This window comes from Comamonas sp. MYb21 (assembly GCF_037479395.1).
In the GTDB taxonomy this organism is placed as follows: Bacteria; Pseudomonadota; Gammaproteobacteria; order Burkholderiales; family Burkholderiaceae_C; genus Comamonas.
Genome location: NZ_JBBGZC010000009.1, coordinates 114492 through 229834 on the forward strand (window position 1 = coordinate 114492; position 115343 = coordinate 229834).

Annotated in this window: 99 protein-coding genes (2 of these 99 cut by a window edge); 52 read left to right on the forward strand and 47 right to left on the reverse strand. The window is 64.7% G+C overall.

Annotated elements, in window-relative coordinates; all coding sequences use genetic code 11:
* The 8 genes from WH367_RS14630 to catC form a co-directional block, all read left to right on the forward strand.
* Positions 1-1041, forward strand: partial view of a glycosyltransferase family 2 protein gene (locus WH367_RS14630; protein ID WP_339536656.1) — the 3' portion only. The gene continues 414 nt to the left of window position 1, outside the view; 1041 of the gene's 1455 nt are visible here — the last part of the coding sequence; its start codon lies beyond the left edge, outside the window; its stop codon occupies positions 1039-1041.
* Complete coding sequence (locus tag WH367_RS14635) at positions 1038-1991, forward strand: polymer-forming cytoskeletal protein (protein ID WP_339536657.1); 954 nt, start codon at positions 1038-1040, stop codon at positions 1989-1991. Before WH367_RS14630 ends, WH367_RS14635 begins: the two co-directional genes overlap by 4 nt.
* Entirely contained in the window at positions 1988-2989 is a 1002-nt protein-coding gene (locus WH367_RS14640) for a hypothetical protein (protein WP_339516820.1), read from the forward strand. The genes WH367_RS14635 and WH367_RS14640 overlap by 4 nt, the downstream gene beginning before the upstream one ends.
* Positions 2990-2999: 10 nt before the next feature.
* On the forward strand, positions 3000-4889 hold the full coding sequence (locus WH367_RS14645; RefSeq protein ID WP_339536658.1) for a hypothetical protein: 1890 nt from the start codon (positions 3000-3002) through the stop codon (positions 4887-4889).
* The gene (gene wecB / locus WH367_RS14650; protein WP_339536659.1) at positions 4886-6070 is read left to right on the forward strand and encodes a non-hydrolyzing UDP-N-acetylglucosamine 2-epimerase; all 1185 of its coding nucleotides are present in this window, start codon (positions 4886-4888) and stop codon (positions 6068-6070) included. The genes WH367_RS14645 and wecB overlap by 4 nt, the downstream gene beginning before the upstream one ends.
* 19 nt (positions 6071-6089) lie before the next feature.
* Positions 6090-6962, forward strand: coding sequence for a YaiO family outer membrane beta-barrel protein (locus WH367_RS14655; RefSeq protein WP_339516824.1), 873 nt, complete (start codon positions 6090-6092; stop codon positions 6960-6962).
* A 9-nt stretch (positions 6963-6971) separates the two neighbouring features.
* Positions 6972-7736, forward strand: a complete 765-nt coding sequence (locus WH367_RS14660; protein ID WP_339516826.1) for a hypothetical protein — start codon at positions 6972-6974, stop codon at positions 7734-7736.
* Positions 7737-7957: 221 nt separating this feature from the next.
* A complete protein-coding gene (catC, locus tag WH367_RS14665) occupies positions 7958-8242 on the forward strand; it encodes a muconolactone Delta-isomerase (RefSeq protein WP_021026843.1) in 285 nt (94 codons plus the stop codon).
* Positions 8243-8339: 97 nt separating this feature from the next.
* Here the strand turns inward: catC and WH367_RS14670 are convergent, their stop codons facing one another.
* Entirely contained in the window at positions 8340-9122 is a 783-nt protein-coding gene (locus WH367_RS14670; RefSeq protein WP_339536660.1) for a fumarylacetoacetate hydrolase family protein, read from the reverse strand.
* Positions 9123-9330: 208 nt separating this feature from the next.
* On the opposite strand from WH367_RS14670, the gene WH367_RS14675 reads away from it, so the two are divergent.
* From WH367_RS14675 to WH367_RS14690, 4 genes are all read left to right on the forward strand, one after another.
* Positions 9331-10635: a Glu/Leu/Phe/Val family dehydrogenase gene (locus WH367_RS14675; RefSeq protein ID WP_339536661.1), complete on the forward strand. Its 1305-nt coding sequence runs from the start codon at positions 9331-9333 to the stop codon at positions 10633-10635.
* 188 nt (positions 10636-10823) lie between these two features.
* Positions 10824-11777 carry a Bug family tripartite tricarboxylate transporter substrate binding protein gene (locus WH367_RS14680; RefSeq protein WP_339536662.1) on the forward strand — a complete coding sequence of 318 codons (954 nt, stop codon included), beginning with the start codon at positions 10824-10826 and terminating at the stop codon, positions 11775-11777.
* 22 nt (positions 11778-11799) lie between these two features.
* Positions 11800-13377, forward strand: a complete 1578-nt coding sequence (locus WH367_RS14685) for a class I adenylate-forming enzyme family protein (RefSeq protein ID WP_339536663.1) — start codon at positions 11800-11802, stop codon at positions 13375-13377.
* Between the two features lie 44 nt (positions 13378-13421).
* The gene (locus WH367_RS14690; protein ID WP_339536664.1) at positions 13422-14426 is read left to right on the forward strand and encodes a tripartite tricarboxylate transporter substrate binding protein; all 1005 of its coding nucleotides are present in this window, start codon (positions 13422-13424) and stop codon (positions 14424-14426) included.
* 204 nt (positions 14427-14630) lie between these two features.
* On the opposite strand, the gene WH367_RS14695 is transcribed toward WH367_RS14690, so the two are convergent.
* The 7 genes from WH367_RS14695 to WH367_RS14725 all read right to left on the reverse strand — a co-directional run bounded on the left by WH367_RS14695 (position 14631) and on the right by WH367_RS14725 (position 22465).
* On the reverse strand, positions 14631-15500 hold the full coding sequence (locus tag WH367_RS14695) for a hypothetical protein (RefSeq protein WP_339536665.1): 870 nt from the start codon (positions 15498-15500) through the stop codon (positions 14631-14633).
* 131 nt (positions 15501-15631) lie between these two features.
* Positions 15632-16519, reverse strand: a complete 888-nt coding sequence (locus WH367_RS14700; protein ID WP_339536666.1) for an HpcH/HpaI aldolase/citrate lyase family protein — start codon at positions 16517-16519, stop codon at positions 15632-15634.
* Positions 16520-16583: 64 nt separating this feature from the next.
* The gene (locus tag WH367_RS14705; RefSeq protein ID WP_052329736.1) at positions 16584-17537 is read right to left on the reverse strand and encodes a tripartite tricarboxylate transporter substrate-binding protein; all 954 of its coding nucleotides are present in this window, start codon (positions 17535-17537) and stop codon (positions 16584-16586) included.
* Positions 17538-17686: 149 nt separating this feature from the next.
* Positions 17687-19066 carry an MmgE/PrpD family protein gene (locus tag WH367_RS14710; RefSeq protein WP_312988065.1) on the reverse strand — a complete coding sequence of 460 codons (1380 nt, stop codon included), beginning with the start codon at positions 19064-19066 and terminating at the stop codon, positions 17687-17689.
* A 25-nt stretch (positions 19067-19091) separates the two neighbouring features.
* Positions 19092-20273, reverse strand: coding sequence for a CaiB/BaiF CoA transferase family protein (locus tag WH367_RS14715; RefSeq protein ID WP_339536667.1), 1182 nt, complete (start codon positions 20271-20273; stop codon positions 19092-19094).
* A gap of 40 nt (positions 20274-20313) precedes the next feature.
* Positions 20314-21480, reverse strand: a complete 1167-nt coding sequence (locus WH367_RS14720; RefSeq protein ID WP_021025399.1) for an acyl-CoA dehydrogenase family protein — start codon at positions 21478-21480, stop codon at positions 20314-20316.
* A gap of 88 nt (positions 21481-21568) precedes the next feature.
* Positions 21569-22465 (reverse strand): FAS1-like dehydratase domain-containing protein, encoded by an 897-nt coding sequence (locus WH367_RS14725; RefSeq protein WP_339536668.1) that lies wholly within the window; start codon positions 22463-22465, stop codon positions 21569-21571.
* 223 nt (positions 22466-22688) lie between these two features.
* Here WH367_RS14725 and WH367_RS14730 point away from each other — a divergent pair, with 223 nt between their 5' ends.
* The 6 genes from WH367_RS14730 to WH367_RS14755 all read left to right on the forward strand — a co-directional run bounded on the left by WH367_RS14730 (position 22689) and on the right by WH367_RS14755 (position 29881).
* Positions 22689-23594, forward strand: a complete 906-nt coding sequence (locus WH367_RS14730) for an SDR family NAD(P)-dependent oxidoreductase (RefSeq protein WP_339536757.1) — start codon at positions 22689-22691, stop codon at positions 23592-23594.
* 320 nt (positions 23595-23914) lie between these two features.
* The gene (locus WH367_RS14735) at positions 23915-24808 is read left to right on the forward strand and encodes a MaoC/PaaZ C-terminal domain-containing protein (RefSeq protein WP_339536669.1); all 894 of its coding nucleotides are present in this window, start codon (positions 23915-23917) and stop codon (positions 24806-24808) included.
* On the forward strand, positions 24805-26073 hold the full coding sequence (locus WH367_RS14740; protein ID WP_445228118.1) for an acetyl-CoA hydrolase/transferase family protein: 1269 nt from the start codon (positions 24805-24807) through the stop codon (positions 26071-26073). Before WH367_RS14735 ends, WH367_RS14740 begins: the two co-directional genes overlap by 4 nt.
* A gap of 24 nt (positions 26074-26097) precedes the next feature.
* Positions 26098-27294, forward strand: coding sequence for an acetyl-CoA C-acetyltransferase (locus WH367_RS14745; protein ID WP_021025404.1), 1197 nt, complete (start codon positions 26098-26100; stop codon positions 27292-27294).
* A gap of 44 nt (positions 27295-27338) precedes the next feature.
* A complete protein-coding gene (locus tag WH367_RS14750) occupies positions 27339-28328 on the forward strand; it encodes a Bug family tripartite tricarboxylate transporter substrate binding protein (RefSeq protein WP_339536670.1) in 990 nt (329 codons plus the stop codon).
* Between the two features lie 11 nt (positions 28329-28339).
* Positions 28340-29881 (forward strand): class I adenylate-forming enzyme family protein, encoded by a 1542-nt coding sequence (locus tag WH367_RS14755; protein ID WP_339536671.1) that lies wholly within the window; start codon positions 28340-28342, stop codon positions 29879-29881.
* Here WH367_RS14755 and WH367_RS14760 read toward each other — a convergent pair.
* The 3 genes from WH367_RS14760 to WH367_RS14770 form a co-directional block, all read right to left on the reverse strand.
* Entirely contained in the window at positions 29868-30689 is an 822-nt protein-coding gene (locus tag WH367_RS14760; RefSeq protein WP_339536672.1) for a TlpA disulfide reductase family protein, read from the reverse strand. The two genes, WH367_RS14755 and WH367_RS14760, sit on opposite strands and share 14 nt — an antisense overlap.
* A 134-nt stretch (positions 30690-30823) precedes the next feature.
* Positions 30824-32263 (reverse strand): NAD-dependent succinate-semialdehyde dehydrogenase, encoded by a 1440-nt coding sequence (locus WH367_RS14765; RefSeq protein ID WP_021027466.1) that lies wholly within the window; start codon positions 32261-32263, stop codon positions 30824-30826.
* A gap of 83 nt (positions 32264-32346) precedes the next feature.
* Positions 32347-33555, reverse strand: a complete 1209-nt coding sequence (locus WH367_RS14770) for an ABC transporter substrate-binding protein (protein WP_312988049.1) — start codon at positions 33553-33555, stop codon at positions 32347-32349.
* 255 nt (positions 33556-33810) lie between these two features.
* Between WH367_RS14770 and WH367_RS14775 the strand changes: the two genes are divergently transcribed.
* Genes WH367_RS14775 through WH367_RS14790 form a run of 4 tightly spaced genes read left to right on the forward strand, consistent with a single transcriptional unit; the run spans position 33811 to position 37023 of the window.
* The gene (locus WH367_RS14775) at positions 33811-34176 is read left to right on the forward strand and encodes a Zn-ribbon domain-containing OB-fold protein (RefSeq protein ID WP_312988047.1); all 366 of its coding nucleotides are present in this window, start codon (positions 33811-33813) and stop codon (positions 34174-34176) included.
* A 14-nt stretch (positions 34177-34190) separates the two neighbouring features.
* The gene (locus WH367_RS14780; protein ID WP_021027469.1) at positions 34191-35384 is read left to right on the forward strand and encodes a thiolase; all 1194 of its coding nucleotides are present in this window, start codon (positions 34191-34193) and stop codon (positions 35382-35384) included.
* A 23-nt stretch (positions 35385-35407) separates the two neighbouring features.
* Positions 35408-36568, forward strand: a complete 1161-nt coding sequence (locus tag WH367_RS14785; protein WP_021027470.1) for an acyl-CoA dehydrogenase family protein — start codon at positions 35408-35410, stop codon at positions 36566-36568.
* Complete coding sequence (locus WH367_RS14790) at positions 36565-37023, forward strand: PaaI family thioesterase (protein WP_021027471.1); 459 nt, start codon at positions 36565-36567, stop codon at positions 37021-37023. Before WH367_RS14785 ends, WH367_RS14790 begins: the two co-directional genes overlap by 4 nt.
* Positions 37024-37415: 392 nt before the next feature.
* Here the strand turns inward: WH367_RS14790 and minE are convergent, their stop codons facing one another.
* From minE to WH367_RS14820, 6 genes are all read right to left on the reverse strand, one after another.
* Positions 37416-37673 (reverse strand): cell division topological specificity factor MinE, encoded by a 258-nt coding sequence (gene minE / locus WH367_RS14795; RefSeq protein ID WP_021027472.1) that lies wholly within the window; start codon positions 37671-37673, stop codon positions 37416-37418.
* A 5-nt stretch (positions 37674-37678) separates the two neighbouring features.
* Complete coding sequence (minD, locus tag WH367_RS14800; protein WP_021027473.1) at positions 37679-38491, reverse strand: septum site-determining protein MinD; 813 nt, start codon at positions 38489-38491, stop codon at positions 37679-37681.
* Between the two features lie 67 nt (positions 38492-38558).
* Positions 38559-39290, reverse strand: a complete 732-nt coding sequence (gene minC, locus WH367_RS14805; RefSeq protein ID WP_021027474.1) for a septum site-determining protein MinC — start codon at positions 39288-39290, stop codon at positions 38559-38561.
* A gap of 190 nt (positions 39291-39480) precedes the next feature.
* On the reverse strand, positions 39481-40974 hold the full coding sequence (locus WH367_RS14810; RefSeq protein WP_339536673.1) for a hypothetical protein: 1494 nt from the start codon (positions 40972-40974) through the stop codon (positions 39481-39483).
* A gap of 92 nt (positions 40975-41066) precedes the next feature.
* A complete protein-coding gene (locus WH367_RS14815) occupies positions 41067-41705 on the reverse strand; it encodes a hypothetical protein (RefSeq protein WP_339536674.1) in 639 nt (212 codons plus the stop codon).
* A gap of 23 nt (positions 41706-41728) precedes the next feature.
* Positions 41729-42667, reverse strand: coding sequence for a double zinc ribbon domain-containing protein (locus WH367_RS14820; protein WP_339536675.1), 939 nt, complete (start codon positions 42665-42667; stop codon positions 41729-41731).
* A gap of 287 nt (positions 42668-42954) precedes the next feature.
* Between WH367_RS14820 and WH367_RS14825 the strand changes: the two genes are divergently transcribed.
* The 3 genes from WH367_RS14825 (at position 42955) to WH367_RS14835 (ending at position 47535) form a co-directional block, all read left to right on the forward strand.
* Positions 42955-44247, forward strand: a complete 1293-nt coding sequence (locus tag WH367_RS14825; protein ID WP_339536676.1) for a solute carrier family 23 protein — start codon at positions 42955-42957, stop codon at positions 44245-44247.
* Between the two features lie 236 nt (positions 44248-44483).
* Positions 44484-46004, forward strand: a complete 1521-nt coding sequence (locus tag WH367_RS14830) for an acetyl-CoA hydrolase/transferase family protein (protein ID WP_339536677.1) — start codon at positions 44484-44486, stop codon at positions 46002-46004.
* A 229-nt stretch (positions 46005-46233) separates the two neighbouring features.
* Positions 46234-47535 (forward strand): MFS transporter, encoded by a 1302-nt coding sequence (locus tag WH367_RS14835; RefSeq protein WP_339536678.1) that lies wholly within the window; start codon positions 46234-46236, stop codon positions 47533-47535.
* Positions 47536-47604: 69 nt separating this feature from the next.
* Here WH367_RS14835 and WH367_RS14840 read toward each other — a convergent pair whose 3' ends face one another.
* Positions 47605-48585 (reverse strand): YihY/virulence factor BrkB family protein, encoded by a 981-nt coding sequence (locus tag WH367_RS14840; RefSeq protein ID WP_339536679.1) that lies wholly within the window; start codon positions 48583-48585, stop codon positions 47605-47607.
* A 102-nt stretch (positions 48586-48687) separates the two neighbouring features.
* Positions 48688-50508, reverse strand: a complete 1821-nt coding sequence (locus WH367_RS14845; protein ID WP_339536759.1) for a flavin-containing monooxygenase — start codon at positions 50506-50508, stop codon at positions 48688-48690.
* Positions 50509-50813: 305 nt separating this feature from the next.
* On the opposite strand from WH367_RS14845, the gene WH367_RS14850 reads away from it, so the two are divergent.
* Both WH367_RS14850 and WH367_RS14855 read left to right on the forward strand, forming a co-directional pair.
* Positions 50814-52760, forward strand: a complete 1947-nt coding sequence (locus WH367_RS14850; protein WP_339536680.1) for a sigma-54-dependent Fis family transcriptional regulator — start codon at positions 50814-50816, stop codon at positions 52758-52760.
* 118 nt (positions 52761-52878) lie between these two features.
* The gene (locus WH367_RS14855) at positions 52879-53139 is read left to right on the forward strand and encodes a DUF7661 family protein (RefSeq protein WP_339536681.1); all 261 of its coding nucleotides are present in this window, start codon (positions 52879-52881) and stop codon (positions 53137-53139) included.
* A 180-nt stretch (positions 53140-53319) separates the two neighbouring features.
* On the opposite strand, the gene WH367_RS14860 is transcribed toward WH367_RS14855, so the two are convergent.
* A complete protein-coding gene (locus WH367_RS14860) occupies positions 53320-54156 on the reverse strand; it encodes an aminoglycoside phosphotransferase family protein (protein ID WP_339536682.1) in 837 nt (278 codons plus the stop codon).
* Positions 54157-54456: 300 nt separating this feature from the next.
* On the opposite strand from WH367_RS14860, the gene WH367_RS14865 reads away from it, so the two are divergent.
* Positions 54457-56859 carry a glucose/quinate/shikimate family membrane-bound PQQ-dependent dehydrogenase gene (locus tag WH367_RS14865; protein WP_339536683.1) on the forward strand — a complete coding sequence of 801 codons (2403 nt, stop codon included), beginning with the start codon at positions 54457-54459 and terminating at the stop codon, positions 56857-56859.
* A gap of 107 nt (positions 56860-56966) precedes the next feature.
* Here WH367_RS14865 and WH367_RS14870 read toward each other — a convergent pair whose 3' ends face one another.
* From WH367_RS14870 to WH367_RS14895, 6 genes are all read right to left on the reverse strand, one after another.
* Positions 56967-58691: an acetyl/propionyl/methylcrotonyl-CoA carboxylase subunit alpha gene (locus tag WH367_RS14870; RefSeq protein WP_021025274.1), complete on the reverse strand. Its 1725-nt coding sequence runs from the start codon at positions 58689-58691 to the stop codon at positions 56967-56969.
* Between the two features lie 179 nt (positions 58692-58870).
* Positions 58871-60463 (reverse strand): 5-oxoprolinase subunit B/C family protein, encoded by a 1593-nt coding sequence (locus WH367_RS14875; RefSeq protein WP_339517146.1) that lies wholly within the window; start codon positions 60461-60463, stop codon positions 58871-58873.
* A gap of 14 nt (positions 60464-60477) precedes the next feature.
* The gene (locus WH367_RS14880; RefSeq protein ID WP_021027881.1) at positions 60478-61254 is read right to left on the reverse strand and encodes a LamB/YcsF family protein; all 777 of its coding nucleotides are present in this window, start codon (positions 61252-61254) and stop codon (positions 60478-60480) included.
* Between the two features lie 22 nt (positions 61255-61276).
* Entirely contained in the window at positions 61277-61945 is a 669-nt protein-coding gene (pcp, locus tag WH367_RS14885; protein WP_339516894.1) for a pyroglutamyl-peptidase I, read from the reverse strand.
* Between the two features lie 24 nt (positions 61946-61969).
* Positions 61970-62926, reverse strand: a complete 957-nt coding sequence (locus WH367_RS14890) for a DUF979 domain-containing protein (RefSeq protein WP_339516896.1) — start codon at positions 62924-62926, stop codon at positions 61970-61972.
* The gene (locus WH367_RS14895) at positions 62923-63657 is read right to left on the reverse strand and encodes a DUF969 domain-containing protein (RefSeq protein WP_339536684.1); all 735 of its coding nucleotides are present in this window, start codon (positions 63655-63657) and stop codon (positions 62923-62925) included. The genes WH367_RS14890 and WH367_RS14895 overlap by 4 nt, the downstream gene beginning before the upstream one ends.
* Positions 63658-63972: 315 nt before the next feature.
* Here WH367_RS14895 and WH367_RS14900 point away from each other — a divergent pair, with 315 nt between their 5' ends.
* A complete protein-coding gene (locus WH367_RS14900) occupies positions 63973-64647 on the forward strand; it encodes a GntR family transcriptional regulator (protein ID WP_312987154.1) in 675 nt (224 codons plus the stop codon).
* A gap of 42 nt (positions 64648-64689) precedes the next feature.
* Here WH367_RS14900 and WH367_RS14905 read toward each other — a convergent pair whose 3' ends face one another.
* Positions 64690-65754 (reverse strand): homocysteine S-methyltransferase family protein, encoded by a 1065-nt coding sequence (locus WH367_RS14905; protein ID WP_339536760.1) that lies wholly within the window; start codon positions 65752-65754, stop codon positions 64690-64692.
* 332 nt (positions 65755-66086) lie between these two features.
* On the opposite strand from WH367_RS14905, the gene recQ reads away from it, so the two are divergent.
* The 8 genes from recQ (at position 66087) to WH367_RS14945 (ending at position 75363) form a co-directional block, all read left to right on the forward strand.
* Positions 66087-68018, forward strand: a complete 1932-nt coding sequence (recQ, locus tag WH367_RS14910) for a DNA helicase RecQ (protein ID WP_339536685.1) — start codon at positions 66087-66089, stop codon at positions 68016-68018.
* Between the two features lie 113 nt (positions 68019-68131).
* Complete coding sequence (locus tag WH367_RS14915; protein ID WP_021027888.1) at positions 68132-68980, forward strand: hypothetical protein; 849 nt, start codon at positions 68132-68134, stop codon at positions 68978-68980.
* A gap of 140 nt (positions 68981-69120) precedes the next feature.
* Positions 69121-69750 (forward strand): ABC transporter ATP-binding protein, encoded by a 630-nt coding sequence (locus tag WH367_RS14920; RefSeq protein WP_339536686.1) that lies wholly within the window; start codon positions 69121-69123, stop codon positions 69748-69750.
* Complete coding sequence (locus tag WH367_RS14925; protein WP_339516910.1) at positions 69747-70550, forward strand: ABC transporter permease; 804 nt, start codon at positions 69747-69749, stop codon at positions 70548-70550. Before WH367_RS14920 ends, WH367_RS14925 begins: the two co-directional genes overlap by 4 nt.
* A gap of 61 nt (positions 70551-70611) precedes the next feature.
* Positions 70612-72342, forward strand: coding sequence for an acyl-CoA dehydrogenase family protein (locus WH367_RS14930; RefSeq protein WP_339536687.1), 1731 nt, complete (start codon positions 70612-70614; stop codon positions 72340-72342).
* A gap of 13 nt (positions 72343-72355) precedes the next feature.
* Positions 72356-73747, forward strand: coding sequence for an L-serine ammonia-lyase (locus WH367_RS14935; protein ID WP_312987175.1), 1392 nt, complete (start codon positions 72356-72358; stop codon positions 73745-73747).
* Positions 73748-73830: 83 nt separating this feature from the next.
* A complete protein-coding gene (locus WH367_RS14940) occupies positions 73831-74787 on the forward strand; it encodes a LysR family transcriptional regulator (protein WP_339516915.1) in 957 nt (318 codons plus the stop codon).
* Positions 74788-74934: 147 nt separating this feature from the next.
* Complete coding sequence (locus tag WH367_RS14945) at positions 74935-75363, forward strand: hotdog fold thioesterase (protein WP_339516917.1); 429 nt, start codon at positions 74935-74937, stop codon at positions 75361-75363.
* A gap of 8 nt (positions 75364-75371) precedes the next feature.
* Here the strand turns inward: WH367_RS14945 and WH367_RS14950 are convergent, their stop codons facing one another.
* Together WH367_RS14950 and WH367_RS14955 are read right to left on the reverse strand one after the other, a co-directional pair.
* Positions 75372-76103: an aspartate/glutamate racemase family protein gene (locus WH367_RS14950; protein WP_339516919.1), complete on the reverse strand. Its 732-nt coding sequence runs from the start codon at positions 76101-76103 to the stop codon at positions 75372-75374.
* A 79-nt stretch (positions 76104-76182) separates the two neighbouring features.
* Positions 76183-77067: an amino acid ABC transporter substrate-binding protein gene (locus tag WH367_RS14955; protein WP_021027896.1), complete on the reverse strand. Its 885-nt coding sequence runs from the start codon at positions 77065-77067 to the stop codon at positions 76183-76185.
* 224 nt (positions 77068-77291) lie between these two features.
* Here WH367_RS14955 and WH367_RS14960 point away from each other — a divergent pair, with 224 nt between their 5' ends.
* Positions 77292-78509 carry a D-amino acid dehydrogenase gene (locus WH367_RS14960; protein ID WP_339536688.1) on the forward strand — a complete coding sequence of 406 codons (1218 nt, stop codon included), beginning with the start codon at positions 77292-77294 and terminating at the stop codon, positions 78507-78509.
* Positions 78510-78538: 29 nt separating this feature from the next.
* On the opposite strand, the gene WH367_RS14965 is transcribed toward WH367_RS14960, so the two are convergent.
* Both WH367_RS14965 and WH367_RS14970 read right to left on the reverse strand, forming a co-directional pair.
* Complete coding sequence (locus WH367_RS14965; protein ID WP_021027898.1) at positions 78539-79438, reverse strand: LysR family transcriptional regulator; 900 nt, start codon at positions 79436-79438, stop codon at positions 78539-78541.
* 17 nt (positions 79439-79455) lie between these two features.
* Positions 79456-80067 carry a cob(I)yrinic acid a,c-diamide adenosyltransferase gene (locus WH367_RS14970; RefSeq protein ID WP_339516925.1) on the reverse strand — a complete coding sequence of 204 codons (612 nt, stop codon included), beginning with the start codon at positions 80065-80067 and terminating at the stop codon, positions 79456-79458.
* A gap of 154 nt (positions 80068-80221) precedes the next feature.
* Between WH367_RS14970 and WH367_RS14975 the strand changes: the two genes are divergently transcribed.
* Both WH367_RS14975 and WH367_RS14980 read left to right on the forward strand, forming a co-directional pair.
* Positions 80222-80446 carry a hypothetical protein gene (locus tag WH367_RS14975; protein ID WP_339536689.1) on the forward strand — a complete coding sequence of 75 codons (225 nt, stop codon included), beginning with the start codon at positions 80222-80224 and terminating at the stop codon, positions 80444-80446.
* Between the two features lie 136 nt (positions 80447-80582).
* The gene (locus WH367_RS14980; protein ID WP_339536690.1) at positions 80583-82004 is read left to right on the forward strand and encodes an FAD-binding oxidoreductase; all 1422 of its coding nucleotides are present in this window, start codon (positions 80583-80585) and stop codon (positions 82002-82004) included.
* Between the two features lie 110 nt (positions 82005-82114).
* Here the strand turns inward: WH367_RS14980 and WH367_RS14985 are convergent, their stop codons facing one another.
* A complete protein-coding gene (locus WH367_RS14985) occupies positions 82115-83419 on the reverse strand; it encodes an MFS transporter (protein WP_339536691.1) in 1305 nt (434 codons plus the stop codon).
* 125 nt (positions 83420-83544) lie between these two features.
* Between WH367_RS14985 and WH367_RS14990 the strand changes: the two genes are divergently transcribed.
* Together WH367_RS14990 and WH367_RS14995 are read left to right on the forward strand one after the other, a co-directional pair.
* Complete coding sequence (locus tag WH367_RS14990; protein WP_339536692.1) at positions 83545-84456, forward strand: AraC family transcriptional regulator; 912 nt, start codon at positions 83545-83547, stop codon at positions 84454-84456.
* Between the two features lie 55 nt (positions 84457-84511).
* On the forward strand, positions 84512-85126 hold the full coding sequence (locus WH367_RS14995) for a flavin reductase family protein (protein WP_339536693.1): 615 nt from the start codon (positions 84512-84514) through the stop codon (positions 85124-85126).
* Positions 85127-85141: 15 nt separating this feature from the next.
* On the opposite strand, the gene WH367_RS15000 is transcribed toward WH367_RS14995, so the two are convergent.
* The 4 genes from WH367_RS15000 to WH367_RS15015 all read right to left on the reverse strand — a co-directional run bounded on the left by WH367_RS15000 (position 85142) and on the right by WH367_RS15015 (position 90985).
* A complete protein-coding gene (locus WH367_RS15000) occupies positions 85142-85771 on the reverse strand; it encodes an N-acetyltransferase (protein WP_339536694.1) in 630 nt (209 codons plus the stop codon).
* A gap of 145 nt (positions 85772-85916) precedes the next feature.
* Positions 85917-88895: a beta strand repeat-containing protein gene (locus WH367_RS15005; protein ID WP_339536695.1), complete on the reverse strand. Its 2979-nt coding sequence runs from the start codon at positions 88893-88895 to the stop codon at positions 85917-85919.
* A 118-nt stretch (positions 88896-89013) separates the two neighbouring features.
* Positions 89014-90390, reverse strand: coding sequence for a CsgG/HfaB family protein (locus WH367_RS15010; RefSeq protein ID WP_339536696.1), 1377 nt, complete (start codon positions 90388-90390; stop codon positions 89014-89016).
* Positions 90391-90409: 19 nt separating this feature from the next.
* Positions 90410-90985, reverse strand: a complete 576-nt coding sequence (locus tag WH367_RS15015; RefSeq protein WP_021027158.1) for a hypothetical protein — start codon at positions 90983-90985, stop codon at positions 90410-90412.
* A 368-nt stretch (positions 90986-91353) separates the two neighbouring features.
* Between WH367_RS15015 and WH367_RS15020 the strand changes: the two genes are divergently transcribed.
* The 3 genes from WH367_RS15020 to WH367_RS15030 all read left to right on the forward strand — a co-directional run bounded on the left by WH367_RS15020 (position 91354) and on the right by WH367_RS15030 (position 95692).
* The gene (locus tag WH367_RS15020; RefSeq protein WP_339536698.1) at positions 91354-92007 is read left to right on the forward strand and encodes a response regulator transcription factor; all 654 of its coding nucleotides are present in this window, start codon (positions 91354-91356) and stop codon (positions 92005-92007) included.
* Positions 92008-92090: 83 nt separating this feature from the next.
* Positions 92091-93599, forward strand: a complete 1509-nt coding sequence (locus WH367_RS15025) for an ABC transporter substrate-binding protein (RefSeq protein WP_339536699.1) — start codon at positions 92091-92093, stop codon at positions 93597-93599.
* Positions 93600-93616: 17 nt separating this feature from the next.
* Complete coding sequence (locus WH367_RS15030) at positions 93617-95692, forward strand: ATP-binding response regulator (RefSeq protein ID WP_339536700.1); 2076 nt, start codon at positions 93617-93619, stop codon at positions 95690-95692.
* 75 nt (positions 95693-95767) lie between these two features.
* Here the strand turns inward: WH367_RS15030 and WH367_RS15035 are convergent, their stop codons facing one another.
* From WH367_RS15035 to mnmG, 7 genes are all read right to left on the reverse strand, one after another.
* Positions 95768-96808, reverse strand: a complete 1041-nt coding sequence (locus tag WH367_RS15035; RefSeq protein ID WP_021027161.1) for a peptidoglycan-binding protein — start codon at positions 96806-96808, stop codon at positions 95768-95770.
* 209 nt (positions 96809-97017) lie between these two features.
* The gene (locus tag WH367_RS15040) at positions 97018-97935 is read right to left on the reverse strand and encodes a ParB/RepB/Spo0J family partition protein (protein ID WP_021027162.1); all 918 of its coding nucleotides are present in this window, start codon (positions 97933-97935) and stop codon (positions 97018-97020) included.
* A gap of 3 nt (positions 97936-97938) precedes the next feature.
* Positions 97939-98502: an RBBP9/YdeN family alpha/beta hydrolase gene (locus tag WH367_RS15045; protein ID WP_445228119.1), complete on the reverse strand. Its 564-nt coding sequence runs from the start codon at positions 98500-98502 to the stop codon at positions 97939-97941.
* 176 nt (positions 98503-98678) lie between these two features.
* Positions 98679-99452: a ParA family protein gene (locus WH367_RS15050; protein WP_021027164.1), complete on the reverse strand. Its 774-nt coding sequence runs from the start codon at positions 99450-99452 to the stop codon at positions 98679-98681.
* Positions 99453-99474: 22 nt separating this feature from the next.
* Positions 99475-100089, reverse strand: coding sequence for a LysE family translocator (locus tag WH367_RS15055; RefSeq protein ID WP_021027165.1), 615 nt, complete (start codon positions 100087-100089; stop codon positions 99475-99477).
* A 158-nt stretch (positions 100090-100247) separates the two neighbouring features.
* Complete coding sequence (gene rsmG / locus WH367_RS15060) at positions 100248-100904, reverse strand: 16S rRNA (guanine(527)-N(7))-methyltransferase RsmG (protein ID WP_339536701.1); 657 nt, start codon at positions 100902-100904, stop codon at positions 100248-100250.
* Positions 100901-102880, reverse strand: a complete 1980-nt coding sequence (gene mnmG / locus WH367_RS15065; protein ID WP_339536702.1) for a tRNA uridine-5-carboxymethylaminomethyl(34) synthesis enzyme MnmG — start codon at positions 102878-102880, stop codon at positions 100901-100903. The genes rsmG and mnmG overlap by 4 nt, the downstream gene beginning before the upstream one ends.
* Positions 102881-103101: 221 nt before the next feature.
* On the opposite strand from mnmG, the gene gstA reads away from it, so the two are divergent.
* The 3 genes from gstA to cueR all read left to right on the forward strand — a co-directional run bounded on the left by gstA (position 103102) and on the right by cueR (position 104532).
* Entirely contained in the window at positions 103102-103704 is a 603-nt protein-coding gene (gene gstA, locus WH367_RS15070; protein ID WP_339516962.1) for a glutathione transferase GstA, read from the forward strand.
* Positions 103705-103858: 154 nt separating this feature from the next.
* Complete coding sequence (locus WH367_RS15075; protein WP_021027169.1) at positions 103859-104053, forward strand: heavy-metal-associated domain-containing protein; 195 nt, start codon at positions 103859-103861, stop codon at positions 104051-104053.
* A 2-nt stretch (positions 104054-104055) separates the two neighbouring features.
* A complete protein-coding gene (gene cueR, locus WH367_RS15080; RefSeq protein WP_339516965.1) occupies positions 104056-104532 on the forward strand; it encodes a Cu(I)-responsive transcriptional regulator in 477 nt (158 codons plus the stop codon).
* Positions 104533-104608: 76 nt separating this feature from the next.
* Here the strand turns inward: cueR and WH367_RS15085 are convergent, their stop codons facing one another.
* Positions 104609-105688, reverse strand: a complete 1080-nt coding sequence (locus WH367_RS15085; RefSeq protein WP_312987204.1) for a recombination-associated protein RdgC — start codon at positions 105686-105688, stop codon at positions 104609-104611.
* A gap of 311 nt (positions 105689-105999) precedes the next feature.
* Here WH367_RS15085 and WH367_RS15090 point away from each other — a divergent pair, with 311 nt between their 5' ends.
* Together WH367_RS15090 and WH367_RS15095 are read left to right on the forward strand one after the other, a co-directional pair.
* Positions 106000-106554, forward strand: a complete 555-nt coding sequence (locus tag WH367_RS15090) for a Spy/CpxP family protein refolding chaperone (protein ID WP_339536703.1) — start codon at positions 106000-106002, stop codon at positions 106552-106554.
* 172 nt (positions 106555-106726) lie between these two features.
* Entirely contained in the window at positions 106727-107290 is a 564-nt protein-coding gene (locus WH367_RS15095) for an acyloxyacyl hydrolase (protein WP_339536704.1), read from the forward strand.
* A 3558-nt stretch (positions 107291-110848) separates the two neighbouring features.
* On the opposite strand, the gene WH367_RS15100 is transcribed toward WH367_RS15095, so the two are convergent.
* The 3 genes from WH367_RS15100 to WH367_RS15110 form a co-directional block, all read right to left on the reverse strand.
* On the reverse strand, positions 110849-111211 hold the full coding sequence (locus tag WH367_RS15100; RefSeq protein WP_021027174.1) for an HPF/RaiA family ribosome-associated protein: 363 nt from the start codon (positions 111209-111211) through the stop codon (positions 110849-110851).
* Between the two features lie 278 nt (positions 111212-111489).
* Positions 111490-112050, reverse strand: a complete 561-nt coding sequence (locus WH367_RS15105; protein WP_339536705.1) for a GNAT family N-acetyltransferase — start codon at positions 112048-112050, stop codon at positions 111490-111492.
* A 115-nt stretch (positions 112051-112165) separates the two neighbouring features.
* Positions 112166-112636, reverse strand: coding sequence for an FKBP-type peptidyl-prolyl cis-trans isomerase (locus WH367_RS15110; protein WP_021027176.1), 471 nt, complete (start codon positions 112634-112636; stop codon positions 112166-112168).
* Between the two features lie 199 nt (positions 112637-112835).
* Here WH367_RS15110 and WH367_RS15115 point away from each other — a divergent pair, with 199 nt between their 5' ends.
* Both WH367_RS15115 and WH367_RS15120 read left to right on the forward strand, forming a co-directional pair.
* Positions 112836-113624 carry a 3-hydroxybutyrate dehydrogenase gene (locus WH367_RS15115; protein WP_021027177.1) on the forward strand — a complete coding sequence of 263 codons (789 nt, stop codon included), beginning with the start codon at positions 112836-112838 and terminating at the stop codon, positions 113622-113624.
* Positions 113625-113933: 309 nt separating this feature from the next.
* Positions 113934-115343: the 5' portion of a transglycosylase domain-containing protein gene (locus WH367_RS15120; protein ID WP_445228120.1), read on the forward strand. 1266 nt of this gene lie beyond the right edge of the window; 1410 of the gene's 2676 nt are visible here — the first part of the coding sequence; its start codon is at positions 113934-113936; the stop codon falls past the right edge of the window.

The following is a 115343-nucleotide window of genomic DNA, read 5'->3' on the forward strand; positions in this document are numbered from 1 at the left end:
GACAGCTATGCCGATCGCCACCCTGGCCGTCTGCAGCTGTTCCACCGCCAGGAAGGCCCTCCAGGCAAGGCCGCGGCGCTGGCCGATGCCACCGCCATCGTCCAGGCCCGGGGCGAGTCCGAGCTGATCGTGGTGTTCGACGCCGACTACCTGCCGGGCAAGAAAATCATCAAGCAGCTCGTCGCCCCCTTCCTCGACCCCGAGGTGGGCGCCGTCATGGGCCGTGTGGTGCCGCAGAACGCCGGCGTGAACCTGCTCACCCGCCTGCTGGATCTGGAGCGCTCCGGCGGCTACCAGGTCGACCAGCAGGCCCGCTTCAACATGGGTGCGGTGGCGCAGTACGGCGGCACCGTGGGCGGCATTCGCCTGAGCGCGCTGCAGGATGTGGGCGGCTGGACCCCCGAGGTGCTGGCCGAGGACACCGACCTGACCTACCGCCTGCTGCTCAAGGGCTGGCAAACCGCCTACCTGGGCTACGCCGAATGCTACGAGGAAGTGCCTGAGAGCTGGGCCGTGCGTTTTCGCCAGATCAGCCGCTGGGCCAAGGGCCACAACCAGGTGATGACCAAGCTGGGCACCGAGATGCTGACCCGCAAGGGCCTGCGCTGGATGGAGCGTGTCGACGGCGTGGCACTTTTGGGCGTGTTCCTGATGTCGCCCATCTTGCTGGTGGGCTGGCTGCTGGCCCTGGTGCTGACGGTGACCGGCTACGGCATCGGCGCCAATGTGAACATTGCCTTGCTGATGCTGCTGATCGCCACCGGTTTTGCCTGCGTGGGCAACTTCGCCGCCTTCTTTGAAGTGGCCGCTGCCGTGCACCTCGACGGCCACCAGCGCCGCCTGCGCCTCTTGCCGCTGCTGCTGACGGGCTTTGTCGTCAGCATGGTGGCGGTTTCCAAGGCCACGATCGACGGGCTGCTGCTCGACAAGCTGTTCAAGCGCCAGTTCAAATGGGACAAGACCGTGCGCTACCGCCAGGCGCCCGCTGCTGCCCCCGCCGCCGCCGTCTCCCCCTCCTCCCTGCCTGAAGCACGTGTATGACCGCCCCCGTCCACCCCCTGCTGTTTGGCAGCATGTGGCTGACCGTGACCGCCCTGGTCTTCCTGTTGCCGCTGCTGCCGGCGCTGCGCGAGCTGTATTCGCGCAGCGATGCCGATGCGCTGGCCATCGATCCGCTGGACAACGGCCGCACGGACTACACCGCCCAGCGCATGGCCGAGCAGCTCGATCTGCTCGAGGCCATGCCCCGCGTGGCCCAATGGCAGCACGATGACCAGGGGCGCCTGATGGTGCCCCGTGGCCAATCGCGCCTGATGGCCCGGACCGAGGTGCCGGTCGTGATCGGCTTCAGATCGCAGCTGCGCACCCTTGTCTCCAGCGACGTCGTCGAGCTGCAGGCCAACAGCGTGGTGCAGCGCGTGCTGCATGCCAAGAGCATCCACTGCCTGGGCCCGGCCCAGCTGGCCCGCCTGACCAGCGCCGAGCGCCATATCGTGCTGTCGCCCGGTGCGCGCTTTTTGCGCCTCTCGGCCGCCTGCATCTTTACCTGGCCCCTCAAGCGCTCGCTGCAGTTCCCGCTGCCCGAGCTGGGCACCGGCATGCCGCTGACGACGCTGCAGCGGCGCCATGAAGGCGACCTGCGCATTCCCGCCGGCACCATTGTGCGCGGCGGCCTGGTGGTCACCGGCAACCTGCTGATGGAAGAGATGTCCGTGGTCGTGGGCCATATCAAGGTGCATGGCAATGCCGTGCTGGCCCAGAGCGCCTGTGTGCAGGGCGCGGTGTTCGTGCAGGGCGACCTGCAGACCAAGGGCAACAACTATGTCGAAGGGCCCTTGTGCGCCGGCAAGCGCCTGCAGCTGGGCCCCGACAGCCAGGTGGGCGACAAGGACTGCCCCAGCAGTGTCTCGGCCTGGACCATTGCCTTGCACGCCAGTGTGCGGGTCTATGGCAGTATGGCTGCCGTACGTTCCGGACAGGTGGTGCTATGAAAACACGCAATCTCTGGATCGCCTCGGCGGCCATGGCCTGGCAGCTGGCGGGCGCAGCGCAGCCAGCCGAGCCCCCGGCGCTGGCCGCCTTTGCGACGGGCGATGGCGCCTACTACACCACCTTGGGCGGCCAGGTCGTGGATCCTTACTTCATCAACAAGGGCTTCACCATCGCGCTGCAGGCGGATGTGCCACTGCAGGCCGAGCTGCAGCAGTGGCTGGCCTGGCTGCTGCCGCGCCAGCGCCAGGATGGCGGCTTTGACCGCTTTTGCCCCACGGCCGACAAGGCCTGGCGCAGCTGCATGGGTGCCGATGCCGACGACTCCATGGCCGCCACCACGATCGAGATGCTGCACCAGGCGCAGCACAAGAAATGGCTGGAGCCGGGCCAGCAGGCCGCCGCCCAGCAAGCCGTTGCACGCAGCCAACAGCTGCTCGCGCGCCTGCGCAACCCCAAGAACCAGCTCTACAAAGCCTTGCTGGACACCGAGCTTTACTACCTGATGGACAACATCGAGGTCTACGAGGCGCTGCGCGTGGCCGAAGGGGCGCAGGCCGGCCCCGCCTCCAGGCAGCTGGCAGCGGCCATCAACCGGCGTTTTCGCAGCGGCAGCGACTGGAAACCGGCCTTGCCCGAATACGACCAGCCACGCTTTTATCCCCACACCCTGGCCAGCGCCTACCTGTGGCAGACCGGCGTTATTTCGCGCGCCGAATCGGACCGCGCCACCGCCCAGTGGCTGGCCCAGCATGGCAGCGCCTGGCTCTCGCGCAGCGAAGACCACTATGCATGGGGCCTGGTTGCATGGAAAATGCGCCAAACCGCACCGATCCAGGCCGCCTGCTGGCGTGCATCGCTGCGGCCCTTCCAGCCCACGGTGGGCTGGACGGTGCTCGATGCAATGATTGACCACGCACTGGCGCACACGGGAATCAGCACCCAGTGCCCTTTTGCAATGGCCACGATGCCCGCGCCCGCCCCGGCTGCCAACCCTTGAGGCTGACACCATGAACAAGCTCTTGCGCTGGAAGAAATGGCTGGCCGCCACCGCAGTGGTGCTGTGCCTGCTCGCCGTCATTGGCTGGCACCAGTCGCGCAGCCTGCAGGCCAGCCAGCACTACGCCACCATCAGCTTGCTGGTTCCCGATGGCCTGCCCGCCAATGCGCCCCAGGTCCAGATCTGGAGCGAGGCGGCGCGCGAGCGCGGCGTGCTGCTCAAGCCGCTGGCGATCAGCGAATGGATGCGCGGCATCCACTATGGCGCCCCCGCTGCGCAGCAGGCGGTGATCCTGCCCGATACCTTCCACCGCAATATCTCGGACGCGGCGGTGCAGACCCTGATCGACGTAGTGCAGGCTGGCGGCAAGGCCATGGTGGTGCAGGACGGTGGCATGCTGGACGAGCGCGGCTACTACAGCAAGGGCACATCGCGCCTGTCGCAGATGCTGGGTGTGCGCTATGGCGACTACGACACCTACAAGGACCAGCTGTCTGACTATGAAGAGATCCGGGGCGCGCCCGCCACGATGGAGCTGCTGGGCATACCGCCAGGGCGCTACCTCGATGCCAAGGCCGCTGCCAAGCTCACCGCGATCGACCCCGAGGAGCTGGCGGTCGATGAACCGGGCTTTCCCAGCTTCATCGCCGGCTACACCAAGGATTCGCAGCGCTTTACCGTGCTCAAGACTGACCGCCCCCAGGGCGCACGCATCCTGCTGCAATCGAGCAATGGCGATGTGGTGGCCAGCGTCAACCGCTGGGGCAAGGGCCAGGCCATGTTCATCAACCTGCCGCTGACCTATTTGCTGCAGCGCACCGACGGTATTTTTCTGCACGGCTTTCTGGGCTACTTTGCCCAGCAGCTGGTGCAGCAGCCGCAACTGCTGGCCTCACCCGATGGCATGGGCGCGCTGGTGCTGAACTGGCACAACGACGACGGCCGGGCCATCGGCTTTTTGCACGAGTTGCAGGACGCCGGTGTTTTTGACCACGGCCACCAGTCCCTGCACTTCACCGCCGGCCCCGATGTGAACAAGCCGGGCGACGGCCTGGGCATGGACCTGGACTACAACGAAGACGCCCAGCAGATGATCCAGAAGCTACTCAGCCAGGGCCACACCATCGGCAACCATGGCGGCTGGATCCACAACTATTTCGGCAACAACGCCTCAGACGACAACGCCGACGATTTCATGCCATTTCTCGATCTGAACAATGCCTCGGTCACCAAGGCCAACCAGGGCCTGCAGCCCAAGGAATACTCGGCCCCCAATGGCAACACCCCGCTGTGGACCTATGACTGGATGGCCGAGCATGGCGTGCAGGCCTATTACACGGTGGCCAACGTCGGCATGCCGCCCACGCGGCTGTGGCTGGGCTCGCGCCAGGTCGACCAGTCCTGGGCCTTCCCGGTGCTGACCTATGGCCAGGTCGCGTCGGCCGAAGAGGCCTCGTTCCAGAAGATACCGGTTGCCGAGTTCGGCCAGTGGCTGCAGCAGGTCGCGGGCTTTATCGAGCACACCCGCAGCATCCGCCTGAGCTATTTCCACCCCATTGGCGCGGTGGACTACCTGCCCGCCGTGAAGGCCTACATCGACAGCGTGCAGGCCTGTGCGGACCGCCATCAATGCCAGTTCATCTCGATGGGCGAGGCGGCCGACTTCCTCAGCCGGCGCAACCAGGTGCAGTGGTCCATCACGGCCGAGGGCGACAACGACCTGCTCAGCGCCAGCCACGCCCAGTCCCTGGCCACGATGACCTGGACCGTGCCCAAGAAAAAATACGATGCCGTGCGCGTGCGCGCCGGGCAGGCCCAGGTGCAAGCCACCGACGACGCCTGGCTGGTCCGCGTGCAGGACGGCAAAGACCTCAGCCTTGAACTGCATCGCCAACCATGAGCTCCTCCCACCCCTCCTCCCCCTTCTGCGTGGCCGCCATCATGGGCACCCGGCCCGAGATCATCAAGATGGCCCCGGTGGTGCTGGCACTGCGCCAGCGCGGCATCACCACCCATGTGCTGCACACCGGCCAGCACGAGGAGATGGCCTGGCCGCTGTATGAATTCTTCGGCATCGCCCCCCAGGAGGTGATCCGCCTCAAGCGCGAGGTCGCCACCCTGCCGGCGCTGTCGAGCGAGCTGATGTCGGCCATCGGCAGCACCCTGGCCAGCCTCCAACCCGCCGTGGCACTGGTGCATGGCGACACCAGCAGCGCCGCCATGGGCGCGCTCGCGGCCGCCTACCTGCAGATCCCCGTCGGCCATGTCGAGGCCGGCCTGCGCTCGGGCCGCATCTCCGAGCCCTTCCCCGAAGAGATCAACCGCAGCCTGATCGGCCGCGTGAGCCAATGGCACTTTGCCCCCACCGGCCAGGCCCGCGAGAACCTGGAGAAGGAAAACGTGCCCGGTGAGATCGCGGTGGTCGGCAACACCGTCGTCGATGCCGTGCTGCTGGCCGCGCGCCATGTGCGCCAGCAGCGCGCTGCCGGCCAGCCGGTGGCCAACCCGGACTACCAGTGGTTTGTCGACAGCGGCCTGCGCCAGCTGGTGCTGGTGACCGCGCACCGGCGCGAGAACTGGGGCGAGCCCATGGTGGAGATCGCCCGTTCGGTGGCCCGCCTGCTCGAGCAACACCCCGATGCCGCCGTGATCTGGCCGGTGCACCTGAACCCGCTGGTGCAGGACGTGGTGCGCAGCGTGCATGCCGCCAGTGCTGCCGAGGTGCAGAGCCGCTGGCGCCTGACGGCCCCGCTGGACTATGCGCCCATGGTCGAGATCATGGACGCGGCCCAGCTGCTGCTGACCGATTCGGGCGGCATCCAGGAAGAAGGCCTGTCGCTGCACAAGCCACTGCTGGTGATGCGCGATGTGACCGAGCGCCCGGAAGTCATCACCTGCGGCGCCGGCCTGCTGGTGGGCACCGAGGCTGCACGCATCCTCTCGGCCGCCAGCCATGTGCTGGCCACGGGCCAGTTGCCCGGCCAGCCACCGGTCACCGTAGACAACCCCTTTGGCGATGGCAGCAGCGGCGTGCAGATTGCCGCCGCGATTGCCCGCCACCTGCAGCCAACCTCCCTCTAAAAACCAACACAAGAACACCATGAACACCTTCTTCCTGCGCAGCTCCCTGGCCCTGAGCGCCGCCGCCTTGCTGGCCCCCGCGATGGCCCAGACCACGGCCGCCAGCGCCGCAGCTCCCATCACCGAGCCCGCCGCCGCGCCGGCAGCACCGGCCGCAGACTTCGAGCCCGGCCAGCGCGGCCGCGTTGATATCGGCGCGGGCTTTTCCAGCCTGACCGGCGGCAACAGCAACTGGAACGACGAGTACGTGCGCGGCTATGTCGGCCTCAAGCCCGGCACCGTGCTGAACTGGGACCTGGCCAGCCAGCGCCACTTTGACCAGCGCGGTACCGTGGGCGCGCTGTCGCTGACGCAGACCTTGTCGCCCTGGTGGTACATGTCGGTGGGCGCCAGCTCCGGCTCGGCCGATTTCCAGAACAAGTACCGCGGCGACATCGCCATCTACCGCAAGTGGACCGAGAGCCAGCAGTGGGTGACCGGCCTGGCGCTGATGAAGTCGGCCAGCCGCGACGGCATCCACCGCGACACTGGCATCACCGCGTCGGTGGCCTACTACTCGGCCAATGACTGGGTCGGCGAAGGCGGCGTGGTCTACAACAAGTCCAACCCCGGCTCGGTCGAAGGCTACCGCGGCTTTGCCGCGCTGACCATGGGCCGCGAAAAGCAGCACTACTTCACCGCCCGCATCGACCATGGCAAGGAAGGCTACCTGCCCACCGGCGCCATGGCCAACGGTGCCGGTGACCAGGTCGGCTTCCAGTCGACCGAGCTGAGCCTGCAATGGCGCCAGTGGCTGGGCAAGGACTGGGGCTACCTGGTCGGCGGCCAGTTCTACCGCAACCCCTACTACAACCGCAAGGGCCTGAGCGCTGCGGTGTTCTTCGACTTCTAAGGCCAGGCCATGTCGTTGCGCATGACCCGCCAGCACCGGGGCCTCAGAAGCTACATCTGGACCTGGCAGCACAGCGCCCAGTTGCTGGTGCTGCTTCTGGCCTTCTGGCTGGTGCTGTGGTGGGCTGCGCCGCTGTTGATGCACCGCTGGGCCGATGTGCTGGGCTGGGCCTGGCCGCATCTGGGCCTGGGCAGCAGCGAGGGCGTGGAGGTGCAGACCACATCGCTGCTGGGCGTGCCCATCGAGGTGGTGCGCACGCATTTCTACGTGCCGCCACCCAACCTCTGGCAGTGGTGGGGCGGCGCGCTGCTGTCGCTGGGGCTGATGGCGCTGTCCTTTGTGCTCTCGCGCGAGCGCCTGCCGCTGATCTACGGCCTGCGCATCGTCGCGCTGCTGGGCATCGTGGGGCTGCTGTCCTACGAGTTCCTGCCCACGCTGGCCGTCAGCGACGTCAACCGCCTGCTGGCCGACAACATCCTGGACATGGGCCTGGCCATGCTCTGGCTGCTGCCGGCTGTGCATGCGCTGGTGCTCTACATCTTCCCGATCCCGGTGCTGCACAAGGTCGCCGCCACGATGACCGGCATGCTGATGCTGGTTGTCAGCATCCCGCTGCAGGCCGCCTCGCTCGCCTGGCTGGCCCAGCAGTTCAGCCTGCTCGTGACCTTGCCCTTGTACATGCTGTTCAGCTTTTTGCCCCAGATTGCGGCGCAGCTGGGCATCTACGGCCTGTTCATGAGCTTTGCGCCAGCGCCTGAGCGAGGAGGCGCCTAACCGGGGGCGCCCAGTCGGCAGTGCCAAGCCGAGGACACCTTGCCGGCCACACCTCACCGGCCACCCCTCATCCAGAATCCAAAAAGTTTCCCAAGCAACGATTAGCCGACGAGACTCTGTTGGCTTGCCTCTGGGCGGACAATGCGCCGTGGCCCTGTCCGCAGGGCCCAGACCAACCGATCGACCCATGGCGCCCGGTGGGGCGCCGCCAAGGAGAAAACATGCTGTACCTGGTTCGCATGGATGTGAACATTCCCCATGACCTGCCCCAAGAGCAGGCCCAAGAGATCAAGGCCCGCGAGAAGGCCTATTCGCAAGATCTGCAGCGCGATGGCCGCTGGAAGCACATCTGGCGCGTGGCGGGCGAGTATGCGAACTACAGCGTGTTCGATGTGGAATCGAACGACGAGCTCCACGGCCTGCTGCAGGCGCTGCCGCTGTTCCCCTACATGAAGATCTCGGTCACGCCGCTGGCCCAGCACCCCTCGGCCATCGCCCAGAACTGATAGCCTGCGCTGGCAGGGGCCGGCCACCCGCTGTGCGACGCACACCCTCGCCCATGGCGAACGGTGTGCGTTGTGCTTTCTGGCGTGGATGCGCGCACTACAGCTGCACGCGCAGCTCGCCAATGCCGTCAAACTGCACCCGCACTGCATCGCCAGCTGCGGCCTGCAGCAAGCCGCACCAGCTGCCGGTGGTCACCACGGTGCCGGCGCGCAGGCTGCCAAAGTGGGCCGTTGCATGGCGCAGCCACTGCGGCAGCAGCCAGGCCGGGTCCTGCAGGCCGTAGCTGTTCTCAAACCCCTGGGCGGGCTGCGCACCGATCTGTACCGTGCAGCGCTGCGTGCTGCCGTCCACCGGGCGGTAGGGCTGCCAGGCACCCAGCACCAGCGCGCCATGGCAGAGCAGGTCCGCCGCCTTCAAGGCCGCAGGCGCCTGGAGCTGCTGCTGCCAGCGCGAATCAACCATCTCGATGCTTACCGCCATCGCATCGATCAGCTCGGCCGCGCTGGCCTCATCGAGCGCAGCGGCCTGGTCCGCATCGACCGCGCGGCCCAGGCGCAGCGCAATCTCCGCCTCGACGCCGCGCAGAAAAAACGGGGTGGCACGCAGATCGGCACCGCCACCGTGCACCCCTTGGGGTGGCAGAGGCGCATGGCCCAGCGGCTGGCTGCGGCTGGGGCCACCCGATTTCCAGTACTGGGGCGCTTGGGCGGCGTCGCCCCAGCGCTGCGCCCGCTCACGGTGCACGGCGATGATGTCGGCAGGCGCCAGGCTGGCGGGCCAGGCGGCCGCATCGATGGCGGCGCCGGCCGAGGTGGCGGTCTGCAGCGCCTGGGCCAGTGCAGCGGGTTGGAAGGTCAAAGCGGTGTTGGCAGAGGGCATGGCGATGGGTCCGAAAGTGTAAAAAGTCCAATCGGCATAGCGTAACGGACAGCGCTGCCTGCCCCTGTCACCGCAGCAAAAGCGCGACATGTAAGCAGCACCGGTGCCAGGTTATGCAAAAAAGGCATTCCATCCCAATCATCCGGCCTTGGACAAAGGGTATAGAGCGGATTTAAGCTGTACAGACCTTTTCAACCGCATGGATCGTATGCCGTCCAACAGCACTCCCGCCGCAGCACAACACGCGCTGCCTTCCTACCTCGACCACAAGCACCTGGGCCCCTGGGGCAACTACCTGCAGCAGGTCGACCGCGTCACGCCTTACCTGGGCTCGCTGGCCCGCTGGGTCGAGACGCTCAAGCGCCCCAAGCGCGCGCTGATCGTGGATGTGCCCATCGAGATGGACAACGGCACGATCGCCCACTTTGAAGGCTACCGCGTGCAGCACAACCTGAGCCGTGGCCCAGGCAAGGGCGGTGTGCGCTTCCACCAGGATGTGACGCTGTCCGAAGTGATGGCCCTGTCGGCCTGGATGTCGATCAAGAATGCCGCCGTGAACGTGCCCTACGGTGGCGCCAAGGGCGGTATCCGTGTCGATCCCAAGACCCTGTCCAAAGGTGAGCTCGAACGCCTGACCCGCCGCTACACCAGCGAAATCGGCCTGTTCATCGGCCCGTCCAAGGACATTCCGGCCCCGGACGTGAACACCAACGGCCAGATCATGGCCTGGATGATGGACACCTACTCGATGAACACCGGCGCCACCGCTACCGGCGTGGTCACCGGCAAGCCCATCGATCTGGGCGGCTCGCTCGGCCGTGTCGAGGCCACCGGCCGCGGCGTGTTCACCGTGGGCGTCGAGGCTGCCAAGCTGTCGGGCTTGGCCCTGCAAGGCGCCAAGGTGGCGGTGCAAGGTTTTGGTAACGTGGGCGGCACGGCCGGCAAGCTGTTTGCCGAAGCGGGCGCCATCGTCGTGGCCGTGCAGGACCACACCGGCACCATCTTCAACGCCAAGGGCCTGGATGTGCCCGCCGTGCTCGAGCACGTGGCCAACACCGGTGGCGTGGGCGGCTTCAAGGGCGCCGACAAGATGGCCAACGATGACTTCTGGTCCGTCGACTGCGACATCCTGATCCCCGCTGCGCTGGAAGGCCAGATCAACGGCAAGAATGCCGGCAAGATCAAGGCCAAGATGGTGATCGAGGGCGCCAACGGCCCCACCACCACCGAAGCCGATGACATCCTGCATGACAAGGGTGTGCTGGTGCTGCCCGATGTGATCGCCAACGCCGGCGGCGTGACGGTGAGCTACTTCGAATGGGTGCAGGATTTCTCCAGTTTCTTCTGGAGCGAGGACGAGATCAACGCCCGTCTGGTGCGCATCATGCAAGAAGCCTTTGCCGCCGTGTGGCAAGTGGCGCAAGAGAACAAGGTCTCCCTGCGTACCGCCACCTTCATCATCGCCTGCCGCCGCATTCTGCACGCACGCGAAGCACGCGGTCTGTACCCATAAAGTCAGCGCTATTCCACGCTTCATCAGCGGCCTTCGGGCCGCTTTTTTTTGGCCCTGCTTCCGCGCACGCAAAGCATGGCTTTCGCAAGTGCGAAGGCCCAATGCGCGCTGGTGCAGGCAAACCCCATCACGCCGCTGGGTGGAACTCCCTATCGTGAACCCTTAACGATAAATACGGAGACAACGCCATGCGCTTTGCGCGCCGCCGCGCCCTTGCGGCCCTGCTGCTTTCCCCCCTGCTGGCCTTTGCGGCCGACTGGCCGGCCCGGCCCATCACCATCGTCGTGCCCGCTGCGGCCGGCGGCACCACCGATATCGCAGCGCGCCTGCTGGCCCAGAAGATGGGCTCCTCGCTCAAGACCAGCGTCATCGTCGAGAACAAGGCCGGCGGCGGCGGCAGCATCGGCACCGCCTATGTGGCGCGCGCCAAGCCCGATGGCTACACCTTGCTGATGGGCAACATCGGCCCGGTGGCCATCAATTTCAGCCTTTACAAAAAGCTGGCCTACGGCCCCAACGACCTGCGCGGCATCACCAATGTGATCTCGGTGCCCAACATCCTGGTGGTGCATGCCAACTCCCCCATCCAGAACGTGCAGCAGCTCGTCGCACTGGGCAAGCAAAAGCCGCTGACGGCCGCGACCTCGGGCGTGGGCCAGTCGCCGCATATGTCCACCGAGCTGTTCCGCCAGCAAAGCGGGCTGGATGTGACCCTGGTGCCCCACAGCGGCGCAGCACCCGCCGTCACCGCCCTGCTGGGCCAGCAGATCGATTTCATGATCGACAACCTGCCCAGCTCGATGCCGCATATCCAGTCGGGCAAGTTCCGGGCGCTGGCCATCACCAGCCGCGAGCGCTCGGCCCAGCTGCCCGATGTGCCGACGATGCGCGAGGCCGGCGTGCCGATGGATGTGACCGCCTGGTTTGACCTGCTCGCCCCGGCGGGCACGCCGGACGCCATCGTCAACCGCCTGCAGCAGGCAGCGCATGAGGCACTGCAAAGCGCCGACATCCGCCGCACCTTTGCCGAGCTGGGTGGTGTGCCCGGCGGCGAGACGGCGGCCGAGCACGACGCCTTCATCGCGCAGGAGCGCAAGCGCTGGGCCGAGATCGTGCGCGCCGCCAACCTGTCCCTGGACTGATTTTTTCGTTTGCATGTTTGCTATGTCTGACACTTCCTCCTTCCAACTCGCCCAGCCCTTTGGCTCCATCCCCGCCCTGGTGCTGGCCCAGGCCCAGGAGCGCCCCGAGCACACCGCGCTGGTGCTGGGCGCCACGCGCCTGAACTACGCCCAGCTGGCCCAGGGCATGCGCCAGGTGGCCTGCGCGCTGCAGCAGCAAGGCCTGCAAGCCGGTGATGTGGTGGCCATCTGCGCCAGCACCTCGGTGCCCTATGTGCTGGCCTACCTGGGCGCGCTGCAAGCAGGTGTCGTCGTGGCGCCGCTGGCGCCATCGGCCACGGCCGAGCACCTGAGCGCGATGCTGGACAACGCCGAGGCCAAGCTGCTGCTGCGCGATGCCGAGGTCGCCGCCCAGTGGCCGCTGGCCAGCACGGCCGAGCGCCGCTGCATCGCGCTGGACGATGCCCCGCAGGCCGGCACACCGTGGAGCAATTGGCTCGCCCAGGTGCCTGCCGGCCAGGAGCCCCAGCCGGTGCAGCCCACGCCGCAGTGGCCGTTCAACCTGATCTACTCCTCGGGCACCACTGGCGTGCCCAAGGGCATTGTGCAAAGCTGGGGCATGCGCTGGTCGCATGTCAAGCGCGCGGTCACCAACGGCTACGGGCCCGATGCGGTATCGCTGTGCGCAACGCCGCTGTACTCCAACACCAGCTTGGTGGCGGTCCTGCCCACCTTGGCCCTGGGCGGCACCCTGGTGATGATGCGCAAGTTCGATGCGGCCCAGTACCTGCAGCTGGCCCAAGAGGAGCGCGCCACCCACACGATGCTGGTGCCCGTGCAGTACCAGCGCCTGCTCGACTGCCCGGCGTTTGACCAGGCCGACCTGACGCTGCTGCAGCACAAGTTCTGCACCAGTGCGCCGTTCAAGACCGCGCTCAAGGCCGAGGTGCTGCGCCGCTGGCCCGGGCGCCTCATCGAGTACTACGGCATGACCGAAGGGGGCGTGCGCTGCGAGCTGCACTGCCACCAGTTCCCCGACAAGCTGCACACCGTCGGCCGCGCCGGGCCGGATGCCGATCTGCGCTTTATCGACGAGGACGGCCAGGAGCTGCCCCAAGGCGCGCAGGGCGAGATCGTCGGCCGCTCGGCCGGCATGATGACCGGCTACCACCGCCAGCCCGACAAGACCCGCGAGGCCGAGTGGATCAGCCCCAGCGGCGAGCGCTTTATCCGCAGCGGCGATGTGGGCCAGATGGATGCCGATGGCTTCATCGTGCTGGGCGACCGCAAGAAGGACATGATCATCACCGGCGGCTTCAACGTCTACCCCAGCGATATCGAGGCCGTCATGCTGCAGCACCCCGAGGTGCGCGAATGCGCGGTGATCGGCGTGCCCTCAGATGCCTGGGGTGAGAGCCCCGTCGCCTATGTGGTGCCCCAGCCCGGCAGCAGCCCCCAGGCGGCTGACTTGCAGCAGTGGCTCAACAGCCGCGTGGGCAAGACCCAGCGCGTGGCCGACCTGGTCATCCACAGCCAGCTGCCGCGCAGCGAGATCGGCAAGGTGCTCAAGCGCGAGCTGCGCACGCTCTACGCCAGCCAAACCAGCGCCTCAGCGGCCTGAACGCCCGCCGGCGCCCATCCAAGAACAAGACCAGGAGACATAACATGACCCATCGCCACCCCACCACCCACCGGCGCAGGCAGCTGGCCGGCCTGCTCGCGGGCCTGGCTGTTGCCGGCAGCAGCCTGCTGACCGGCATGGCCCAAGCGGCCACCTGGCCCAGCAAGCCGATCCAGCTGGTCATCCCCTACCCGCCGGGCGGCAGTGCCGATTTGCTGGGCCGGCCGCTGGCCTTGCAGCTGCAGCAGCAGCTGGGCCAGCCGGTGGTGCTGGAGTACAAGCCCGGCGCCGGTGGCACCTTGGCCTCGCAGTATGTGGCGCGCGCCAAGCCCGATGGCTACACCGTGCTGATGGTGCTGGCCGCGCACGCGATCAATGACAGCCTCTACCCCAAGCTGCCCTATGACACCCGCAAGGACTTTGCACCGGTCTCGCTGGTGGCCAACCTGCCGATGATCGTCGTGGGCAGCAGCAAGCTGCAGGCCAAGAACATTGGCGAGCTGGTCAAGGCCGCGCAGGCCGCCCCGGAAAAGCTCACCTATGGCTCGGCCGGCAATGGCAACACCGGCCACCTGGCTGGGGCGCTGTTTGCCAGCACCGCCGGCGTCAAGATGACCCATGTGCCCTACAAGGGCAGTGCCGGCGTCGTCAATGCGATGCTGGCCAGCGATATCGACCTGACCTTTGACAGCATCTCCACCTCGATCCCGCATGTGCGCAGCGGCAAGCTCCATGCGCTGGCCGTCACCAGCGCCAAGCGCTCGGCGCTGGCCCCCGAGATCCCCACCGTGCAGGAGCAGGGCTTTCCCGGCTTTGACATCAATGGCTGGTATGCGGTGATCGCGCCAGCGGGTACGCCGGCCGACATCACCGGCAAGCTCAGCCGCGAGATTGCGACCGCGCTGCAAAACCCCGCGCTGCAGTCGCAGCTGGCCGCCAGCGGCTATGAGCCCGTCGGCTCCACCCCTGAGGCGCTGGGCGCCCATATCGACCGCGAGATGGAGCGTTGGGCTGCTGTCGTCAAAGCCACTGGCGCCCGCATCGAATAAGAGCCGTTAACACAACCCTTGATACGTCGTTGCCAAGCCTTGTCGTACTACGGTACTGCCTGCGGCTTGGCGCCTAGTCGGGGACGCCTAGTCTCAACCGCAAACCTTCGGTTTGCTGGGCCGTGTTAACGGCTCTAAAGGCTCAGGCCCCAACAACAATGCCCTGGCAAGCCAGGGCATTGTTGTTGGGGCAGTCAACGCAGATCAGCGGCTTTGGCGCGCGCTGGCCTGGGCTTCCAGTGCGGCGCGCAGCGCATCGTCATTGTTGCCCTGCTCGCTGCCGGCATCCGGCGTCACCTTGCGCAGCAGGCCGGTGATGCGGCCCGAGTTCTGCATCAGGCGGTTGGCGTACAGCGCGCCGTTGCCCGAACCCCGGGTATTGTTCCAGTCGCCCTCGCCCTGGTTGACGCTGAAGTTCATCCAGAAGGCCCGCACCGTCTCGCTCGAGGTGCCGCTGCGCATCTTCACGCACTGGGTCTTGCCGGTATCGGCGCCCCGGATGATCTGCTCGCAGGCAAACAGGCCGTCGTAGGAGACGGTCATGCCGCTGCTGAAGGAAGAGCCGCCGGTGATACGGGTCAGCTGCATGGTCTCGGTTTCGATATTGCCATTGCTGTCGCCATAGACCAGGCTCCACAGGCCCAGTAAGGAGGCGGGCGAGTTGTCATAGCCAAACTGGTAGCGCTTGATTTCCTTCTCGCCTTCACCCGGCAGCGTGATGTAGCCCAAGGTGCCGCTGACAAAGCGGATGCGCACATTGCCGGGGCTGCCGCGCTCGACGCCGCTGCGGTCGCCACTGCCCAGGAAACGGCCGCCTTCGTAGCGGCCCAGGGTGGTCGTCAGCTCGCTGTTCTCGTTCAGGCGGCCGGTGGCCATGTAGAAGGTGGGTTGGCCGCTGCTTTCATAGGCATAGACCTGCATCACCAGCACGTCGTTTTGCACATCGACGGCAAAACCACGGCCGGGCCGGCCGTTGACTTCGTCGGAGATGATCCAGGTGCCGCCCTGGGGCACGTAGGCATGGGCCATCCCGGTAAGGGCCACGGCGGCCCAGGCAATCGCGTGTTTGAACATGTCGCTCTCCTATATCGGTGCGCCAATGTAGCGGCGCGGTAGTGGAGCGAGTATATCGACGAGATTGCGGAGGTCTGTGTCAGAAAGTGTCCTGCCCTGCACCCCGTGCAGGCCGCTTTTTGAGAACTTGTTCAGTACGCGCTTTGCAGGCGCCGCTGGGCCTGCTGGTGGCGTTGCAAGGTCTTGTGGGCGAGTGCAATCACGGGGGCATCGACCATGCGGCCATCGACGACGCAGACCCCGCCTTGCGCCGCCTCGGCGGCAGCCAGCACCTGCTGGGCGCGCTGCAGCTGCGCATCCGTCGGCGCAAAGGCCGCATTGATGGGCGCCACCTGCATCGGGTGGATACTGAGCTTGCCACCAAAACCGCCGCGCAGCGCACGCGCCGCATCGGCCTGTACCACGGCAGCATCCTGGGTGTTGACCGTCACGCCATCGATGGGCGCGGGCAGCTGGGCGCGGCGCGCAGCCAGCACCACGGCCAGGCGCACCGGCAGCAGCTCGCTCTCGTCCTCGGCACAGGCCATGCCGGCATCGACCTGAAAATCCAGATGGCCAAAGGCCAGGCGCAGCACGCGCGGCGCGCGCGCAATTGCATCGATGGCATGCAGGCCCGCCACCGATTCGATGATGGGCACCAGCAGCCCTTGCGTGCCCAACGCCGGCAGCAGCAGCGCCATTGCCTCGGCCGTCTCGGCCTTGGGCAGCACCACGCCAGCAGCGCCCTGCGCCACCAGCTGCGCCAGCGCCTGCAGATCGCCGTCAAACCAGGGCGTGCTATAGGCATTGATGCGCACCAGCACGCGGGCGCGCTCTGCTGCCTGCAGCTGGCCAAAAGCGCCCAGCAAGGCGGCGCGGGCGCCTTCCTTGTCCTGCGGCGCCACCGCATCTTCCAAGTCCACGATCACCGCATCGGCCCCACTGGCCAGCGCCTTGGCAATGCGCTCGGGGCGGCTGGCCGGTACAAACAGCCAGGAGGTGGCGGTGGCGAGCGGATGCGTGTTGAGAGTCATGTCCATCAGTCTTCCGTTTATCAAAAAAGGGGCCCATGGCCCCTGCTCCTGCGCGGGTTGAGCGCCAGGCTTATTCAGCCGTCACACCGGCTGCCTTGATCACCGTATTCCAGCGTTTCACTTCCGATTCCAGCAAGGTCTTCAGGCTCTGCGGCGTGGCGCGGTCCGGCGTGACCAGCTCGCTGCTCAGGTCGGCAATGCGCTGCACCACGACGGGGTCCTTCAAGGCCACATTCAAGGCAGTGTTGATCTTGGTGATCACCTCGGCCGGCGTGCCCTTGGGGGCATACATGCCGTGCCAGACCTTGACATCAAAGCCCTTCAGGCCCTGCTCATCGAGCGTGGGGATCTGCGGCATGGCAGTCAGGCGCTGGGGCGTGGTCACGCCAAACACCTTGACCCGGTTGCCGTCCTTGATGACCGGCGCGGTCTGCGTGGTCTGGTCGCAGAGCAGATCGACCTGGCCGCCCATCAAGTCATTCATTGCCGGGCCCGCACCCTTGTAGGGCACGGTGGTGAGCTTGACGCCCGCCTGGTACGCAAACAGCATGCCGCACAGCTGCGAGACCGCGCCAATGCCGGCATTGGCCAGCGACACCTTCTCCTGGTTGGCCTTCACATAGGCCATCAGCTCCTGGAAGTTGTTGGCCGGAAAGTCCTTGCGCGACAGCAGGGTCATCGGCACATCGAGCACCTGGCCGATGTACTCGAAATCCTTCAGCGGGTCATAGGGCAGCTTCTTGTACAGCGATGGTGCCGTCGCCATGCCCATGTGGTGGATCAGGATGGTGTAGCCATCGTTCTTGGCGCGGGCCACGCGCGCCGGTGCAATCGTGCCGCCTGCGCCGACGGTGTTTTCCACCACCACGGTCTGGCCCAGCGATTTGCCCATCGGAATGGCCAGCATGCGCGCCACCACATCGGTAGGGCCACCGGCCGAGTAGGGCACCACCAGCACCACCGGTTTGGTCGGCCAGTCCTCCGCCTGGGCGTTGAGGTGCAGGCCCAGGCCGGTACAGGCCATCACGGCGGCAGCGGCTGCCGGTGTCAACAAGCGAAAGCGCATTTTTGTCTCCTGGTCTTGGGAAGGGTACATCGCCCATCCCGGTATGGGGTGGGGGCCCGGTCGGGCCCCCGCGTCGCAGCCACCCAGCTTCGGCGCTGCTGCTTTCTTTATACGGCCAGCAACAGCTTTTCGACCCTGGTCCAATCCCGTACTTGCCACAGTTTCTGCACCGATTGCTGCATCTGCGCGGCGGGCACGGCGCGGCTGAATTCGCCCAGGCGCAGCGCCTTGTCGGTCAGCTCCTCGCGGCTCAATGTGTTGCCCGGGTCGCCCTTGGGCTCGTCCACCCGGCCTTCCAGCACGCGGCCATCGGTGGTGGTCACGGTCACCTTGCCAATCCAGCGCTGCGGGTAGGCGCCGTCCACCTCGGGGTCGAGCACCATGCGCACCTTGTCGCGCAGCGCCATCGTGTCTTCGGCGCGGAATTCGTTGTCGAACTCGTTGAGGCCGGCAAAGCCAAAGCGCGCGGCCAGTGCCAGCACCGTTCCCATCGAGAATTTGCTCTGGTGCACCGTGCTGGGGTCCACCACGGGGCCCAGCACATCGATCGCGGCCTGGTGCACATGGGTCACCACCTCGGCAATGTCCGACACCTTGAGCTGGTGCGCGCGCACCACCTGCAGCAGCGCATCGGCGGCCGGGTGGGTGTGGCGGCAGGAGGCATGCCATTTGAACGAGGTCTCGGGCGTCGCCCAGCGTGTGCCCAGGCCATCGATGAGGCGGGCCGGGTCGCTGTCGCTGGACATGCCTGCGGCCATGCCTTGCGCGCCGCAGAAGATATCGGCCGCGCCGGTAAAACCATCCTTGGCCAGGTAGGCGGCCATCAGGCCTGCGCCAGCGGCATGCGCCGTGTGCAGCTGCTTGCTGTCGGCCGCGGTGCGCAAGAACTCCCACAGGCCTGCAGACTGCGTGCCGGCCGAGCCAAAGGCATGCAGCATTTGCTGCGCATTGAGGCCCAGCAGATGGCCGACGGCCGCCGCTGCGGCCAAGGTGCCGGCCGTGCCGGTGGTGTGGAAGATCTTGTAGTGCGAGCGGCCCAGAAACTCGCCCACGCGGATGCCCACTTCATAGCCGGCGATGCAGGCGGTGAGCAGCTCCTTGCCGGACTTGCCCAGCGCCTGCGCCACGGCCACGGCCGGGGGGAAGACAACTGCTGCCGGGTGGAACACCGAGCCGTTGTGCACATCGTCCTGCTCGGCCACATGCGAGGCGGCGGCATTGGCCATGGCCGCCAGATAAGGGCTGCTGCTGCGGCCCTCGGGGCCGATCACTTCGGCCGGGCCTTGGGCCGGGCCCTGGCCCAGTGCAAAGCGGGTGATGCTGGCCACGGGGCGGGCATTGTGGCCAGCGACCACCGAGCCAAACCAGTCGACCCAGAGGTCTTCGGTTTTCTGCAGCACGGATTCAGGGATGTCGCTGTATTGCAGCTCGGCTGCAAAGCGGGCCAGTTGGGCCGCTGGCGTGGGGGATGTGGTTGCTGTGGTCATGTTCTTGTCTCTCCAACAGATAGCATCAAAGGCCGGAGGCCTTGCGCACCGCCGCCAGCGCATCGGCCGGCAGCTGCAGCGCATCGAGGATGGCGGCCGTGTGCTCGCCCACCGCAGGCACCGCATCCATGCGGTAGTCGTACTGGTTGTTGCGCCCGGGCGGCAGCAGCGCCGGCACCGTGCCCACGGGCGTATCCACCTGCGCAAAGCGCTGGCGTGCCAGCAGCTGCGGGTGTGCCCACAGGCCCGCCATGTCATTGACATGGGCGTTGGCAATACCGGCTTCGTCGAGGCGCTGCACCACATCGCTGGCATGGAGCGCGCCAAAGATGCGCACAATCTCGGCCTGCAGCTCGGCGCGGTTGGCATTGCGCTTGGCATTGCTGTCAAAGCGCGCATCGGTCGCCAGCGCCGGTGCCAGCAGCACCTGGTCGCAGAAGATCTTCCACTCGCGCTCGTTTTGCAGGCCCAGCATCACCGTGCCGCCATCGCCGGCCACAAAGGGGCCATAGGGGTAGATGCTGGCATGCGATGCGCCGGTGCGCGGTGGGGGCGCGGCGCCTTCAAACGCGTAGTACATCGGGTAGCCCATCCACTCGCCCAGCGCTTCGAGCATGGACACATCGATATGGCTGCCCTCGCCCGTCTTGCCGCGCAGCAGCAGGGCCGAGAGGATGTTCGTGTAGGCATACATGCCCGCCGCAATATCGGCCACCGAGATACCCGATTTGCTCGGCGTCTCGGGTGTGCCGGTCACCGACAGAAAGCCCGCCTCGCTCTGGATCAGCAGGTCATAGGCCTTCTTGTCGCGGTAGGGGCCGTTGTCGCCATAGCCGCTGATGTCGCAGACGATGAGGCGCGGAAAGGCGGCGTGCAAGGCCTCGTAGGACAGGCCCATGCGCGCCGCAGCGCCCGGTGCCAGGTTCTGCAGCAGCACATCGGCCGAGCCCAGCAGCTGCTTGAGCGCCTCCAAGGATGCCGCATCCTTGAGGTCCAGCGCCAGGCTTTCCTTGTTGCGGTTGAGCCAGGTGAAATGCGAGGACTGGCCGCGCACCCGGCTGTCATAGCCGCGCGCAAAATCGCCGCTGCCCGGCCGCTCCACCTTGATGACGCGCGCGCCCAGATCGGCCAGCTGGCGCGCGCAAAAAGGCGCAGCGACTGCGTGCTCCAGCGATACGACGGTGATCCCGTCCAATGGTCTGGTCATGAAGACTCCGGTTGTCTGTTTTTCTCGCTGCGCGGCGCCATCAGAACGAGCGCGGCAGGCCCAGGATGTGCTCGGCCACGTAGGAATAGATCAGGTTGGTCGAGATGGGCGCGACCTGGTACAGGCGCGTCTCGCGGAACTTGCGCTCCACGTCGTATTCGCAGGCAAAGCCAAAGCCGCCGTGGAACTGCAGGCAGGCATTGGCCGCCTCCCAGCTCGCCTTGGCCGCCAGGTACTTGGCCATATTGGCCTGGGCGCCCATGGGCTCGTGCTTGTCAAACAGCTCGCAGGCTTTCCAGCGCATCAGGTTGGCCGCTTCCACCTCGATGAAGGCATCGGCAATCGGGAACTGCACGCCCTGGTTCTGGCCAATCGGGCGGCCAAACACCTCGCGGTCGCGCACATAGTTGGTCACGCGGTCGAGGAACCAGTAGCCGTCGCCAATGCACTCGGCAGCGATCAGGGTGCGCTCGGCGTTGAGGCCGTCCAGGATGTACTTGAAGCCCTTGCCTTCTTCGCCGATCAGGTTCTCCTCGGGGATCTCCAGGTTCTCGAAGAACAGCTCATTCGTCTCGTGGTTGACCATGTTCAGGATGGGGCGCACGGTCAGGCCTTTTTTCTCGGCCTCACGCAGGTCGACCATGAAGATCGACATGCCTTCGCTCTTTTTCTTGACCTCGGCCAGCGGCGTGGTGCGCGCCAGCAGGATCATGAAATCGCTGTGCTGGATGCGGCTGATCCAGACCTTCTGGCCGTTGATGACGTACTTGTCGCCCTTCTTGACGGCCGTGGTCTTGATCTTGGTGGTGTCGGTACCGGTGGTGGGCTCGGTCACGCCCATCGATTGCAGGCGCCATTCGCCGCTGGCGATCTTGGGCAGGTACTTTTCCTTCTGCGCGGTCGAGCCATGGCGCAGCAAGGTGCCCATGTTGTACATCTGGCCGTGGCAGGCGCCGGAGTTGCCGCCGCAGCGGTTGATCTCTTCCATGATGACCGAGGCTTCGGTCAGGCCCAGGCCGGAGCCGCCGTATTCCTGCGGAATCAGCGCGGCCAGCCAGCCGGCCTTGGTCAGCGCCTCGACAAAGGTCTCGGGGTAGGCACGGGCCTCATCGACCTTGCGGAAATACTCATCGGGGAACTCGGCGCAGAGCGCGCGGATGGCATCGCGGATTTCGGGGAAGTTGTTGGAGCCGGTATGTTCGATCATGGTTCTGGGTCGGGCGTTGGGGGTGGCGGCGCTTTCAGCGTCTTGCGCCACCCGCCGGTGTTGGGAAAAGCGTTGTTGGTGGCGGCGCTCAGCGGATCGTGGCGGTGGCCTGCATCGTGAGCCAGCCCTCGTGGTCATGCGCCCAGAGCTTGATGGTCTTGCCATCGTCCTGGGGCTCGCCCAGCACGGTAAAAGGGTGCAGATCAAAGGTGGGGCGGATGGCCTTGAACGAGAAGTCGGTCAGCACGGCATCCGGCGCATTGCGGCGCAGCAGATCGACCAACAAGGTTGCGATCAGCGGGCCATGCACGATCAGGCCGGGGTAGCCCTCCTCCTGCGTGACATAGCTGCGGTCGTAGTGGATGCGGTGGCCGTTGAAGGTGAGCGCCGAGTAGCGGAACAGCATCACCGGGTCGGCGGTGATCTCGCGCTTCCAGGCGGCCTGCGTCTGGGCGGCCGTGGGCTGGGGCACCGGGTCGCTGGGCTGGGCGGCGGCGCGGTAGACGATGTCATGCTCCTCGGTCAGCGCCAGGCCCCGGGCATTGCGGTAGCTGTGCTGCACCAGCACAAACAGCAGCTCGCCCGAGCGGCCCACCTTGTGGTCCACCGAGGCGATGCGCGAGACGCGCTCGACGCTCTCGCCAATGCGCAGCGGGTTGTCTGCCTGCCACTGCAGGCGGCCACCGGCCCACATGCGCCGGGGCAGCGGCACCGGGGGCAGAAAGCCGCCACGCGCCGGGTGGCCATCGGGCCCCAGCAGGCTTTGCCGCGCCATCGGCAGAAAGTTCATCCAGTGCCACAGCGGCGGCAGGCTGTCGCCATCCTGGGCCGGGGCATCATCGCGGTCCAGGGTGGCCGACAGGCCCGCCGCGGCCGTGCGGGCCACCAGGTCCTGCATGGTCTCGGTCTTGTTGATCCAGCTTTGCAAATGGGCGACCTGCTCGGCAGTGAGCGAGGCGGCAGAAGGTTCAGGGGTTTGCGACATGGTGGCACTGTCGCAGGCTGCGCCCGCCAGCGCAATCGCAGAGATTGGAACCTCTCCTTTTACAGCGGTGAAGACAGCGGGTTAACGCGCATTTGTGAGCCAGCCGTTTCAGTTTGCCAAAGACCTGCCTACGCATTTGCGAATTGGCAATGCGCTTAATGGACGGCATGCTGGTGGCATTCATCGACACACACAGATCCAAGGAAAAGCATACATGTCCACCATGCTCGAAGGCAAAGTCGTTATCGTCACCGGTTCTGGCGGCGGCATCGGCCGTGATATGGCCCTGGCCATGGCCCAGCAGGGCGCCAAGGTCGTCGTCAACGACATCGGCACCTCCACCACCGGCGAAGGCCATGACGACGGCCCCGCGCAACAGGTCGTCAACGAGATCAAGGCCGCCGGCGGCGAGGCCGTCGCCAATACCGACAGCGTCTCGGACGCCAATGCCGCGGCCAAGATCGTGCAATGCGCGCTCGACAGCTTTGGCAAGCTTGACGGCATCGTCAACAACGCCGGCATCCTGCGTGACCGCTTCTTCCACAAGATGAGCGTGGACGAGTGGGACGCCGTCATCAAGGTTCACCTCTACGGCAGCTACTATGTGGCACGCGCTGCGGCCAACCACTTCAAGGAGCAGGAAAGCGGCGCCATGGTGCACATGACCAGCACCTCCGGCCTGATCGGCAACTTTGGCCAGGCCAACTATTCGGCCGCCAAGCTGGGCATCGTCGCGCTGTCCAAGAGCATTGCGCTGGACATGGCCAAGTTCCATGTGCGCAGCAACTGCATCTCGCCCTTTGCCTGGAGCCGCATGATCGGCTCCATCCCCACCGACACGCCCGAGCAGCAGGCCCGTGTGGACAAGCTCAAGCAGATGACCCCCAACAAGATCGCGCCGCTGGCCGTCTACCTGCTGAGCGAACAGGCCCAGGACGTCAACGCCCAGGTGTTTGCGGTGCGCAATAACGAGATCTTCCTGATGAGCCAACCGCGCCCCCTGCGCTCGGTGCACCAGGGCGAAGGCTGGACGCCCGAGGACATCGCCTCGCATGCGATGCCGGCGCTGAAATCTTCGTTTGTGCCGATGGAGCGGTCGGGCGAGGTGTTTAGCTGGGATCCTATTTAAGGGGCATCCCCCTGAGCCGCTGCGCGGCTTCCCCCTTCTCTCACGCTTCGCGTGGGAAGGGGGACGGCACCCTCCGTGCGGGGCGGCCCTTCGTCGGTGCCTGTTAGATCGGCTCTGACAGTTTTTGGCGTGGCGCTCAGTAGGGACGACTGAGTTGTTCACACAGGCTCCATAGGTGTGCTCTGCCAGTTTCAAGCAGGTCCCATGGAGACCTCGCACAACAACCTTCTCACTCGGCGCAGGTTGTATCCGCCTAAAGCTGTCAAAACCTTCCAGCTATTTCGACGCGAAACGCCACAACAACCCCAGAGACAACGACCATGACCATCAATTACCAGCAACTCAAGGACCGGCCGTTTGCGCCGGTGCACCAGGATTATTCGCAGCGCGACACGATGCTGTATGCGCTGAGTCTGGGGGTGGGCAATGATCCGCTCGATGCCCGCAATCTGCCGCTGGTCTACGAGGGCATGGCGCAGCCGCTGCAGGCGCTGCCGACGATGAGCTCGGTGCTGGGCTATCCGGGCTTTTGGGCCAAGGAGGCGGATACGGGGATTGACTGGGTCAAGCTGGTGCATGGCGAGCAGCGCACCACCATCCACCAGCCGCTGCCGGTGGGGGCCAAGGTGGTGGGCAAGACGCGGGTGACGCGGGTGATCGACAAGGGCGCGGGCAAGGGCGCGATTGTGGTCAGCGAACGCAGCCTGGAAGGCGAAGACGGCACGCGCTATGCCACCTTGGAGCAGGTCACGTTCTGCCGGGGTGACGGCGGCTACAGCGAAGCGCTGGGTGGCCAGCCCAGCGACCCCTCGCTGCCGGCCCTGACCCCCACGCCCGATACCGCCCCGCGCTGGACCTACACCCACACCATCCGCCCCGAGGCCGCCCTGCTCTACCGCCTGATGGGCGACTACAACCCCTTGCATGCGGACCCGAAAGTGGCGCAGGCGGCAGGCTTTGACAAGCCCATCCTGCACGGACTGGCCACCTACGGCATGGTCTGCCATGCGCTGGTGATGACGGCCTGCAACGGCGATGCCAGCCTGCTGCGCAGCATGCATGCGCGCTTCTCGTCGCCGGTCTTTCCGGGCGAAACCTTGCGCACCGAGGTCTGGCAAGAAGGTGATGCGCTGCAGTTCCGCGCGCTGGTGGTCGAGCGCGGCATTGTGGTGCTCAGCCATGGCAATGCCAGCCTGGCTGCCGCCCAGCCATGAGCATGGCCCAAGGCCGGCAGATAGCGCTGGCAGACCTGGACCTGGCGCAGTTCATCCGCGCTGGCGACAGCATTGTCTGGGGCCAGTCGGCCGCCGAGCCGCTGTCGCTGATCCAGGCCTATGTGGCCCAGCGCCAGCGCTTTGCCCGCACCAGCGTGTTTCTGGGCATTGGCGGCGCAACCACCTTGCAGCCCGCGCATGCCGATGCCATCGATATGCGCGGCTATGCCGCCGGTGGCTCGCACCGCACGCTCGGCATGGCCGGTGTGCTCGATCCGATTCCCTGCCACTATTCACAGATTCCGCAGCTGATCGCCAGCCGCCGCATCGCCGTCGATGTGGTGTTCGTCCAGGTATCACCCCCCAATGCCGACGGCGACTGCAGCCTGGGCCTGGCCCATGACTACCTGGTCACTGCCATGCGCCATGCGCGCTGCGTGATTGCCGAGGTCAACGCCGATGTACCCTGGGTGGCGGGCGCCAGCCTGCGCCTGGCCGATGTGGATGCCTGGGTGCAGAGCGACCAGGGCGTCGTCGATGTGCCTGCCGGCAAGATTGGCCCCGCCGAAGAGGCGATTGCGCAGCTGATCGCCAGCCGCGTGGAAGACGGCGCCACCTTGCAGCTGGGCATTGGCAACCTGCCCGATGCGGTGCTGCAGGCGCTGCAAGGCCACCGCGATCTGGGCGTGCACAGCGGCACCATTGGCGACCGTGTGGCCGACCTGGTGGAAGCCGGTGTCATCACCAATGCGCGCAAGGGCATCGATGCGGGCCTGAGCGTGACCGGCCTGCTGATGGGCAGTGCCCGCACCCGACGCTGGGCGCATAACAACCGCACGCTGCGCATCGCCGGCACCGACTACACCCACAACGCCCGGGTGCTGGGCCAGACCCAGAAGCTCACCGCCATCAACTCGGCGATTGAGGTGGATCTAACGGGCCAGATCAATGCCGAAGTCGTGGCAGGCCAGTACCTGGGCGCGGTCGGCGGCGCAATGGACTTTCTGCGCGCCGCTGCCGCCTGCGATGGCGGCCTGCCGATCGTCGCGCTGCCGTCTACCGCGCGCGGCCAGTCGCGCATCGTCGCGCAGCTGTCCGGCCCGGTTTCCACACCGCGTGCCGATGCCGGGCTGATCGTCACCGAACACGGCATTGCCGACCTGCGCGGCCTGAGCCTGGCCCAGCGTGTGCGCGCGATGCTGGCCATTGCCGCACCTGAACACCGAGACCTGCTGGCGGCCCAAGCGCGCCAGCAGCTGAATTGACTGAATTTTTCTGGAGAGATTGAAATGCGTAAAGCCGCCATCGTCACCCCCTTGCGAACCCCGGTAGGCACCTACGGGGGCAGCCTGCGCCCCGTCTCGGTCGAGGACCTGGCCGCCACCACCGTGCGTGCCGTGGTCGAGCGCAGTGGCATCGATCCCAGCCGCATCGACGATGTGGTGTTTGCCCAGTCTTACGCCAGCAGCGAAACGCCTTGCGTAGGCCGCTGGGCCGCGCTGCAGGCCGGCCTGCCGGTGGAAGTGCCCGGCATGCAGCTCGACCGCCGCTGCGGTGGTGGCCTGCAAGCGGTGGTCACCGCCTGCATGATGGTGCAAAGCGGCGCCGCCGATGTGGTGATCGCCGGTGGTGTGGAGAGCATGAGCAATATCGAGTACTACACCACCGACATGCGCTGGGGCAAGCGCGCCGGCAGCGTCACCATGTATGACCGCCTGGACCGGGGCCGCGAGCGCTCGCAACCGGTGGAGCGTTTTGGCGTCATCTCCGGCATGATCGAGACCGCCGAGAACCTGGCGCGCGACTACGGCATCAGCCGCGAAGAGGCCGACGCCTTTGCGCTGCGCAGCCACCAGCGCGCTGCCGCCGCCTGGCAGGCCGGCCGCTTTGATGCCGAGGTGGTGCCCGTCAGCGTGCCGCAACGCAAGGGCGAGCCCACGCTGTTCAGCCGTGACGAGGGCTTTCGCGCCGATGCCACGATGGATTCGCTGGGCAAGCTGCGTGCCCTGATGAAGGGCGGTACCGTCAGCGCCGGCAATGCCAGCCAGCAAAACGATGCCTCGGCCGCTTGCCTGATCGTCGCCGAAGACAAGCTGCAGGAACTGGGCCTGACGCCGATGGCCAGCCTGGTGGGCTGGGCCGCCGCTGGCTGCGAGCCCTCGCGCATGGGCATTGGCCCGGTGCCCGCCGTCAAGAAGCTGCTGGGCAAGCTGGGCCTCTCGATGAACGACATGGACCTGGTCGAGATCAACGAGGCCTTTGCCTGCCAGGTGCTGGCCGTGCTGCAGGGCCTGGAATGGAATGACGCCGAGCGCCTGAATGTGAACGGCTCGGGCATCTCGCTGGGCCACCCGATTGGCGCGACCGGTGTGCGCATTCTGGCCACCTTGCTGCATGAGCTCGAACGCCGCAAGGGCCGCTACGGCCTGGAGACCATGTGCATCGGCGGCGGCCAGGGCATTGCCGCCGTGTTCGAGCGCTACTGAGCGCCCGCCACCCCCACCGCTTACAAAAAACCAGGAGACAAGACATGACCCTCATCCACCGCCGCGGCCTGCTGGCCGCCACGGCCGCAGCCGCCCTCAGCCTCTGCGCCTCTGTCCATGCCCAGGGGGGCCTGGGATCGGGCGCGCCGGTGCGCCTCATCGTCGGCTACTCGGCCGGCGGCCCCGTGGACCAGGGCGCACGCCTGCTGTCCATCGCGCTGTCCAAGGAGCTGGGCAGCACCGTCGTGGTCGACAACAAGACGGGCGCCAATGCCACCCTGGCCGGCAACGAAACCTCGCGCGCCAACCCCGATGGCCTGACCCTGTGGTTTGCCGCCAGCCCCACGATCACCATCAGCCCCAATGTGATGCGCAAGATGCAGTTCGACCCGGTCAAGGACCTGACCCCGATCGCACCGGTGCTGAGCTACTACAACGTGCTGGTGGCCAACAACAACGAGCCCTTCAAGACCACGCAGGCGCTGGTCGACTATGCCAAGGCCCATCCCGGCAAGCTCAGCTATGCCTCGGCCGGCGTCGGTGGCTCCAACCACCTGGGCACCTTGCTGTTTGCCAAGCGCAGCGGCATCGAGCTGAACCATGTGCCCTACCGGGGCAACGCACCAGCGATGACCGATGTGATGGGCGGCCAGATCAACATGATGATGGACATCATCAGCACCGCTGGCACCTATATCCACGGCAAGAAGGTGACCCCGATTGCCGTGACCTCGCCCCAGCGCAACCCGGCGCTGCCCGATGTGCCGACCTTTGCCGAAAGCGGCATCGAAGGCCTCAAGGGCTTTGATGTCGGCGGCTGGTATGCCGTCTACGGCCCCAAGGGCATGTCGCCCGAGCTGCAGATGCGCCTGAACAAGGCGATCAACGCCGCGCTGGCCCAGCCTGAGCTGAAGGCCAAGTACAAGGAGCTGGGCTATGACGAATGGACGGGCAGCCCCCAGACCCTCGTCGAGCGCGCCGCCAAGGAACGCCAGATGTGGTCCACCGTGACCCAGGGCATTGTGGTGGACTGATAGGACCCAAGATGGAATTTCGCATTCACCAGTTTCTGGACCGCTGGCTGCAGGAGGCCCCTGACCGGCCCTTCATCTACCTGCCGGACCGCACCCTGAGCTATGCCGACCTGGGCCGCCTGGTCGATGCACTGGAGGCGGAGCTGCGCGCGCTGCAGGTGCGCAGCGGCGACCGCGTGCTGGTGGTGGCGGAGAACTGCCCCGAGCATGCCGCGCTGCTGCTGGCCTGCAGCCGCGTCGGTGCCTGGGCCTGCGGCGTCAATGCCCGCATGGCGCCCGGCGAGGTGCGCGGCTTTGCCGACAAGGCCGATGCGCGGGTGGTCTACTTCACCGACCGCGTCTCCAAGGCCGCAGCCGCGCACGCCGAGCGCTATGGCGTGAGCCCCTCCTGCGTGCCCGGCCTGGCCCACACGGCGGTGCGTGCCGATGCGCGCGCCGAGCCCGAGCCGGACGGCAATCCGGTGGCGGCCATCATCTTCACCTCCGGCACCACCGGCACCCCCAAGGGCGTGCTGATGAGCCAGCGCGGTGTGGCGCATTTTGCCCGCGTCTCGGCCCAGTCGCGCAGGCTCGGGCCCGATGACAAGGTCTATGCCTTTGTGCCGATGACCCATATCTTTGGCCTGGGCACCGTGCTGCTGGCCTCGCTGTCGGCCGGTGCCGCGCTGGAGATGCGCAGCCAGTTCGAGCCCGCGGACCTGCTCGACGCACTCGCCCACCATGGCATCACCCAGCTGCAAGGCCCGCCCACCCTGTTTGCGCGCCTCTTGCAGTACTGCGAGCAGCAGGGCATCCGCCAGCCCGCTGCACCGCATCTGCGCTACCTCTACACCGGCGCCGGCCCGCTCGATCTGGCGCTGAAAACCAAGGTCGAGGCGCTGTTTGGCCAGACCCTGCACCATGGCTATGCGATGAGCGAATACGCCGGCTCGCTGCACCTGACGCGCATCGACGAGGCGCGCAGCGACACCAGCGCTGGCTACTGCATCGATGGCGCGGAGCTGCAGATCGTCGATCCGCACAGCGGCCGGCCACTGCCGACCGGCGAGCGGGGCGAGATCTGGGTGCGTGGCACGGGTCTGATGCCCGGCTACTTCCGCGACCCCGAGGCCACAGCCGCCGCCTTGCGCGACGGCGGCTGGTATGCCACTGGCGACCTGGGCGAGCTGCATGCCGATGGCGCGCTGTTCGTCGTGGGCCGCCTCAAGGAGATGATCATCCGCTCGGGCTTCAACGTCTACCCCAGCGAGGTCGAGCATGCACTGGGCAGCTTTCCCGGCATCCAGCGCGCAGCGGTGGTGGGCCAAAAGGAGGCCGATGGCAACGAGGCCGTGATCGCCTTTGTGGTGCAGGATGCCCGCCATCCACCCGACCTGGACGCGTTGCAAGCGCATTTGCGCGAGCACCTGGCGCCCTACAAGCGGCCGGCACGCATCATCGCCATCGATGAGCTGCCGGTGAATGCCAATGGCAAGGTGATGAAGCGCGAGCTGCAGGCGCGGCTGGAGGCGGAGCAGGCCGCTGCAGCGCCCGCAAGCGCTACGGCGTCGTAGCCGGCACGATCTGCTGCATGAAATCGTTCAGGCTGGCGGCAGACAACTCGCCCACGCGCTGGCCCTGCAGCTGGCCGCTGGCGTCATAGAACAAGGTGGTGGGCAGCGCGCGGCTGCCGGCCACCTCGCCCATGCTGTTGCGCGGATCGAGCAGCACCTGGCCATCGGGCAGGCCAAAGCCGCGTGCGGCCTTCAGCACCACCTCGGGCGCCTCTTGCTGGTTCACCCAGAGAAACTGCGCCTGCGGGTAGCGCTTTTGCGCCTCCAGCAGCGCAGGCATCTCGCGCACGCAAGGGGTACACCAGCTGGCCCAGAGGTTGATCACCACAGGCTTGCCCTTGAACTGGTCGAGCACATGGGTCTTGGCATCCAACGCCACCAGCGACAGCTGCGGCAAGGCCTTGGCGCTGGAGGAGAAGTTGTAGAACAGCGCATTGCCGCCCAGCCACAGCGCCGCAAACAGCGCCGCCGCACCCGCCAGCGGCTGCAACACCGCCTTTTTGCGCAGCCACAGCCACCACATATAGACAACCGCCACCGCCAGCGCCGCCCAGGGCTCCCAGCCCCCATCGCGCACATTGAGCATCGACAGCGGCTGCGCCAGGTACTCATCGGCATAGCGGGCGACAAAGCCCAGGCGCGCCGCCACCAGCGCCAATAGCGGCAGCAGCCAGGCATGCGGCGTCGTGGACAGGCCGCGCTTGCGCGCCCAGCGCGCCAGCAGCACATCGGCCGCAAGCCATGCCAGCATCAAAATGACCAAACCCCAGGGCAGTGAGAACGGCCCGATCTGCAAACTTGCGCTCATCGTTGTATTTTTTAAAAACAGAAGGCGCTGGTGTGCGGGCAAACCAGCGGCGAATCTGCTGTCTGAATACTTGGCGCGGTGTTTGGTTCCATCGCTCGGCCCCGCAGCAGGGGCCGGCGATGCAGCAGCAGCGGTTACTGGTCTTCGCTGACCAGCTTGATATTGCAGTAAGCCTGCAGCCCTTCAATACCGCATTCCGAGCCCCAGCCGCTTTCCTTGACACCGCCAAAGGGCGCCTCGGCCATCGAGATGTTCAAGGTGTTGATGCCCAGCATGCCGGTCTGCACGCCGTTGGAGAGCTGCTGGCGCACGGCGCTGTCCTGCGTGAAGGCATAAGCGGCCAGGCCGTACTGCAGGCGGTTGGCGCGCTGCAGCGCTTCGTCCATGTCAGCGATGGGATTGATCAGTGCGACCGGGCCAAAGGGCTCCTCGTTCATCAGGCCGGCGTCTTCGGGCAGGTTGCTGATGACCGTGGGCTCCCAGAAGAAGCCCTTGCCAGGCATGCGCTTGCCGCCGGTGTGCAAGGTGGCGCCCTTTTCTTGCGCATCGGCGATCAGGCGGGTGAGGGCCTCGATGCGGCGCGGATTGGCCAGCGGGCCCATCTGGCTGCTCTCGTCCAGGCCATTGCCGACCTTGAGCTTTTTGGTGCGCTCGACAAAGGCGGTCACAAAGCTGTCGAACACATCGCGGTGTACATAAAAGCGCGTGGGCGAGATGCAGACCTGGCCGGCGTTGCGGAACTTGCCGGCGACCAGCGCATCAGCGGCCTTGTTGATATCGGCATCCTTCCAGACGATGACCGGCGCATGGCCGCCCAGCTCCAAGGTCGCGCGCTTCATGCTCTTGGCCGCATGCGAGGCCAGCATCTTGCCCACGGCGGTGGAGCCGGTGAACGAGAACTTGGCCACCTCGGGCTGGTCGAGCAGGTAGCCCGAGACCTCGGCCGGCACACCAAACACCATGTTCAGCACACCGGCGGGCAGGCCGGCGTCGTGCAGCACGCGCACCAGCTCCTGGGCGGTGGCAGGGGTTTCCTCGGCGGGCTTGAGCACCAGGGTGCAACCAGCGGCCAAGGCGCCGGCAATCTTGCGCGCGGGCGTGATGGCCGGGAAGTTCCAGGGCGCAAAGGCGGCGCAGACGCCGACCGGCTCATGGTGCACGGCAATGCGCTGGGTCGGGGTCTTGCCCGGCACCAGGCGGCCATAGTTGCGGCGGCCTTCTTCGGCATACCAGTCATAGGTGTCGGCGGCGGCCAGCACTTCGAGCTTGGCTTCGCGCACGGGCTTGCCCTGCTCCAGGGTCATGCAGCGGGCGATATGGTCGGCACGCTCACGGATCAGGCTGGCGGCCTTGCGCAAGATGTCCGAGCGGGCCAGTGGTGAGGTGCGCTTCCAGCCTTCAAACGCTGCGTTGGCGGCCTGCAGGGCGGCCTGCAGATCGGCGGCGCTGGCATGGGGCAGCTGGCCCAGCGTGGATTCATCGAGCGGGTTGATGACGGGCTCACTCTTGCGGCCGTCGGCGGACAGCCATTGGCCGTTGATAAACAGTTGCAACTGTGGATAAGCTTGGGACATGGTTGGCTCCTGCAAGGGGGTTTGGAATGCATAACGCGGTCTTTCAGCGCTGAAGACCGCGTTGCCTGTGGATAAGTCTGTGGTTACTTCTTCACGAAACCACACTTGCCATCGGCCATGGGCCGGAAGGCCTGGTCACCCGGGATGGTGGCCAGCACCTTGTAGTAATCCCAAGGGCCTTTGGATTCCTCGGGCGACTTGACCTGCACCAGGTAGAGGTCGTGCACCATGCGGCCGTCCTCACGCACATGGCCGTTCTGGCTGAAGAAATCCTCGATCTTGTTGGACTTGAGGTACTTGGTCACCGCTGGGCCGTCGTCGGTCTTGGTCGCGGCCACAGCCTTCAGGTACTGGGTGACGGCCGAGTAGGTACCGGCATGCACCATCGAGGGCATGGTCTTCTTGCCCATGCGCTCAAAAAAACGCTGCGAGAAGGCGCGCGTCTCGGGGGTGCGGTCCCAGTAGAAGGCGGTCGCAAAGGTCAGGCCCTGCGCGGTCTTGAGGCCCAGCGAATGCACGTCCTGGATGAACATGAACTGCGGCGCCACGGTCTGCTTTTGCATCAGGCCAAACTGCTTGGCCGACTTGATCGCATTGATGGTGTCATTGCCGGCGCTCACCAGGGTGACCACCGAGGCCTTGGACTCCTGCGCCTGCAGCACAAAGGACGAGAAATCGCTGGCATTGAGCGGGAAGTTGGTGCGCCCCACGATCTTGCCGCCGCCCTTGCTGACGATATTGGTCACCGTCTCGGCGCCAGCCTTGCCGAAGGCATAGTCCACCGCCATGATGTACCAGTCCTTCTTGCCTTTTTCCAGCATCGCGTGGGCCACGCCGCTGGCCATCGCATAGGTGTCATAGGTGTAGTGGATGCCGGTGGGGATGCAGGCTTCGCTGGTCAGCGCGTCCGATGCGCCGCCCGAGGTCAGCACCAGCTTGTTGCGCTCCTTGGCCAGGTTGTAGACCGCCATCGCGACGGCCGAGTTGTTCAGGTCCACCACCACATCCACGCCATCGGTATCGAACCAGGTGCGTGCGCGGCTGGCGCCGACATCGGCCTTGCCCTGGTGGTCGGCAAACACCACCTCGATCTTCTTGCCCCCGACCGTGCCGCCAAAGTCCTCGACCGCCATGCGCGCGGCTTCGAGCGAGCCCCGCCCTGCGGTATCGGCATAGGGGCCAGACATATCGCTGAGCACGGCAATCTTGACGACATCGTCAGAGATGCCCTGCGCTTGTGCGCCCGTCGTGCAGCATGCGGCCATGGCCAAAGCCAGCGCGGTCATTTTCATGGTCTTGTCTCCGGTTTTATAGAAAGCGTTTGACAGACGATGCTAGAGATTTCTGGCCCCCTGGTTTCTGCATTTGCCAAGCGCCGCCTTAGCCTGCGCCAAAGCCTAGAAAACCCTGATACCCACAGAAGCGAAAGCAGTGTCACCCAGGTTCGTCAAGCGCGGCCAAACCCCCTCTTCGGCAACCAATAATTGCGTGCAGCAGGCAATGGGGCCATGCTTCACCATCCGCTATCTCCTCAGAAAGATTCCGCAATGACACCCTCGATGTCAAGCCAGTACCAGGCTGCATTGGATACGGGCAGCTTCCAGATTCAGCGCTGCAAGGCCTGTGCCCAGGCCATCTTCTACCCCCGTGAGCTGTGCCCGCATTGCGGCAGCGATGCGCTGGCCTGGGAGCAACCCAGCGGCCAGGGCACGGTCTACTCGACGACGGTGATCCGCCGCAAGGCCGAGGCCGGTGGCGACTACAACGTCGCGCTGGTGGACCTGGCAGAGGGCCCGCGCATGATGAGCCGCGTCGAAGGCATGGCACCGGCCGATGTGAAGATCGGCATGGCGGTGAAAGCCGAAGTCATCGCGCACAACGGCAAGGGCCTGGTGGTGTTCAAAGCCGCATAACGAGGGATAAAAACATGGCACAAGTACATACCAGCAGCGGCCTGCGCGCGCTGCGCGGCAAGGCCGCCATCAGCGGCGTGGCCACCTATGGCTGCGGCGAAGCCCCGGGCTCGGACGATATGCTGCTGCTCGCCCGCGCTGCCCATGCGGCCGTGGCCGATGCCGGCCTGACGATGCAGGACATCGACGGCCTGGCCACCTGCAGCGTCAACGCCACCATGTGGCCCATGCCGGTGATCGAGCACCTGGGCATCAACCCGAACTACATCAACGGCACCATGGTGGGCGGCTCCAGCTTTATCGCCCACCTGCTGCCCTCGATCATGGCCTTGGAGGCCGGCCAGTGCAAGCATGTGCTGGTCTGCTACGGCAGCGCCCAGCGCTCGGCCGCCTTTGGCCGCAAAGAATCGACCGCTGCGCGCAAGTTCATGGACCCGCAGCCTTTTGAGCACCCGTTTGAGCCCACGATGCCGGTCGCGGCCTATGCGATGGCTGCGGCGCGCCATATGCACCAGTACGGCACCACGCGCGAGCAGCTTGCGGCCGTCGCCGTCTCGGCGCGCCAGTGGGCGCAGAAGAACCCCGAGGCCTTCATGCGCGATCCGCTCTCCATCGAGCAGGTGCTGGGCGCGCGCATGGTGGCCGATCCCTTCACCGTGCGCGACTGCTGCCTGGTGACCGATGGCGGCGGCGCCTTTGTGCTCAGCCGCGCCGAAGATGCCCAGCGCGGCCCGAACGCGCCCATCTATGTGCTGGGCAATGCGACCGCTTGCTGGAACCGCCAGATCTCGTCGATGCCCGACCTCACCGTCACCGCTGCAAGCCAGTCGGGCGCGCAGGCCTTTGCGATGGCGGGCCTGACGGCGCAGGACATGGATGTGGTCGAGCTCTACGACGCCTTCACCATCAACACCCTGCTCTTCCTGGAAGACCTGGGCTTTGTCAAAAAGGGCGAGGCCGGTGCCTTTGTTGCCAGCGGCGCGATTGCACCGGGCGGCAGCCTGCCGGTCAACACCAATGGCGGCGGCCTGTCCTGCGTGCACCCGGGCATGTACGGCATCTTTGCGCTGATCGAGGCGGTGCGCCAGCTGCGCGGCAACTGCGGCGAGCGCCAGGTGGCGGGCGCCCAGCTCGCACTGGCCCACGGCAATGGCGGCACCTTGTCCAGCCAGGCCACGGCGATTTTGGGCACGGCGGCAACGCTCTAAAGGCCCGCAACAGAGAACCATCCATGATCCGAGACCAAGAAACCCTGGACGCGCTGCTCGACAGCGTGCGCCGCTTTGTGCGCGAGCGCCTGGTGCCCGCCGAAAACGAAGTCGCCGAGACCGACGAGATCCCCGAAGCCATCGTGCAGGAGATGCGCGATCTGGGCCTGTTTGGCCTGACCATTCCCGAAGCGTTCGGCGGCCTGGAGCTGACGATGGAAGAGGAAGTGCATGTGCTGCTGGAGCTGTGCCAGACCTCGCCCGCCTTCCGCTCGGTGATCGGCACCACGGTGGGCATCGGCTCGCAAGGCATCCTGATGGATGGCACCGATGCCCAGAAGGCCGAATGGCTGCCGCGCCTGGCCACCGGCGAGGTGATCGCCTCGTTTGCGCTGACCGAGCCCGAAGCCGGCTCGGACGCGGCCTCCCTGCGCACCACCGCCGTCAAGCAGGGCGACCACTACCTCGTCAACGGCACCAAGCGCTTCATCACCAATGCGCCCCATGCCGGCATGTTCACCCTGATGGCGCGCACCAACCCGGCCGACAAGGGCGCCGGGGGCGTGTCCTCCTTCATCGTCGATGCCAAGAGCCCGGGCATCAGCTTTGGCAAGTACGACAAGAAGATGGGCCAGCGCGGCGCCCACACCTGCGATGTGATCTTTGACAACGTCAAGGTGCCCGCAGCCAACCTGATTGGCCTGCAAGAGGGCCGGGGCTTCAAGACCGCGATGAAGGTGCTGGAAAAGGGCCGTATCCACATCGCCGCCGTAGCGGTGGGCTGCGCCAAGCGCATCCTGCGCGATGCGCTGCAGTACTCGCTCGAGCGCAAGCAGTTTGGCCAGGCGATCTGCGACTTCCAGCTGGTGCAGGCCATGCTGGCTGACAGCCAGGCCGAGCTCTATGCCGCCGAGTGCATGACCATCGACGCCGCGCGCCGCCGCGATGCGGGCCAGAACGTCTCGACCGAGGCATCGAGCGCCAAGATGTTTGCCACCGAGATGTGCGGCCGCGTGGCCGACCGTGCGGTGCAGATCCTGGGCGGCTCGGGCTATATGGCCGAGTACGGCATCGAGCGCTTCTACCGCGATGTGCGCCTGTTCCGCCTCTACGAGGGCACCACCCAGATCCAGCAGATCATCATTGCGCGCAACATGGTGCGCGACGCCAAGGCCGCCGCATGAGCACCACCCCACCCCGCCAGCAGCTGAGCATCGAGGACCTCAACACCCGCGTGCCCTTTTTGCGCCTCATCGGCGCGCGCCAGGACCCGAACTTTGAAGACGGCATCGTGCGCGTGCACCTGCCCGACCTGCGCGAGGAGCTGTGCAACCAGCTGCCCGCCGCGCATGGCGGCATTCTGATGACCCTGCTCGACGTGGCCATGTCGCGCGCTGCCGTGCTCGCGCCCGGCGCGCCGTCGAGCACCGCCGTCACCGTCGAGATGTCCTCGCGCTTCATCTACCCGGGCCGTGGCCCGCTGGTCGCCGAAGGCTGGGTCATCAACCAGGGCCGCTCGCTGTGCACCTGCCAGGCCAACATCTACGACGCCAACCGCCGCATCCTGGCCACCGCCCAGGGCACCTTCAAGTACTGGAAAGCCCACGCCTACGACAACACGGCCGAACCCAGTGCATAACTGAGGGGAAAAGCACGGGCATGTGCATAGTTTTGTGGATAAGCCGCTGACTTATCCCAGCTCAGCCAGAAATTCACAAATTTATCCCCAACGACAACGCGACCCGAAGGTCGCGTTTGTTTTTTGGAGGAAGGAAACCAGGATTGTGATTCAGGTATTCAACAGCTGGGTTAGCAGCGCGCACAGCGCCCCGAACCATTCACCCCAATGGCGAGATGGGCCCGCAGGCTAGGCGTGGCGCCGCAGACAATACTTTGGTATGGCAAGGCGCCACAACAACGCATGCGGGCCCATATCGCCACCCCCATACGAAAACCACCCAAGCCCCAGCCAGACTAAGCATTCGCCGCAGCACACATGCACCACGAACAAACACTTCAGACCTAGAAAACTTACTTATCCGGCAGCTCGATCTTCACTTCCAAGACTTCGAGATTGTCTTGTCGTTCGAGATTGACGCGGACGTCATCTGGGTTGATGGAGACATACTTGGCAATGACAGCCATCAGCTCCTTCTGCAGCGCAGGGAGATAATCGGGCTGGTTATTGCTACGGCCCGTGCGCTCACGCGCCAAAATAATCTGCAGCCGCTCCTTGGCGACCGACGCGGTCTTTTTCTTTTCACCCAAGAACAGGGACAGCAAGGACATTGAACTTACCTCCCAAAAATGCGTTTGAAGAAACCAGGCTTCTGCGCATCGGTAAAGCGCATCGGCTTGTCTTCACCCAAAAAGCGTGCCACCACATCCTTGTAGGCTTCGGACACATCGGTCTGGTTCAGGTTGATCGCAGGCGTGCCCTGGTTGGACGCCTGCAGCACCGATTCCGACTCGGGAATCACACCGATCAGCGGAATGCGCAGAATGTCCTGGATATCTTCCAGCGACAGCATCTGGCCGTCCTGCACCCGGTTGGGGTTGTAGCGCGTGATCAGCAAGTGCTCCTTGATCGGATCGCCGCCATCGACGGCGCGCTTGGTCTTGGAGCTGAGCATGCCCAGGATGCGGTCCGAGTCACGCACGGAAGAGACCTCGGGGTTGGTGACCACCAGCGCCTCGTCGGCAAAGTGCATCGCCATCAGCGCGCCGCTCTCGATACCGGCGGGCGAGTCGCAGACGATGAAGTCAAAGTCCATCGCCGCCAGGTCCTTGAGGATCTTCTCGACCCCGTCCTGCGTCAGCGCATCCTTGTCGCGCGTTTGCGAGGCGGCCAGGATGTAGAGGTTCTCCAGCTGCTTGTCCTTGATCAGCGCCTGGTTGAGGTTGGCCTCGCCCTGGATCACATTGATCAGGTCATAGACCACACGGCGCTCGCAGCCCATGATCAGGTCCAGATTGCGCAGGCCGACATCGAAGTCGATCACCGCAGTCTTGTGGCCGCTCAGTGCCAGTCCGGCCGCAAAGCTTGCACTGGTGGTAGTTTTTCCAACTCCGCCCTTGCCGGAAGTTACAACGACGATTTTTGCCATCTTTCGATCCGATCCCTTTACGTCCTCAAATGTCCAAAGCCCGGTGCGGGCCGTCCCCGTGCGCCTGTCACAGCGGCTCGATCAACAGTTTCTCACCTTCAAGCCGCACCACGGCTGCCTTGCCCGACAGCTCGGCGGGCCAATCCGACTCGACCGTGCGGTAGATGCCCGCGATGGACACCAGCTGCGGCTCAAAACAGGTGCAATAAATACGTGCGCTCTTGTCCCCCCGCGCGCCGGCCACGGCCCGGCCCCGCAAGGGCCCGTAGACATGGACGTTGCCATCGGCAATCACCTCGGCGCCGTAGCTGACGATGGCGTTGACGATCACATCGCTGCCCGCCGCATAGACCTGCTGGCCCGAGCGCATCGGTTTGTCGACCCGCATGGTCGCCTTGGCCGGCAGCTGCACTTCCTTGATGACCTCGACTTCGACCTCGCGCACTTCGGGCTCGGCCGCCTTGCGCGCCGGTGGCGCCTCGGGCGCGGCGATCAGGCCGGCCGCATAGGCACTGGCCATCTGCGCCTCGCTGCCGCCGCGCACCGCCACCGGTGTGGTGCGGTACTGGCGCAGCAAGGCCACCAGGGCGGCAAAGTCGATGTCCTCATCGGCCTCGCGCAGCTGCGCCAGATCGACCAGCACCGGGTCATGGTCGAAAAAGGCGGAATCGCTGCCAAAACGCTCGGCAAACTCCTGCGCCAACTGCTCCAGGTCGGCCGAACGCAGAGCGAACGCAACCACCGGCAACTGGGCGCTTTTCATATCGAAACCGCTGCGCTGGGTCGTTTCACCTGACATGGTTATAAGCCGATCTAGTTACTGGACATGAATCGGCAAAGTGTAACCTGCCTGACGTGAATCGCCGCAGCCGGTCTGCCGTTTTGCCCGGATTGACAACACTCTTTTACCAATGAAGCCGCGCTTACGGGCGGATACAGAGTGCCATGAAAAAGGGCGCTTGCGCGCCCTCAAAGAATGCCACAACCCGTCAAGGCTTGAGCTGGAAACCGCAGTGGCCGCAGAACACATCGTCGGCCGCCACCACTTCAAAGCAGCTGCGGCAGCGCAGCAAGGGCTCGGAGGCCGCCGGTGCCGCTGGCGCTGCTGTAGGCGGCAAGGCCGATGCGGCTGCCGCGCCGCCGGCTACTGCTGCAGCACCCAGGCCGGCTGCTGGCGCTGGCGCCACCGGGGCTTGCACCGGGGCAGGAGCCACCACGGGTGCCGAGGCTACAGGAGTCGTGCCTACAGGAGCCGGAGCGACAGGGGCTGGTGGCTGCACAGGCGCAGGCTCCTGTACCGGCGCGGCCACCGGTGCAGGGACTGGCGCCACGGGCGCAGCAGGTGCAGCAGATGCGACCGGCGCAGGTGCCGGGGCAAAGATATCGTGTTGCGGTGCCACCGGTGCGGAAGGCGTCACTGGCGCCACAGGCGCTGCCGGGCCGCGTGCCGCAGCACCCTGGTGGCCATGGCCATCCATATGCGCGGCATGGCGCACCTTGTCGGCCGCTTCACGGGCCATGCCCTGGGCCTGGCGGGCCTTTTCGCGCGCCAGGTCAATGCCGGCCTGCAGGCTCTCTTCGGTGCCCTGCTCATCAAGACCGTCGGTGACCATCAGGTAGATGATGTTCACACCCATGATCATCACCTGCATGGTCAGCGCCATCAGCACCGCAAACAGGATCACGGTCGACAGGGTGCCGGCCAGCATATGGCCGCTGCTGGCCATCGCGCCAAAGGCGGCGGAGTTGCCCATGCCGCCCATCGAGGCCATCATGCTCGGGCCAATCACGCCGCTGGCAATGGCCGTCATGTAGGCAAAGCCGGGGATGAAGCCGGTGAACACCACCAGGGTGATCACGGTGATGACGATGTAGAGCGCCAGCAGCATCAGCACCAGTGGCACCAGGCGCGTGCGCACGACGGCCACCACCAGCGATACTGCGCGGCGCAGCGAGCGGCCATCCCAGATCGCGGGCGCGAGCAGCGGCGCGGCCACCCAGTACAGCGCGATGAAGAACACCGAGGCGGCGATCACCATCACCGGGTGGGCAAAGAACAGCAGGATCGGTCCGATGAACGGGATCTTGCAGACGAAATACACAATGGCCGCCACCAGGCACAGGCCCAGCACCACAGCCAGTACCAGCAGACCAAACAGGATAAAGCGCGGCACACACAGCAGGCCCGCCCGGATCGCGGCGGCAACGCTGCGCTGCTCCACATCCTTGGCCTTGTCCTGCAGCAGGATGCCGACGGCCGACATGCCGGCGGAGAACACCACCGAGGCGATGACCAGGAACAGCAGCGCCAGCAGCATGCTGCCCGCACGGGTTGCCAGCATCTGGCCGCCCACCATCACCAGCCCTCCGGCCAGCCAGGTCAGGAACGACAAGCCGAGCACACGCCATTGGGTCAGCCCCTCGGCCGCTCGCATCAGTTGGCCAAAGTCAATGGACTTCAACATCGATTGGGGAGAAGACATCTGCGATTCCTTCGTCGTTTTTACCGTATAGCTGCTCTGCCATGGCCCGCGCAGGCGCGTTCATGGCGGAGATGGAGGGATGGGCCGCCTGCTCAGTCGATGCGACTGGGCCAGGGCTTGGCCTGGATCACGAAGTGCTCGACACCGGCGGGCACATTCTTGTCGGCCGATTTCTTGACCTCGACCGGGTTGCCGGCCTCGGTGGGCGCGGTGCCGGAGTTGGTGTTGACCTTCTTGGCGCGCAGATCGCGCGGCGAGACGGTCACATAGATCGTCGCGCCGCCGCGGTTGTCGGCCATCATCGTGGCGATGTCCTTGATGGCGACCATCGCATCCTTGTGCTCCTGGCGCGACTTGGTGGCCCAGGGCAGATCGAGCGAGACCGAATCGAGCACCGGCATGGCGCGCGTGGCGGGCGCCTGGCTGGTGCTGAAGACCTGCTCGGTCGTCATGGTCTTGCTGCCTTCCTTGATGCGCTGCTTGGCAGGCAAGGCCGACATGGCCTCAACGGCACGCAGGCGCAGGGCCTCGGCTTCGTCGATCTCGCCCTTCATCTTCTGCTCCCAGGTCAGCAGTGCAGGTGGCACGGCAGGCTCACGGCAGCCGGGGGGGGATGCGACACCGCATTCGACCTGCACCGGCACGGCCGGCGCCGGAGCCGGCGCGGGTTCTGGCGGAGGGGCTGCACAACCGGCCAGCGCGAGCACCGACACCAGGGCGGACATTTTCATCAACAGCTTCACAAGGCTCTCCTTCAATTCAGCAAATCATCCAAGGTCTGTTTGCGCGCCGGCTTGCGCACCGCCGGGCGGGCCGGTGCAGGTGCCGGGGCGGGCGCTTCTTCCACCGCCACCGCAGCGGCTGCCGCGTCCTCGGCGGGCGCTGGCGCCAGCAGCGTTTCATTGGGGGCGAGTGCGGCATCGGTCGCGACCATCGCAGGCGCTGCGGACTCTACCTGCACGGCGGCATCGGCGGCCACGGGCTGGGCGGGCGCAGCAGGGGCGGAGACGCTGGGCGCTGCCACCGCGCCACCAGCCGGGCGCCCTTGCTGGCTCTTCCACCACCAGGCGCCGCCACCGGCCAGGACAGCGACGCCCAGCAGCGCCAGCACGATGCGCAGCCCCTGGCCACTGGGGGGCTGCGGGGCTTCAGGCATGGGGTTGCGCAGCTGCGCGCTGGCACGTGGCCGCACAGGGGTATCGGGGGCAACGGGAGGGGCACGCCTGGCAGCGGCATCGGTCTCCCACAAGGGCACCTCGGGATCGCGCAGTGCGGGCGCAGGCACGGCCGCTGCCGGGCTTGCCGCCGCTCCGCCAATCACCATCGCGGCGCTGGTCTGGATGCGCTCGCCCGGCGGCAAGCTCGAGGGCGGCAGGGAGCTGTCCTGCACATTGCCAAAGACCAGGATGGCCTTTTCTTCGGCCACGCTCAGCGGGGCATCCCAGTCGGGGGCCGTGTCCTGAAATCCAGGGGTTTCTTCAAAGCGGCATCCACACTGCTTGCAAAACAGCGCCTGGCCCTTGCACAGCGCGCCGCAATCGGGGCAGGTGGCGTAGGCGGCCACCGGCGCAGCCGGCGCACTGCGCGGGCTGGCTGCGGTCTCGGGCGCCACGGCGGTCTGCAGCTTGCAGCCGCATTTTCGACAAAATTTGGCGCCGGCGGCCAATGCCTCGCCACATTGCACACAGTTCATGGAAACCCTCTCTCCCTAAACAAACAGGTTGCTGCTAGCAACCTACCGTATTTGTTATCAATGTCATTGTGATTATCTATCGCATTGGCCAAACAAGCCAGTGTCAGCACACCACAGACTTGCACGGTCATTGCCGCTGGGGCCCCTGCAGTCCCCGCCCCGGCCCTGGTTAGAGAGTTTCCCTCTCTCTACAAGGCTTGGCAAATTCACTATGATGCAGCACCTTTTCTCTCGCTCGCCTGCAACTGCCCCTCCCGGAGCAGCCCTGCCTGCGGCCTGCCAAAACCATGTCTGATTCCTTCCTTCCCCGCTGGCGTGAAGTGCGCCCCAGCGCTGACGATGTCGTCGCACCCGACGAGCGCCTGCCCTGGCCACAAACCTCGATCATGGGGGTGCAGCATGTCATCGCCATGTTTGGCTCGACCATTCTGGCGCCCATTTTGATGGGTTTTGACCCCAATGTCGCCATTTTGATGAGTGGCGTCGGCACTTTGATCTTCTTTTTGATCACCGGCGGGCGCGTGCCCAGCTACCTGGGATCGAGCTTTGCGTTCATCGGCGTGGTGATTGCCGCCACCGGCTATGCCGGCTCCGGGCCCAATGCCAACATCGGCATGGCGCTGGGCGGCATCATCGCCTGCGGCCTGCTCTACACCTTGATCGGCTTTATCGTGCAGGCGGTCGGCACCGGCTGGATCGAGCGCTTCATGCCGCCGGTGGTGACGGGCGCGATCGTGGCCGTGATCGGCCTGAACCTGGCCACGGTTCCTGTCAAGAACATGGCCAGCAACAACTTCGAGAGCTGGATGCAGGCGATGACCTTTGTCTGCGTCGGCATGGTGGCCGTGCTCACCCGGGGCATGGTGCAGCGCCTGCTGATTCTGGTGGGCCTGATTGCCGCAGCCATCCTCTACGCCATCCTGACCAATGGCATGGGCCTGGGCAAGCCGGTCGATCTGTCGGGCCTGGCCACGGCCGCCTGGATCGGCATGCCCAATTTCTCGGCCCCCCAGTTCAGCCCGCAGGCGATGGTGCTGATCGCCCCGATCGTGATCATCCTCGTGGCCGAGAACCTGGGCCACATCAAGGCCGTGACGGCCATGACCGGCCGCAACCTGGACCAGTACATGGGCCGGGCCTTCATCGGTGACGGCGTGGCCACGATGGTCAGCGGCGGCGTGGGCGGCACGGGCGTGACCACCTATGCAGAAAACATCGGTGTGATGGCGGCCACCCGCATCTACTCCACCGCGGTGTTCATGGTCGCAGGCCTCATTGCACTGCTGCTGGGCTTTTCGCCCAAGTTTGGCGCGCTGATTCAGGCGATTCCGCTGCCCGTCATGGGCGGTGTGTCCATCGTGGTGTTCGGCCTGATTGCGGTGGCCGGCGCCAAGATCTGGGTGGAAAACAAGGTGGATTTCTCGCAGCACAAGAACCTGATCGTCGCGGCCATCACGCTGATCATCGGCACCGGTGACTTCACCCTGAAGTTCGGCAGCTTTGCGCTGGGCGGCATCGGGACCGCGACCTTTGGCGCGATCATCCTCTACCAGCTGCTCAACCGCAGCGACAAGCGCTGAGCGGCACGCCAACGCATCCTCAAGCCCGGTTGTCCCGGGCTTTTTTATGCGCTAAATTGTTGCAGTGCAACAATAAATTGCCAGCGCAGTAGCACTTATCCACAATCGGGTATTCCCGGATCCTCAATGGTTTCGGGTGCAACGACTGCTAAGATTTGCCCGCCTCGCAGCCCGGCCATTGCCGCCGGGCAGCATCTGTAGACAATAACGAAAACACCTTCCTGGAGTCTCCCCCCATGTCGTTGAATGACCGTGTGCGCTGCAGCGCGCTGCACTCCCGCATCATGTCCGCAGCCGACGCGGCCGCCCTGATCCCTGCTGGCGCCAATGTGGGCATGAGTGGCTTCACCGGCGCAGGCTACCCCAAGGCCCTGCCCCAGGCCATCGCAGCCCATGCCAAGGCCGAGCATGCCGCCGGCCGGCCCTACAAGATCAATGTCTGGACGGGCGCCTCCACCGCTGCCGAATGCGACGGCGTGCTGGCCGAGGCCGCTGCCATCGGCCAACGCCTGCCCTTCAACACCGACCCGATCGCGCGCAAGTCCATCAATGCCGGCGACATCGACTTCATCGACATGCACCTGTCCCACGTCGCCCAGCACGCCTGGTTCGGCTTTCTGGGCCACATGCATGTGGCGGTGGTCGAAGTGCTGGGCATCACCGCCGATGGCCTGCTGATCCCGTCGACTGCCGTTGGCAACAACAAGACCTGGCTGGAGATTGCCGACAAGGTGATCCTGGAGGTGAACACCAAGCCGCCCGCCAAGATGGAAGGCATGCACGACATCTACTACGGCACCGCCATCCCGCCGCGCCGCGTGCCCATCCGCATGACCCATGCCGATGACCGCATTGGCGAGGGCTACCTGAAGGTGGACCTGGACAAGGTCGTCGCCGTCGTCGAGACCCACAAAGGCGACCGCGACAATGTGTTTGCTGCGCCGGACGCCAACTCCAACACCATTGCCGCCTCCATCATCGACTTTCTCTCGCACGAGATGAAGATGGGGCGCCTGCCCCAGGAGATGCTGCCCATCCAGTCGGGCGTGGGCAATGTGGCCAATGCCGTGCTGGCCGGCCTGCTCACCGGCCCCTTCGACAACCTGCTGGGCTTTACCGAAGTGCTGCAGGACGGCATGCTGGACCTGCTGCGCACGGGCAAGATGGCGCGCGCCTCGGCCACCTCCATCTCGCTGTCGGCTGCTGCCTACCGCGATTTCGAGGAGAACATCGACTTCTACCGCGAACGCATCATCCTGCGCCCGCAGGAGATCTCCAACCACCCCGAGCTGGTGCGCCGCCTGGGCGTGATCGCGATGAACTCGATGATCGAGGCCGACATCTACGGCAATATCAACTCCACCCATGTGATGGGCTCGAGCATGATGAACGGCATTGGCGGCAGTGGCGACTTTGCGCGCAACGGCTACCTGTCCTTCTTCGTCACGCCCTCGGTGGCCAAGAACGGTCATATCTCCTGCATCGTGCCCATGTGCTCGCATGTGGACCACACCGAGCACGACACGCAAATCATCGTTACCGAGCAGGGCCTGGCCGATCTGCGCGGCCTCTCGCCCCGGCAGCGCGCCAAGCTCATCATCGAGCGCTGCGCGCACCCGGACTTCCGCCCCATGCTGCAGGACTATGTGGACCGCGCGATGCACCAGTCTGCCGGCCTGCACACGCCCCATATCCTGACCGAGGCGCTGTCCTGGCACCAGCGCTACCTGGATACCGGATCGATGAAAATCGCCTGATTCCGGATCCTGACCCCGTTTCCATGCCCCGGCAGCTGCGCTGCGCGGGGCTTTTTGCATCTGTCTCCGACGCAATAGCGGCAGCGGGCGCTGCGGCGCACAATAGCGGCGATCCATGGCATCAGCTATGTAAAAAGCCGCAGCAGCCGTTGATAAATCTGAACATACAGCTATCAAAAGCGAAGCACCTTAGCCACCCGTCCTACCCATAACAGCATCGGAGACCAACATGGACACCCTGGAACAGCGCACCATCTCCAAGATCAGCTGGCGGCTCTTGCCGCTGCTCATGGTCTGCTACTTCATCGCCTACCTCGACCGCGTCAATATCGGCTTTGCCGGGGCCAGCATGTCCAAGGACCTGGGGTTCTCGGCAGCGGTCTTTGGCAGCGCGGCCGGCATCTTCTTTCTGTCGTACTTTCTCTGTGAAGTACCCAGCAATCTGGCGCTGGAAAAGTTTGGCGCGCGCAAATGGATCGCCCGCATCATGTTCAGCTGGGGCGTGCTCTCGGCTGGCCAGGCCTGGGTGGACAGCGCCACCAGCTTCAATGTGGTGCGCTTTCTGCTGGGGATTGCCGAGGCGGGCTTTTTCCCCGGCGTGATCTTCTACATCACCCTGTGGTTCCCGGCCGCCTACCGGGCGCGCATCGTTGGTTGGTTCATGTTCGCCATTCCGATCTCCACAGTGATCGGCGCGCCCATCTCCGGCTTTATCCTTGATATGGACGGCATGGGCGGCATGCACGGCTGGCAGTGGCTGTTCATCCTGGAAGCGCTGCCCGCGATCTTCCTGACCTTTGTCGTGCTGTTCTACCTGCCCGATGGCCCGCAGGATGCCAAGTGGCTGAGCGACGAGGAACGTGCCTGGCTGGCCCAGACCCTGACGGCCGAGCGCCAGAACCGTGAATCCATCCACAAGATCTCCTGGAAGCAGACCCTGCTCAACCCCAAGGTGATCGCGCTGGGCTTTGTCTACATGGGCATCACCGTGCCGCTCTACGGCCTGGGCTTCTTCCTGCCGCAGATCATCAAGGGCTTTGGTGGCCTGTCCAATGTGCAGGTCGGCTTTATCAACGCCTTCCCCTACCTGGTGGGCGCGATCGCAATGATCTTCTGGACGCGCGGCTCCGACCGCATGAAGGAGCGCAAATGGTTTGTGCTGATTCCGCTGGCCTGCATCGTTGCCGGCCTGCTGATCGCCGCCAACACCGCCGCACCGGTGCCCAAGATGGCGGCGGTGACCCTGGCTGCCTTTGGCATCTTCAGCGCGCTGCCCACCTTCTGGACCCTGCCTACGGCCTTTTTGAGCGGCACCGCAGCCGCTGCGGGCATCGCCTGGATCAACTCCATCGGCAACCTGGGTGGCTACATCGGCCCCACGATCTTTGGCACGCTCAAGGACAAGATGGGCAACGATGTCTACGCCGTCATGTTCCTGGCATCGCTGGCGGTCGTCGCGTTTGCGCTGGTGTTCTTCATGCGCCATGACACCCGCGCTGAAGGCTTTGATGTGAAGGCCCAGGCCCACTAAGGCGCGGCTACACCCTCCTCCCAAAAAACAATGCGCCCTCGGGCGCATTGTTGTTGCTGCGGTGGATTCTTAAATCTGGAAATCCACGGTGGCGGCCTGCCCGGCCGATGGCCGCAGGCGCGTGCTGTCCTCCTCCCCCGCGCCGCCGCCCTTGCCATGCAAGGCAATGTCTGCGCTGTTCAGCGCGCGGGCGCAGCTGGCGGCAAACAGCAGGATGGCCGACGAGAAATAGATCCACATCAGCAGCACCACCAGCGAGCCGGCCGCGCCATAGGCCGAGACCACGGCAGCGGTGGACAGATACCAGGCCAGCACCTGCTTGCCGATGGTGAAGAGAAAGGCGCCAATGGCCGCGCCGGCAATCAGAAAACGCAGCCGGGGCTTGGTGCCGGTGCCGATGCGCATCATGCCGACAAACAGGGTGACGGTGATCAGGAAGGACACTGTTTCGTTGATGACGCCCAGCAGCATGCCAGGGGCTTCGACATGCAGCACGGCGCCCGCCCAGCGCGTGGTCATGCTCAGCATCGTCGTGAGGACCAGCGATATCAGCATCAAAAAGCCCAGCACCAGGATGTAGCCCAGGCCCCGCACGCGCTGCACCAGCGAGTACCACCAGGGCGTGCCGCTCTTGTCGACCTTCTCGCCATGGTTCCACAGGCGCTCAAGCGAGGTCTGCAGTTCCACAAACACCCCGGTCGCGCCCGACAGCAGCATCACAAAACCAATTGCCGAGGCGATCAGGCCTTGCGACTTGGTCTGCGCGCTCGACAGCGCACCGCGCACCACATCGGCCACTTGCGAGCCCATGATGTCTTCGACCTGGTGGATCAGGTTGCTCTCGATGTAGGAACGATCGAGCCACCAGCCCAGCACCCCCACCAAGAGCAGCAGCAGCGGCGCCAGGCTCAGCATGCCGTAGAAGGACATGGCCGCGCTCATGCGCAGACCATCGGCCGCCAACCATTGCTCGGCCGCATGGTAGAAGGGGCGGAAAGGATTGAGCTTGCGTTGCACCCGCTGGGCGAGCGTCGAGTCTTGTGTCACCATCGCCCGATTCTGGCATTGATGGGCGGCCCGCCGGTGTCAGCCATCGGCCATAGCTGGCACCCGGTGCCAATTCCTGACATTCTGCGATCCGCCCAGGCACCCTCAGCGCAGATGGTGCACCGGCTGCAGGCCATAGACGGGGGTCGCCAGCCCTTCCTGCCGCGCCTTGAGCTGCAGCGCCAGGTACAGCGAATAGTGGCGCGACTGGTGCAGGTTGCCACCGTGGAACCACAGCTGTGGCTGCTGGGTGGGCTTCCACATATTGCGCTGCTCGCCCTCCCAGGGGCCCGGGTCCTTGGTGGTGTCCGATCCCAGGCCCCAGACCTTGCCCACCTTGTCGGCCACCTCCTGGCTGATGAGCTCGGCCACCCAGCCATTCATCGAGCCATAGCCCGTGGCATAGACCACCAGGTCGGCCGGCAGCTCGGTGCCATCGCTCAGCACCACGGCGTTCTCGGTCAGGTGGCTGATGCCCTTGTTCTCGCCCGCCTGCAACTTGATGCTGCCGTCGATCACCAGGTCGCAGGCGCCCACATCGATGTAGTAGCCCGAGGCGCGGCGCAGGTACTTCATGAAGAGGCCCGAATCGTCATCACCAAAGTCCAGCATGAAGCCTGCCGCTTCGAGCTGGCGGTAGAACTCGGCATCGCGCTCGCGGATGCGGTCATACAGCGGCACCTGGAAGTCGGCCATGATGCGGTAGGGCAGCGAGGCAAAGACCAGGTCTGCCTTTTTCGTGGTCATGCCGCTGGCCACCGCGCGCTCCGAGTACAGATCGCCCAGGCCAATGTCCATCAGTGAATCGGAGCGCACGATATGCGTGGACGAGCGCTGCACCATGGTCACATCGGCGCCATGCTCCCAGAGCGCTGCGCAGATGTCGTGGGCCGAGTTGTTGGCGCCGATCACCACCACCTTCTTGCCGGCATAGGCCTCGGGCCCGGAATGCTGCGACGAGTGCTGCTGCTCGCCCCGAAAGCGCTCCTGGCCTTCGATGCGGGGGATGTTGGCCTTGCCCGACATGCCGGTGGCAAACACCAGCTGTTGGGGGCGCAGCACCATCTGGCGGCCCTCGCGCTCCACCGTCACTTCCCACTCCTGGGCCGCCTCGTCATAGCGCGCGCCCAGGCACTGGGTCGATGACCAGTAGTTCACCTCCATCACCCGGGTGTACATCTCCAGCCAGTCGCCAATCTTGTCCTTGGGCGCAAACACCGGCCAGTGCTCGGGAAAGGGGATGTAGGGCAGGTGGTCGTACCAGACCGGGTCGTGCAGGCACAGCGATTTGTAGCGCTTGCGCCATTGGTCACCCGGGCGCGGCTGCCGGTCGATGACGATGTGCGACACGCCCAGCTGGCGCAGCCGCGCGCCCAGCGCAATACCGCCCTGGCCGCCGCCAATCACCAGCACATAGGGCTGGCGGCTCTCGCCCAGGGTCTCGGCCTCTTCCTGCTGCCGGTCCAGCCAGGTCTTGCGGCCCCGGCGTATGCCGTGCTCGGCCCCCATCGGCCGGCGCAGGCCTTGCGCCTCTTCAAAGCCCTTGAGCTCCTGGATCGTGGTCAGCAAGGTCCAGATGCGCCCATCGCGAATACGCAGATGGCCCAGGCCCCGCGCATGGCGCGCATCCACCACCAGCCAGGCGCTCAGCACGCCATCGGCCTCGGTCACTTCCTCCTTCGGATCGAGCTGCAGCACCAGGGGCGCGGCGGCATCGAGCTGCGCGGCCAGCATGTCAGCCACCTGCGCCGGGCCTTCGCAGGTCTTGAGGTTCCAGGTCAGCAGCACCAGGTCGCGCCAGAAGCAGTCCTGGGCAAACAGCTGGCTGGCCGCCGCAAAATCGCGGGCGGCCAGCGCCTGGTTGAGCTGGTCCAGCAGGGCCTGGGCGCGGGCAGCAGGTGTGTCTGCAGCCGAGGGGGTGGCCATCGGGGTGGCAGTAGCGGTGGTCATGGCTTGTCTCCTTTTATGGGCGATATCGCAGCGGCTCTGCGGCCGCAGCGTCAGCGTTTTTGCAAGCCCCATGCCAAGCGGCCATGCTGCACTGCAACCTCCTTCCACCAGGCGCGCGCATTGCGGGTTTGCCAGCAGCGGGCTGGCAGCGGCACTGCCGCAGCCGATGCAACACCTGTTGCATGCGCCCTTTTGCACTGCAGCATCTGTTGCGGGTTAGCCTGATTGGCAGCGCCGGGGCGCGGGCACAGAATCAGCCCGGTGATTGCAGGAGACCCGCCATGCCCATCCACAGCTATACCGCCCATGTCCAGGAGCTCGAAGCCTTTGGCATGGGCTACCCGCTGCAGGGAGAAGCACGCGACCGGGCCGTGCTGGGCAGCTGGCGCCGCTGCATCGACCAGCACCGGCTCGACCCGAGCCGCACCAGCGAAGCCCATATCGTGCCCGCCGGCCAGCTGCGCGCCCACCGAGAAGAGTCCGAGCCGCTGATCCGCATTGCCCGCAGCGGGCTCGAGCGCCTCTACCAGCAGCTCAAGGGCCTGGACTATGTGCTGCTGCTGGCCGACCGCCATGGCGTGGCGGTGGATTTTCTGGGCCATGACAGCGACGCCAGCGACCTGCGCAGCGCCGGCCTCTACCTGGGCGCGCAGTGGCGCGAGGATGTGGCAGGCACCTCGGCCGTCGGCACCTGCCTGGCCACGGGCGAGGCGCTGACGGTGCACCAGAGCGACCATTTCGACTTCACCCACACGCACCTGTCGTGTACCGCCGCGCCCATCTACGACCTCCAAGGCCAGCTCGCTGCGGTGCTGGATCTGTCCCTGCTGCGCTCGCCCGCCGCCCGCGCCAGCCAGCAGATGGCGCTGCACCTGGTCACCGCCGCCGTACGCCGGGTGGAGCTGGCCAACCTGATGGCCCAATCGGGCAGCGACTGGGTGCTGCGCCTGGCGCAATCGCCCGATTTTCTGGATGTCGATGCCGATGCGGCCCTCAGCATCGATGCGCGCGGCCGCATCCGCGCCATGACCCATGCCGCCAGCCGCATGCTGGCCGCCATTGCCGGGCTGAACTGGCGCCAGCACTCGTTGCTGACCGGCCAGCCCCTGGGCCGCTTTTTTGATACCGACCTGCAGGCCCTGCCGCAGCTGATGCGCAACCGCCCCGCGCAAGAGCGCATCCTGCGCGCACGCGACGGCAGCATCTGGTTTGCCCATGCGCTACCGCCCCAGCCGCGCAGCAGCGCGCAGCCCATCCCGCGCCCCACATTACCAGCGCCGCTGCAGGCGCTGAACACCGGCGATGCCGCCATGGGCCGGGTGCTGCACAAGGCCGCGCGGCTGGCGCCGCAGGACCTGCCGGTGCTGCTGCAGGGAGAGACCGGCAGCGGCAAGGAGTTTCTGGCCCGCGCGCTGCATGCGGCCAGCGGCCGCAGCGGTGCCTTTGTCGCCATCAACTGCGCCGCCATCCCCGAGGCGCTGCTCGAGAGCGAGCTGTTTGGCTACCTGCCCGGCACCTGGACAGGAGGCGCGCACAAAGGCCGCACCGGGCTGATCGAAGCCGCCCACCAGGGCAGCCTCTTTCTCGACGAAATCGGCGACATGCCGCTGGCCCTGCAGGCCAAGCTGCTGCGCGTGCTGTCCGAGTCGGAGATCACGCCCTTGGGCGCGCGTGCGCCGCGCAAGGTCGATATCCGGGTCATCTCCGCATCGCACCGGCCACTGGCCGAGCTGGCCCGCAGCGGCCAGTTCCGCGCCGACCTGCTCTACCGCCTGAACGCCGCCGAGCTGCCGCTGCCCGCCTTGCGCGAGCGCAGCGATCTGCTGGCCCTGGCCGAGCACATGCTCGCCGCCATGGGCTGCAGCCTGCGCCTGAGCGAGGCCGCACAAGCCGCCCTGCACGCCCACCCCTGGCCCGGCAATCTGCGCGAGCTACACAATGCGCTGCGCTATGCCGCCGCGCTGGCCGAGCAGCAAATCGACCTGGAGCACCTGCCCGATGCGCTGCAGCGCAGCCCCGCCGTGGCGCAGGGGCCGGACGCGGGCAGCGATGCAGCGGATGGCCCTGCGTTGGGTAGCGCCACGCTGGAGCAAGTCCTGGCCCAGTGCCAGGGCAATGTCTCCGAAGCCGCGCGCCTGCTGGGCGTCAACCGCTCCACCATCCACCGCCGCATCCAGCGCCAGCAGCTCAGCCGGGTGTTTGCCAGGCAGGACGGAGAGCGGCCTTAGGCCCTTGTTCACAGCCTCATCGCGCCCCGCACGCAACACGCAAGAGCCCCGCTACAGCAACGGCCTGCGCCGCCTCGGTTAGGCTGGTGCCACCACCCCCTTGCCGCATTGCCTGCCCATGCCCCGATACCGCTTTAATGTCTTTGGCCGCATCCTTGATCTGGAACCCGTCAGCACCGGCTGGCGCTGCTATGCCGTCGGGCAGGACGGCAAGCGCGCACCCGTGCAATTGGCCGTCCCCGCCGATCTGCCCGCCAGCGAGCTGGCCCAGTACCTCTACGACATCTACCATGAGATGGCGACAGGCAGCAGGGGCGATGTGACGGAGATGGGGGTGACGGGTGCGGGGGATGCATCCAGGAACGCAGGCACTCCCTGAGCGGATGTGTATGCAGCCACTGGGGATAGGGCTGGCATTCTGGTTGGCATTCGGGCGGTGCCCGAAGGGATAGCCTGCCACCCCACACCATCACGGCGCTTGCCTGGACAGCTGCGCAGCAGCTTCAGCACCGGCGGCGGTGCCGCTGCGGTGGGGCGCGAGCTGCCCAACCTGAAAGCCTCAGGCCAAGGCCTGGCGAGCGAGATGCGCCACGGCCAACTCCTGGCGGGCCTGGCTGCGCAATCCATCCTCTAAAAACCAGGCAGCGGATAAAGCGGCGTGGGCCATCACCCATCGGAGCAGGCGCTGGCGCTCCAGTCCCGCCACATCGACAATGACCGCCAACTGGCGCGCAAAGCGCAGCGGGTCGGTGCAGCTTGGCAGCTCCGGGTTGCACAGCACATTCACATAGTCGTAATAGCGTTCACCGCTGACGCGCTTGGGATCTATCGCCAGCCATCCGCGCTGCCCGAAATCAAGAATATTGCGGTGGTGCGCATCGCCATGCAAAACGACCTGCTCCCGCTGATCTAGCAAGAGCTCCTGGGCGACCATGGCGCAGTCGGCCATCAGCCCCCCTTCCCGCTGCGCCATCGGCGCCAGCGACCTGAAAAAATCCGCCAGCGGCAGCAGATGTTCAGGGGGGTCCGATGCGCGGTGGGAATGCAGCTGGGCCAGGGTGTGGCAGATGCAGGCCGTCGCAGCATCATCCTCGCCTGCCAAGGCCATGCGCAGCAAATCCTGGGAGCCCATGGCACGCTCCATCAGCAGCGCGCCTGACGCTGGATCACAGGCATAGACCCGCGCCGCGCCATGGCCACCCCACCATTGCAGCACCTGGCCGCCGATGCGTTCGTCAACATCTCGCGCCACCTTGATCATCGCCGGCAGGCCTGCTTGTGACCCGCTCAGGCTGACCGGCAGAAGATCACTGGTCGCCGTGACCACGGGCTTGCCAGCAGCGCTTGCACCCCAGCGCTGGAGATAGATATTGAAGGGTTCGAGGTCGGAGGACATGCACCGCATTGTCGTAGACGTGCATGTGCCCACCTGGAAATCCTGGCGCCCCACGCTGGCCGGCCGCTGATGGCTGCTGCGCACATCAAAAGCAAGACGGCACCTATTCGGGTGCCCGGGCTTTTCAGCTGCTGCGAGGAAAACACCGTATTTGGCTGACAGACACTGCCATCCTCTGGTGCTGCAATGGTTGCCGACTCATCCAATTCAGCGGCCCAGAGACTAGAACGTTTAGCGACTGCTCCAATGGGTAGAAGTCTTCCGTTCAACCTTGGGCCCGATGGCCTGAAAGTGGAAGCAATGACGCAATCGCATGGCAAACCCATCGCTAGAAACATCACCGTAGCGATCCTGGTCCTGGTTACCTTGTTTCTGGTGGCGGGCGGGGGATGGTTGATCGCGCTGGGGGGCTCGGCCTACTACTTGGTCGCAGGCCTGGTGATGGCCCTCATCACCTGGTGGTATGCGCGTGATCGCGTAGCTAGCCTGTGGCTCTATGCCTTGCTGCTGCTTGCCACGATCGCATGGGGCATCTGGGAGTCGGGGACCGATTTCTGGGCGCTGACGCCGCGATTGGATATCTGGTTTGTGCTGGGCCTGTGGCTGCTGCTGCCCTGGGCGAGCCGGCGGCTGGGCCAAAGCGCGGGCGCGAAATCGCTGCTCTCGCTCGGCCTTGTGGCGGTGCTCGCCGTGCTGGGCACGAGCTGGTTCAATGATCCGCAAGAAGTCAATGGCAGCCTGGCGCGCGCGCCATCGGCGCAGAAAACGCCGGTGGCTGGCGTGGCCGATGCCGACTGGCCCGCTTATGGCCGCACCCAGGCGGGTGTGCGCTACTCGCCGCTGGCGCAGATCAACGATGGCAATGTGAGCAAGCTCCAGCTGGCCTGGAAGTACCAGACGGGCGACTTCAAGGGCGATGACGACTCGGGCGAAACCACGGCGGAGCTGACCCCTATCAAGGTGGGCAACCGCATGTTCATCTGCACGACCCACCAGTTCCTCGATGCGCTCGACCCCGCAACCGGCAAGCGCCTCTGGCGTTTTGACCCCCAGCTCAAAGCCGACCGCACCTTCCAGCATCTGACCTGCCGAGGCGTGTCCTACTACGACAGCGCCAACGTCGAGGGCAATAGCGCCAGCGTGCAAAAGAACCTGACCCAGGCCTCTGCCGAATGCCCCCGCAAAGTGATCCTGCCGGTCAACGATGGGCGCCTGTTCGCGGTGAACCCGGACACTGGCAAGCCTTGCAGCGACTTTGGCAACCAGGGCCAGGTGGATCTGCAGGCCAATATGCCGTTTCCCTACCGTGGCGGTTACAACCCCACCTCGCCCCCGGTGGTGACGGGCTCGACGATCGTGATTGGCGGCTCGATCACCGACAACCTGTCCAACGCAGAGCCCTCGGGCGTGATCCGCGGCTATGACGTCAATACCGGTGCGCTGCGCTGGGTGTTCGATACCGGCGCCGAAGACCCGAACCAGATGCCGGGCGAGAAAGGCGAGTTTGTGCACAACTCCCCCAATGCCTGGGCGCCACTCGCCTATGACGCCAAGACCGACATCGTCTACGTGCCGACCGGCGTGGGAACGCCCGATATCTGGGGCGGCGACCGGACCGCGTTGAAAGAGCGCTATGCCAACTCGATGCTGGCCCTGGATGCCAGCACCGGCAAGCTGGTCTGGAACTTCCAGACTACCCACCATGACCTCTGGGACATGGATGTGCCCTCGCAGCCCTCGCTGGTCGACCTCAAGCGCCCCGATGGCACAACGGTGCCCGCCATCTATGTGCTGACCAAGACCGGCCAGCTGTTTGTGCTCAACCGGCTGAACGGCGAAGCCATCCTGCCGGTGACCGAAAAACCGGTGCCGCAAAGCGTCAAGCGCGGCCCGCAAACCAAAGGCGAGCATTATTCGCCGACGCAGCCCTTCTCGCCGTTGAACATGGGCCCGCACGAGAACCTGACCGACAAGAACATGTGGGGCGCCACCATGTTCGACCAACTGATGTGCCGGGTGATCTTCCACCGCCTGAACTACGAGGGCATCTACACGCCGCCGTCGGAAAACGGCACCTTGGTGTTTCCCGGCAACCTGGGGATCTTTGAATGGGGCGGCATGTCGGTGGACAGTGATCGCCAGGTCGCGTTCATGAACCCGCTGGGCCTGCCCTTTGTCTCGCGCCTGATCCCTGCAGACCCGAACCGCCCACGCACCGAAAAAGGCGCCGGCACCGAGCAAGGCGTGCAGCCCATGTACGGCACGCCGTATGGCGTGGAGCTCAATGCCTTTCTGTCACCGCTGGGCCTGCCCTGCAAGGAACCCGCATGGATGACCGTCGCGGGTGTGGACCTCGCCACCCATGACGTCGTGTGGAGAAAGCGCGTGGGCACCATCCGCGACAGCCTCCCCAAGCTGATGCAGCTGCCGCCCATCAAGGCGGGTGTGCCCGGCCTGGGCGGCCTGATCTCCACCGGCGGCAATCTGATGTTCATCGGTGCAACGCAGGACAACTACCTGCGCGCGTTCAACGCCAGCAATGGCGATCTGCTCTGGCAGGCACGCCTGCCAGCGGGCGGCCAGGCCACCCCCATGACCTACGACATCGGCGGCAAGCAGTATGTGGTCATCATGGCTGGCGGGCATGGCTCGTTCGGCACCAAGATGGGCGACTCGCTGATGGCCTATGCGCTGCCGGATTGATGGGCAGACGGATGGGGAGCCGTCGCCAAAAGCAGCGCTCCCCAACGCATAAAAAAGGGCCGCGCAACCCATGACTGCGCGGCCCTTTGCATTGGTAAAAATGCGGCTTAGTCGATCCGTGCAATCACCGCACCGGCCGCCTGGTAGCTGCCTGCGTCCACCTTCAGGCTGATGCGGCCAGCGCGGGGGGCGTTGATCTGCATTTCCATCTTCATGGCTTCCATCACGGCGATCAGCTCGCCCTCCTGCACGCTGGCGCCATCAGCGACCTTCCAGGTCGTGAGGGTGCCGGCGGAGGCAGCGGTGACGGCCTTCTCATCCACGGCCGCTTCCACGGGCGCTGGGGCCGCGCCAGGGGCCGACAGGCCCGACAGCAGGGAGGCGGGCAGGCCCAGCATCACGCGGCGGCCGTCGAGCTCGATGGCGACGCGCTGCAGGCCAGCGGTGGCGGCAGGCTGGGGACGGGTTTCGGGCTGGGCATCCCACTGGGGCATCAGCTCGGTTTCGATCCAGCGGGTGTGCACGCCAAAGTGCTCGCCGTTGATGAAGTCGGCATGCGCCATCACCGCTTCGTGGAACGGCAGCACGGTCGGCACGCCTTCGATCTTGAACTCCTTGAGCGCGCGGCGTGCACGTTGCACGGCCACTTCGCGGCTGGGGCCCCAGACGATCAGCTTGGCCAGCATCGAATCGAACTGGCCCGCCACTTGCGAGCCGGATTCCACACCGCTGTCCACACGCACGCCGGGGCCCGATGGGGCCTCGAAGCGGGTCACCAGACCAGGGGCGGGCAGGAAGCCACGGCCCACGTCTTCGGCATTGATGCGGAACTCAAAGGCATGGCCGTGGGGTGCGGGCACTGCCGTATCGGCCAGCACTTCACCTTCGGCCACGCGGAACTGCAGGCGCACCAGGTCGGTACCGGTGGTCTCTTCGGTCACCGGATGCTCCACCTGCAAGCGGGTGTTGACCTCCAGGAACGAGATCGCGCCGCCTTGGCTCAGCAGGTATTCCACCGTGCCGGCACCCACGTAGCCCGCAGCCTGGCAGATCTCGCGGGCCGATTGGTGGATGCGCTCGCGCTGCGCGTCGGTGAGGAATGGCGCAGGCGCCTCTTCGACCAGCTTCTGGTTGCGACGCTGCAGCGAGCAGTCGCGCGTGCCCAGCACCCGCACATTGCCGTGCTGGTCGGCCATCACCTGGGCTTCGATGTGGCGGGGCTTGTCCAGGAACTGCTCGACAAAGCACTCGCCACGGCCAAAGGCCGTGACCGCCTCGCGCACCGCCGCGCCATACAGCTCGTCGATGTCCTCGGCCTTCCAGATCACCTTGATGCCACGGCCACCACCGCCGAACGCGGCCTTGACCGCAATCGGCAGACCATGGTCCCGCGCAAAGGCATGCACTTCGGAGACATCCTTGACCGGCTCGGGCGTGCCCGCCACCAGCGGGGCACCGACGCTCAGCGCCAGCTTGCGCGCCTGCACCTTGTCGCCCAGCTGCTCGATGGCCGAAGGCGGTGGGCCCACCCAGGTCAGGCCGGCACCGATCACCGCGCGGGCAAAGGCGGCGTTTTCGGACAGAAAGCCATAGCCTGGATGCACGGCATCTGCACCGCTTTTTTGCGCCACTGCGATCAGCTTGGCGATGTCCAGATAGGTCTCTGCCGGGCGCTGGCCTTCGAGCGCATAGGCCTCATCGGCCATGCGCACATGCAGGGCGTCGATATCGGCGTCGGCGTACACCGCCACGCTCTTGAGGCCGTGGTCCGTGCAGGCACGGATGATGCGGACGGCGATCTCGCCTCTATTTGCAATCAATACTTTTTTCATGGCTGAGACTCCGAGCAACCAAACAACGACAGAGAAGCGAGATCGCCGCAGCCTGCTGCGCAGGCACTGCAATGTAGAGAAACCGCCGCTGCGCGTCGGTTTTCGCCACGGTTTGCAATCAACACTTGATTCATAGCTATATCCATTCAAGAACGGGGCGCGCAGGCCCTGTTCCACATTCAGCCCACCATGTCCGCAAAGGGCGCCAGGGGGCGGAATTGCAACCAGCCACCGACGGGCACTTGCGCGGCCAGGTCCAGGTGGTAGGAAGCAATGCAGGCGATGACCGGGTAACCACCGGTCAAGGGGTGGTCGGCCAGAAACAGCACGGGCTGGCCACTGGCGGGCACCTGGATGGCGCCCAGGGCCGTGCCCTCGCTGGGCAGCTCCTGGGTTTGGCTGCGCACCAGAGCCGCTTCACCGGCCAGGCGCAAGCCCACGCGGTTGGACTGGGGGGTAACCTGCCAGCGCTGCGCAGCAAACAGGGCCACGGCCTCGGGGGTGAACCAGTCGGTGCGCGGGCCCATGACGACATCGAGCACCACGGTCTCACCGGCCTTGGGCAGCGCAGGCGGGTTCTCATCAGCGGCTTCCACGGCTGCGGCATCGCGCGCATCGCCCACGGCCAGGGTCTGGCCGGTGGCCAATGCGGCGGGGCCAATGCGGGCCAGGGTATCGGTGCTGGTGCTGCCCAGCACGGGCTCGACCAGCCAGCCGCCGCGCACTGCCACATAGCTGCGCACGCCGCTGTCGGGCTCGCCCAGCTGCAGCACATCGCCATCGTTCAAGGCAATGGCCGCATTGCGTGCGGCCTGCCAGGCAGCGCCGCTGGCGCTGCGCACGGTCAAGGGGCCGGTGGCGCCAGTAACGGCCACCACGGTGGCACCCAGGCTTTGCAATTGCAGGCCTGCGGCGACCGATTCGAGCACCGACAGCCGCGCAGCGTTGCCCACCAGGCGGTTGGCACGGCGCATCGCGCCCTGGTCCAGCGCACCGGCGGCCGATACGCCCTGGCCGGCCTGGCCGGCACGGCCGGCATCCTGCACCAGGGTTTGCAGGCCGGTGGCACGCACGCGCATGCCGGCGCCGGTGTGCTCCGTCGCTGCCGGGACCTGGGCTTGCACAGCGGATTGCTGCTGGAGCAAGGCCTGGCCCGCAGCGGTGCTGGCGTCGACAAAGCGCACCAGCATGCCCGGCTGTAGCAACGCAGGCGGGTTGCGCAGCAGGTCCCACATGGGCACATCGGTGCGGCCCAGCAGCTGCCAGCCGCCGGGGGTGTCATTGGGGTAGACGGCGCTGAAGGTGCCGGCAATGGCCACCGAGCCCGCAGGCACCTTGGTGCGCGGCGTGCTACGGCGCGGCACGTTCAGGCTCGGGTCGCCCCCGGTCAGATAGGCAAAGCCGGGCGCAAAGCCGCAAAAGGCCACGCTGTAGTCGCTGCCGCTGTGGCGGCGAATCAGCTCGGGCACATCAATGCCCAGGATCTGCGCCACATCGGCCAGGTCCTCGCCGTCGTAGTGCACCGCAATCTCGACACGCTGGCCGGCGCTGCGCGCCTGGCGGCCCAGCTGCAGCGCAGCCATGTGGCGCTGCAGGTCGGCCGCGCTGGTCTGCCAGCGGTCAAAGGCGATCAGGATCGTGCGCGCAGCGGGCACCAGCTCCTGCACGCCAGCGGGCAGCTCAGCCTGCAAAGCAGCCAGCAGGTCCAGGGTGTGCTCCAGGTCCTGCAGCTCCACCAGCATGCTCTGGTCGCTCACCGGCAAAAAGCGCATCGTGCGTTCGTCGCTCATGCGCCCGCCTTGTCCATGAAGGAGCGGATCTGCACGCCAGCGGCCTGCAGGTGCTCACGCACCGCCTGGGCCATCGCCACCGCGCCGGGGCTGTCGCCGTGCACGCAGATGGAATCGGCCTGCACCTCGACCACCGAGCCATCATTGGCCTGCACCGTGCCCTGCTGCACCAGCTGCAGCATGCGCTGGGCAACCATCTCCGGGTCGTGCAGCACGGCACCGGGCTCGCGGCGCGATACCAAGGTGCCTTGCGGGGTGTAGCCCCGGTCGGCAAAGGCCTCGGCGATCACCGTCAGACCTGCGTCACGCGCCCATTGCATCAGCGGCGAGCCTGCCAGCACCACCAGCGCCAGCTGGCCGCCCACGGCCTGCATGGCCTCGATCACGGCAGCGGCCTGGCGGCGGTCCTGGGCGATGGTGTTGTACAGCGCGCCATGGGGTTTGACATAGCGCACCGTCGTGCCTGCCGCAGCGGCCAGGCCTTGCAGCGCGCCAATCTGGTAGATCACATCGCTCACCAGGTCGGCATGAGCCACATCCATGTTGCGGCGGCCAAAACCGACCAGGTCGCGGTAGGCCACATGGGCACCAACCACGACATTGTTGGCCTTGGCTTTTTTCAAGGTATCGAGAATGCCAGCCGGATCGCCTGCATGAAAACCGCAGGCCACGTTGGCGCTGCTGACGATGGACAGCATGGACGCATCGTCGCCCATGGTCCATGCACCCAGGCTTTCGCCCAGATCGCTGTTCAAATCCATGGTGAGGGACATGGTGCTACCTTTCTTGTTTCTATCAATGGAGTTGGCCTGCGCTCAGCTGCAGATCCTGCTGCTCTGGATCATGCCGCAGCACGGCCGCAATCAGCGCTTCAATACCCTTGCACTGCGTCTCCACCGCCATGCTGGGGGCGCCCGGCAGCGCTGCGGCCATCTCGGGCAGGTAGGGCACATGCACAAAGCCGCCGCGCGTCTGTGCCCAGGCGGGCACGGTGTTCAGGCGGTGCATCAGGCCGTAGAAGACATGGTTGCAGACAAAGGTGCCTGCGGTGTTGCTCACCTCGGCGGGCACACCGGCTGCGCGCATCGCAGCCACCGCCTGCTTGATGGGCAGGCGCGCAAAATAGGCCGCAGGGCCATCGGCGGCCACCGCCACATCAATGGGTTGCTGGCCGGCGTTGTCGGCAATGCGGGCATCATCGACATTGATGGCCACGCGCTCGATCGACAAGGCCGTGCGGCCGCCAGCCAGGCCCAGCGCAATCACCAGGCTGGGCTGGTGCTGCTGCAAGGCGGCGTCCAGCGCCTCCAGCGCTTTGCCAAACACACAGGGCAGCTGCACGCCGACGATGCGCGCAGCGCCGATTGCCTTGCCATCGAGCCTGCGGGTCACTTCCCACGCGGGGTTGAGGGGGGCTTTGTCAAAGGGCTCAAAGCCCAGCACCAGTACGGTTGCGTCAGTCATGCAGAAGTCCTGTGGTTGCGGCGATCAGTGGTTCATCAAAAAGTACAGCAAAAACACATTGCAGACCAGGATGCCCAGTGCCGTGGGCACCTGCGCCTTGATCACCGCATTGCGGTCCGGCAGCTCCAAGAGCGCCGCCGGCACAATGTTGAAGTTCGCCGCCATCGGGGTCAGCAAGGTGCCGCAGTAGCCCGAGAGCATGCCAATGGCCGCCATGATGGCCGGGTCACCGTGGTACACATTGATCAGCACCGGCACGCCCACGCCGCCCGTCATCACCGGGAAGGCGGCAAAGCCATTGCCCATGATGACCGTGAACAGCGCCATGCCGACAACGTACACCACCACGGCCACAAAGCGCAGGTCCATGTTGATGTAGGTGGTGGTCACATGGGCCACGGCCTTGCCAACGCCGGCGTCCGAGAACACCAGACCGAGCATGCCCAGCATCTGCGGCAGCACCATGGCCCAGCCCATCGCATCGACCAGGCGGCGCGATTCGCGCAGCGATTGCACCGGCGATTCGCGGGTCATCTTGCAGGCCATGGCCGCACCGATGATGCAGCCCAGTGCCAGGCTTACCAGGGTGGCGTTCTTGGGGTCGATCAGGAAGTTGCCGCCGATCTTGAAGTCCTTGAGCAGCACGCTGCCGATCACGGTCACCACAGGGATGGCCAGCGCCGGCACAAACAGCTTGTTCTTCAGGCGCAGAGCGCTTTCCTTGTTCTCGGCATCGCTGCGCACTTGCGGCTTGCCGCCGCCCACGCCCTTGACCAGCACGATGAGCGCCAGCACGATCACGCCGGCACCGACCACTTCAGGCGGCATCTTGTCGCCCAGCAGGAACATGACCGCGTACAGGCCCCAGAACAGGCCGGTGGTCCAGCGCTTGGGGTTGCTGGCATCGAGCAGGTTGAAGACGGCCACGGCCGCCATGACCAGGCCGGCGAGCCAATAGACTTGGGTGATGCTGAAAATCATGCTGCACCTCCTTCACGGGTGGTCGATGCTGCGGCAGGCGCGTTGGCCATTTCCTTGGCGATGTACTGGTCCAGACGACGCAGGCGGTAGGCATGGATCAGGAACGCGCAGATCGCCGTAGGGATGCCCCAGACGGCCACATGGATCGGCTCGACATCGATGCCCGCTTCATGCAGGAAGGTGGTCATCAGCACAATCGCACCGAAGGCCACAAAAATGTCTTCACCAAAGAACAGGCCGACGTTGTCGGTGGCGGCGCTGAAAGCGCGCAGGCGGTAGCGCAGCGCTTCGGGCAGCTTGCCGTAGCGGGTTTCGGTCGCACCTTCAGCCATGGGGGCCAGCAGTGGGCGCACCATCTGGGGGTGGCCACCCAGGCTGGTCAGGCCGATGGCGGCGGTCAGCTGGCGCGCGCCCAGGTAGACGATCAGCAGGCGGCCGGTGGTGGCCGACTTGATGTGGCCGATCCAGTTTTGCGCATGTTGGCGCAGGCCATGGCGCTCCAGCAGGCCGATCACGGCCAGCGGCAACACCAGGATGAGCGGCAGGTTGCGGGTTTTGACAAAACCCGTGCCCAGCTCGGCCAGCACTTTTTGCAAGGGGAAACCCGCCAGCGCAGCGGTGACGAGCGCCGTCACGACCACCACCACAAAGGGATTGAAACGCAGGACGAATCCCACGATGATGACGGCTCCCCCGAGGAGCGGCCAGAGGTTGACGATTGAGCTGTCCATGACAATACAAGGTTTGTTATAGGCACGGTTCCCAAGGACTGGGTACCGCATAGTTTTTGTTCAACAACCCATCAATTTCATCAATGCGAAATTTTAATTTGTTGAACAATACAAAAGTTTAGCCAAACAAAACAAGCTTTCTTATCGGGAAAACCCGTACACATCTGCTTTCAAATAGCGATGTAGGCGAAATTCTCGTCTTTATGGCGAAGAAAATCGCCACAGTGACCGATTCAGGCGCTGGGGGCAATGCGCTGGGCCGGGCCACAGGCCGCCGCTATCATGTGTGTCAATCTCTGACTACCTGCGATCGCCATGAATGTTGCACTGCCTACTCTCTCGCTCAATGACCGCGTGGCCGAGCAGATTCGCGACCGCATCGTGCGTGGTGAATTCCAGCCCGGATCACGCCTCTCGGAGGTGGCGCTGAGCGAAAGCCTGGAGATCTCGCGCAACACCTTGCGCGAGGTGTTCCGCCTGCTGACCAAGGAAGGGCTGCTGCGCCATCTGCCCAACCGGGGCGTGTTTGTCGCCATCCCGTCGATGGCCTCGATCATGGACATCTACCGCGTGCGCCGCATGATCGAATGCCAGGCGCTGCAGCAGGCCATCCCGCAGCACCCGGCACGCAAAGAGATGCGCGAAGCCGTCGCCGCGCAAAAGCAGCTGCGCGAGGCTGGCCGCTGGGTGGAGGTGGGCACCGGCAATATGCGCTTTCACAAGGGCGTTGTGGCACTGGCCGACAGCGAACGGCTCAACACCATGTTCTCGCACCTGCTGGTGGAGCTGCGCCTGGCTTTTGGCATGCTGGGCGATGCCGAGTTCATGCATGCGCCGTACATCGACCTCAATGCCCACATCCTGGAGCGCTTCGAAGCCGGGGAAATGGAGCAGGCGGCCAAGCTGATGCATGACTACCTGACCCATTCCGAGCGCGTGCTGCTCAGCGTCTATGCCCGCCGCATGAGCGATGCGGGCATGGTGCTGTAAGCACAGCCGCTTTAAAAGCCGCCCCTGGGTGGGGCGCCCCGTTCAGGCCTCTGCAGGGTAGAACAGCTTGCGCGCCGTGGCGCTTTGCACCGCCTGGGCAATCGCGCCAATGTGGTCGGGCGTGGTGCCGCAGCAGCCGCCCACGATGTTGACCAGGCCTTCAGCGGCAAACTCGTGCACCAGGCGGCTGGTGATCTCGGGCGTCTCGTCAAAGCCGGTATCGCTCATCGGGTTGGGCAGGCCGGCATTGGGGTAGCAGCTGATGAAGGTGTCGGGCGCGGCCTTGGCCAGCTCCTGCACATAGGGGCGCATCAGGGTGGCGCCCAGCGCGCAGTTCAGCCCGATCGACAGCGGGTTGGCATGGCGCACGCTGTGCCAGAAGGCCGTCACCGTCTGGCCCGACAGAATGCGGCCCGAGGCATCGGTGACGGTGCCGCTGATCATGATCGGCAGCAGCTCGCCGGTCTGCTCAAAGGCCTCGTCCACCGCAAACAGCGCCGCCTTGGCATTGAGCGTGTCAAAAATCGTCTCGACCAGGATCACATCGGCGCCGCCTTCGATCAGCGCCAAGGTCTGCTCCAGGTAGGCCTGGCGCAGCGCCTCAAAGGTCACATTACGCGCGCCCGGGTCGTTCACATCGGGGCTGATCGACGCCGTCTTGGGCGTGGGGCCCAGCGCGCCGGCCACATAGCGCTTATGGTCCGGGGTGCTGTACTTGTCGCAGGCCGCGCGCGCCAGCTGGGCGCTCTTGAGGTTCATCTCATAGGCCAGATCGGCCATGTGGTAGTCCTCCTGGGCAATCGTCGTCGCGCCAAAGGTATTGGTCTCGATCAGATCGGCGCCAGCGGCCAGGTATTTCTCGTGGATGTCGCTGATCACGTCGGGGCGCGTCAGCGACAGCAACTCGTTGTTGCCCTTGACGTCGTAGGCAAAGTCCTTGAAGCGCTCACCCACGCTGCCCGGGCCGCTATAGCCTTCACCCCGGTACTGGGCCTCGCCCAGCTTGAAACGTTGGATCATGGTGCCCATTGCGCCATCGAGAATGACGAGGCGCTTGGCCAGGGTGGCGGGCAGTTCTTGGGCTCGGGTATAGCGGGGCAGTGACATGGCGGCCATTGTAGGGCGGCCGCCCGCCAGGCGTGGCGCCCAGGCGTTATTTGCCATACCGGCGCTGGTTGTATGGCGCCCGGTTGCTGCGGGGCCTCTACAGCACATCTGCAGCGCTTCTACAGCGCAATTGCAGGGCATCCGCACCACAAAACCGCCCGTTACCGCCCCACAAACCCCGCCCTGCCGTTGCTGCGCCCCAAAACGCGCACAATAGCGCTTTGCGCCTGCGCCCGGGCTCCGTGTCTGGGCGACTGCTTCTGGCCCGTTGACGATACCCCGCTTGCGCGGCCCTCCCAGGGGGCTGGCACAGCTGCCTTCTCTAGCAATTTGTGACTTCCCTCGCCCACACCGTCTTGCAAGATGCCTTTGGCTATGCGCATTTTCGCGGCTCGCAGCAAGCCATTGTTGACCATGTGATTGGCGGCGACGATGCGCTGGTGCTGATGCCCACCGGCGGCGGCAAAAGCCTGTGCTACCAGATCCCGGCCATCGTGCGCCAGCAGCAGGGCCACGGCACCACCATCGTCATCTCGCCGCTGATCGCGCTGATGCACGACCAGGTCAGCGCCATGCACGAGATCGGTGTAGACGCGGCCTTCCTCAACTCCACCTTGGATTACGACCAGACCCGCGATGTGGAGCTGCAGCTGATGTCGGGCGGCATCACCTTGCTGTATGTGGCGCCCGAGCGGCTCAACACCCCGCGCTTTCTGGGCCTGCTCGATGAGCTGCATGCCATGGGCAAGCTGGCCCTGTTCGCGATTGACGAGGCCCATTGCGTCAGCCAGTGGGGGCATGACTTTCGGCCCGAGTACCGCGAGCTGACCGTGCTGCACCAGCGCTATGCCGGTGTGCCGCGCATTGCGCTCACCGCCACGGCCGATGCGCTGACCCGCGCCGACATCGTCGAGCGCATGCAGCTCGAATCGGCGCGCGTCTTTATCAGCAGCTTTGACCGCGCCAACATCCGCTACACCATCGTCGAGAAAAAGGACGCCACCGCCCAGCTGCTGCGCTTTATCGAGCGCGAGCACGATGGCGACGCCGGCGTGGTGTATTGCCTCTCGCGCAAAAAGGTCGAAGAGGTCGCGCAATCGCTGTGCGATGCCGGCATCAACGCCCTGCCCTACCATGCCGGCCTGGGCGCCGAGCTGCGCCAAAAGAACCAAAGCCGCTTTCTGCGCGAAGAAGGCATCGTGATGGTCGCCACCATCGCGTTCGGTATGGGCATCAACAAGCCCGATGTGCGCTTTGTCGCCCATGTGGACATGCCCAAGAACATCGAGAGCTACTACCAGGAAACCGGCCGGGGCGGGCGCGACGGCCTGCCCGCCGATGCCTGGATGGCCTATGGCTACCGCGACGTGGTCAGCCAGCGCAGCATGATCGACGAAAGCCCGGCGGGCGACGCCTTCAAGCAGGTGATGCGCGGCAAGCTCGATGCGCTGCTGGGCCTGGCCGAAGCCACCGACTGCCGGCGCGTGCGCCTGCTGGCCTATTTTGACGAGGTCTACGGCCAGGGCGGCGACTACGACTCGGCCCACCCCGAGGCCTCCGCCGCATCCGCCGAGAAGGCGCCGCGTTATCGCTGCGGCAACTGCGACAACTGCCTGAGCCCGCCCAAGACCTGGGACGGCACCGATGCCGCGCGCAAGCTGCTGTCCACCATCTACCGCGCCCATTCGGCCAGCCAGATCACCTTTGGCGCCAGCCATATCCTCGACATCGTGCGCGGCAAGGAAACCGACAAGGTGCGCCAGTTCGGCCACCAGCAGCTGAGCACCTTTGGCCTGTGCCAGGACTACACCGAACCCCAGCTGCGCGGCGTGCTGCGCCAGTTGCTGGCCATTGGGGCCCTCGCCACCCACAAGGTGCAGACCGAGGCCGGCTACAGCTTCGAGACACTCACCCTGTGTGATGGCTCACGCGCCGTTCTGCGCGGCGAGCAAACCGTGGAGCTGCGCGAAAGCACCGCCGAGCGCAGCCCCAGCAAGCGCCAGCGCAGCACCAAACCCGCCGTTGCCGCACAAAACCTGGGCCCCGACGAGCAGGTCCGCTTCATCAACCTCAAGGCCTGGCGCACCGAAGTGGCCAAGGAGCACAACGTGCCCGCCTACGTGGTCTTCGCCGACGCGACGTTGGCCGCCATCGCCCAGCGCAATCCGCAGAGCCTGGACGAGCTGCAGGGGGTAAGCGGGATTGGGGTGAAGAAGCTGGAGGCGTATGGGGAGGCGGTGTTGAAGGTGTGTAGCAGCCTCTAATCTCAAACATTGTTGTTGCAATGCAAACAAAGTAAAACCCAAGCTTCCATTTTGTAAAGCCATGCTCTAATGCCGTTTTAATTGTTGAAAACTATTAACCAACGGACGGACATATGCTGAAAAAATGGATTGCGATCGGCGCCCTGCTGGGCTCCAGCCTGGCCCAGGCCTATATGCCCCAATCGGGCACCTGGGTGGTTACCAGCGAACTCAATGGCAAGCCCGGTCGCGGCCTGGCCATCGATGTGCAGAACCAGACCCTGGTCATGCAAATGTATGCCTACGACGCCAGCGGCAATGCCACGTTCTACCTGACCTCCGGCGCCTACAAGAACAACCAGTATTCCGGCACCTTGAACAAATACCGGGGCGGCCGCTACCTGGGCAGCAACGAACGCATCGGCCAGGACAATGGCAACGATGGCGTCGTGTCGATGCGTTTCGAGTCTGGAACCAAGGGCTACATCAAGTTCCCGGGCGAAGCAGAAAAGGAAATCTCGCGCTTTAGCTTCGGCTATGACAAGAGCCCGCAGAGCCTGTTTGGCATGTGGCTGTTCACGCCGTTGGGAACCAGCAATCCCCGCTCGGATGTCGTCTATCTGGAAAAGCAGGCTGCAGGAAGCGGCTACGGCACCGGCTTTGTCACGACCGCCGACAACCGTTTCGCTTGCGAAAATGTGACCAGTGGCCCGAATGCAGGCTTGGTGGTGTGCATCAAGTTCAACATCGCCGATCGCGTCGAACAGGTCTATTACTTTGATTACAAGGTCAATGACGGCGAGGGCTATACCGGAACCTCGGCAGCCACCGCAACCAACCTGCTGATTGTGCGCCGCCTGACCACCAGCAATGATGACGGTACCGGGATCACGTTCAAGAACGCAGAAAGCACGGCACCCGCAGATCTCGATGCACTGCGCCAGGCTTTTGAAGCTGTCGTGGCTGAGCCTATCGAGCAATAAATCCCAACAGCACTTCTCATCTTAAGAAGCCAGCAGCCACCCAGGCAGGGTGCTGCTGGCTTTTTTGCTGGCGAGCAAATCGCTCATCCATCGCATCGCGATGACTCGCGACTACCAGCCCAGCGCTACACTCAGCCCCCATGCCCCCCACCACCCCTGCCCGCCTGTCCATCCGCGCCCTGCAAAGCCCCATCAGTGGGCCCTGCTCGCTGGAGCTGGGGGCGGGCGAATGCGTGGCGGTGATGGGGGCATCGGGGGCGGGTAAATCGGTGCTGCTGCGGCTGATTGCCGACCTCGACCCGGGCAGTGGCGAGGTGCTGCTCAACGGCCAGCCGCGCAGCGCCTTCAGCGGCCCGGCCTGGCGCCAGCAGGTGATGTACCTGGCGGCAGAGCCCGCCTGGTGGGGGCCAACGGTGATGGAGCATTTCCCGCCGGGCTCGCAGCCGGCGCTGCTGGAGATGGCCAGCGCGCTGGGGCTGCGCCAGGGCTTTGTCGATATTCCGCTGACCCAGCTGTCGACCGGCGAGCGCCAGCGCCTGGCCTTGCTGCGCGGGCTGTTGCGCAGGCCCCAGGTGCTGCTGCTCGATGAGCCCACGGCGGCGCTTGATGAAACATCGGTGGCTGCGGTCGAGCAACTGCTGCAGCGCTGCCAGCAGCAGGGCCTGAGCCTGCTGTGGGTGACCCATTCGCAGGCGCAGGCCGCGCGCGTGGGCCAGCGCTGCATGCAATTGCTAGACCACCAGCTGCGGCCGATGGAGGCCGCGCAATGAACACGGCGATCCATCTGCAACCCAGCGATTTGCTGGTGGGCGCAGCACTGGTGCTGGCCGCCGCTGCCGCATCCTGGGCCATGCGCCTGCAGCTGCAGCGCCAGGTGCTGTGGGCATCGCTGCGCATGGCCGTGCAGCTGCTGCTGGTGGGCTATGTGCTGCGGCTGGTGTTCCAGCAGGCGCACCCGGGCACCACCCTGGTCGTCGTGCTGGTGATGATTGCCGCTGCCGCGCGCGAGGTGGCGGTGCGGCCGCACCAGCGGCTGGCCGGCGGGGGCAACTACCGCATTGCCGGGCTGGTGGTGGCGCTGGCCAGCCTGTCGACCGTGGTGCTGGCGCTGATGACCGCCGTGCGGCCCGATCCCTGGTTTGATGCGCGCTATGCAATACCGCTGATGGGGATTGTGCTGGGCAGCGTACTCAATGCCGCCAGCCTGGGGCTGGACAGCTTTTTTGATGGTGTGCGCACGGGCCGCGCTGCGATCGAGGCCCAGCTGGCATTGGGTGTGTCCTTCCGCCGCGCCCTGGCACCGCACACCCGCGCCGCTATCCGCCGGGGGCTGATCCCCATCATCAACCAGATGTCGGCTGCGGGATTGATCACCTTGCCGGGCATCATGACCGGCCAGATCCTGGGCGGCATGGACCCGCTGGAAGCGGCCAAGTACCAGATCCTGTTGTTGCTGCTGCTGACCTTTGCCGGCGCGCTGGCCGCAGGCGGCAGCGTGCTGCTGGCCGCCCGTGCGCTGGGCGATGAGCGCCAGCGCCTGCGGCTGGACCGGCTGAACACCACGCCCTGATCGGCTTTGCCATGGGCTGGCTCCATTCATAGAATGGGCAAGCACATCTGGGAGAGCAGCCATGGCAGAGCGCGACAAGGACAACCTGGTGGATGAGCTGGTCGACTACGACCCGCTGGGCAGCGATCCGGCGTTGCAGGCCGCCCTGGCACGCGCGCAGGCCCAGGCCTGGCTGCCGGGCCTGCAGCAACACGCCCGCACCGTGGGCAGCAGCGCCTTTGCGCAATGGGCCGACCAGGCCAACCGCCACCCGCCGCAGTTGCAGCCCTGGGATGCACGGGGCCGGCGCATCGGCCAGGTGGAATTTCACCCCGCATGGCACCAGGTGCTGGCGCACTACCGCGCGCAGCAACTGATCGATATGCCATTTGCCGGCACACCCGATGCCGATTCACCTGCAGCCGCCCCACGCGGCCGCTGGAGCGCCTGGGCCGCCGGCTTTTACCTGCATGGCCAGGCAGAAGCGGGCAGCCTCTGCCCCGCAACGATGACGACGGCGGCGATCCCGGTACTGCGCAAGGAACCGGCCCTGTGGGCGCAGATAGAACGCGGCATCACGAGCGCCAGCCATGACGCGCGCGATGCGCCGCTGGCAGACAAGACGGCCCTGTGGGTGGGCATGGGCATGACCGAAAAACAAGGTGGCTCGGACGTGCGCAGCAACACCACCGTGGCCTACCCGCTGGATGCCACAGGTGGCGGGCGCGGCGCGGCCTACCGGCTGCAAGGCCATAAATGGTTTTATTCGGTGCCCATGGCCGATGCGCACCTGGTGGTGGCGCGCATGGCCAGCAGCGCCGCCGACGCCCAGGCACTGCAGGCACCGCTGGCCTGCTTTTGGGTGCCGCGCTGGCAGCCCGATGGCACACGCAACCATGTGCTGGTGCAGCGCCTCAAGGACAAGGTCGGCAACCGCAGCAATGCCAGCAGCGAGGTGCTGTTTGACGACGCCTATGGCGTGCTCGTGGGCGAGGAAGGCCGGGGCATTGCCACCATCATGGAGATGGCCACGGTCACGCGGCTGTGCTGCGTGCTGGGCAGCAGCGCGCTGCTGCGCCAGTCCACTGTGCAGGCGCTGTGGTCGGCCCGGCACCGCCAGGCCTTTGGTGCGGCTTTGGTGGAGCAACCGCTGATGCAGTCGGTGCTGGCCGACCTGGCGCTGGAGAGCGAGGCAGCGCTGCTCTTGGCCATGCAGCTGGCGCAGGCCTTTGAGGGCAGCAGCGCCCCGGGCCAGACGACCGCACAGGCCTGGCAGCGCGCCATGACGCCAGCGGCCAAGTTCTGGGTCTGCAAACGCACCATTGCCTGCAGCGCCGAGGCCATGGAAGTGATGGGCGGCAATGGCTATATCGACAGCTCGGCGCTGGCGCGCATCTACCGCGAAGCGCCGGTCAATTCGATCTGGGAGGGCTCGGGCAATGTGATGTGCCTCGATGTGCTCAAGGCCCTGCAGCGCGAGCCTGACATGCGCGACGCGCTGTGGCTGGACTTGCAGCGCATGGCAGCCGATGACGCCCCCATCCAACAAGCGCTGGCGCGCCTGCAAGGCCAGTGGCAGGCGATGGCGCAAGACGCCTGGGCGCAGCAGGCGCAGGCGCGCCAATGGGTGCAGCAGCTGGTGCTGGTGGCGCAGGCGGGCCTGATGCGGCAGCACGCAGCGCCCGCCCATACCGATGCCTTTGTCGCCAGCCGCCTGGGGCCGCATGCCTGTTTGGGCGTGCTCGGTGCTTCTCCGCTTGCCAGGGCGCAAATCAGCGCTATCCTCAGCGCCAGTCTGCAGTTGCAAAAATGATCGGAAAGTAGCCATGGCAGTCAGCGTGTTTGATTTGTTCAAGATCGGTATCGGGCCCAGCAGCTCACACACGGTCGGCCCGATGCGCGCCGCGCATGCCTTTGTGCAGCGCCTGCAACGCCAAGGCCAGCTTTCGCAGGTGGCCCGCCTGCGCTGCCAGCTGTTCGGCTCCCTGGGCGCCACCGGCATCGGCCACGCCAGTGACCGTGCGGTGATCCTGGGCCTGGCCGGCCATGCGCCCGATACGGTGGATGTGAATGCCATCGATGCGCTGATTGCCGAAGTCCACAGCACCGGGCAGCTGCTGCTCAATGGCGAGCAGCGCATCGTGTTTGACCCGGCCACCGACCTGCTCTTGATTGGCGAGGTCAGCCTGCCCTTCCACCCCAATGGCATGCGCTTGGAGGCCTGGGATGCGCAGCATGGGCTGGTCGACGCGCAGGCCTACTACTCGGTGGGCGGGGGCTTTATCGTCAGCGAAGAGGCCGCCTACGATGCCGAGCGCCAGCAGGCGATTGCGCCCGACACCGAGGTACTGCCCCTGCCCTTTCACAGCGCCGCGCAGCTGCTGCAGCTGGCGCAGGACCAGCAGCAGCCGATTGCGCAGATCATGCGCACCAATGAACGCCACTGGCGCGCCGATGCCGACATCGACAGCGGCCTGCTCAAGATCTGGCAGGCCATGCAGGACTGCGTGCAACGCGGCTGCCGCACCGAAGGGCGGCTGCCCGGGGGGCTCAACGTCAAACGCCGTGCGGCCGGCTTTTACCAAGGCCTGACCCAGCATGCCCACGGTGCCAGCACCGATCCGCTGGAGGTGATGGACTGGGTGAACCTGTTTGCACTGGCCGTGAACGAGGAAAACGCCGCCGGCGGCCGGGTGGTGACCGCGCCCACCAATGGCGCCGCAGGCATTGTGCCGGCCGTGCTGCACTACTACTGGCGCTTTGTGCCCGGCGCCAGCGAGGCCGGCGTGGTGGACTTTTTGCTGACCGCAGGCGCGATCGGCATGCTGTACAAAGAGAATGCCTCGATATCGGGCGCCGAAGTGGGCTGCCAGGGCGAGGTGGGCGTGGCCTGCTCGATGGCGGCAGCGGGCCTGTGCGCGGTGATGGGCGGCAGCCCAGCGCAGGTGGAGAATGCCGCCGAGATCGGCATGGAGCACCACCTGGGCCTCACCTGCGACCCGGTTGCCGGCCTGGTGCAGGTGCCCTGCATCGAGCGCAATGCGCTGGCCGCCGTCAAGGCCATCAATGCCGCCCGCATGGCCTTGCGCGGCGATGGCTCGCATGTCGTGAGCCTGGACAACGTGATCGCCACGATGCGTGCCACCGGCGCCGACATGATGAGCAAGTACAAGGAGACCTCGCTGGGCGGGCTGGCCGTGCACATCGTCGAGTGCTGATCTCAAGCGACGGGCACCAACCTGGGTGACAAGCCGGGCCTTGCGCACGGGGGGTGGCCGACCCCAGCGCCTACAATCGCGCCATGGCTATGCATTTTGACTTGGTAGATCTGCGCCTCATGGTGCATGTGGCAGACGCGAACAGCATGACGCGGGGGGCCGAGCTGTCGTTCATCTCGCTGCCGGCGGCCAGCACCCGCATCAAGAACCTGGAAGAGAGCATGGGCGTCAAGCTCCTGTACCGCACCAGCCAGGGCGTGACCCTGACCCTGCCGGGCCAGGCCTTTGTGCAGCATGCGCGCACCGTGCTGGGCCAGATCGAGCACTTGCGCGGCGACATGCAGGAGTACGCGCGCGGCATCAAGGGCCATGTGCGCGTGTTTGCCAACACCACGGCGCTGGGCGAGTTCCTGCCCCCGGTGCTGCGCGCCTACCTGCGCAAGCACCCCGATGTGGACATCGACCTGCGCGAGCGCCTGTCCAACGACATCATCCGCGCCGTGGGCGAAGGCCAGACCGATATCGGCATCGTCGCCGGCCAAGTGCGCACCGAGAGCCTGGTCGCGATGCCCTACCGGCGCGACCGCCTAGTGCTCGTCGTCTATGCCGACCATGCCCTCGCCCGCCGCAAGGCGGTGGCCTTTGGCGACACCCTGGAGTACGACTACATCGGCCTGCATGAATCGAGCGCCATCCACGCGTTCTTGCGCCAGCACAGCGACCTGCTGCACCGCCCGATCAAGCAACGCATCCAGGTGGGCAATTTCGAAGCGGCCTGCCGCATGATCGAAGCGGGCGTGGGCATCGGCATCCTGCCCGAATCGGCTGCCCGCCGCCATGCGCGCAGCATGGACATCCGCATCATCAGCATCTCGGACGAATGGTCCAACCGCGAGATGCAGATCGTCGTGCGCAACCTCGAATCGCTCCCCTCCTTTGCGCGCGAGCTGGTGGAGCTGCTGGTCGAAGATGGTGCCAGCGGCGACGAAGGCCTGGGCGATACGGACAGCGACAACGAACAGGTGCCCACCAGCAACTAAAAGGGCGCAAGGGGCCCGCACTGCGTCAAAAGCTGCCACAAAGCTCACGCCAGTGCGCGGCTTCGCCTGGCGCGTCATGCAGGCGGTAGGCAGCGGGCCTGCGCAGCGCTATGCTGTGGCATCCCTTTTGTTGAGCCTGGACACCCCATGACTGCTATCTGGAAAAAGCCCATTTCGCTGGATGCGCTGCGCGACAAGGCGCGCAATACGGCGATTGAACACCTGGGCATCGAATACCTGGAAATCGGCGACGACTACCTGGTCGGCCGCGTGCCGGTGGACCACCGCACGCACCAGCCCTTTGGACTGCTGCATGGCGGCGTCAGTGTGGTGCTGGCGGAGACGCTGGGATCGGTTGGCGCGCTGTTCTCGTCGCCCGAAGGCTGGCGCTGCGTGGGGCTGGACATCAATGCCAACCATATCCGCGGTGTGCAAAGCGGCTGGGTCACCGGCACCGCCAAGCCGGTGCATATCGGCCGCATGACCCAGGTCTGGCAGATCGACATGGTCAACGATGAGGGCAAGCTGACCTGCGTTTCGCGCATCACGATGGCGATGCTCGAAGACGCCGCTTAAGGCCTTCTTCAGTTGCGGTAGGCCACGCGCGCCAAGGCCCGCGCCAGCTCCCAGGCCGGGTCGACCAGCGGCAGGCCTTGCACGCTGGCCGCGCCTGGCAGCGCCAGCGGTATTTCGGTGCAGCCCATGATGAGCGGCACATCGCCATGGCGGGCGCGCATGGCCTGGGCCACGGCGGCAAAATCGGCGCGCGCCTGGTCCATGCGGTCGGCCTTCACACCCTGGTAGATGCCGCGCATCAGCAGTTCGCGCTCAGCCTCTTGCGGCAGGTGTACGGTGATGCCGCAGGCGGCCAGCGCCTGGTCGTACAGGCCGATGCGGTAGGTGCCTTGTGTGGCCAGCAGCATGCAGGCCTGCTGGCCTTGCTGTTGCAGGCCCTCGGCCACTACGCGCGCAATGTGCAAGAGCTGCAGCTGCGGGTAGGCCTGCTGCAGGCGCCCATGCCAGGCATGGGCAGTATTGCAGGCCACGGCCACCGCCTGGGCGCCCACCGCCTGGAGCTTGTCCAGGCCCTGGCACATCATCGCGAAGGGGTCTTCTGCAGACTCGGGCGCCAGCAGCGCGGCGCTGCGGTCCGGTACCGGCAACTGGGCCAGCCAATGCGTGGGGTAACCCTGGTCGGTAACAGCGGCGCCGCTGGCCCGCAAATGGTCTGCGCAGGCCTGTACAAACAGGCGCACAAAATCAGCGCCCGCTGCCGGGCCCATGCCGCCCAGAATGCCTACGGTGGAAAGCGTCATGCCGAACTCCAGAGAAAATGAAAAATGGCCCGTTGCCGGGCCATTGCAGTGCGTGCCGTGCACGACACGGGATTGTCCATCAGATCGCAGGCTTGTCGCTTTGCGCCGTCAGATTGTCCTTGAGTTCCTTGTTCATCGGCAGACCCAGCGCCTGGTTCTTCGGTGGGATGGGTTGCATGAACCACTTGTCGTACAGCTTGGTGAACTCACCGGACTTCATCATGCCGCCGATGACGCCATCGACGATCTTCTTGAAGGCAGGATCGTCCTTGGGCAGCATGCAGGCATAGGGCTCGACTTGCAGCGCATCGGCCACCACTTCGTAGGCCGCAGGGTCCTTGGAGTTGGCCTTCAAGCCGTACAGCAGGATGTCATCCATCGCAAAGCCGGCAGCGCGGTCGTTTTCCATCAGCAAGAAGCCGTCGGAATGGTCCTTGGCCAAGGTGATGTTGATGTCCAGCTTCTGGTCGGCGCTGTACTTGCGCACCACAGGCAGGTTGGTGGTGCCGGTGGTGATCGCCAGCGTCTTGCCCTTCAGGTCGGCCCAGCTGTTGATGCCCGAGCTCTTCTTCACCGCCACGCGGGTGCCGGTGTAGAAGTAGTTGATCGCGAAATCCACGTCCTTGTTGCGGGCGCTGTTGTTGGTGGTGGAGCCGCATTCGAGCACGATGGTGCCGTTCTGGATCAGCGGAATGCGGTTGGCCGAGGTGACCGACTGCCATTTCACTTTCAGGTCGGGCTTGCCGATTTCCTTGCGCACGGCATCGGCCACGGCGTTGGAGATGTCCACCGAGAAGCCAATGGCGTTCTGGCCACCGGAGAGGTAGCTGAACGGCACCGAGGATTCGCGGTAGGCGAACGTGATTTCGCCCGAATCCTTGGCCTTGGCCAGCACATCGGCAAAGGCCGAGGGCAGGCAGGCAACGGCAGCGGCAGCACAGACCAGCGACTTAACAAACTTCATGGTGAACCTCCTTGAATCAATCAATGCAAACAGTGTAGAAACCAGCGCTTTGTTCCAACAATGCCTTTTTGGGACAGGCCCATAACGCTTGGTTATGGTGCATGGCATACCGCAAAGGTGAAGAACCGCTGTACCTATAAGCAAACGGCATGCCTGTTGCCCATTTTGCTATGCGACAGCCTGAATTCAAGCGCCTATATTTAAGGGTTTTCAGGGGGTGTTCCATGCAGGTATGCATTCTGGGTGCGGGAATTGTGGGTTTGGCGGCCGCCTATGAGCTGCACCAAGCTGGGCACCAGGTTACGGTGGTTGACAAAGCCTCACATGCGGGCAGTGGCACCAGCATGGGCAATGGTGCGCAGCTGAGCTACAGCTATGTGCAACCCTTGGCCGACCCTGCCATCTGGAAGCAGCTGCCCAAGCTGCTGTTCAGCAGCGACTCGCCGCTCAAGTTCCGCCTGCAGGCCGATCCCCAGCAGTGGAAATGGGGCCTGGCTTTTCTGGGCGCCTGCAATGCCGACCGGTCTGCGGCCAGCACCCGCACATTGCTGCAGCTGGCCGCCGTCAGCCGCCAGCGTTTTGAGGCCATGCAGACCGAGGTGGGCGGCGACTGGGACTACAGCAGCACCGGCAAGCTGGTGCTCTACCCCAGCGAGGCCGCCGTGCAGTCGGCGCGCCACCAGCTCGAGGTGCAAAGCCAGCTGGGCAGCGCGCCCCAGCGCATCGTCAGCGCCGATGAAGCTGTCGCGCTGGAGCCCGCGCTGGCCGCCTACCGCAGCCAGTTTGCCGGCGCCGTGCACACGCCCAGCGAGTGCGCCGCCGATTGCTACCAGGTCTGCCGCCAGCTCGAAGACTGGCTGCGCCAAAAAGGGGTGAAGTTCATCATGGACACCCCCATCCACAGCCTGCGCCGCGAAGGCGGCAAGATCGTCGCGCTGGAGACGGCGCAGGGCGACATCGTGGCCGACCACTTCATCGTGGCGCTGGGCGTGGACAGCGTGGCGCTGTGCAAGCCGCTGGGCGTGGATCTGCCGGTCTACCCGCTCAAGGGCTACAGCATCACCCTGGATGTGGCAGCAGCCGGCCACAAGGCACCGACGGTGAGCATCACCGACAGCGCACGCAAGGTGGTGTTTGCGCGCATTGGCGAGCGCCTGCGCGTGGCCGGCATGGTGGAGCTGGTGGGCCACGACCTGCGCATTCCGCAGGACAAGATCAAAAGCCTCTGCGCCTCCACCGAAGCGGTGTTTCCCGGCTGCAGCGATTTTGTGCAGGTCCAGCCCTGGGCCGGCCTGCGCCCTGCCACGCCGACTGCCGTGCCGATTGCGCAATCGGCAGGCGCGGGCAATTTGTGGATCAACACCGGCCACGGCGCGCTGGGTTTTACCTTGGCGTTTGGCACGGCGGCACAGCTGGCTTACGAGATCGGCCAGGCTGCCTGAACCGCACAATCGCGCAATGGCGCTGCGGCTTACAGCTGCGCCGCCAGCACCTTCTGCATCTCGCGCGTGATCGCCTTGACCAGCAGTGATTGCGGCTGCGAGACCGCGCGGATCGCATTGACCGGCACCTGCAGGCCGGGCACCAGCGGCAGCACATCGACCTTGCTCGCGTCGGCCGACAAGGCGGTGCAGCCATCGACCATGGCCACACCCAGGCCGTGGTGGGCCATGGCCAGCGCCGTGTGGTAGGTCTGCACGGTCACATAGTGGTTCAAACCGGCGCTCGATTCCCGCGCCAGCTGGCTCAGCAGCATGCCAATCGGGTCCTGCGCATCGAGGCTGATGGTGGGCACACCGGTCAGGTCATCGAGCGAGAGGCTGCCCGCGCGCAGCTTGAAGGGCGGCAGCATGCCCTTGGGCACCACGCAGACCATGGGCACGCGGGCGAGGTTCTCCTGCTGCAGGCTGGCCTGCTGCACATTGCTCAGCACAAAGCCGACATCGGCCTCCTGCATCATCAGCGCCGAGACGATCTGCGGCGAATGCAGCGACTGCAGGCTGACGCTGACATGCGGGTGCTTTTGCTTGAACTGCGCCAGCGCCCGGGGCAGCACCTCGTGGCCCAGCGCCAGCACGCTGGCAATGCGCAGCGAATCGCTGTCGCGGCCCTGGCGCAGGCTGTCAGCGAGGCGCTGCACCTCTTCGAGCTGGGCAAACAGCTTTTCCATGTGCGGCAGCAAGGCCAGCGCCTCGCTGGTCGGCGCCAGCCGCCCCTTGCTGCGCTGGAACAGCGCAAAGCCCAGCTGCAGCTCCGCATGCTGCAGGGTGCGGCTGACGGCCGGCTGCGAGATGTTGATGAGGCGCGCCGCAGCGCTGACGCTGCCGGTGTGCATCACCGCGTTGAAGACTTCGATATGGCGCAGGCGCATGGGCGGGGCCTCGGGGGTCAGCGGCCCGCGCCGATGTTGTTGTCGCCGTGGCTGCCGTGGCCATCATCGGCCTGCATGCGCGCCAGCCGTGCGCTCTTCCAGTACACATCGTCACCGCCATCAACGCGGTTGAGCACGCGGGCCAGCACGAACAGCAGATCGGACAGGCGGTTGAGGTACTGGCGCGGCGCGGGGCGCATGGCCTCGCCCTGCTCCAGCGCCACCACCATGCGCTCGGCGCGGCGCGCCACGGTGCGGCAGACATGGGCCTGCGCCGCCGCACGCGTGCCGGCGGGCAGGATGAATTCGGCCAGGCGCGGCAGCTGCGCGTTGTAGTGCGCCAGTGCAGTGTCGAGCTGCAGCAATGCATCGTCCTTGAGCAGCTCGTAGCCGGGCATGGACAGCTCGCCGCCCAGGTTGAACAGCTGGTGCTGGATATCGATCAGCAGCTCGCGCACATCGGCGGGCAGCGGCTCGCACAGCAGCAGGCCGATGTGGGAGTTGAGCTCGTCGACATCGCCCATCGCCTGGGGCCGGCCGCTGGCCTTGGAGACGCGGCTGTTGTCGCCAAGACCGGTGCTGCCATCGTCACCGGTTCTGGTCGCAATTTGGGAGAGACGGTTGCCCATGGGTAATCCTTGTAAAGCAGCGGTGAACCAGCGCCTATTTTCTGTTACCGGCACAGGAAATATGTAGCCGAGGCAACACTAAGCAAAAATGATAGCAAAACCGGCCGATTCCGGGTTCAATAGAGCCATGTCTGAATGACGAAAGGATCTACAGATGTCTGGCAAGTTTTTCGCCCATTCCTTTGACGCCCGCAGCGTGATGCTGTTTGCATCGATTGCGGTCACATCGGCGATGGCCAGTGCCCAGCCGCTCAATAGCAGCCAGCAACGCATCGGCCAGGCCGCCAGCGGCAGCCGCATTATCCAGGTTGAACGCCAAATGGGCACCCATGACCCGCGCCGCCACCAGGCGCGCCAACCGGTCAAAAAGGCGCTCTGACCCGGCAGCCACCGCCGGTTTTTCCGAACTCTCCCCCTCCCCGCTACGGCGGGGTTTTTTCATGCCCGGCTGCAGCGCAGCGGACAGCCATGAAAAGCCGGCGGTGCTATTCTTGGCTCCCGCCCTGGAGAACCCGATGAACGCGCCCACCTCCCCCCACATTCTGGCTGCTGCGCAGCGCCCCATTCCCGATGCCTTCATGGCAGCGCTCAGTGCCCGTTTTGGCAGCCAGTGCGTCACCTCGCAGGCCGTGCGCGAGCAGCATGGCCGCGACGAAGGCTCCATCACTGCGCCGCCTCCGGCCGCCGTGGTCTATGCCCAGTCCAGCCAGGATGTGCAGGATGCCGTGGCGCTGTGCCACCAGTACGAGGTGCCCGTCATCGCCTACGGCGCCGGCTCCTCGCTCGAAGGCCATCTGCTGGCCGTGCAAGGCGGCATCAGCATCGATGTGAGCCGCATGAACCAGGTGCTGTCCATCGACACCGAGGACCTGACCATCACCGTGCAGCCGGGCATCACCCGCAAGCAGCTCAACGAGGCGATCAAGGACACGGGCTTTTTCTTCCCGATCGACCCGGGCGCTGACGCCTCCATCGGCGGCATGGCATCGACCCGTGCCAGCGGCACCAATGCCGTGCGCTACGGCACCATGCGCGAGAACGTGCTGGCGCTGGAGGTCGTGACCGCCAGCGGCCAGCTGATCCGCACCGGCAACCGCGCCAAGAAAAGCGCGGCAGGCTACGACCTGACGCGGCTGATGGTGGGCAGCGAAGGCACCTTGGGCATCTTTACCGAAATCAGCCTGCGCATCTACCCGCTGCCCGAAGCGGTGAGTGCTGCGATCTGCTCGTTCCCGACGATTGAAGCGGCCGTGCGCACCGTGATCGAGACCATCCAGATGGGCATCCCGATTGCGCGTGTGGAGCTCATTGATGTGAATGCGGTGCGCATGGTCAATGCCTACAGCAAGCTCGATCTGCGCCAGGAACCGATGCTGCTGATGGAGTTCCATGGCTCGCCCACCGGCGTCAAGGAGCAGGCCGAGATGGTGCAGGACCTGGCGCGCGAGCATGGTGGCAATGCCTTTGAATGGGCCGAGCGCCCGGAAGACCGCACACGCCTCTTTACCGCACGCCACAATGCCTACTTTGCGGCCGTCTCCAGCGTGCCGGGCTGCCGCTGCATCACCACCGATACCTGCGTGCCCATCAGCCGCCTGGCCGATGCGCTGCTGCAGTGCGTGACCGAGGCCGATGCCAGCGGCATCCCCTACTTTCTGGTGGGCCACGTGGGTGACGGCAACTTCCACTTTGGCTACCTGATCGACCCGGACAACGATGCCCAGCGCGAGCAGGCCGAGCAGCTCAACCACCAGCTGGTGCAGCGCGCCATTGCGCTGGGCGGCACCTGCACCGGTGAGCACGGCATTGGCGTGCACAAGCAGGGCTTTTTGCTGGAAGAGGCCGGCGAAGGCGCCGTCGCCATGATGCGCGCCATCAAGCAGGCGCTGGACCCCAAGAATATCCTCAACCCAGGCAAGATCTTCCGGCTGGGCTGATCGCCACCATCCCCTTAGCCAAAGGCCCGCGCAACCAAGCGGTTGCGCGGGCCTTTTTACGCCTTGTGGCGGGTTTTCTGCGGGTGCCCAGGGGGTAGGCAGCGTCTTGCTCAGGCAGGCACCACAGCGGCCTTTTCCTTTTGCTTGCGCGCGGCCACTCCGGCGCCGACAAAGCCGGCCGACACCACGCTCAGCACCATGCCCACGGCTGCGCCAAAGAACACACCGGCGTTCATGTGGTGGTCCAGCATGTAGCCAAACACCGGGGCGGCCAGGCAAAAGCCCAGGTCCAGGCCCGAGTAGACGGTGCCATAGACCCGGCCGGTGGCGCCCGGCGGCGCGGCACGCTTGACCAGCATGTCGCGCGAGGGGCCGGCCAGGCCGGTGCCGATACCGGCGAGCGCCGCTACACCCAGCGCCACATAGCCGGGCAGCCAGCCGGTGCCCACCAGCGCCAGCAGCACGCCGGAGAACAGCAGGCAGGCGGAGATGACTTTCTCCAGCCGCTCCACCCGGCCCACCAGAAAGCCGCCCAGCACCATGCCGGCGGCGCCAAACAGCATATAGCCGGTGACCACATAGGCGGTGATGCTGGCCGGCAGCCCGTAGAGCTGCTGCAGCGCCGGGCTGGAGAACGACTGGATGGCGCTCATCGCGCAGGTGGTCCAGAAAAAGAACGAGAAGCACAGCCAGACCGAGGGCAGCTTCAGGAAGGCCATCGGGTGCTCCTGCTTGCCGGCCGCCGCCGCCTTGGCAGGGGCCGCGCCAGGCAGGCTGACGCGGTCATCGAGCGCATCGCGATTGACCACCATGATGGCCAGGATGATGGCCGCCAGCGCGGCGCCGCAGAGGCAGGCCATGCGCCAGGAGCCGGTGGCCGAGGTGATGCCGGCCATGAACACCGGCGCTGCCGCCCAGCCCAGGTTGCCCGAGAGGCCATGCACCGAGAAGCCATGGCCCAGGCGCTGCGGCGAGAGGCGCTTGTTGAGGATGGTGAAATCCACCGGGTGGAAGGGCGCATTGCCCAGGCCGGCAAAGATGGCGGCCAGCATCAGCTGCGCATAGCTGTTGGCGGTGCCGGCAATGACACCGGCCACCGCAAAGCTGCTGAGCGCGGCAAACATGATGGGGCGGGCGCCAAAGCGGTCGACCACAAAGCCGGCCAGCGCCTGGCCCACGCCCGAGACGATGAAAAAGGCCGACACCAGCACGCTGAGCTCGGAGTAGCTGAAGCCGAAGTCCGCGATCAGCCAGGGAAACAGCGGCGGCAGCAGCAGGTGGAAGAAGTGCGAGGAGCCATGGGCCAGGCCCACCAGGCCGATGGTGCGTGAATCCTGCCGCAGGCTGCCCAACGCTCTCGGGTCGGGTGCGCCAGGGTCCGGTGCGGCAGTCGATGTTGTTGTGTTTGTTGTCATGGCAGCGATGTTAGCCAAAGCCCTGTCGGCATGTATGCGACAGAGGGACGATTACTATCGCCAATGTGCCAAGCTGCTGCACCTGGCCCTGCCCCATCACCACCACCGCCAACCGCCTTGCTGCCATGACTTCTGCCCGGACTGCCCCCCCGCCCCACGCGGCACGCGCTGCCGCCAGCGGCGAGGCTGCCAGCGCCCGCCGTGCCTGGCAGTATGTCGACTCGCTCACCCCGCACCTGTTTGTGCCCACCGCCGAGCGGCCGGTGCGCGCCAAGCTGCGCGAGCTCAGTGGCGACACCCGCGTGCTGCCCCACCAGCATGCCTGGGCGCAGCTGGCCATCTCGGTCACCGGCACCGTGCACCTGCGCGTGCCATCGGCCACCTTTGTGGTGCCGCCCCGGCGTGCGCTCTGGATTCCGCCCGGTGTCGAGCATGCGGTGACCCTGGTGGAGACGGCCGAGCTGCGCACCCTCTACATCTACCAGGCCGAGGGCCAGTGCGGCCCGGGCCAGGGCGACAGCGCTGCCAACCTCTGGCGGCGCTGCCGCGTGCTGGAGGTCTCCGAGCTGATGCGCGCGCTTGTCTGCGATCTGCCCACCCTGCCCGACGATGCACCCGCGCCTAGCGCCGCGCAGCTCGCACGCGAGCGCCATGTCAGCGCGCTGCTGCTCGATGAGCTGCGCCAGGCGACCCAGCTCGATCTGCGGGTGGACATGCCGCGCGACAAGCGCCTGCACAGCCTGTGCCAAGCCGTCCTGGACGACCCGCTGGCCCATGACAGCCTGCAGGCCTTTGCCCACAACAGCGGCGCCAGCCCACGCACCATCGCGCGCCTGTTCCGCCAGGAGCTGGGTTGCACCTACCTGCAGTGGCGCCAGCAGGTCATTCTGGCCAAGGCGGTGGAGCTGGGTGCCAGCGGCCTGGCCATTGGCCAGATTGCTGCCGAGCTGGGCTATACGCCCAGCGCCTTCAGTGCCATGGTGCAGCGTGCCTGCGGCCTGTCACCGGTGCGTTTTCTGGGCATGCAGACCCGCTAGAAATCTGCTCAATCTGCCGCCGTCTACCGCTTTCCCACTCAGTCATTGCCCCACCATGCCCCTGCACAGCTACGAACCCCGCCAAGGCCACCGCCTGCCCCATGACCCCTTCAATGCCATCGTCGGCCCGCGCCCGATTGGCTGGATCTCCAGCACCAGCAGCAGCGGCGTGCTGAACCTGGCGCCCTACAGCTTTTTCAACGCCTTCAACTATGTGCCGCCCATCGTCGGCTTTGCCAGCGTGGGGCGCAAAGACAGCCTGAACAACATCGAGGCGACGGGCGAGTTTGTCTGGAACCTGGCGAGCGAATCGCTGGCCGAGGCGATGAACCAGAGCTGCGCGGCCGTGGGCCCCGAGGTGAACGAATTCGAGCTGGCCGGCCTGGCCACCGAGCCCTCGACACTGGTGAGCCCGCCGCGCGTGCAGGCCAGCCTGGTGACGATGGAATGCCGCTGCACCCAGATCGTGCAGCTGCAGACCGCGCAAGGCGCGCAGGTGCCCACCTGGCTGGTGCTGGGCGAGGTGGTGATGGTGCATATCGACGAGCAGCTGCTGCAAGGCGGCGTGTACCAGACGGCAGCGGGCAAGCCGCTGCTGCGCGGCGGCGGGCCGGGCGACTATTTCACGATCAGCGAGGCGGGCAAGTTCGTGATGCGCCGGCCCGCGTGATGCCGCGCGGCATCGTCAATCGCAGCGCATGCCGGTGGCTGCGGCAAAGCTGCCCAGCGACCAGCCCTGCCCCAGCAAAAACATGCGGGTGCTGAGCGGATCGAGCCGCTCGGGCGCCATGCGCTCGCCCAGGTAGTGCATTTTCTTGTTGTGGATATCGACATAGCCCAGGCGGTGGCTGGCAGCGAGCTTGTGCCACAGCGCATGCGCGCCCTGTGACTGGCGCGCGCCTGTGACCAGGCACAGGCCTGCATCGAGCGCCCAGCGGTAGATGCAAGAGGCCAGGCCCTTGCGCTGGTAGGCGGGGTCAAAGCGGCTGTGCGGGCCGCGTATGTAGCGGTCGGCGCGCTTGTCCAGCTCGATCAGGCGGTTGAAGACGGTAAAGCCCGCAATGCGGTGCTCCAGCTGGTCTTCGACATAGACATAGAAATCGCCATCGGCGCTGCGGTAGCGGATGGCAAAACGGGGGTCGGACAAAGGGATCTCGGGCAGGCCATGGAGCCGGTCGCCGGGGGTGTGGATGCGATCGTGGATGGAGGCGCATTCGCCTTCGAGTTGCTGGGGTGGAATCGGGCTCACATCGATGCGCAACTCCACCGGCCGGTACAGCCAGGATGCCCAGAAGGGGGGTATCGCGAGGTTCATACCAAAACTCCTGCAGTTGAAAACCCGGCAGGTTAGCCCCGGCAGCATTTCGCACGCAAAGGGTGCGATATGCCCCATCGCTGGCAGACACAAAAAAGCCCGCCTGGGGAGCCAGGCGGGCTGTCAAAGTGCAAGGCCTTACGGCTTATTGCACACCCAATGTCATCGACGAGGTGGCACGGTTGCCAATCGCCACGGCAGACGAGCGGTTGCCCGATACGTTGATGCCGCTGGTGCTTGCCGTGCCCGAAGCGTTGAAGCTGCCGTTCACCGCCGCCGTCACATTACCGCTGTTGACCTGGTTGGAGGTCAGCACCGCACTGGCCATTTGCTGACCAGGCAGAGCAGACACATTCACCACGTTTTCGGCATTGTTGCCGACAGCGGTAGCGCTGACGGTGTTGCCACTCAGGTTGAGCGAACCACCCCGGGTGAAGGCGTCGGCGTTCAGGGATGCCGTGGCCACCACATTGCCACCGTTATTTTGCTCATTGAGCAAGACAACTCCCGTACCGCTATTCAGTGCCGTACCCGCACTCACCCGCACGCCGTTGAGCGAGGTATTGCCCGCAGCCACGGCCAGCACCTGGTTGCCCGAGCTGCTGATGTTGCCGTCAAGGCGGTTTGCGGCGCTGCCCTGCATCTGCAAGCTGGCAGTGGAGTTGACCGCCCCGGTGTTGCCCTGCACATTACCCAGCACCGCGAGCTGGTCGCTGGCCATGGTGCCTGCCGTGATATTCAGCTGGTTGTTGGCCACATTGGCGCGGGCCAGGCTGCTGGCCTGGTTGCCGGTGATGGTGGTGTTACCGCTGGGATCGCTGGCTTGGCTGCTGCCGCTGAGAATTTGCATCTCGGTGGTCGCCGTGGTGTTGCCCGCCGACAGCTGCAGGTTGCCCAGCAGGTTGGGTTGGGCAGTGTTCGCACTCAGGGTGCTCGTCGCACTGATATCCAGCGCATTGGTGGCCTGGTTCTGGCTTGCATTGGAACTGAATTTGTTGTCGCTCACCACCAGTTCATGGCCACCAGAACGCGTGGTGACCGGTGTCAAGGTGCTCGTACCATCAACACCCAGGTTGACCTTAGTCAATGCCTGCGCATTGCCAGATTGCACTGCCTGCACATTGATCAGATAGGCGGCCGAGTTGCCATCGATGCGGCTGCCCGAGAGAGCGACCTCGTTGTCCACCTGGTTGATGATCGCATCCGAACCACCTTGGTTGCCGGAGACCGTGAGATTGCCGCCAGAAGCCGCAGCCGAACGCAGACCGATCAGCATGGGATCCGGGTTGGGCGCAGGACTGGTGCTGGCACTGCCAGCGACGGTTGCGTTCACATCGCCAGCCGCATGGCCTTGCACGCTGAAGATAACGGCACCCGAATCCGACACGCCATTGGTCGCATTGACGCGAGCCAGGTTATCGGCCTTTTGGCTAGCAGCCGTGGCGCTGAACTGGTTACCGCTGACCACCAGCGCCGCATTGCTGGCGCTGTCGGTGCTGGCTCCCACCACACTGGAGCGGGCATTGGCCTGCACATCGCCAGCCAAATGGAACTGCGTATTGCTGACCGTGGCGACCGATTGCGTCACCGCATTGTCGGCACCAAGCAAGGCGTCGTTGCTTACGGAAGCTGCCGTCGCCTCAGCGCTCAGCTGGTTGCCGCTCACCGTCAAGCTGCCGCCCGACAGGCTGGTCGAGCTGCTCCCGATGCCCAGGGCGCTGGCATTAGCCGATACCGCGCCGCCTGCGTGCGTTTGCGCGTTGCTGGTGCTGGCCAGGCTGCCGCTGATGTCGCTGGCACCGGCACGGGTCTGGTTGCTGGCGCTCGATCCCTGGGCCTGGGCATCTACCCGGTTGGCGCTCACCGTCAGCGCGTCGTTGGTGCTGTCCTCGGTCTGCACACCCAGATGGCTCGTCACCTGGGCGTTGGCACTCACCGAGCCGCCAATGGTCTGGGTGTTGCTGGTCTCCAGTTGCGCACCCGTGATGGCGCCTGTAGCAGCAATGGCAGTGCGGTTGCTTCCGCTATTGCCGTTGGCCTGCGCACCTACATCGTTGCCGCTGACGCTGTAGCGATTGTTCGCAGAACCTGGCTTCTGGTTGTCAATGCCCAGGGTGGTCACAGTGCTGCTGGCATCGATGATGCCCGTGGAGCTCTGGGTTGCGCTGTTGGTCAAACCCGTGACTCCAGTCTGCACCACATCGCCAGCTGCATTGATCTGCAGCACGCTGGTTTGCTGGTTGCCACCGGCAGCGGCTTGCACGCTGTTGCTGCTGACGCCCAATTGGCTGTCGGTCAGCGCCAGAGCGGGGGTACCCAGCACACGGATGCCGACCAGGTTCACATTGCTATCCGCAGTCACATTTCCGGCAGCTTGCTGGTTCACCGTGCTGCTGGTGTCGGCCCCGATGTTCACGCTGCTGGCGTCCACCCGGATACCGGCCTGGGTGGCGTTGGCTTGGGCGCTGCTGTCCACCTGATTACCTGCAACACTCAGGCTCAGATTGTTCATCGCGTTACCGCCGGTCTGGTTCAGGCGAATACCGACACGCGTCAAGTCGGTTAAGGCGGAGACCGGTGCATTGGCCGCAACCTCCTGAGTGACGGAGGTCGTTGTGGCTGAGTTCACATCCACCGCTGTGCCGGTGATCAACATGGTACCCACCGACGTGCTGCCAATGGCCTCAGAGCTGGCCTGGTTGCCACTCACACTGGCGCTATCGCCGTCGTGGTTGCCTTGCACGTTATTGGCATTGATGCCAATGTTGGTGCTCGTGGTACCGCTGATCACGCCAGTGACCTGCTGAACAACGGTCACCGTAGGCTGCGCCAGTGGCTGGGTGTTGATGGTCAGGGCAGCCTGCGCACCGTTAGCGATCTCATGCTCATTGCCGATGGCCTGCGCAGTGATGGGCGCAACGGTCACCACACCGCTGCCGGGAAAACTATTGATCTGCCCACTGGTGATATTGGGGGCAGTGACTGTGCCATTGCTGACCTGGTCTACATTCACCACCGTGGTTTGCGCCAGCGCCACACCAGAGGTGGCAGCGATCAGCGCAGCCGCAGCGGCCAGCGGAGCCAGGCGTGCCCGGCGAAGAAAGGTTGGGTGCTTGTGGGACATGACTGTCTCCTAGTCGTACAGGGAGAAAAACTAGACGTGATTTGGGTGTTTTATGCTCTTAGTGCCCGTCTATAAAGCGCTATAAGCTATGAAATTGGTAGCTTTGGAACGATGCCGGTCAAGGCTTGACCTGCAGCCGCGCCAGCAGGCGGTAGCCTGCGCCGTAGCGGTGCACCGTGGTGTCGCCGGGCGTGGGGCGCCATAGCACCTGCACCTGGCCAGGCGGGATGCCGTGCTGGGCCAGTTCAGCGCGCAGCGCCTGCAGGCGCTCGTCGGTCAGCGCATCGCGGCGGGCGGGGTTCTGGTCGTTCTCGTTCTCGCGTGCCAGCAGCGCCATGCGCACGCCCTGGCCGGCGCGCAGGCGCGTCGCCACGGTCTCTGCGGCGGTGGCCGATTGCTGCGCAATACGGGTGTTGTTCTCTTCAAAGACCACGTCCAGCGAGGTCATCGCGGCCTTGGTTTTCTCGGGCATCGGCTCGGTGGCTGCAGCGACAGGAGCGGCTGCCGGTACAGGCGCAGGGGCCGGTGCTGCAGGTTCGGCGGGAACAGGCGTTGGCGGTACGGCAGCGGGCTCGCCTGCTGCCGTCTTGGCGCCTTCCATGCAAGGGCCGGCCGGGGTCTGCGTCACCGTGCTGATCAGCTCGAGCACGCCTTGCTCCAAGGTGGTGCGCACGCCCAGTTGCACGGGCTCCAGGTCCTTGCTGCCGGCGTTGATGTCAAACAGGTTGCTGCCAAAGAAGCGGAAGATACCCGCACCAATCTCGCGGCCCACGATCTGCTTTTGCAGGCTGACGGCACGCACCACGCGCAAGGTCTTGGTCTCGACGATGCGCAGGTCGGCACCCACGTTCATCGTGAAGACGCGGAAGCGCGGGCCGATCTGGTTGACCTGGGCTTCGATGCCGCCGGACTGGATGTTGTAGTTCACCTCGGTGAGGCCACCGATGATGTAGTAGTCCGAGCGCAGGATGGAGCCGCCGTAGTACGGCAGCCAGGGCACCGCGCGCTGGCCCTTTTCATCGGCCAGCGCATGCTGGTTGCCATCGCCCAGCTGGCGCCGGTCGGTGTAGGCCAGCTCCAGCTCGGCCACGCGGGTGTCAAAGCGCTCGCGCACATCGATGGCGCCGCCGAGCTTGCCCAGCGCCGAATAGACCATCAGCGATCCGCCCTGGGTGACGACATTGCCATCACCCTGCGAGTACTTGCCGGTGTAGTCCTTGATGTCGCCCACGGCAATCGACAGCGGGGCGCGGCCATTGCGCTGCTCGACGATGCGGTGCGACAGGCAGGCAAAGCTGTTGTCCAGCGGGGTGCCGTTGTGGCGCGGGCCGGGGCCTTGCATCACGGGCGCTTCGTCATCGGCCATGCGCACCTGCTGGTAGGTGGGCAGCGCGCAGCCGCTCAGCAGCAAGGTGGCGGCCAGGGCCGACAGGGTCATCGTGCGGCGGGGCAGCGGGCCGCGCGCGGACAGGGGGGAAAGGTTCAGGGCGTGCATGGTGTCCTCCGTCCGCGCTTTAGTTGATGGCACCGCTGGCGCCGAACTGGCAGGCCGAGCTGCCGCTCACGTTGGTGCTTTGGTTGCCGCTGTTGTTCTGCGCGACCTGCATGTCCTGCTGGCCATGGGCGTTTTCGCTGTTGATCGGCGCCATCGTGGTCGTCGATGGGCTGCCCTGCACGCCACTGCTGATGGCGCCGCTGTTGCTCTGGTTGTTGTTGGCCACGCCACCACGGCCCAGGTTGTCGCTGCTTTCGCTGGCGCTGCCGGTGCTCGATGCGCTGTTGCCTGCCGATGCATTGGTCTGCGGAGAGGCGACCTGGTTGGCCTGGTCGGCCGAGCTGCTGTTGCCGGCGGCGGTGGGCTGGAAGTTGCAGTTCACCTGGCGCTCGATATTGGTGATGTAGGTGCTTTTGAAGGCGTCGTAGTAGCCGCCTTTTTTCTTTTCGACCAGGTCATTGACGAGAGCCCGGTTGGCGCGGTCGGCGCTGGTCTGGAACTGCCAGGGCACCGATTCGCCGAGCCAGCCTTGTGCGTGGCTGGAAGCGGCTGCCGTCAGCAGGGCTGCGGCGAGGTAGATGGCGCTGTGTTTCATGTCGTCCTCACAGTTGGGTGTTGTGCTGTTCATGGGCAAAACAGATGGAGCGACGACAGGCATCCCATGGCGGCCAGCCATCGCATGGAAGGCATGTTCGGCTGGCGGTAAGTAATTGTAAATAGACCAGATGTACTAGCCTAGAGACCGTTTTGCGGCGCAATACCTCCGAAAAACAGCGTCTTGAATTCTCAATTAATCCATAAAAATCATTGGACTTTTTGCAAGGCAAGTGGATACTCAGAAACTATCAAAGCGGCTGTGAGGCGCACTAGTTCATATGGACTATTGGTTGCTTCGGTAAATAGATGTAAGGTACGGGCCATGAAGAACTGCGCCCCCCATGCCGCAAGAAGGAGCCTGCGGATATGACACTGCCCCTGCCGTCGGTCATGCTGGTGGATGACCATCCCCTGTTCCGCCAGGGCCTGCGCATGATGCTGCTGAGCAGCAACATGCTGCAGGCCGATATCCACGAAGCGGGTTCGGTCACCGATGCGGTGGCGCAGGAGCACTGGGTCAACCTGGTCATGCTCGACATCAGCATGCCCGGCTGCGATGGGCTCGAAGGCATTGGCCAGATCCGCAAACGCTGGCCTGGTGCCTATGTGGTGATGCTCTCGGGCCATGACCACCCCGAGCTGATGCGCGATGCGGTGCGCCAGGGCGCCTCGGGCTTTATCTCCAAGGCGCTGGAGCCCGAGGCCATCTGCGCGCAGGTGCAGCACTGGTTGCTGCGCAGCCTGGGCATGGAGCACAACATCCACAAGGCCAGCGGCCGCAGCCTGGAGCCCGCTGCCAAGTCCAGCGCCGAGGTGCTGCCGCTGCGCCAGTACGAGGTGCTCAAGATGCTGGCCAAGGGCTTTAGCAACAAGGCCATTGCCAAGCATTTCGGGCTGAGCGAACATACGATCCGCAACCAGGTGGCGTCCATCCTCAAGCACCTGGGGGCCGATACCCGTACCCAGGCGGTGCTGGTGGCGCAGCGCAACGGTATCCTGCCCGCTACGGCCATCAAATAAAGCTGCCGCTGTCGCCGCCCAAGCGCCAGCGCCATGCCACCAGCCGGCCCAATGCCAGGCAGGTGCACAACGAGGAAGCCATGATGGACACAGGCCCCCAAGACAAGCCCCAGTGGATGCGCTGGGCATTGGCCGTTTTGCTGCTCTGCTGCCTGGTGGGCCTGGCCCCCGCCAAGGCCGCGTCCGAGCGCCTGCGCATCGGCATACCGCTGGAGCCCGCCTCGTTCGACATCACCAGCACGTCGGCGGCCACCGCCAGCGAGATCACCTACGCCAATGTGTTCGAGGGCCTGACCATCATCGACGGGCAAGGCCAGATCAAGCCGCGCCTGGCGCAGAGCTGGACCGTGAGCCAGGACGGCAAGCAGGTCGATATGGTGCTGCGCCGCCATGTGCGCTACCACGATGGCAAGCCCTTCAATGCCACCACGGCCGCCTTCAGCCTGCAGCGCCTGCTGCAGATGAAAAACACCAATGCCTACCTCGAGTGGTTCGACAAGCTCGTCTCCGTCGAGGCCGTGGACGAGTACCTGCTGCGCATCCGCCTGAGCGAGCCCGATGCGCTGCTCAGCTATGCGCTGGCCATGCCCGGCGCGGTGATGGTCCACCCCGACAGCGCTGCGAGCAATGCCAGCGCGCCGGTGGGCACCGGCCCCTACCAGGTCGAAAAATGGACCAAGGGCAAATCGATCACCCTGCTGCGCAACGAGCAGTGGTGGGACAGCAAGAAGCCCGCCATCCGCATGGCCGATTTCCTCTTCATGTCGAGCGCAGCGGAGACCGAGAACATGCTCGCCGAAGGCCGCATCGATGCGCTCAGCTCGGTCACGCGGCTGACGGCCTCGTTCATGGCGCGCACCGACTATGTGATGGGCCAGCGCGGGGTGGAAGGCAAGCTGCTGATCGCGATGAACAATGCGCGCGCGCCGCTGAACGATATCCGCGTGCGGCGCGCCATCAACCATGCGCTCGACCGCAGCCGCTACCAGGACATCTATGGCGGCTCCATCGAAGTGCTGCCCATTGGCAGCCACTTCTCGCCCCACCACCGGGCCTATGTCGACCTGGTACAGCGCTACCCCTACGACCCGGCCCAGGCCAAGGCCCTGCTCGCCCAGGCCCAGGTGGCCCCGGGCACCAGCCTGCGCCTGGCCGTGCCGCCCACCGACTACGGGCGCTACGGCAGCCTGATCGTGGCCGCACAGCTCGAAGCCATTGGCCTGCAGGTCGAGATCATCCGCATGGACTGGCCCACCTGGCTGGACCAGGTGATGAAGCGCAAGGACTATGACCTGAGCCTGATCATGCATGTGGAGCCGATGGACATCGGCATCTATGCGCGCGATGACTACTACTTCCAGTACAACAACCGCGTGTTCAAGAAGATCTGGGAAAAGCTGCGCGCCTCCGCATCGCCCCAGGAGCTCGATGACTGGCTGGGCCAGGCGCAAAGGCAGCTGGCCGAAGATGCGGTCAACGCCTTCATCGTCGTGCGGCCCGAGCGCAACTTCATGCGCAAGGGCCTGGTGGGCATGTGGTCCCAGTGCCCGATCCCGACCTTTGCGCTGGAAGACCTGCGCTGGCAGAACTGAGAGCGATGGCAGACCCTATGGCAAACAGCCCATCACCACCAGCAGCGCCTGCTGCGCAGGCCACACCGGACAAGCGCAGCTTTCCGATGTCGGTGACCTCGCGCATCTTGCTGATGCTGGTGATTCTGGCCGTGGGCATTGCCGTGGTGTTTGCCTTGACCTTGCAGGGCCTGCGCCGCACCAACCAGGCCCTGCAGCAGCTGTCCAGCGTGGAGATGGAGCAGCTCATTGCCAGCACGCGCGTGATGCAGCAAAGCGAGATGATTGGCAGCTATGCGCGCCTGGTCGCCATCACCAATGACATGGGCGAGCGGCGGCTGAACATGGTGGAGCTGACCGACCGCATGGGCTGGCTCGACAAGCTGCTCGGCGAGATGACGCAGACGCGGCTCGATGGCGCGATCGACCCGCTGATGCAGTCCAAGCGCAATGCGCTCAACGCCAATGTGCAGCAGCTGAGCCAGGCGATCTTTCAGCCCGCGCAGCATGGCCTCGATGACCGCGCCGTCTTCCACCTGGTAGCCGAGAACCAGATGCTGGCCACCGACATGTCCTTGCTGGCCAGCCGCGCTGCGGCCGACCTGCGGCGCCAGCTCAATGAGCGCAGCGTGCAGCTCTCGCGCGATGTGGCCGCGCAGCAGACCAACCTGAACTGGCTGGTGGCCGTGCTGATCCTGTGCGTGGCGATGGCGGGAATCTATATGCATGCCTCGGTCTCGCGCCGCCTGGTAGCGCTGCGCCGCGAGGTCAGCAATGACGAGTTTGGCGGCATCTACGCCGTGCCCCAGCAGTGGGGCGACGAGATCGACCAGCTGGGCCGGGCTATTGCGTCGTACAAGAAACACCTGAGCGACCATGCCCGCTCGGCCCAGAACGCGGTGCGCGCCAAGAACCGCTTTCTGGCCGGCGCCAGCCATGACCTGCGCCAGCCAGTGCAGGCGCTCAACCTGTTTTTGGAGACCTTGCGCGGCTCGGGCCTCAACAGCCAGCAGGCGGTGGTGCTCGAGCACGCGCGCGCTGCGCTGTCGGCCAGCCGCGAGATGCTCGACACCCTGATGGATTACTCGCGCATCGAGGCCGGGGTGCTGGACCCCAAGTTCCAGCCGGTGGCCATTGCCGGCTTCTTGCGCCGGCTGGAGAAGGAGTTTGGCCCGCAGGCCGATGCCAAGAACCTGGTCTTCCGCGTGCGCGACAGCGAAGACTGGATCTACACCGACCAGTCGCTGCTCTTTATGCTGCTGCGCAACCTGGTGTCCAACGCGCTGCGCTACACCGACCACGGTGGCGTGCTGCTGGGGGTGCGCAAACGCGGCCTGCAGCGCGTGATCGAGGTCTGGGATACCGGCGTGGGCATCGATGACGAACACCACGACCTGATCTTTCAGAAGTTCCGCCAGGTGGCCGAAGACCAGCACATGGGCACCAAGGGCCTGGGGCTGGGGCTGGCGATCGTGCGCGAGCTGGCCGATATCCTGAATGTGAAGGTCGCGCTGTCATCGATCCCGGGGCGCGGCAGCGTGTTCCGCGTCAGCCTGATGGCCGAGGCCGTGCCTGCCGGCGGCTATGGCCTGGTCACCGGCCTGTGGGAGCAGCCCGACGATGGCGACTACTCGTCGCTGCATGGCCTCAAGGTGCTGGTGGTCGATGACGAGCCGCTGGTGCGCGTGGGGCTGGCCAGCATGCTCGAGCAATGGCATTGCCAGGTGATGAGCGCAGCCAATGTGGACCAGGTGCGGCGCCTGATCGACCACATGCAGGAGAGCAACAGCAAGCCCTTCGATGTGGTGCTGACCGACCTGCGCCTGTCGGCCACCGAGGACGGCAGCATGGTCGTCATGGCCGTGCGCGATGCCACGGCCGAGCATCTGCCCTGGCAGCAGATGCCGCCCCACTACGTGATCCTGACCGGCGACACGGCCCCCAAACGGCTGCAGATGGCCAACAGCCTGGGGGCGACCTTGATGCACAAGCCCATCGATCCGCGCCAGCTGCACAAGCTGCTGGCCCGGGAGCTGCAGCTGCGCTGCGACATCGAGGAGTTCATGGAAACCCAGCCGCCTGCCGATATCGACGAGGCCATCGACAGGGCATAAAAAAACCCGCCGGGGTGAGCGGCGGGTCATGCGGCGGATCGGTGGCCTGGCGAGGCTGCGATCAACGCCGAAGGTTTATTCCGCCAGCTGGCGCATCGTGGCCTGGTCCAGGCGCCCCGTCACCGACAGGCCCTGGTCCTGCTGGAAGGAGCGCAGCGCGTTCTGCGTGCGTGGGCCGGAGGCGCCATCGGGGGTGCCCACATCGTAGCCCAGCTCGTTGAGGCGCTGCTGCGCTTGCTTCATGCTCAGGCGCACATTGGTCTTGGCGCCAGGTGCCGAGGTCTGGCTGGGCGCTGCGGCGCCATCCACACCCAGGCGACCGCCACCGCCCAGGCCCTGGCCCTTGACGGATTGCGCGCTGTAGTTGCGCAGCGCCTGCACCATCTGGTTGTAGGCATCGACGAAAGCGGCCGACACGACCTTGCCTTGCGAGGTGTTGGAGTAGCCACCCATGCCGGCACCGGCTGCGCCACCGAACAAGGTGCCAAAGCCACCCCAGTCAGTCTTGCTGGCGTTACCGGTCGACGAGGACACCTGCACGCCCGAGCGGTTGTCCACCAGGGTCAGCATGGCCGAGGCTTCACGGGTCTTGCTGCTGGCAGCCACTCCGGCCACCGCGCTGCCGCCACGGCCGCCCAGGATGCCGCCCAGCGCCGCGCCAAAGCCGCCGGCATTGTCTTCGCTGAAGGTCACCTCAGGCGTCAGACCGTAGTCCGATGCGACGACCTGGCCCTTGCCGAAATTGCTGCCTTTGCGCATTTCGCCGTTGTCCATCATCGCGCGCTCGCGGTTCATCGCGTTCATGCCGGCAGCGCTGCGCTCCACCACCACAAAGCAGTTCGATTGCTGGATCAGCACGCGCAGCAGATTGGCGGTTGGTGGCAGGCGGTATTCGTTGCGCAAAATGGTGTACCAGCCCGCTTGCTGGTTCTCGACCAGGGACACGGTGCCCACGGGCGAATCACATTTTTCGAGTTGGCTGTTTTCGCCCTGGCTGCTGCCCCCTGCTGCGCCACCGGTCACCATGTTGTTGGTGCCGCCGCCCAGCTTCATACCGGTGCTTTCGCAGCCTGCCAATGCCAAGACGGCCAGTGCCGCCAATGCTGCCTTTTTCATGTCGCTCTCCCGCAAATCATTCAGTTGTTCATTCAAAGCGAGCCCGGAATTCCTCCCAGGCTCGATTACTTCGATTTCGTATTTTTGCTTTGCGCTGCTGACACGGGAATCACCTGCTTCCAGGAACCTCGGCGGAGCGTTGTCTGCTCTTAAGCGAAGTTGTTAGTAAATGTCACCCAAATCACGACGTGCAGCACATGGCCGGTGCATTATCCACGTAATTTATCAATCAATCCATTCAGGGCATCCAGTGAACCAAACTGGATTACCAATTCCCCCATCTCTTCGAGTTTGCCGGCGCGTTTGACGCGCTTTTTCACGCGCACTTCCACTTCAGCCATCAACAGGTCCGACAGCTCTTCTTCGACGCGCTTCAAATCGCGCGATTTCGCTGGTTTGGCCTTGACCGGGGTTTCGCCCGAGAACTCGGCACTGACCTTTTTGACCAGGCTCTCGGCCTCGCGCACGCTCAGTTTGCGGGCATTGATCTGGTTGGCGGCGGTGATCTGCGCGGCGCGGTCCAGCGCCAGCAAGGCACGCGCGTGGCCCATGTCCAGATCCCCTGCCATCAGCATGGTTTGCACGGGTTCGGCCAGGTTCAGCAGGCGCAGCAGGTTGGACGCTGCCGAGCGCGAGCGGCCCACTGCCTGCGCGGCCTGCTCGTGCGTCATCTGGAACTCGCCCACCAGGCGCGAGAGGCCCTGGGCCTCTTCCAGCGGGTTGAGGTCTTCGCGCTGGATGTTCTCGATCAGCGCCATCGCCGCGGCGGACTCGTCCGGCACATCACGCACCAGCACCGGCACCTCGGCCAACCCAGCGATGCGCGCGGCGCGAAAGCGCCGTTCGCCGGCAATGATTTCGTACTTGCCGGCGTGGTCGCCCGAGGCCAGCTTGCGCACCAGGATAGGCTGCATGATGCCCTGGGCCTTGATGCTTTCGGCCAGCTCGTACAGCGCTCCCTCGTCCATGCGCGTGCGCGGCTGGTAGACGCCGGGCACCATGTCATCGAGCCGCAACTGGTGGGGCAGCTGGCCCTTGTCGTCGCTGGCGGGCGCAGCGTCCTCGACCTTGGGGCCCAGCAGTGCTTCGAGGCCGCGTCCCAGACCCTTGGGTTTCTTGGTAACCATGTCTTAATTCACCTTTGTTGGTTCGGCCATCAGCTCGGCCAGCAGCGCCTGGCCCAGCGGCCAGTCGCCCAGCCCCGATTCGGCATTGATATGGCCGCAGGCGCCCTGGTCCACCCAGCGCGCGCCCCAATTGCTGGCCAGCCACTGCGCGCGCTCGGCGCTGCAATAGGGGTCGTTTTGGCTGCCCACCAAGATGGCGGGAAAGGGCAGTTTTTGCAGCGCGATCGGCGACCAGCCAGGGATCTGTTCGGCCAGGTCGGCGCGCTCGACATCGCCCGGTGCCACCAGCAGCGCGCCGCGCACCTTGCTGGCCGCCTGGGGCGAATGCGCGGCCCACCAGGCCGTCAGAATGCAGCCCAGGCTGTGGGCGACCAGCACCACGGGCTGGGGCGCATCCAGCACCACATCCTGCAGGCGCGCCGTCCAGTCACCGCGTTTGGGGTGCGTCCAGTCGTGCTGCTGCACGCGCTCATACCCCAGTTGCTGCTCCCACACCGTTTGCCAATGGCCCGGACCGCTGTTTTGCCACCCCGGCAGCAGCTTGATGGACGAGGATTCAATGCTCATTTTTTAATAGCAAAAAAAGCGCCACCGTACTGCGCTGTTTCAAAGAAATGCAAACCCTTATTGTGCCCGAATGCTTGCCATACGCAACGCGGCCGCCTGCAGCGCGCAGGCCACCATGAAAAAGACCTCCGCATGCCAGGCAGCGGAGGTCGGTCGGGCAGCGGCGGGGCCGGCTGTCACTTCATGCGTTTGATGCGCTTGACCATCTCTTTGGCGAACTCGACAAAGGCCTTGCTGCCCTTGGCGGCCGGGTCGAACACGACGCCGGGCAGGCCGTAGCTGGGGGCTTCGGCCAGGCGCACATTGCGGGGAATCACCGTGTCGAACACCTTGTCGCCGAAATGCTCGCGCAGCTGGTCGCTCACCTGCTGCTGCAAGGTGATACGCGGGTCGAACATGACCCGCAGCAGCCCGATGATTTCCAGATCGCGGTTCAGGTTGGCATGCACCTGCTTGATGGTGTTGACCAGGTCGGTCAGGCCTTCGAGCGCAAAGTACTCGCACTGCATCGGCACGATCACGCCATGGGCCGAGCACAGGCCGTTCAAGGTGAGCATGGAGAGACTTGGCGGGCAGTCGATGAGCACAAAGTCAAAGTCGGCGTCGCTCGCCTCCAGCGCAGCCTTGAGGCGCTTTTCACGGCGCTCGAGCTCGACCAGCTCGACCTCGGCACCCGACAGCTCGCGGTTGGCGCCCAGCACCCAGTAGCCGCAGCGCTCGGAATGGACAGCCGCCTCCTTGATGGTGCTCGATTCGAGCAGCACGTCGTAGACCGAGGTCTCCAGCGCGCGCTTGTCGATGCCCGAGCCCATGGTGGCATTGCCCTGGGGATCCAGGTCAACCAGCAGCACACGCTGCTTGATCTTGGCCAGACCCGCAGCCAGATTGACTGCGGTGGTGGTCTTGCCGACGCCGCCTTTTTGGTTGGCGATACAGAAAATTTTTGCCATGAGAACTCGCTTGTCCACTAACTTATTTGGTCAGGGCCAGCTTAAGGCCAAAACCAATCAAAAACACACCCGCCGTTTTCTCCAGCCATTTGACTAGGGCCGGATTGGCGCGCAGGCGCTCGGCCAGCATCCTGGTGAGCAGCACCACGACCGTGCAATAGGCCAGGCTGATCACTGCCACGGTCGCTGCCATCACCGCAAAAGTGGGCAGGCCCCGGTGGGTGGCCGGATCAACAAACAGCGGGAAGAACGCCATGTAGAACACGATGGCCTTGGGATTCATCATGGTGATGAGAAAGCCTTGCCTGAAATAATGCCGGGGCGCAATCTTGATGACCGGCTGGTCGCCAGGTCGGGCTGTTATCAGCTTGTAGCCAATCCAGGCCAGGTAGGCCGCGCCCAGCCACTGCACCGCCTGAAAGGCGGCCGGGTACGCGCTCATCACCGCGGCCACGCCGGCAACGGCCAGCCACATCAGCACCTGGTCAGCGGCCATGCAGCCCGCACATACGGCCAGACCAGCCTGGATGCCGCCCTTGCCCGTGGAGGTGATCAGCGCCAGGTTGCCAGGCCCGGGAATCATCAAGAACAGGAGCACGGCGAAGACAAATGCACCATAGTCAGAAATGCCAAACATGTGCCGCCTCTGCGATGGAAACTTTGAGTGTAAACGACGGCCCTGCTTGCAAGCCAGCAAAAGCGCGTTGTTACCGGCGCAAGCGTCAGCAAAAAGCCCCGAAAAATCGGGGCTGGTAGATGGTTCAGGTGACGCGGCCTGCGATCCGCAACGCGGGGCTATGCCGCCTGCTGCTGCATCCAGACAATGCAGCGCTCGGCACCGAGCCCGGGCACCTGCAGCGGCTCGATGTTCAGCACCTGCACCGAGGCGGGCAACAGCGCCAGCTCATCGTCAGGCCGCTTGGCCTTCATCGCCAGCCAGATGCCATCGGCCTTCAAGGTCTGGGCCGACCAGGCGGTGAAGTCTTGCAAGGCGGCAAAGGCACGGCAGCTGACCACGTCGTACTGCTGGCTCAGCTGCTCGACGCGCGACTGGATGCCATGCAGGTTGCGCAGGCGCAGCGCGGCAGCCGCCTGCTGGATAAAGGCGACCTTCTTGCCCACGGTATCCACGCAGCTCACATCCAGCTGGGGCAGGCAGATGGCAAACACCACAGCGGGCAGACCGCCACCCGAGCCGACATCGAGCAGCTTGGGGGCTGGCAGGCCGGCCCCCTCCAGATGGCGCACCAGCGGCGGCACCGCCGCCAGGCTGTCGAGCAAATGGTGGGTCAGCATCTCCTGCGGGTCACGCACCGAGGTCAGGTTGTAGACCTTGTTCCACTTCTGCAGCAGATCCAGAAAAGCCATCAGCTGGGCAATTTGCTCATCGCTCAGCGACAGGCCCAGTTGTTGTACGCCGTCACGCAGTGGGGCTTCCAATGGTGCGCTCATGCAGTCGTTACCTCTTGTGCAGTGCTGAAGCCTTTGAAGCCACCTTTTTTCAGGTGGACCATCAGCAAGGAAATGGCAGCGGGCGTGACACCGGAAATACGCGATGCCTGGCCCAGGGTTTCGGGGCGGTGGGTCTGCAGCTTCTGGCGCACCTCAAACGACAGCGCTGTCACCTGCATATAGTCCAGCTCGGCGGGCAGGCGCAGTTTCTCGTAATGGGCTGCGCGCTCCACCTCATCCTTTTGGCGGTCGATATAGCCCGAGTACTTGGCACCGATCTCCACCTGTTCGACCACAGACTCGCTCAGTGCACCCAGTGTTTCACGTGAAACGTCGCTGGTCTGGTAGGCGCCTTCGTTCAGGCTCATCAAGGTGGCGTAGTCCACACCAGGGCGGCGCAGCAGATCGAACAGGTTGTACTCCCGCTCCATGGCCTTGCCCAGTACACGTTCGGCTTCTTGCGCAGCGACGATGCGTGGGTTCACCCAGGTGGCCTTGAGGCGTTCTGTTTCACGTGAAACAGCATCGCGCTTGCGGCTGAAGGCATCCCAGCGCGCATCGTCGACCAGGCCCATCTTGCGCCCCTCTTCCGTCAGGCGCATGTCGGCATTGTCTTCCCGCAGCTGCAGGCGGAACTCTGCCCGGCTGGTGAACATGCGGTAGGGCTCGGTCACCCCCTTGGTGATCAGGTCATCGACCAGCACGCCCAGGTAGGCTTCATCACGGCGCGGCGTCCAGGGGCCTTCGCCCCGGCATTGCAGTGCAGCGTTCAGTCCGGCAAACAGGCCTTGGGCTGCCGCTTCTTCGTAGCCGGTCGTGCCATTGATCTGGCCGGCAAAGAACAGGCCCTGGATCTGCTTGGTCTCAAAGCTGTTCTTCAAGGAGCGCGGGTCGAAGTAGTCGTACTCGATCGCATAGCCCGGGCGCAGGATGTGGGCGTTCTCCAGGCCCTTCATGCTGCGCACCAGTTCGTACTGCACGTCGAACGGCAGGCTGGTCGAGATGCCGTTGGGATAGTACTCGTGGGTGGTCAGGCCTTCGGGCTCCAGAAAGATCTGGTGGCTTTCCTTGTCGGCAAAGCGGTTGATCTTGTCTTCCACGCTTGGGCAGTAGCGCGGCCCTACCCCTTCGATCTTGCCGGTGAACATCGGGCTGCGGTCAAAGCCGCTGCGGATGATCTCGTGCGTGCGCGCATTGGTGTGGGTGATGTAGCAAGACATCTGCGCCGGGTGCATCTCTGCATTGCCCATGAAGCTGAACACCGGCAGCTGGCCTTCGTTGACGCCGCCGGGCATGCCGTCGCCCGGCTGGGTTTCGCACTGGCTAAAGTCGATCGAGCGGCCATCGATGCGCGGCGGGGTGCCGGTCTTCAGGCGCCCCTGGGGCAGCTTCAGCTCTTTGAGACGCGCCGACAGGCTGACCGCTGGCGGATCACCGGCACGGCCGGCGGCATAGTGGTTCAGGCCCACATGGATCTTGCCGTCCAAAAAGGTGCCCGCCGTCAGCACCACGGTGCGGCTGCGAAAACGGATACCCACCTGGGTGACGGCGCCCACCACGCGGTCGCCCTCCACCATCAGGTCATCGACCGCTTGCTGGAACAACCAGAGGTTGGGCTGGTTCTCCAGTGTCTCGCGGATTGCTGCCTTGTACAGGATGCGGTCGGCCTGGGCACGGGTGGCGCGCACGGCCGGGCCCTTGGAGCTGTTGAGGATGCGGAACTGGATGCCACCCTTGTCGGTGGCCAGCGCCATGGCGCCGCCCAGTGCATCCACTTCCTTGACGAGATGGCCTTTGCCAATGCCGCCAATGCTGGGGTTGCAGCTCATCTGGCCCAGGGTTTCAATATTGTGGGTCAGCAGCAGCGTCTTGCTGCCCATGCGGGCAGCGGCCAGCGCTGCCTCGGTGCCGGCATGGCCGCCACCGACAACGATGACATCAAATTCTTGCGGATAGGTATAGGGGGTTTGGCTCATACGGCCTCGTTCCAGGGCTCGCAAGGCAGCTGCCTTGCATGCAGTCATGCCCTTCTGCAGCCCTTTGACAGAATGGCGAATAGTCGGTTTTGCCCGCTATTTTAATGACTTGGGGGTTTACACGCGGTCAGCCGTGTTATTGCGCCGCAGCCACCTGGCTGCAAAGCTTTGTCAAAAGAGATAGCATGGTTTGGCTTTCACCTTTCACTGGAGATTTGTTGATGAAGCTGTATTTCTCTCCCGGCGCCTGTTCGCTGTCGCCCCATATCGCCCTGCTGGAAGCCGGTCTGCCTTTCACCCTGGAGATGGCCAGCACCAAGACCCACCAGCTCAAGGACGGCACCGACTTCTACACGATCAACCCGCTGGGCTATGTGCCGGTGCTGGAGCTGGACAATGGCCAGCGCCTGCGTGAAGGCCCGGCCATCGTGCAGTACATCGCCGACCAGGCGCCCGCCTCCAAGCTGGCTCCCGCCAACGGCACCTTCGAGCGCTACCAGCTGCAAGAGTGGCTGGGCTTTATCGGCACCGAGATCCACAAGGGCTTCTCGCCGCTGTTCAACCCCAATATGCCCGACACCGTCAAGGACATGGCCCGTGGACAAGTGCTTAAGCGCCTGACCTGGGTGGATGCGCAGCTGGCCGGCAAGGAATTCCTGATGGGCGCGGACTTTAGCGTGGCGGACGCCTACCTGTTCACCGTCTGCGGCTGGAGCAAGTTTGTCGGAGTCGACATCAGCGGCCTGCAGAACCTGGCTGGTTTCCTGCAGCGCGTGGGCGCCCGTCCTTCGGTGCAGAAGGCCATCGCGGACGAAAAGCAGTAAGCGCAGCTTCGGCCCAGGAATGCTGTTTCACGTGAAACACATCCGGGCCGGTGCAGTTCTGATGGCTTGTTCCTGGCGAAAGACCCTGCTCTTGACCTTCACACCGTGTCAGCTTTCAAGATCAGGCCATCAACCACAGGAAAAGGAAACTCTGATGCAAAACACCTTCCAAGTCCAAGGCATGACCTGCGGCCACTGCGAGCGTGCCGTCACCCAGGCTGTGCAGCAGCTCGACGCCCAGGCCAAGGTAGCGATCGACCGCGCCCAAGGCAAGGTGGTGGTCGAGTCCAGCCAGCCCGCTGACAAAATCGCAGCGGCCATTGCGGCCGAAGGCTACCAGGTCCAATAAGCATGGCCAGCCCGTCACGCAAGCCTGCCGCTGAGCAGTCCATCGCCTGGCCGGTGTCCATCAGCCAGGCAGCCCAGCTGGCGGGTATTTCTGCGCGCATGGCGCGCCACTATGAGTCGCTGAACCTGCTGCCCCATGTGCACCGCACCGACAGCGGCTACCGGCTGTATACCCAGTCGGATGTGCATACGCTCTCCTTCATCCGCCGCAGCCGCGATCTGGGCTTCTCGATGGAGGAGATCGAGAACCTGCTCAATCTCTGGCACGACAAGCAGCGCGCCAGCAGCTCGGTCAAAGAGATTGCGCAAAAGCATATTGGCGCCTTGCGCGAGCGCATTGCCGCGATGAAGGCGATGGAGCGCTCGCTACAGGCGCTGGTGCACAGCTGCCACGGCGACCAGCGCCCGGACTGCCCTATTCTGGACAGCCTGTCCGACCCGCATGCCGACCCTGACGCAGCCAGCTGCTGCAAGCACTAAAGCCCTGTCCAAGCATTGCACAGGCATAAAAAACGCGCTCCTGGGAGCGCGTTGTCGTTTCTGCGGTTGGCCCAGATCAGAAAGGGCTGGAGTCCGGATCCTGGTCCACCGGTGCCGATTTGGGGCCGGTCTGCATACCGCCAGGCTTGCCAGACGCCTGGAATGGCTTGGCAGCACCTACCCCCTGGCTGATCGGCTTGGCGGGCGCAGCAGCCCCTTCCAAGGCCGCTGCGGCGGGTTTGTCGCCCCGGTCGGGCAGCTGGCCCAGTTCGGTGCGGCCTTCGCCGCCCAGCGCCTGGATCAGATCCGGAATCAGCTGGCTGAACTCCCCGGTGGCAATGGCCACATCGGCATCAAAGCCGCCATCCTCACTGGCCCCTTCCATCACCACATCGAGCAAGGCCACCTTCTTGAGCTGCAGGCCCTCGGTCAGCACAAAGCTGACCCGGTCATCCCAGGTCAGCGCCAGCTTGGTGGGCAGCTTGCCCTGGTCGATATGCTCGCGGATCTCGTCGATGCCCAGCGGATGGCGGGCATAGCGCACCACGGCCTTGGATTCATCGGCGCTCTTGAGCTCGCACTCCTGGTCAATGCTAAAGCCCGCCGGCGCGTCGTAGCTGTGCAGCCAGGCAGACATCGCCCCCTGGGGGCTATTCTGGGTGTCGATCAGTGCCACGGCAAAGCCGGGCGATGCCTCCACCAGCATCGTGATCACTTCGTCGGCACGGCCCTGGCTGCTGGTGTCCAGCACCAGGAGGCGCGCCTGCGGATCAATCCAGATCCACAGCCCGCCCTGCTTGGTAAAGGCCATTGGCAGCAGATCGAGCTTGCACTCGTCCTTGAGCTCCTGCTTTTCCTTCTTGCCGGGTTTGCGGCCTTCCTGGGCTTCGATATGGGCGAGCTTTTCATCCACCTTGCGGTTGAGCACGCTGGCGGGCAGCATCTTGCTCTCGCTCATCAGCCGCAAGATCCACTGGCCTCCTACCGACTCGACCATCGCGCCGTGCTCCTCGCCGCGCGGAGGCACCCAACCGGTGGATTTTTCCTGGGTGGCACCGCACTGCTCAAACTGCTGCTTGGCCAAGGCCGTATCCAGCGCGACCAAATCCGGCTGCCAGGTTTCGGAGATGCGGTAAAAAATCATGTTCTTGAACATGCCATTCCTTTGTTCTGGGGGGCTGCAGTCTTGCGCAGCAGCCCTTTAAAAAACACAAGCGGCCCTGGTGTGCCGCACTGATCTGCTGTCCATTGTGCCGCGAATCGGGCCCGCCCCAGAGCGATGCAGCGGGCAAAAAGCCGGGGTTTGGACTTGTTGACCCAGGGGGCCAGCAATACACACAATCCCCAGCCCAACAACCAAAATTGCTAATTCTTTACACAGCCATACCGGCCAGTGACGGGGCTATTACATGGCAGGCGGACACTGCAGACATCGCACAAGACATCACAACCCGGAAAGGAACCACCATGTCTCTCTTGCAACGCAGCGCCATCGTGACCGCCATGCTGGCCAGCCTGTCGGTTTCCAGCTTTGCCCAAACCCCGGCTGCCCCCGCAGCAGCCCCCACCACACAAAGCGCCCCCGCCCCAGCCAAGAAGGCCCATGGCCCCGAAGCACGCGAGGCCCACATGGCCAAACGCATGCAGGCACTCAAGGCCTCGCTCAAGCTCAATGCCAGCCAGGAAGCCGGCTGGACCAGCTACATGGCAGCGGTCAAGCCCCAGCGCCCAGCGCCGGGCGACCGCCCTGAGCGCCCCGACTTTGCCAAGATGACCACGCCGGAGCGCATTGACGCGATGGCCGCCATGCATGCCAAACACCAGGCGGCAATGGACCAGCGCAACCAGGCCACCAAGGCTTTCTATGCCAGCTTGACGCCTGAGCAGCAAAAGACCTTTGATGCAGAAACCTTGAAGATGCATGAGCGCCGCGGACGCGGCCCGGACGGCAAGGGCCCGCATGGCCAGCGCCATCAAGGCCCAAATCCGAAACAGACTGTTCCGCCGATGGACAGTAAATAAGGCCGGAGCGCTCCTGCGCCCTTGGATCGCTCTCTCCATCCCCTCCTGCGCAGCCTCACACGCTGCGCTTTTTTGTGTCCGTCAATGTCCTTGGCGGCGTCAGCGGTTGCATACAGACAACATCCTGCTTTTGCTGACAGAAGTGCCTGTAGTCCAGGTGTAACATTATTTAATGCAATACCGCCCTCTCCTCTCCGCTCTCGGCTTGTGCGCGCTGACTGTCTGGAGTGCCTCTGCCCAAGCGCAGTTTGCCGACAAGCGCAACAGCCCCACCCTGTACTTGCAAGCAGGGGTTGCCGAGCGTGATGCACGCAGCGTCACCATTGGCTCCACGATCCCGATGGACTGGAAGACCTATTGGTGGGGCCATGCAGTCACCGCCCACTGGGACATGAGCCTGTCCGCCTGGAACTCCGACCGCATGGAGCAAGAAGGCAGCCGCACCATTGCGGTGGTGGGCCTCGTGCCCACGATGCGCTTTCACAGCAAGAGCCAGTACCCCTGGTTTGTTGAAGCGGGCCTGGGCGGTTATGTCTCCAGCAAGCTCTACGAAAGCCGCGACAAGCGCTTCTCGACCGCCTTCAATTTTGGCACCCATATCGGTGTGGGCTACTTCACCGGCATGCGCCGCGAGAATGAATGGTCGGTTCGTCTGGAGCATCTGTCCAACGCCTCGATCAAGCGCCCCAACCCTGGCGAGAACTTTGTGCAGCTGCGCTACGCGCGCCACTTCTGATCGCCCCATAACCCCCCTCTTCCCCTTCATACCGCCGTCTGGCGGTATTTTTTTGCCTGTATGAGGGGTTATGGGCTGGATGCGCCGTTCGGGGCTCTAGACAGCCTTAGCGGCGCTTGAGAGGCTGGCAGAGTGGAATGAGGTACAGGCCAGAGGTGCTGCGGCAAGGAACCATGCTAGAGACTGTATAAAAACACAGCTATGGCGAATGAGGGCCCAGGTCCTTGATCCATTGCGCAACCAAAGCGTGCTGAAGACACCATGGCTGTAGAAAGCTCACACGGCCATGCACGGCCCGCAGAGACGGTTTAAGCCATCCTTGGCCCCAACCACTCCCAACCCTCCTCCGCCCTCTCTACCCAGCTCCAGTCAAAGCCTGGGCAGCCTCCAGCAGCTTGGTGGACGGATCTGCAGGGCCGGCCTGGCAATCCGCTGTGATGCGTTCCCTACTGCGCAGCGACACCGAGATGGCAGCGGCACCAATCAATACCGCCTTCTCATCCGGCCATATGCCTGCAAAGCGGCATCCGCACTCGCCACGCCTATCCAAAAGTATAGCGAACACCTATGCAAGGCTGTGCATTTGCGCACAGGGACCCTCTCTGTGTGATCGAGCTCGGGGTCAGAGCAACAGCGCTGCCACCAAGTACTCCAAGGTCTGAGATGCCCTCGTCCATAGGGGAGAAGGATTCTGAGGTGATGTGCTGCGTATTTTGAGAGCTGCTCTGCCCCGCTCCCTTCTTGCAAAACGCCTTGACATTTCACAGTCTGAAAAATTTCAACATATGAAACTTTGCCGAGCTTGCCTTTGGTTTTTCTTTTATTTTCTTTAAAAGAATAGTAGATAGTAGTAGAAGGGCCCCACCATCTGTGGATAAGTGCATTAAGACCAGAACATTCAATTGCTTGAAATTTTTCTAACCATGTTGATGGTACCCCTCCATGGTTGTCACTGCAAAGTGGATAAGTAGAACTCGTGGGATATTTCTGTGGATAAGTTGATTTGTGCGTCTTCATTATCCACAGTCATTCTGCAGGCTTGAATTTGAATCAAGCTATTGATAAATAATGAATTATCCACAAATACCCGGCCATCAGCACAAAATGGCCGTGCGGATTGCGTTGCTGTGCGTAGGAAAGCCTGCCACGCAAATATTGCCCACAGGGCCTAGGCAGGAATCCGCTTCTTTAGCTGTCTGAACTATTTGCCATCAAAGCTGTGGATAAGTTTTTTATGCTTATAAAACAAATAGCTGCCTTGCTATTGCACTGTGTACACGGGGCGCTATTTCCGGTGCATGCTAGTAGTGCAAGTTCTCCATTTGGTGTTTGTCTGTGGATAACTAAGGAGTTATTGTTGGTTTGTTCCTAATGTTACCCACAGATCTTTTGGGGTGTGCTACGTCGTGTCTGGATCAGAGGACGAGATGGGCGGGTGTCGATTCGGGACAATGTTGAATAAAAACAATGTCTTGTAGATGCCTAAAGGACAGGCTGGGCATGCATAGCCATATGCCAGGCGCCGGCTTTTAAGCAAAACCCACGTTTGCCAGGCCAAAAAATCTGCATGTGCAAAACCAGCGCTGCAGCCTCATCTGCGCTGGCATCTGTACGACCCACACCCCACCATGCCGGCCGCAGCCGTCCGAGCTGTTCTTGCCTGTGGACATCCCGCTTGCATGGGCGTCGGGGCCTCGCGCTGGGTTCGCTATCCAGCGTTAAAACTTGCCGCGCTCGCTGGTTGTCAGCATGGTTGCACTCCGATCTCTAGCCCGGTAAGCGTCTTTTACGCTCCGGCTTTTCCAGTTGATCCAACGACGCAGTCAACGGTATTTGCCAGGCCCACCAGGCTTGGCGCGGTCGGCGTGCTTTCCGAAGGGTGGTGGGCGTAGATTCCTGGGCTGTTCACGCAATGCCTTGGCTCGACCGGCTATGGCGAACGCCATGGGTAGCCAATAAGCAAATCCGGGGCGGGCCTTCCGATATCAGAGCGAAGCGACAGATGGTGCTGGGTCAATTTCTGCCATTGGCCCAGTGCCTGGCTTCTGGTGTGGCGATGGGGACCTGCGGCATTTCAAACGAAACGGAACCACGGCTTTGACCCGCCATCCAGAAAGCCAAAATTCCAATTTGAATAATTCAAATAAACTGAAATTAGAAGCGACTCAATTCAAATCACCAGCAATGAAAGAGTGTAGAGCTGTATGGATAAATGCTGATTTTTTATGCAAAATGGATAAAGAGCCACCATGTCTTTTCAACAAGTTATCCTTTATGCACTTGTGCATAATTTTCCATATCATGATAAATTTCACGATATGAGAGTTCGTGTCTTGAGAGTTATGCACATTGCGGCATAAACAGCCTCCCTCTACGATGGCGCAAATTTGTGGATAAGTAAAGGACTTATGCGGTAAAACGACAGACACCTGCTTGTGCTGAACTTATCCACAATTCCACCCAATTGGAGATCTGCGGCATGCATTGTGGATAAGTTGGCCTATGCATCGTCTGGTTATTCACAAAAAAAAGGCTGTTTGTTGTTTGAAACAAGTCATTTGCATATTTATGCACAGGGAAGCACGAATAACACTCAGCCATAGACTTGCTTAAAAAATAGGCGAGAATAGCTAGAAATTTGTGGAAAAATTTGTGCATAAGTCTCTATGGATGTTGAGACCTCTCGTGCCAGCAATGCGGAATGATTGCTGAAAATTGCTAGCTATTTGGTGATATATGGAGCAGATATCGCTAGGTTGACGCGATGAAGTCCCTTGAGAATGACGGTTGGAAAAAGTGCATGGATCTGTGGATATCTTTCTGCCAACGGAAAAAGGCAGAGAAATTTGTCACATGTGCATAACTTGTGCACGAATCCATCGATTGAACGCATGAAGATATCCACTGGTTTTTGAACACCTGATCGTCCGGTCTGCGCGGGGCATTCCGCGGATTTGAATGCCCGCCATTCCGCATTGGCTTGTGCGCGGCCGGGCGTTCAAGCTTGTTGCAGCTCTGTGGGCGGTGTGGAACGGCGGAGGGCCGTTGGAGGAGGGCGGGTACCAGCAGCGGGGGACGCAGGCGCTGTTCTATGTCTGCCTTGCGTTCTGCCCTGGGTTTTGTGCAAGCGCAGCGATGCGCGCTGAAGCGTGATAAGAGTCGCTAACACGACCCAGCAAACCGAAGGTTTGCGGTTGAGACTAGGCGCCAAGCCGCAGGCAGTACAGACGTACGACAAGGCTTGGTAACGACGTATCAAGGGTTGTGTTGGCGACTCTAAGTGCCCCTGCCCTGGCGGCTGGGCGCTGGATGCAGATTGCGGGGCATGCGCAGCACGGGCGCTTACCCAGCCAGCCCGGCGCTGATTGCGTGTCCGTCTGGTTTGCGGCTGCCTCTCGCGAACGGGTGCGCTGCAGCTGCCTACAGCGCGTCTCCCGCGCTGCAAACCACGCATCTGCTGGGACAAAGGCCGTGAAAACAGCAAGCCTCAGACGCAAAAAAGCACCGCCAGGCGGTGCTTTGCTCAGGAGGATGGGCGGATTTGGCCCGTCTCAGCGCTTAGGCTTCGACATCCTCGTCGGTGCCCGTGCGAATGGTTTCGCGGTTGCTCTTGTCGCGCATCTTGGCGATGTCGGTGTCCAAAGCACGGTGCAGTTTTTCCAGTGCTGCGTTGAAGGCTTCGGCGACCTTTTCGGCCTCGGCGTTGACGGCCAAAGGTTGGCGGCCGGTGGCACGTGTTTCCATCACACAGCGCTTGCCTTTGCCGCCGTTTTTCAGGGCGTCCACATCGGTGAGGTAAACCTCCACCCGGGTCACATATTCGCGGAAGCGCGAAAGCTTGTTTTGTACCTCGGTTTGTGCCCATTGGGAGAGGGATTCTCCGCCTTGAACATTGTCACCAGCGTGCACTTGAACTTGCATGGATGTGCTCCTTTCTCGAACATGCTGGGCGGCAGCCCAGCTATAGCAACCGGATGCAGCGAAGGCCATCGCCTTGCGGCACCTTGTTGATCACATCCTAACTCGCAAAACTGCAACAAAGCCTGCGACATGGTCAATATGCGTAAAAGCCCTGAGAAAGATCAAGCGTCCTACAGCCGGCTGGGTGCGCACTCGGACGGCGGGGCAGGGCGGCGGTTGGCTTGAAACGCGGCAAGCCATCCCCATTGGCCGGTCATCGCAGCCGCGCAGTGCGAGGCCTAGGCTGCTGCAAATTTTGCAGCGGACAAGCGATACAGCACATGGGCGCGCAAGGGGTGGCCTTCCGGCAGGTTAGGGTGCTCAAAGTCCCCCGCCTGGTCGCGCTCCATGCCCAGGCGCTGCATCAGCGCTTGCGATGGCAGGTTGCTGGTGGTGGTGAAGGCGACGATTTCAGCCAGCTGCAACTGGCCAAAGCCTACGGCGAGCGCTGCCTGCGCGGCCTCGGTGGCCAGGCCCTGGTGCCAGGCATGGCGTGCCAGCCGCCACATGATTTCGACGCAGGGAGAAAAAGGCAGCTCGGCCTGGGGCACATGCAGACCGACGATGCCGATAAATTGCTGGTCCTCCAGCCACTCCACCGCCCAGACGCCCCAGCCGCGCTCGGCCATCAGCGCTTCGCAGCGGTCGGCCATCGCGTCGCTCTGCGCCCGCGTCAGCGGCGCGGGAAAGTAGCGCATCACCTCGGGGTCCGCCGTCATCTTGGCAAAGGCCTCCCTGTCCTGAGGCTGCCATTGGCGCAGCTGCAGGCGGGCGGTTCGGGGCTCGATCAGGGTGGTCATGGGGTAGCAGCTCCAATGAAAAAGCGGCCTGCACGCAAGGCCTTTGCGTGAGCCGCTGGGGTGATCAATAACGCCAAGAGGGCCGTGCACTGCACCGGCCCGCTGCGCGGCAGTATCAATGGTGGTGGCCGTGCGCGCCATGCACATGGCGGTGGGCAATCTCTTCTTCGCTGGCCGCGCGCACATCGACGACCTTGCCGCTAAAGCGCAGCGCCAGGCCGGCGAGCGGGTGGTTGCCATCCAGATGCACTTCCGGGCCCTTGATCTTCTTGACGTAGAAGGCCTGGGGCTCGCCGCGGTCATTGGCGCCGCGCAGCTGGCCGCCCACCTTCACGCCCGGTGGGAATTCGCTCTTGGGGATCACGCGCACGAGGCTCTCGTCGCGCACGCCAAAGGCATCTTCCACCGCCAGATCCACGCTGGTGCTAAAGCCCACGGCCTGGCCTTCAAACGCAGCTTCCACCTTGGGGAAGATGTTTTCATAGCCGCCATGCAGGTAGGCGAGGTTGCCGCTGTCCAGCGGTTTGCCTTGCGCATCGGTCACCTTGTATTGGATGGTGACGGCGCAGTCTTTGGTGATGTTCATGGTCTTGTTCGAAGAGTCTGCCAAAAACGCAAGTGTAGAGGTTCGCACCCGCGGGCCGCCTGGCGCACGTGGATGGCAGGGGCAGCGCCAAGGGTTTGGTAATTGTCATGCAAACGGCTTGCTCTCCTACGGCAGCATGCTGCAGCGCAGCGCGAGACTGGCTATTTGTGACCGCTTTTCCGGTCGAAAGGATGAAGAAATGGTTCAGCAACTCGCAGGCAAGGTGGCCTATGTAACGGGCGCCGCCAGTGGCATTGGCAAGGCCATTGCCGATCTGTATGCGCAGCAGGGCGCCAAGGTGGTGATCGCCGATCTGAAGCAGGAAGCAGCCGAGGCGGCGGCCCAGGATATTGCCAGCAAGGGCGGCACAGCGATGGGCCTTGCTGTTGATGTGACGCAGGAAGACCAGGTCGACGCCTCCGTCGAAGCTGCTGTCAAGGCCTATGGCGGCATCGATATCCTGGTGAGCAACGCCGGCATCCAGATCGTCAAGCCGGTGCAGGACTTTACGTTGCAGGAGTGGCAAAAAATGCTGGCCATCCAGCTCGATGGCGCCTTTCTCACCACCCGCGCCTGCATCAAGCACATGTATGCGCAGGGCCGTGGCGGCAGCATCATCTACACCGGCTCGGTGCATTCCAAGGAAGCCTCCAAGCTCAAGGCGCCCTATGTGACGGCCAAGCATGGCCTCGAAGGCCTGGCCAAGGTCGTGGCCAAGGAAGGCGGCCCGCAAGGTGTGCGCGCCAATGTGATCTGCCCCGGTTATGTGCGCACGCCCCTGGTGGACAAGCAGATCCCCGAGCAGGCCAAGGAGCTGGGCATCAGCGAGGCCGATGTGATCAAGAACGTGATGCTTAAGGATACCGTCGACGGCGAATTCACCACCGTGGACGATGTGGCACGCGTGGCACTGTTCTTTGCGGCATTCCCGACCAATGCGCTGACGGGGCAATCGATGATTGTGAGCCACGGCTGGTTTATGGAGTGATGCCCGCCTGCCCCGCGCCTGCCTACGGGGGCGTATTGCTGGGGTGACAAGACCTGCAGGCAATATCCTTCTGCAACTTGCCGTTTAATGCTGCCAAAACGCTCGAAATTCGGTTTATCCAATTTCTATAGCTTTTGGCCGCCCCCTACATTTGTTACATGGGTTGCAGTCTGCTTTGCACAGCCGACAGGCGGGGAAACTGCTGCTGCCCGACAATGGCGCCTTGGCCAAGGCAGCGGTGCGGACAGCGCGCTGCCGGCCCAGGCTTTGCAGACTTCTTCCATGGCGATCCCCCTTCTCTCCGGTTTGATGAACACCTTGCGCCGCGCAGCGGGCGCCTTGCCCGGGCTGGCGCGGCGGCTGCGCCCCTGGCTGGCCGCGCGCAGCAAAAAGCAATGGCTGCTGGCAGTCGCGGCCTTGCCGGTGCTGCTGCTGCTCTATGTGCTGCTGCTGATTCCGCTCACCCCCTCGATCGGCGATATCCAGAAAAACAAGGTCGAGGCTCCCACCCAGCTGCTGTCGGCCGATGGCAAGGTGCTGGCGCAGTACAAACGCTCCAACCGCGAATGGGTGGCGCTCAAGGACATCTCGCCCAACGTCATCAACGCACTGATCGCGACCGAAGACCACCGCTTTTATGAGCATGGCGCGCTCGATTGGCGCCGCACCTTTGGCTCGGTGCTGCACACGGCGATGGGCCGGCCCCAGGGCGGCTCCACCATCACCCAGCAGTTGGCGCGCAATATGTTCCCCGAGGAAATCGGCCGCGCCCGCTCGCTCAACCGCAAGCTCAAGGAGGCCGTGACCGCCTACAAGATCGAATCGGCCTACACCAAGGACGAGATCCTGGAGACCTACCTCAACACCGTGCCCTTTCTCTACAACGCCTTTGGCATCGAGATGGCCGCACGCACCTACTTTGACAAGCCCGCCCAGAAGCTGAGCGTGCTCGAGGCCGCCACCCTGGTCGGCATGCTCAAGGGCACCAGCTACTACAACCCCGTGCAAAACCCCGAGCGGGCCCAGCAGCGCCGCAACACCGTGCTGGCGCAGATGAACAAGCACGGCAAGCTCAGCGACCAGGATTTTGAGACCCTCAAAAAACGCGGCATCAAGCTGGATTTTGAGCGCCAGGACGAGGCCGTGGGCATGGCGCCGCATTTTGCGCAGGCGCTGCGCAAGTGGCTGATCGAATGGGCCGATGCCAACGACTACAACATCTATGCCGATGGCCTGGTGGTGCAGACCACCATCGACTCGCGCGTGCAGCAATGGGCCAACCAGGCCGTGGTGCGCCAGGGCCGGCAGCTGCAGGTGACCGCCAATGGCCTGTGGAGCAACCGCAACCAATGGACCGCCAAGAACCCGCTGGTGCAAAGCTTTGTGCGCGAAAGCGCCGTCTACCGCCAGGCCGTGGCCGATGGCCAGGACAAGGACGAAGCGTTGCAGCGCCTGCTGGCCGATGCCGACTTCATGGCCAACCTGCGCCAGGACAAGGTGCGCGTGCAAGTGGGCTTTATGGCCATGGACCCGCGCAACGCCCATGTGCTGGCCTGGGTCGGTAGCCGCGACTTTGCCATCGACCCGTTTGACCATGTCTCGCAAGCGCGCCGCCAGCCCGGCTCCACCTTCAAGCCCTTTGTCTATGGCGCAGCGCTGCAGGATGGCGCGCTGCCCACCGACCAGCTGATGGACGAGGCCGTGCGCATTCCGCTGGGC

Coding starts and splice junctions, on each gene's coding strand:
- WH367_RS14635 (WP_339536657.1), top strand. CDS start 1,038: ATGACCGCCCCCGTCCACCCCCTGCTGTTTGGCAGCATGTGGCTGACC.
- WH367_RS14640 (WP_339516820.1), top strand. CDS start 1,988: ATGAAAACACGCAATCTCTGGATCGCCTCGGCGGCCATGGCCTGGCAG.
- WH367_RS14645 (WP_339536658.1), top strand. CDS start 3,000: ATGAACAAGCTCTTGCGCTGGAAGAAATGGCTGGCCGCCACCGCAGTG.
- wecB (WP_339536659.1), top strand. CDS start 4,886: ATGAGCTCCTCCCACCCCTCCTCCCCCTTCTGCGTGGCCGCCATCATG.
- WH367_RS14655 (WP_339516824.1), top strand. CDS start 6,090: ATGAACACCTTCTTCCTGCGCAGCTCCCTGGCCCTGAGCGCCGCCGCC.
- WH367_RS14660 (WP_339516826.1), top strand. CDS start 6,972: ATGTCGTTGCGCATGACCCGCCAGCACCGGGGCCTCAGAAGCTACATC.
- catC (WP_021026843.1), top strand. CDS start 7,958: ATGCTGTACCTGGTTCGCATGGATGTGAACATTCCCCATGACCTGCCC.
- WH367_RS14670 (WP_339536660.1), bottom strand. CDS start 9,122: ATGCCCTCTGCCAACACCGCTTTGACCTTCCAACCCGCTGCACTGGCC.
- WH367_RS14675 (WP_339536661.1), top strand. CDS start 9,331: ATGCCGTCCAACAGCACTCCCGCCGCAGCACAACACGCGCTGCCTTCC.
- WH367_RS14680 (WP_339536662.1), top strand. CDS start 10,824: ATGCGCTTTGCGCGCCGCCGCGCCCTTGCGGCCCTGCTGCTTTCCCCC.
- WH367_RS14685 (WP_339536663.1), top strand. CDS start 11,800: ATGTCTGACACTTCCTCCTTCCAACTCGCCCAGCCCTTTGGCTCCATC.
- WH367_RS14690 (WP_339536664.1), top strand. CDS start 13,422: ATGACCCATCGCCACCCCACCACCCACCGGCGCAGGCAGCTGGCCGGC.
- WH367_RS14695 (WP_339536665.1), bottom strand. CDS start 15,500: ATGTTCAAACACGCGATTGCCTGGGCCGCCGTGGCCCTTACCGGGATG.
- WH367_RS14700 (WP_339536666.1), bottom strand. CDS start 16,519: ATGGACATGACTCTCAACACGCATCCGCTCGCCACCGCCACCTCCTGG.
- WH367_RS14705 (WP_052329736.1), bottom strand. CDS start 17,537: ATGGCCTGTACCGGCCTGGGCCTGCACCTCAACGCCCAGGCGGAGGAC.
- WH367_RS14710 (WP_312988065.1), bottom strand. CDS start 19,066: ATGACCACAGCAACCACATCCCCCACGCCAGCGGCCCAACTGGCCCGC.
- WH367_RS14715 (WP_339536667.1), bottom strand. CDS start 20,273: ATGACCAGACCATTGGACGGGATCACCGTCGTATCGCTGGAGCACGCA.
- WH367_RS14720 (WP_021025399.1), bottom strand. CDS start 21,480: ATGATCGAACATACCGGCTCCAACAACTTCCCCGAAATCCGCGATGCC.
- WH367_RS14725 (WP_339536668.1), bottom strand. CDS start 22,465: ATGTCGCAAACCCCTGAACCTTCTGCCGCCTCGCTCACTGCCGAGCAG.
- WH367_RS14730 (WP_339536757.1), top strand. CDS start 22,689: ATGCTCGAAGGCAAAGTCGTTATCGTCACCGGTTCTGGCGGCGGCATC.
- WH367_RS14735 (WP_339536669.1), top strand. CDS start 23,915: ATGACCATCAATTACCAGCAACTCAAGGACCGGCCGTTTGCGCCGGTG.
- WH367_RS14740 (WP_445228118.1), top strand. CDS start 24,805: ATGAGCATGGCCCAAGGCCGGCAGATAGCGCTGGCAGACCTGGACCTG.
- WH367_RS14745 (WP_021025404.1), top strand. CDS start 26,098: ATGCGTAAAGCCGCCATCGTCACCCCCTTGCGAACCCCGGTAGGCACC.
- WH367_RS14750 (WP_339536670.1), top strand. CDS start 27,339: ATGACCCTCATCCACCGCCGCGGCCTGCTGGCCGCCACGGCCGCAGCC.
- WH367_RS14755 (WP_339536671.1), top strand. CDS start 28,340: ATGGAATTTCGCATTCACCAGTTTCTGGACCGCTGGCTGCAGGAGGCC.
- WH367_RS14760 (WP_339536672.1), bottom strand. CDS start 30,689: ATGAGCGCAAGTTTGCAGATCGGGCCGTTCTCACTGCCCTGGGGTTTG.
- WH367_RS14765 (WP_021027466.1), bottom strand. CDS start 32,263: ATGTCCCAAGCTTATCCACAGTTGCAACTGTTTATCAACGGCCAATGG.
- WH367_RS14770 (WP_312988049.1), bottom strand. CDS start 33,555: ATGAAAATGACCGCGCTGGCTTTGGCCATGGCCGCATGCTGCACGACG.
- WH367_RS14775 (WP_312988047.1), top strand. CDS start 33,811: ATGACACCCTCGATGTCAAGCCAGTACCAGGCTGCATTGGATACGGGC.
- WH367_RS14780 (WP_021027469.1), top strand. CDS start 34,191: ATGGCACAAGTACATACCAGCAGCGGCCTGCGCGCGCTGCGCGGCAAG.
- WH367_RS14785 (WP_021027470.1), top strand. CDS start 35,408: ATGATCCGAGACCAAGAAACCCTGGACGCGCTGCTCGACAGCGTGCGC.
- WH367_RS14790 (WP_021027471.1), top strand. CDS start 36,565: ATGAGCACCACCCCACCCCGCCAGCAGCTGAGCATCGAGGACCTCAAC.
- minE (WP_021027472.1), bottom strand. CDS start 37,673: ATGTCCTTGCTGTCCCTGTTCTTGGGTGAAAAGAAAAAGACCGCGTCG.
- minD (WP_021027473.1), bottom strand. CDS start 38,491: ATGGCAAAAATCGTCGTTGTAACTTCCGGCAAGGGCGGAGTTGGAAAA.
- minC (WP_021027474.1), bottom strand. CDS start 39,290: ATGTCAGGTGAAACGACCCAGCGCAGCGGTTTCGATATGAAAAGCGCC.
- WH367_RS14810 (WP_339536673.1), bottom strand. CDS start 40,974: ATGTCTTCTCCCCAATCGATGTTGAAGTCCATTGACTTTGGCCAACTG.
- WH367_RS14815 (WP_339536674.1), bottom strand. CDS start 41,705: ATGAAAATGTCCGCCCTGGTGTCGGTGCTCGCGCTGGCCGGTTGTGCA.
- WH367_RS14820 (WP_339536675.1), bottom strand. CDS start 42,667: ATGAACTGTGTGCAATGTGGCGAGGCATTGGCCGCCGGCGCCAAATTT.
- WH367_RS14825 (WP_339536676.1), top strand. CDS start 42,955: ATGTCTGATTCCTTCCTTCCCCGCTGGCGTGAAGTGCGCCCCAGCGCT.
- WH367_RS14830 (WP_339536677.1), top strand. CDS start 44,484: ATGTCGTTGAATGACCGTGTGCGCTGCAGCGCGCTGCACTCCCGCATC.
- WH367_RS14835 (WP_339536678.1), top strand. CDS start 46,234: ATGGACACCCTGGAACAGCGCACCATCTCCAAGATCAGCTGGCGGCTC.
- WH367_RS14840 (WP_339536679.1), bottom strand. CDS start 48,585: ATGGTGACACAAGACTCGACGCTCGCCCAGCGGGTGCAACGCAAGCTC.
- WH367_RS14845 (WP_339536759.1), bottom strand. CDS start 50,508: ATGGCCACCCCCTCGGCTGCAGACACACCTGCTGCCCGCGCCCAGGCC.
- WH367_RS14850 (WP_339536680.1), top strand. CDS start 50,814: ATGCCCATCCACAGCTATACCGCCCATGTCCAGGAGCTCGAAGCCTTT.
- WH367_RS14855 (WP_339536681.1), top strand. CDS start 52,879: ATGCCCCGATACCGCTTTAATGTCTTTGGCCGCATCCTTGATCTGGAA.
- WH367_RS14860 (WP_339536682.1), bottom strand. CDS start 54,156: ATGTCCTCCGACCTCGAACCCTTCAATATCTATCTCCAGCGCTGGGGT.
- WH367_RS14865 (WP_339536683.1), top strand. CDS start 54,457: ATGACGCAATCGCATGGCAAACCCATCGCTAGAAACATCACCGTAGCG.
- WH367_RS14870 (WP_021025274.1), bottom strand. CDS start 58,691: ATGAAAAAAGTATTGATTGCAAATAGAGGCGAGATCGCCGTCCGCATC.
- WH367_RS14875 (WP_339517146.1), bottom strand. CDS start 60,463: ATGCGCTTTTTGCCGGTGAGCGACCAGAGCATGCTGGTGGAGCTGCAG.
- WH367_RS14880 (WP_021027881.1), bottom strand. CDS start 61,254: ATGTCCCTCACCATGGATTTGAACAGCGATCTGGGCGAAAGCCTGGGT.
- pcp (WP_339516894.1), bottom strand. CDS start 61,945: ATGACTGACGCAACCGTACTGGTGCTGGGCTTTGAGCCCTTTGACAAA.
- WH367_RS14890 (WP_339516896.1), bottom strand. CDS start 62,926: ATGATTTTCAGCATCACCCAAGTCTATTGGCTCGCCGGCCTGGTCATG.
- WH367_RS14895 (WP_339536684.1), bottom strand. CDS start 63,657: ATGGACAGCTCAATCGTCAACCTCTGGCCGCTCCTCGGGGGAGCCGTC.
- WH367_RS14900 (WP_312987154.1), top strand. CDS start 63,973: ATGAATGTTGCACTGCCTACTCTCTCGCTCAATGACCGCGTGGCCGAG.
- WH367_RS14905 (WP_339536760.1), bottom strand. CDS start 65,754: ATGTCACTGCCCCGCTATACCCGAGCCCAAGAACTGCCCGCCACCCTG.
- WH367_RS14915 (WP_021027888.1), top strand. CDS start 68,132: ATGCTGAAAAAATGGATTGCGATCGGCGCCCTGCTGGGCTCCAGCCTG.
- WH367_RS14920 (WP_339536686.1), top strand. CDS start 69,121: ATGCCCCCCACCACCCCTGCCCGCCTGTCCATCCGCGCCCTGCAAAGC.
- WH367_RS14925 (WP_339516910.1), top strand. CDS start 69,747: ATGAACACGGCGATCCATCTGCAACCCAGCGATTTGCTGGTGGGCGCA.
- WH367_RS14930 (WP_339536687.1), top strand. CDS start 70,612: ATGGCAGAGCGCGACAAGGACAACCTGGTGGATGAGCTGGTCGACTAC.
- WH367_RS14935 (WP_312987175.1), top strand. CDS start 72,356: ATGGCAGTCAGCGTGTTTGATTTGTTCAAGATCGGTATCGGGCCCAGC.
- WH367_RS14940 (WP_339516915.1), top strand. CDS start 73,831: ATGGCTATGCATTTTGACTTGGTAGATCTGCGCCTCATGGTGCATGTG.
- WH367_RS14945 (WP_339516917.1), top strand. CDS start 74,935: ATGACTGCTATCTGGAAAAAGCCCATTTCGCTGGATGCGCTGCGCGAC.
- WH367_RS14950 (WP_339516919.1), bottom strand. CDS start 76,103: ATGACGCTTTCCACCGTAGGCATTCTGGGCGGCATGGGCCCGGCAGCG.
- WH367_RS14955 (WP_021027896.1), bottom strand. CDS start 77,067: ATGAAGTTTGTTAAGTCGCTGGTCTGTGCTGCCGCTGCCGTTGCCTGC.
- WH367_RS14960 (WP_339536688.1), top strand. CDS start 77,292: ATGCAGGTATGCATTCTGGGTGCGGGAATTGTGGGTTTGGCGGCCGCC.
- WH367_RS14965 (WP_021027898.1), bottom strand. CDS start 79,438: ATGCGCCTGCGCCATATCGAAGTCTTCAACGCGGTGATGCACACCGGC.
- WH367_RS14970 (WP_339516925.1), bottom strand. CDS start 80,067: ATGGGCAACCGTCTCTCCCAAATTGCGACCAGAACCGGTGACGATGGC.
- WH367_RS14975 (WP_339536689.1), top strand. CDS start 80,222: ATGTCTGGCAAGTTTTTCGCCCATTCCTTTGACGCCCGCAGCGTGATG.
- WH367_RS14980 (WP_339536690.1), top strand. CDS start 80,583: ATGAACGCGCCCACCTCCCCCCACATTCTGGCTGCTGCGCAGCGCCCC.
- WH367_RS14985 (WP_339536691.1), bottom strand. CDS start 83,419: ATGACAACAAACACAACAACATCGACTGCCGCACCGGACCCTGGCGCA.
- WH367_RS14990 (WP_339536692.1), top strand. CDS start 83,545: ATGACTTCTGCCCGGACTGCCCCCCCGCCCCACGCGGCACGCGCTGCC.
- WH367_RS14995 (WP_339536693.1), top strand. CDS start 84,512: ATGCCCCTGCACAGCTACGAACCCCGCCAAGGCCACCGCCTGCCCCAT.
- WH367_RS15000 (WP_339536694.1), bottom strand. CDS start 85,771: ATGAACCTCGCGATACCCCCCTTCTGGGCATCCTGGCTGTACCGGCCG.
- WH367_RS15005 (WP_339536695.1), bottom strand. CDS start 88,895: ATGTCCCACAAGCACCCAACCTTTCTTCGCCGGGCACGCCTGGCTCCG.
- WH367_RS15010 (WP_339536696.1), bottom strand. CDS start 90,390: ATGCACGCCCTGAACCTTTCCCCCCTGTCCGCGCGCGGCCCGCTGCCC.
- WH367_RS15015 (WP_021027158.1), bottom strand. CDS start 90,985: ATGAAACACAGCGCCATCTACCTCGCCGCAGCCCTGCTGACGGCAGCC.
- WH367_RS15020 (WP_339536698.1), top strand. CDS start 91,354: ATGACACTGCCCCTGCCGTCGGTCATGCTGGTGGATGACCATCCCCTG.
- WH367_RS15025 (WP_339536699.1), top strand. CDS start 92,091: ATGGACACAGGCCCCCAAGACAAGCCCCAGTGGATGCGCTGGGCATTG.
- WH367_RS15030 (WP_339536700.1), top strand. CDS start 93,617: ATGGCAAACAGCCCATCACCACCAGCAGCGCCTGCTGCGCAGGCCACA.
- WH367_RS15035 (WP_021027161.1), bottom strand. CDS start 96,808: ATGAAAAAGGCAGCATTGGCGGCACTGGCCGTCTTGGCATTGGCAGGC.
- WH367_RS15040 (WP_021027162.1), bottom strand. CDS start 97,935: ATGGTTACCAAGAAACCCAAGGGTCTGGGACGCGGCCTCGAAGCACTG.
- WH367_RS15045 (WP_445228119.1), bottom strand. CDS start 98,502: ATGAGCATTGAATCCTCGTCCATCAAGCTGCTGCCGGGGTGGCAAAAC.
- WH367_RS15050 (WP_021027164.1), bottom strand. CDS start 99,452: ATGGCAAAAATTTTCTGTATCGCCAACCAAAAAGGCGGCGTCGGCAAG.
- WH367_RS15055 (WP_021027165.1), bottom strand. CDS start 100,089: ATGTTTGGCATTTCTGACTATGGTGCATTTGTCTTCGCCGTGCTCCTG.
- rsmG (WP_339536701.1), bottom strand. CDS start 100,904: ATGAGCGCACCATTGGAAGCCCCACTGCGTGACGGCGTACAACAACTG.
- mnmG (WP_339536702.1), bottom strand. CDS start 102,880: ATGAGCCAAACCCCCTATACCTATCCGCAAGAATTTGATGTCATCGTT.
- gstA (WP_339516962.1), top strand. CDS start 103,102: ATGAAGCTGTATTTCTCTCCCGGCGCCTGTTCGCTGTCGCCCCATATC.
- WH367_RS15075 (WP_021027169.1), top strand. CDS start 103,859: ATGCAAAACACCTTCCAAGTCCAAGGCATGACCTGCGGCCACTGCGAG.
- cueR (WP_339516965.1), top strand. CDS start 104,056: ATGGCCAGCCCGTCACGCAAGCCTGCCGCTGAGCAGTCCATCGCCTGG.
- WH367_RS15085 (WP_312987204.1), bottom strand. CDS start 105,688: ATGTTCAAGAACATGATTTTTTACCGCATCTCCGAAACCTGGCAGCCG.
- WH367_RS15090 (WP_339536703.1), top strand. CDS start 106,000: ATGTCTCTCTTGCAACGCAGCGCCATCGTGACCGCCATGCTGGCCAGC.
- WH367_RS15095 (WP_339536704.1), top strand. CDS start 106,727: ATGCAATACCGCCCTCTCCTCTCCGCTCTCGGCTTGTGCGCGCTGACT.
- WH367_RS15100 (WP_021027174.1), bottom strand. CDS start 111,211: ATGCAAGTTCAAGTGCACGCTGGTGACAATGTTCAAGGCGGAGAATCC.
- WH367_RS15105 (WP_339536705.1), bottom strand. CDS start 112,050: ATGACCACCCTGATCGAGCCCCGAACCGCCCGCCTGCAGCTGCGCCAA.
- WH367_RS15110 (WP_021027176.1), bottom strand. CDS start 112,636: ATGAACATCACCAAAGACTGCGCCGTCACCATCCAATACAAGGTGACC.
- WH367_RS15115 (WP_021027177.1), top strand. CDS start 112,836: ATGGTTCAGCAACTCGCAGGCAAGGTGGCCTATGTAACGGGCGCCGCC.